The 95,661-nt window shown below is 73.3% G+C and carries 94 protein-coding genes and 1 pseudogene (1 of these 95 cut by a window edge); 45 read left to right on the top strand and 50 right to left on the bottom strand.

Going from position 1 to position 95,661, the window contains the following annotated elements:
* The 3 genes and pseudogenes from RM572_RS05260 to RM572_RS05250 all read left to right on the top strand — a co-directional run.
* A pseudogene (locus RM572_RS05260) lies at positions 1-427 on the top strand (hypothetical protein); the annotation flags it as partial.
* 163 nt (positions 428-590) lie between these two features.
* Complete coding sequence (locus RM572_RS05255) at positions 591-1,451, top strand: helix-turn-helix domain-containing protein (RefSeq protein WP_311672076.1); 861 nt, start codon at positions 591-593, stop codon at positions 1,449-1,451.
* Positions 1,448-1,633 (top strand): DUF397 domain-containing protein, encoded by a 186-nt coding sequence (locus RM572_RS05250; RefSeq protein ID WP_027766057.1) that lies wholly within the window; start codon positions 1,448-1,450, stop codon positions 1,631-1,633. The genes RM572_RS05255 and RM572_RS05250 overlap by 4 nt, the downstream gene beginning before the upstream one ends.
* Positions 1,634-1,759: 126 nt before the next feature.
* Here the strand turns inward: RM572_RS05250 and RM572_RS05245 are convergent, their stop codons facing one another.
* The 4 genes from RM572_RS05245 to tcuA all read right to left on the bottom strand — a co-directional run bounded on the left by RM572_RS05245 (position 1,760) and on the right by tcuA (position 6,574).
* On the bottom strand, positions 1,760-2,605 hold the full coding sequence (locus RM572_RS05245) for a hypothetical protein (RefSeq protein ID WP_311672075.1): 846 nt from the start codon (positions 2,603-2,605) through the stop codon (positions 1,760-1,762).
* The gene (locus RM572_RS05240; protein WP_311672074.1) at positions 2,605-3,876 is read right to left on the bottom strand and encodes a VWA domain-containing protein; all 1,272 of its coding nucleotides are present in this window, start codon (positions 3,874-3,876) and stop codon (positions 2,605-2,607) included. Before RM572_RS05240 ends, RM572_RS05245 begins: the two co-directional genes overlap by 1 nt.
* Before the next feature lie 63 nt (positions 3,877-3,939).
* Entirely contained in the window at positions 3,940-5,103 is a 1,164-nt protein-coding gene (locus RM572_RS05235; protein WP_311672073.1) for an isocitrate/isopropylmalate dehydrogenase family protein, read from the bottom strand.
* Positions 5,093-6,574 (bottom strand): FAD-dependent tricarballylate dehydrogenase TcuA, encoded by a 1,482-nt coding sequence (gene tcuA, locus RM572_RS05230; protein WP_311672072.1) that lies wholly within the window; start codon positions 6,572-6,574, stop codon positions 5,093-5,095. Before tcuA ends, RM572_RS05235 begins: the two co-directional genes overlap by 11 nt.
* A gap of 95 nt (positions 6,575-6,669) precedes the next feature.
* On the opposite strand from tcuA, the gene RM572_RS05225 reads away from it, so the two are divergent.
* The gene (locus RM572_RS05225) at positions 6,670-7,371 is read left to right on the top strand and encodes a GntR family transcriptional regulator (protein WP_311672071.1); all 702 of its coding nucleotides are present in this window, start codon (positions 6,670-6,672) and stop codon (positions 7,369-7,371) included.
* A gap of 28 nt (positions 7,372-7,399) precedes the next feature.
* Here the strand turns inward: RM572_RS05225 and RM572_RS05220 are convergent, their stop codons facing one another.
* The 5 genes from RM572_RS05220 to RM572_RS05200 form a co-directional block, all read right to left on the bottom strand.
* Entirely contained in the window at positions 7,400-7,927 is a 528-nt protein-coding gene (locus RM572_RS05220; protein WP_311672070.1) for an AbrB family transcriptional regulator, read from the bottom strand.
* The gene (locus tag RM572_RS05215) at positions 7,924-8,457 is read right to left on the bottom strand and encodes an AbrB family transcriptional regulator (protein WP_311672069.1); all 534 of its coding nucleotides are present in this window, start codon (positions 8,455-8,457) and stop codon (positions 7,924-7,926) included. Before RM572_RS05215 ends, RM572_RS05220 begins: the two co-directional genes overlap by 4 nt.
* A 12-nt stretch (positions 8,458-8,469) precedes the next feature.
* On the bottom strand, positions 8,470-10,560 hold the full coding sequence (locus RM572_RS05210; RefSeq protein ID WP_311672068.1) for a tripartite tricarboxylate transporter permease: 2,091 nt from the start codon (positions 10,558-10,560) through the stop codon (positions 8,470-8,472).
* 135 nt (positions 10,561-10,695) lie between these two features.
* Positions 10,696-11,820, bottom strand: coding sequence for a Bug family tripartite tricarboxylate transporter substrate binding protein (locus RM572_RS05205; protein ID WP_311672067.1), 1,125 nt, complete (start codon positions 11,818-11,820; stop codon positions 10,696-10,698).
* A gap of 14 nt (positions 11,821-11,834) precedes the next feature.
* Positions 11,835-13,001, bottom strand: coding sequence for a 2-methylaconitate cis-trans isomerase PrpF family protein (locus RM572_RS05200; RefSeq protein WP_311672066.1), 1,167 nt, complete (start codon positions 12,999-13,001; stop codon positions 11,835-11,837).
* A 106-nt stretch (positions 13,002-13,107) separates the two neighbouring features.
* Between RM572_RS05200 and RM572_RS05195 the strand changes: the two genes are divergently transcribed.
* Positions 13,108-14,058, top strand: coding sequence for a LysR family transcriptional regulator (locus tag RM572_RS05195; protein ID WP_311672065.1), 951 nt, complete (start codon positions 13,108-13,110; stop codon positions 14,056-14,058).
* 26 nt (positions 14,059-14,084) lie between these two features.
* Here the strand turns inward: RM572_RS05195 and RM572_RS05190 are convergent, their stop codons facing one another.
* Together RM572_RS05190 and RM572_RS05185 are read right to left on the bottom strand one after the other, a co-directional pair.
* The gene (locus tag RM572_RS05190) at positions 14,085-14,516 is read right to left on the bottom strand and encodes a VOC family protein (RefSeq protein ID WP_311672064.1); all 432 of its coding nucleotides are present in this window, start codon (positions 14,514-14,516) and stop codon (positions 14,085-14,087) included.
* Positions 14,517-14,547: 31 nt separating this feature from the next.
* Positions 14,548-14,886 (bottom strand): peptidoglycan-binding domain-containing protein, encoded by a 339-nt coding sequence (locus tag RM572_RS05185; protein ID WP_311672063.1) that lies wholly within the window; start codon positions 14,884-14,886, stop codon positions 14,548-14,550.
* Between the two features lie 427 nt (positions 14,887-15,313).
* On the opposite strand from RM572_RS05185, the gene RM572_RS05180 reads away from it, so the two are divergent.
* From RM572_RS05180 to RM572_RS05160, 5 genes are all read left to right on the top strand, one after another.
* Positions 15,314-16,045, top strand: a complete 732-nt coding sequence (locus tag RM572_RS05180) for a MerR family transcriptional regulator (RefSeq protein ID WP_311672062.1) — start codon at positions 15,314-15,316, stop codon at positions 16,043-16,045.
* 520 nt (positions 16,046-16,565) lie between these two features.
* A complete protein-coding gene (locus RM572_RS05175; protein ID WP_311672061.1) occupies positions 16,566-17,717 on the top strand; it encodes an aKG-HExxH-type peptide beta-hydroxylase in 1,152 nt (383 codons plus the stop codon).
* The gene (locus RM572_RS05170; RefSeq protein ID WP_311672060.1) at positions 17,710-17,994 is read left to right on the top strand and encodes a hypothetical protein; all 285 of its coding nucleotides are present in this window, start codon (positions 17,710-17,712) and stop codon (positions 17,992-17,994) included. Before RM572_RS05175 ends, RM572_RS05170 begins: the two co-directional genes overlap by 8 nt.
* Before the next feature lie 267 nt (positions 17,995-18,261).
* Entirely contained in the window at positions 18,262-19,995 is a 1,734-nt protein-coding gene (locus tag RM572_RS05165) for an FAD-dependent monooxygenase (protein ID WP_311672059.1), read from the top strand.
* Between the two features lie 275 nt (positions 19,996-20,270).
* Entirely contained in the window at positions 20,271-21,107 is an 837-nt protein-coding gene (locus tag RM572_RS05160) for an MIP/aquaporin family protein (RefSeq protein WP_311672093.1), read from the top strand.
* Between the two features lie 33 nt (positions 21,108-21,140).
* Here RM572_RS05160 and RM572_RS05155 read toward each other — a convergent pair whose 3' ends face one another.
* The 7 genes from RM572_RS05155 to RM572_RS05125 all read right to left on the bottom strand — a co-directional run bounded on the left by RM572_RS05155 (position 21,141) and on the right by RM572_RS05125 (position 26,376).
* Entirely contained in the window at positions 21,141-21,458 is a 318-nt protein-coding gene (locus tag RM572_RS05155; protein WP_311672058.1) for a hypothetical protein, read from the bottom strand.
* Complete coding sequence (locus RM572_RS05150) at positions 21,422-21,895, bottom strand: hypothetical protein (protein ID WP_311672056.1); 474 nt, start codon at positions 21,893-21,895, stop codon at positions 21,422-21,424. Before RM572_RS05150 ends, RM572_RS05155 begins: the two co-directional genes overlap by 37 nt.
* 3 nt (positions 21,896-21,898) lie before the next feature.
* The gene (locus tag RM572_RS05145) at positions 21,899-23,209 is read right to left on the bottom strand and encodes an AAA family ATPase (protein WP_311672055.1); all 1,311 of its coding nucleotides are present in this window, start codon (positions 23,207-23,209) and stop codon (positions 21,899-21,901) included.
* Between the two features lie 222 nt (positions 23,210-23,431).
* Positions 23,432-23,623: a hypothetical protein gene (locus RM572_RS05140; protein ID WP_136182405.1), complete on the bottom strand. Its 192-nt coding sequence runs from the start codon at positions 23,621-23,623 to the stop codon at positions 23,432-23,434.
* An 82-nt stretch (positions 23,624-23,705) separates the two neighbouring features.
* Positions 23,706-24,911 carry a saccharopine dehydrogenase family protein gene (locus tag RM572_RS05135; RefSeq protein ID WP_311672053.1) on the bottom strand — a complete coding sequence of 402 codons (1,206 nt, stop codon included), beginning with the start codon at positions 24,909-24,911 and terminating at the stop codon, positions 23,706-23,708.
* Between the two features lie 65 nt (positions 24,912-24,976).
* Positions 24,977-25,630, bottom strand: a complete 654-nt coding sequence (locus tag RM572_RS05130) for a DUF4232 domain-containing protein (RefSeq protein WP_311672052.1) — start codon at positions 25,628-25,630, stop codon at positions 24,977-24,979.
* Positions 25,631-25,701: 71 nt separating this feature from the next.
* The gene (locus tag RM572_RS05125; RefSeq protein WP_311672051.1) at positions 25,702-26,376 is read right to left on the bottom strand and encodes an HNH endonuclease family protein; all 675 of its coding nucleotides are present in this window, start codon (positions 26,374-26,376) and stop codon (positions 25,702-25,704) included.
* 331 nt (positions 26,377-26,707) lie between these two features.
* Between RM572_RS05125 and RM572_RS05120 the strand changes: the two genes are divergently transcribed.
* Both RM572_RS05120 and RM572_RS05115 read left to right on the top strand, forming a co-directional pair.
* Positions 26,708-26,878, top strand: a complete 171-nt coding sequence (locus RM572_RS05120) for a hypothetical protein (RefSeq protein WP_199779686.1) — start codon at positions 26,708-26,710, stop codon at positions 26,876-26,878.
* A 207-nt stretch (positions 26,879-27,085) separates the two neighbouring features.
* Positions 27,086-27,616: a hypothetical protein gene (locus tag RM572_RS05115; RefSeq protein WP_311672050.1), complete on the top strand. Its 531-nt coding sequence runs from the start codon at positions 27,086-27,088 to the stop codon at positions 27,614-27,616.
* Between the two features lie 188 nt (positions 27,617-27,804).
* Here the strand turns inward: RM572_RS05115 and RM572_RS05110 are convergent, their stop codons facing one another.
* Positions 27,805-28,722 carry a universal stress protein gene (locus RM572_RS05110; protein ID WP_311672049.1) on the bottom strand — a complete coding sequence of 306 codons (918 nt, stop codon included), beginning with the start codon at positions 28,720-28,722 and terminating at the stop codon, positions 27,805-27,807.
* A 119-nt stretch (positions 28,723-28,841) separates the two neighbouring features.
* Here RM572_RS05110 and RM572_RS05105 point away from each other — a divergent pair, with 119 nt between their 5' ends.
* Both RM572_RS05105 and RM572_RS05100 read left to right on the top strand, forming a co-directional pair.
* Positions 28,842-29,588: a peptidoglycan recognition protein family protein gene (locus RM572_RS05105; RefSeq protein ID WP_311672048.1), complete on the top strand. Its 747-nt coding sequence runs from the start codon at positions 28,842-28,844 to the stop codon at positions 29,586-29,588.
* Between the two features lie 235 nt (positions 29,589-29,823).
* Positions 29,824-30,513, top strand: coding sequence for an HAD family hydrolase (locus tag RM572_RS05100; protein WP_311672047.1), 690 nt, complete (start codon positions 29,824-29,826; stop codon positions 30,511-30,513).
* A gap of 78 nt (positions 30,514-30,591) precedes the next feature.
* Here the strand turns inward: RM572_RS05100 and RM572_RS05095 are convergent, their stop codons facing one another.
* From RM572_RS05095 to RM572_RS05080, 4 genes are read right to left on the bottom strand one after another with little or no spacing between them, the layout of a single operon-like run.
* Positions 30,592-31,257 carry a dienelactone hydrolase family protein gene (locus tag RM572_RS05095; protein WP_311672046.1) on the bottom strand — a complete coding sequence of 222 codons (666 nt, stop codon included), beginning with the start codon at positions 31,255-31,257 and terminating at the stop codon, positions 30,592-30,594.
* A complete protein-coding gene (locus tag RM572_RS05090) occupies positions 31,254-32,804 on the bottom strand; it encodes an APC family permease (RefSeq protein ID WP_311672045.1) in 1,551 nt (516 codons plus the stop codon). Before RM572_RS05090 ends, RM572_RS05095 begins: the two co-directional genes overlap by 4 nt.
* Positions 32,801-34,372: a GMC family oxidoreductase gene (locus tag RM572_RS05085; RefSeq protein ID WP_311672044.1), complete on the bottom strand. Its 1,572-nt coding sequence runs from the start codon at positions 34,370-34,372 to the stop codon at positions 32,801-32,803. Before RM572_RS05085 ends, RM572_RS05090 begins: the two co-directional genes overlap by 4 nt.
* Positions 34,369-35,835, bottom strand: coding sequence for an aldehyde dehydrogenase family protein (locus RM572_RS05080; protein ID WP_311672043.1), 1,467 nt, complete (start codon positions 35,833-35,835; stop codon positions 34,369-34,371). Before RM572_RS05080 ends, RM572_RS05085 begins: the two co-directional genes overlap by 4 nt.
* Before the next feature lie 330 nt (positions 35,836-36,165).
* Here RM572_RS05080 and ctaD point away from each other — a divergent pair, with 330 nt between their 5' ends.
* The 12 genes from ctaD (at position 36,166) to RM572_RS05020 (ending at position 45,447) form a co-directional block, all read left to right on the top strand.
* Positions 36,166-37,914, top strand: coding sequence for an aa3-type cytochrome oxidase subunit I (gene ctaD, locus RM572_RS05075; RefSeq protein WP_311672042.1), 1,749 nt, complete (start codon positions 36,166-36,168; stop codon positions 37,912-37,914).
* Positions 37,911-38,303 (top strand): aa3-type cytochrome oxidase subunit IV, encoded by a 393-nt coding sequence (gene ctaF, locus RM572_RS05070; protein WP_311672041.1) that lies wholly within the window; start codon positions 37,911-37,913, stop codon positions 38,301-38,303. Before ctaD ends, ctaF begins: the two co-directional genes overlap by 4 nt.
* Positions 38,304-38,487: 184 nt before the next feature.
* The gene (locus RM572_RS05065) at positions 38,488-38,688 is read left to right on the top strand and encodes a DUF5133 domain-containing protein (protein ID WP_136182416.1); all 201 of its coding nucleotides are present in this window, start codon (positions 38,488-38,490) and stop codon (positions 38,686-38,688) included.
* Between the two features lie 201 nt (positions 38,689-38,889).
* Complete coding sequence (locus RM572_RS05060; RefSeq protein ID WP_311672040.1) at positions 38,890-39,285, top strand: hypothetical protein; 396 nt, start codon at positions 38,890-38,892, stop codon at positions 39,283-39,285.
* Complete coding sequence (locus tag RM572_RS05055; RefSeq protein WP_311672092.1) at positions 39,278-39,994, top strand: alpha/beta hydrolase; 717 nt, start codon at positions 39,278-39,280, stop codon at positions 39,992-39,994. The genes RM572_RS05060 and RM572_RS05055 overlap by 8 nt, the downstream gene beginning before the upstream one ends.
* A 236-nt stretch (positions 39,995-40,230) precedes the next feature.
* Entirely contained in the window at positions 40,231-40,638 is a 408-nt protein-coding gene (locus tag RM572_RS05050) for an SH3 domain-containing protein (RefSeq protein WP_311672039.1), read from the top strand.
* Positions 40,639-40,844: 206 nt separating this feature from the next.
* Positions 40,845-41,822, top strand: a complete 978-nt coding sequence (locus RM572_RS05045) for an AurF N-oxygenase family protein (protein WP_311672038.1) — start codon at positions 40,845-40,847, stop codon at positions 41,820-41,822.
* Between the two features lie 67 nt (positions 41,823-41,889).
* On the top strand, positions 41,890-42,672 hold the full coding sequence (locus RM572_RS05040; protein ID WP_311672037.1) for a TetR/AcrR family transcriptional regulator: 783 nt from the start codon (positions 41,890-41,892) through the stop codon (positions 42,670-42,672).
* A gap of 42 nt (positions 42,673-42,714) precedes the next feature.
* The gene (soxR, locus tag RM572_RS05035; RefSeq protein WP_311672036.1) at positions 42,715-43,197 is read left to right on the top strand and encodes a redox-sensitive transcriptional activator SoxR; all 483 of its coding nucleotides are present in this window, start codon (positions 42,715-42,717) and stop codon (positions 43,195-43,197) included.
* A 4-nt stretch (positions 43,198-43,201) separates the two neighbouring features.
* Positions 43,202-43,480 carry a hypothetical protein gene (locus RM572_RS05030; RefSeq protein ID WP_311672035.1) on the top strand — a complete coding sequence of 93 codons (279 nt, stop codon included), beginning with the start codon at positions 43,202-43,204 and terminating at the stop codon, positions 43,478-43,480.
* A 135-nt stretch (positions 43,481-43,615) separates the two neighbouring features.
* Complete coding sequence (locus RM572_RS05025; protein WP_311672034.1) at positions 43,616-44,485, top strand: protein kinase domain-containing protein; 870 nt, start codon at positions 43,616-43,618, stop codon at positions 44,483-44,485.
* Positions 44,486-44,658: 173 nt separating this feature from the next.
* Entirely contained in the window at positions 44,659-45,447 is a 789-nt protein-coding gene (locus RM572_RS05020; RefSeq protein WP_311672033.1) for a hypothetical protein, read from the top strand.
* Here RM572_RS05020 and RM572_RS05015 read toward each other — a convergent pair.
* From RM572_RS05015 to RM572_RS04995, 5 genes are all read right to left on the bottom strand, one after another.
* Positions 45,434-46,672 carry a styrene monooxygenase/indole monooxygenase family protein gene (locus tag RM572_RS05015; RefSeq protein ID WP_311672032.1) on the bottom strand — a complete coding sequence of 413 codons (1,239 nt, stop codon included), beginning with the start codon at positions 46,670-46,672 and terminating at the stop codon, positions 45,434-45,436. The genes RM572_RS05020 and RM572_RS05015 overlap by 14 nt on opposite strands.
* An 85-nt stretch (positions 46,673-46,757) precedes the next feature.
* On the bottom strand, positions 46,758-47,363 hold the full coding sequence (locus RM572_RS05010; RefSeq protein WP_311672031.1) for a GTP-binding protein: 606 nt from the start codon (positions 47,361-47,363) through the stop codon (positions 46,758-46,760).
* Between the two features lie 28 nt (positions 47,364-47,391).
* Positions 47,392-47,781 (bottom strand): DUF742 domain-containing protein, encoded by a 390-nt coding sequence (locus RM572_RS05005; RefSeq protein ID WP_027766092.1) that lies wholly within the window; start codon positions 47,779-47,781, stop codon positions 47,392-47,394.
* Positions 47,778-48,275: a roadblock/LC7 domain-containing protein gene (locus tag RM572_RS05000; RefSeq protein WP_311672091.1), complete on the bottom strand. Its 498-nt coding sequence runs from the start codon at positions 48,273-48,275 to the stop codon at positions 47,778-47,780. The genes RM572_RS05005 and RM572_RS05000 overlap by 4 nt, the downstream gene beginning before the upstream one ends.
* 92 nt (positions 48,276-48,367) lie before the next feature.
* On the bottom strand, positions 48,368-51,403 hold the full coding sequence (locus tag RM572_RS04995) for a sensor histidine kinase (RefSeq protein ID WP_311672030.1): 3,036 nt from the start codon (positions 51,401-51,403) through the stop codon (positions 48,368-48,370).
* A 400-nt stretch (positions 51,404-51,803) separates the two neighbouring features.
* Here RM572_RS04995 and RM572_RS04990 point away from each other — a divergent pair, with 400 nt between their 5' ends.
* A complete protein-coding gene (locus tag RM572_RS04990; protein WP_311672029.1) occupies positions 51,804-52,673 on the top strand; it encodes a protein phosphatase 2C domain-containing protein in 870 nt (289 codons plus the stop codon).
* A 20-nt stretch (positions 52,674-52,693) separates the two neighbouring features.
* On the opposite strand, the gene RM572_RS04985 is transcribed toward RM572_RS04990, so the two are convergent.
* Both RM572_RS04985 and lon read right to left on the bottom strand, forming a co-directional pair.
* The gene (locus RM572_RS04985) at positions 52,694-53,137 is read right to left on the bottom strand and encodes a MarR family winged helix-turn-helix transcriptional regulator (RefSeq protein WP_311672028.1); all 444 of its coding nucleotides are present in this window, start codon (positions 53,135-53,137) and stop codon (positions 52,694-52,696) included.
* Between the two features lie 241 nt (positions 53,138-53,378).
* Positions 53,379-55,790 carry an endopeptidase La gene (lon, locus tag RM572_RS04980; protein WP_311672027.1) on the bottom strand — a complete coding sequence of 804 codons (2,412 nt, stop codon included), beginning with the start codon at positions 55,788-55,790 and terminating at the stop codon, positions 53,379-53,381.
* A gap of 148 nt (positions 55,791-55,938) precedes the next feature.
* On the opposite strand from lon, the gene RM572_RS04975 reads away from it, so the two are divergent.
* The 7 genes from RM572_RS04975 (at position 55,939) to RM572_RS04945 (ending at position 65,174) form a co-directional block, all read left to right on the top strand.
* A complete protein-coding gene (locus RM572_RS04975; RefSeq protein ID WP_311672026.1) occupies positions 55,939-56,502 on the top strand; it encodes a hypothetical protein in 564 nt (187 codons plus the stop codon).
* Positions 56,503-56,565: 63 nt separating this feature from the next.
* On the top strand, positions 56,566-57,261 hold the full coding sequence (locus tag RM572_RS04970) for a spermidine synthase family protein (protein ID WP_311672025.1): 696 nt from the start codon (positions 56,566-56,568) through the stop codon (positions 57,259-57,261).
* 82 nt (positions 57,262-57,343) lie between these two features.
* A complete protein-coding gene (locus RM572_RS04965) occupies positions 57,344-58,120 on the top strand; it encodes a response regulator transcription factor (protein ID WP_136182432.1) in 777 nt (258 codons plus the stop codon).
* Between the two features lie 17 nt (positions 58,121-58,137).
* Positions 58,138-59,241 (top strand): ATP-binding protein, encoded by a 1,104-nt coding sequence (locus RM572_RS04960; protein WP_311672090.1) that lies wholly within the window; start codon positions 58,138-58,140, stop codon positions 59,239-59,241.
* A 394-nt stretch (positions 59,242-59,635) separates the two neighbouring features.
* Positions 59,636-63,493: a multifunctional oxoglutarate decarboxylase/oxoglutarate dehydrogenase thiamine pyrophosphate-binding subunit/dihydrolipoyllysine-residue succinyltransferase subunit gene (locus tag RM572_RS04955; protein WP_394813523.1), complete on the top strand. Its 3,858-nt coding sequence runs from the start codon at positions 59,636-59,638 to the stop codon at positions 63,491-63,493.
* A 91-nt stretch (positions 63,494-63,584) separates the two neighbouring features.
* Entirely contained in the window at positions 63,585-64,547 is a 963-nt protein-coding gene (locus tag RM572_RS04950; RefSeq protein WP_311672024.1) for a zinc-binding dehydrogenase, read from the top strand.
* A gap of 39 nt (positions 64,548-64,586) precedes the next feature.
* On the top strand, positions 64,587-65,174 hold the full coding sequence (locus tag RM572_RS04945) for a GNAT family N-acetyltransferase (RefSeq protein ID WP_311672023.1): 588 nt from the start codon (positions 64,587-64,589) through the stop codon (positions 65,172-65,174).
* A 19-nt stretch (positions 65,175-65,193) separates the two neighbouring features.
* Here the strand turns inward: RM572_RS04945 and RM572_RS04940 are convergent, their stop codons facing one another.
* From RM572_RS04940 to RM572_RS04915, 6 genes are all read right to left on the bottom strand, one after another.
* Positions 65,194-66,228 carry a PadR family transcriptional regulator gene (locus RM572_RS04940; RefSeq protein WP_311672022.1) on the bottom strand — a complete coding sequence of 345 codons (1,035 nt, stop codon included), beginning with the start codon at positions 66,226-66,228 and terminating at the stop codon, positions 65,194-65,196.
* A gap of 1 nt (position 66,229) precedes the next feature.
* Positions 66,230-67,081 carry a DUF4097 family beta strand repeat-containing protein gene (locus RM572_RS04935; RefSeq protein WP_311672021.1) on the bottom strand — a complete coding sequence of 284 codons (852 nt, stop codon included), beginning with the start codon at positions 67,079-67,081 and terminating at the stop codon, positions 66,230-66,232.
* 125 nt (positions 67,082-67,206) lie between these two features.
* Positions 67,207-67,389, bottom strand: coding sequence for a DUF6104 family protein (locus tag RM572_RS04930; RefSeq protein WP_136182439.1), 183 nt, complete (start codon positions 67,387-67,389; stop codon positions 67,207-67,209).
* 135 nt (positions 67,390-67,524) lie between these two features.
* The gene (locus tag RM572_RS04925; protein WP_311672089.1) at positions 67,525-68,277 is read right to left on the bottom strand and encodes an amino acid ABC transporter ATP-binding protein; all 753 of its coding nucleotides are present in this window, start codon (positions 68,275-68,277) and stop codon (positions 67,525-67,527) included.
* Between the two features lie 65 nt (positions 68,278-68,342).
* The gene (locus RM572_RS04920; RefSeq protein WP_394813522.1) at positions 68,343-69,338 is read right to left on the bottom strand and encodes an amino acid ABC transporter permease; all 996 of its coding nucleotides are present in this window, start codon (positions 69,336-69,338) and stop codon (positions 68,343-68,345) included.
* A gap of 96 nt (positions 69,339-69,434) precedes the next feature.
* Positions 69,435-70,385, bottom strand: coding sequence for an ABC transporter substrate-binding protein (locus tag RM572_RS04915; protein ID WP_311672020.1), 951 nt, complete (start codon positions 70,383-70,385; stop codon positions 69,435-69,437).
* A gap of 472 nt (positions 70,386-70,857) precedes the next feature.
* On the opposite strand from RM572_RS04915, the gene RM572_RS04910 reads away from it, so the two are divergent.
* The 3 genes from RM572_RS04910 to RM572_RS04900 all read left to right on the top strand — a co-directional run bounded on the left by RM572_RS04910 (position 70,858) and on the right by RM572_RS04900 (position 74,711).
* A complete protein-coding gene (locus RM572_RS04910; RefSeq protein WP_311672019.1) occupies positions 70,858-72,054 on the top strand; it encodes an NAD(P)-dependent malic enzyme in 1,197 nt (398 codons plus the stop codon).
* Positions 72,055-72,537: 483 nt separating this feature from the next.
* Positions 72,538-73,152 carry a phosphoesterase gene (locus RM572_RS04905; protein ID WP_311672018.1) on the top strand — a complete coding sequence of 205 codons (615 nt, stop codon included), beginning with the start codon at positions 72,538-72,540 and terminating at the stop codon, positions 73,150-73,152.
* Positions 73,149-74,711 (top strand): alkaline phosphatase D family protein, encoded by a 1,563-nt coding sequence (locus RM572_RS04900; protein ID WP_311672017.1) that lies wholly within the window; start codon positions 73,149-73,151, stop codon positions 74,709-74,711. The genes RM572_RS04905 and RM572_RS04900 overlap by 4 nt, the downstream gene beginning before the upstream one ends.
* Positions 74,712-74,812: 101 nt before the next feature.
* On the opposite strand, the gene RM572_RS04895 is transcribed toward RM572_RS04900, so the two are convergent.
* A complete protein-coding gene (locus RM572_RS04895) occupies positions 74,813-75,592 on the bottom strand; it encodes a class I SAM-dependent methyltransferase (protein ID WP_311672016.1) in 780 nt (259 codons plus the stop codon).
* Positions 75,593-75,680: 88 nt separating this feature from the next.
* On the opposite strand from RM572_RS04895, the gene RM572_RS04890 reads away from it, so the two are divergent.
* Positions 75,681-76,304: a CGNR zinc finger domain-containing protein gene (locus RM572_RS04890; protein WP_311672015.1), complete on the top strand. Its 624-nt coding sequence runs from the start codon at positions 75,681-75,683 to the stop codon at positions 76,302-76,304.
* Here the strand turns inward: RM572_RS04890 and sodX are convergent.
* Positions 76,214-76,747: a nickel-type superoxide dismutase maturation protease gene (sodX, locus tag RM572_RS04885; RefSeq protein WP_394813527.1), complete on the bottom strand. Its 534-nt coding sequence runs from the start codon at positions 76,745-76,747 to the stop codon at positions 76,214-76,216. The genes RM572_RS04890 and sodX overlap by 91 nt on opposite strands.
* 146 nt (positions 76,748-76,893) lie before the next feature.
* Between sodX and sodN the strand changes: the two genes are divergently transcribed.
* The gene (sodN, locus tag RM572_RS04880; protein WP_027766112.1) at positions 76,894-77,289 is read left to right on the top strand and encodes a superoxide dismutase, Ni; all 396 of its coding nucleotides are present in this window, start codon (positions 76,894-76,896) and stop codon (positions 77,287-77,289) included.
* 197 nt (positions 77,290-77,486) lie between these two features.
* On the opposite strand, the gene RM572_RS04875 is transcribed toward sodN, so the two are convergent.
* The 9 genes from RM572_RS04875 to RM572_RS04835 form a co-directional block, all read right to left on the bottom strand.
* Positions 77,487-77,951, bottom strand: coding sequence for a hypothetical protein (locus RM572_RS04875; protein ID WP_311672013.1), 465 nt, complete (start codon positions 77,949-77,951; stop codon positions 77,487-77,489).
* Positions 77,952-78,241: 290 nt separating this feature from the next.
* Complete coding sequence (locus tag RM572_RS04870; RefSeq protein ID WP_311672012.1) at positions 78,242-79,489, bottom strand: hypothetical protein; 1,248 nt, start codon at positions 79,487-79,489, stop codon at positions 78,242-78,244.
* 239 nt (positions 79,490-79,728) lie between these two features.
* Positions 79,729-80,925 carry a cystathionine beta-lyase gene (gene metC, locus RM572_RS04865; protein WP_311672011.1) on the bottom strand — a complete coding sequence of 399 codons (1,197 nt, stop codon included), beginning with the start codon at positions 80,923-80,925 and terminating at the stop codon, positions 79,729-79,731.
* Entirely contained in the window at positions 80,922-82,166 is a 1,245-nt protein-coding gene (locus tag RM572_RS04860; protein ID WP_311672010.1) for an MFS transporter, read from the bottom strand. Before RM572_RS04860 ends, metC begins: the two co-directional genes overlap by 4 nt.
* A gap of 11 nt (positions 82,167-82,177) precedes the next feature.
* A complete protein-coding gene (locus tag RM572_RS04855; RefSeq protein ID WP_311672009.1) occupies positions 82,178-83,116 on the bottom strand; it encodes a sulfurtransferase in 939 nt (312 codons plus the stop codon).
* A complete protein-coding gene (locus RM572_RS04850; protein ID WP_311672008.1) occupies positions 83,113-84,363 on the bottom strand; it encodes an ATP-grasp domain-containing protein in 1,251 nt (416 codons plus the stop codon). Before RM572_RS04850 ends, RM572_RS04855 begins: the two co-directional genes overlap by 4 nt.
* A gap of 12 nt (positions 84,364-84,375) precedes the next feature.
* On the bottom strand, positions 84,376-85,638 hold the full coding sequence (locus RM572_RS04845; RefSeq protein ID WP_311672007.1) for a radical SAM protein: 1,263 nt from the start codon (positions 85,636-85,638) through the stop codon (positions 84,376-84,378).
* Between the two features lie 96 nt (positions 85,639-85,734).
* Positions 85,735-86,919 carry an ATP-grasp domain-containing protein gene (locus RM572_RS04840; RefSeq protein WP_311672006.1) on the bottom strand — a complete coding sequence of 395 codons (1,185 nt, stop codon included), beginning with the start codon at positions 86,917-86,919 and terminating at the stop codon, positions 85,735-85,737.
* A 389-nt stretch (positions 86,920-87,308) separates the two neighbouring features.
* Positions 87,309-88,274 carry a LysR family transcriptional regulator gene (locus RM572_RS04835; protein WP_311672087.1) on the bottom strand — a complete coding sequence of 322 codons (966 nt, stop codon included), beginning with the start codon at positions 88,272-88,274 and terminating at the stop codon, positions 87,309-87,311.
* A 244-nt stretch (positions 88,275-88,518) separates the two neighbouring features.
* On the opposite strand from RM572_RS04835, the gene RM572_RS04830 reads away from it, so the two are divergent.
* On the top strand, positions 88,519-89,130 hold the full coding sequence (locus RM572_RS04830; RefSeq protein WP_311672005.1) for a snapalysin family zinc-dependent metalloprotease: 612 nt from the start codon (positions 88,519-88,521) through the stop codon (positions 89,128-89,130).
* Between the two features lie 204 nt (positions 89,131-89,334).
* Here the strand turns inward: RM572_RS04830 and RM572_RS04825 are convergent, their stop codons facing one another.
* Positions 89,335-90,531, bottom strand: a complete 1,197-nt coding sequence (locus RM572_RS04825) for a methyltransferase (protein ID WP_394813521.1) — start codon at positions 90,529-90,531, stop codon at positions 89,335-89,337.
* Positions 90,532-90,556: 25 nt separating this feature from the next.
* Positions 90,557-91,492 (bottom strand): EamA family transporter, encoded by a 936-nt coding sequence (locus tag RM572_RS04820; protein WP_311672003.1) that lies wholly within the window; start codon positions 91,490-91,492, stop codon positions 90,557-90,559.
* Positions 91,493-91,709: 217 nt separating this feature from the next.
* Between RM572_RS04820 and RM572_RS04815 the strand changes: the two genes are divergently transcribed.
* The 4 genes from RM572_RS04815 to RM572_RS04800 all read left to right on the top strand — a co-directional run bounded on the left by RM572_RS04815 (position 91,710) and on the right by RM572_RS04800 (position 94,844).
* On the top strand, positions 91,710-91,940 hold the full coding sequence (locus tag RM572_RS04815) for a hypothetical protein (RefSeq protein ID WP_027766121.1): 231 nt from the start codon (positions 91,710-91,712) through the stop codon (positions 91,938-91,940).
* Positions 91,941-92,043: 103 nt separating this feature from the next.
* On the top strand, positions 92,044-93,036 hold the full coding sequence (locus RM572_RS04810) for a 1-aminocyclopropane-1-carboxylate deaminase/D-cysteine desulfhydrase (protein WP_311672086.1): 993 nt from the start codon (positions 92,044-92,046) through the stop codon (positions 93,034-93,036).
* A gap of 405 nt (positions 93,037-93,441) precedes the next feature.
* The gene (locus tag RM572_RS04805; RefSeq protein ID WP_027766122.1) at positions 93,442-93,855 is read left to right on the top strand and encodes an ATP-binding protein; all 414 of its coding nucleotides are present in this window, start codon (positions 93,442-93,444) and stop codon (positions 93,853-93,855) included.
* Entirely contained in the window at positions 93,852-94,844 is a 993-nt protein-coding gene (locus RM572_RS04800; RefSeq protein WP_311672002.1) for an RNA polymerase sigma factor SigF, read from the top strand. The genes RM572_RS04805 and RM572_RS04800 overlap by 4 nt, the downstream gene beginning before the upstream one ends.
* A gap of 125 nt (positions 94,845-94,969) precedes the next feature.
* Here the strand turns inward: RM572_RS04800 and RM572_RS04795 are convergent, their stop codons facing one another.
* Entirely contained in the window at positions 94,970-95,383 is a 414-nt protein-coding gene (locus RM572_RS04795; protein WP_311672001.1) for a hypothetical protein, read from the bottom strand.
* 91 nt (positions 95,384-95,474) lie between these two features.
* On the opposite strand from RM572_RS04795, the gene RM572_RS04790 reads away from it, so the two are divergent.
* Positions 95,475-95,661: the start of a diacylglycerol/lipid kinase family protein gene (locus RM572_RS04790; RefSeq protein WP_311672000.1), read on the top strand. It continues 782 nt past the right edge of the window; 187 of the gene's 969 nt are visible here — the first part of the coding sequence; the start codon lies at positions 95,475-95,477; the stop codon falls past the right edge of the window.

Genomic DNA, 95,661 nt, shown 5'->3' with positions numbered 1-95,661 from the left:
GCCCCCGCACCCCGACCCCGCCGGCGGCCCGGCCGACGGCCCCACCACCCGCCCGGCCAGCCCCGAAGCCGTCGCGCTCCTCACCGCACTCGGCACACGCGACCCTCGCTTGACGTTCTCCCGCCGCGAGATCGCACGCCTCGCACCCGGCGTCGACACCTGGCTCGCCTCCGGAGTCCGCCCCGCCCGCATCACCAGCACCCTCACCAGCGACCTCCCCGAAAGCTTCCGCACCCGCCCGGCCGCCGTCCTCGCCTGGCGCCTCGCCGAACTCCAACCCGCACCCAGCCCCGAACCCCCACCACCCACCCCGACCCTCGCCCCGCTCCAGAACTGCCCCGACTGCGACCGCGCCCACCGCAGCCCCACCCCCGGCCCCTGCCCCCTCTGCACCCACAACCGCCGCCACCCCTCCCCCCAGGGGTGACGAGGCGTCGGACTGAGGGGCCCGGACAGGCGAGTTGGCCAGGGTCGCGGTGCGTACGGTGCGTCAGCGTACGCGCACATTCGGTGGACGGTACGTGTCACGGCACGTGACGATGGGCGCGGTCGAAGCGGTACGGCGGGATGTGGTGAGGGAGGTGGCCGGCGTGGCTCAGGAGAGCACGGACGGCGGCACGGGAACGGGCTGCGCGGAGCCGGAGGTCTCGGACAGTCTGCGCACGTTCGGCGCGGTCGTCCAGGCGTTGCGGGAGCACGCGGGCCTGGGGCGTGAGGAGTTCGGCGCGCTGGTCCGCTTCTCCAAGCACACGGTCGCCTCGGTCGAACAGGGCCGGCGGATGCCGGACCGCGACTTCGTGGAGCGTGCGGAGAGCGCGCTGGGCAACACGGGGGCGTTGCGCAGGGCTGCGCCGCATCTGTCGCGGCAGGCGGGGCTGGCGAGCTGGTTCCGGCAGTGGGCCCGGCTGGAGGCCACGGCGATCAGCCTGTACACGTACGAATGCCGGGTCGTGCCGGGCCTGTTGCAGACGGAGGCCTACGCCCGGACGGTGTCGCTGGACGTGCCGCCGCTGCCCGACCCGGAGGAGCTGGAGCAGCGGATCGCCGCGCGGCTGGCACGGCAGGACCTGCTGGCGGTCACGCGGAAGCCGCCGACGGCGTTCAGCTTCATCGTGGAGCAGGCGGTGCTGGAGCGGTGGACGGGCGGGGAGGACGTGACGCGGGAACAGTACGACCGGCTGCTGGAGTTGATCGACCGGAACTGGAACGTGGAGTTCCAGGTAGTGCCGCTGCGGCAGCCGTCCCATGCGGGCACGGACGGGCCGATGCAGTTGGCCGAGACGCCGGACCACCACTGGTTCGCGTACTCGGAGGGACAGCAGAACGGGCGGCTGATCGCCGGTGCGAAAGAGATCAGCCTGCTCCAGCAGCGGTATGCGAAACTTCGCTCGCAGGCCCTGACCCCCGAGGACTCGCTGAGCCTGCTGAAGCGATTGCGAGGAGCGCCATGAACACGTCCGACCTGGCCTGGTTCAAGAGCAGCTACAGCGGCTCGCAGGGTGACAGTTGCGTCGAGGTGGCGCAGGGCACGGAGGCGATCCACGTCCGGGACTCCAAGGACACGCGAAGCCCGGAACTCGCCCTCTCCCCCGCCGCGTGGAACGCCTTCCTCTCCTACGCAGCCCGGGACTGATCCCCTACGCCCCGCGCCGGAACCGTCCGGCGCGGGGCGTTGCCGTGCTCACCCGCCCTTGGGGCCGCCCGACCGCAGCGGTCGTGGGGTGCCGCGAGGCCGCGCCCCGGGGGTACGCGGGTGCGGTCAGGTGGCGGGCGGGGAGGGCCGGCGGCGGACTGAGCCTCCGGCCAGGCGGTAGCCGGTGATGCCGGCGAGCGTCCCGAGGACGCCGGCGGCCACGGTCCAGGCCCAGCGGTCCGTCCACCATCCGGAGGACCAGCCGTCCTCCGGCTCCCCGAGGGCCCTGGGCGACGCCGGCTCCGCGTCCGACGCCGACTCCTCGTCCGGCTCCTGGTCCGCCTCGTCCTGCGCGGCGCCGGCGCCGGGCAGCAGCGGGGTGGACAGCGAGCCGTCGACCGCATGGGCGCCGCCGGTGTCCGACGAGGTGGCCCGGACGGCGACCCGTACCGGCAGGCCGAGGTCCTTCTCCGCCAGGTCGGTGACGGTCAGGCGGACGTAATAGCTGCCGGGCAGCGGGTCGTTGGCCCAGGGTTCCGCCCAGGAGCGGACCGGGCGCAGGGTGCAGGAGAGTTGCACGGAGGCGGTGTCCTGCGAGGCGACCCGGGTGTTCGCCCCGCGGGTGCAGGCCTGTCGGCGGCGCAGGCCGTCGTAGGCGTCCAGTTGCCAGGTCGACGCCCCGTGCCGGGCCGCGGAATCGGGTGGCGTCACGGTGGCCGTCACGGTGACGCGCTGCCCGGTGTCGGCGGGGAAGACCCAGTAGAGGTAGTCGCCGGTGGACGCGTCGGCGGTGGCGCGCTGGTCCTGCTGGACGAGCGTGGCGGTGCGGAAGGTGGTACCCGCTTCGGTGGGTCCGGCCTCGTCGCTCGCGGCGGGGCTCGGCGACGGGGAGTCGGCCACGGCGGGGCTGACGGGCCCCGCGAGAACGGCGCCCGTCAGCAGAGCACCGGCGAGCATGCGTACGGTCCGCATCAGCGGGTCCTCCTGACAGTGATGCGCCAGCGTGAGATCCAGCCCGCCAGCAGACCGGCGACGAGGCCGGTGAGCGTCAGGGCGGCGAGCAGCCACCACCCGCGGCCGAGGCCGAAGGCGGCCACGTCCGAGGCGGCGTCGGGGGCGTCCACCACGTCGATCCGGAGTTCGACGGGCAGGCCGGGGGTGGACCGCACCGACGGGGGCGCCGAGAAGGAGTTGCCGACCTCCAGGCAGACGGTCTCCGGCTCGGCCTCGGCGCCGGTGTCGTCGAGCGGCGCCTTGGGGTAGCGCAGGCCCGTCGAGATCACGTCGGTGCGTCCGTGCCCGGCTTCCGAGCCCCGGACGATCTCGCGGCCGTGCTCGGTCACGGCGCGGAGGAGCACGCCGTAGTCCCGGTCGACGGCACGGTCGGCGGCGACCGTCACCGAGGCGCGCAGTTCCCGGCCGGGCAGGACGTCGACCCGGTACCAGCGGTGTTCGGAGAACCGCTCGCGGTCGGCGTACAGGCCGGGCTGGAGCAGGGGTGCGTCGCTGCAGCGGTCGGCGCCCTCGGTCCGTACGGGGACGGCGACCGGTTCGGCGGCGCGGTCCACGAGTTGCTTGACCCGGCCGGCGAGCTGGTCGGTGTGCTCCACGGCGGTGTAGGTGCCGCCGGTGGCCTCGGCGATGCAGCTGAGCTGGCGGCGGATCTTGGCGTTCGGGACGAGGCCCAGGGTGTCGACGACCAGGTGCACGCCGCGTGCGGCGATCTCACGCGCCACCTCGCACGGGTCGGGTGGTGCGCAGGTGTCCTCGCCGTCGGAGATGAGGACGATCCGGCGGGTGCCGTCGCCGTTCTCCAGGTCCTCGGCGGCGGCGAGGAGGGCGGGGCCGATGGGTGTCCAGCCCGTGGGGGCGAGCGTCGCGACGGCCGTCTTGGCCTCGGTCCGGTTCAGCGGTCCGACCGGGTAGAGCTGCCGGGTGTCCCGGCAGCCGATCTTCTGGTCGTCGCCGGGGTAGGTGGCGCCGAGGGTGCGTATGCCCAGGTGGACTTCGTCGGGCACGGCGTCCAGGACCTCGTTGAACGCCTGTTTCGCCGCCGCCATCCGGGAGCCGCCGTCGATGTCCCGCGTGCGCATCGAGCCGCTCACGTCGAGCACCAGCTCGACCTGGGGAGGGTCCTGTGCCGCCGTCTCGTCGGCGGCGGCGCCGGCCGGGGCGGCGAGCCCGGCGACGAGTGCCGCCAGGAGGCCGCACACCCCGGCCGCCAGTCTGTGTCGTGTGATCATCGCCAGAGCGTACTGATCACCCGTCACCTCTCCCAAAACCGGCGGCGAACGGAGCGGAGACGGTCACCCCAGGGCGGCGACGACGGCGTCGGTGACGGCGTGGGTGCCGCCGTGCGGGGTGCCGGTGGGGGTGAGGCCGACGGCACCGTCGGCGTAGGCGCGCGCGATCGCCGTGTGGAGGGTGCGGGCGGCGTCGGGGTGGCCGACGTGCTCCAGGAGGAGGACGAGGCTGAGGAGCTGGGAGGTGGGGTTGGCGAGGCCGCGGCCGGCGAGCGCCGGGGCGCTGCCGTGGATGGGTTCGAAGTAGGCCGCGCCGTCGCCGATGTTGCCGGAGCCGCACATGCCGAGGCCGCCGACGGTGGCGGCGCCGAGGTCGCTGAGGATGTCGCCGAGGAAGTTCTCCATGACGAGGACGTCGAACCGTTCCGGGTGGGCGACGAGTTCGTGGGCGGCCGCGTCCGCGTAGAGGTGGCCGGAGCCGATGTCCGGGTAGTCGGCCGCCACTTCCTCGAAGACGGTGTGGAAGAGCGCGAAGCTGCGCAGCACGTTGCTCTTGTCGACGCAGACGACCTCGGGTCTCCGGGTCGAGGAGGCGTCGCGGGCGGCCGCGCGGGTGCGGGCCAGCTCGAAGGCGTGCCGGACGACGCGTGCGGTGCCGGAACGGGTGATCATGAGCTGGTCGGTGGCGGCGTCGGGGGTGGCGACGCCCGCGCCGCGGGAGAGGTAGAGGCCCTCGGTGTTCTCGCGCACGATCACGTAGTCGATGTCGCCCGCTGCGTGGCGGGTCGCGCCCCGGACGCCGGGGAGCAGGCGCATGGGGCGGATGTTGGCGTAGGTGTCGAGGCCGGTCCGCAGCACGCCGCCGAGCAGGCCGGCTTCGGTGCCGTCCGGGTGCCGGACGTCCGGGAGGCCGACGGGGCCCTTGAGGACGCCGTCGGCAGCGGCGAGGCGGTCGAGCACGCCGGGGACGACGGGCCGTCCGGTGCGGCGGAAGTGTTCGGCGCCGGCGAGTTCCTCGCGGATGTCGAGGGTGAGGCCCTTCTGCTCGGCGAGGGCGTGCAGGACGGTCAGGGCGCTCCGGGTGAGTTCGGGGCCGATGCCGTCGCCGGGGATGACGGCGAGGGTGAGGTGCCGGGGCGGACGGGGCCCGGTCGGCGCCGGGGGCGCGTCGGACGGGGCGGGTGACGCGGACGCCTCGGGTGGCGTCGCGGGGGTGTCAGGCTGCACGGGGGGCTCCCGCCTGCGTGCCGGCGATGCGTCCGAAGACGGAGCCGTTGGTGAGGCCGCTGCCGCCGGGATAGTTGAAGTAGAAGATACCGCCGACGAGTTCGCCGGCCGCGTAGAGGCCGGGGATGGGGTCCATGTCGGTGTCGAGGACCTCGGCGTCGGTGCTGATGCGTACGCCGCCGAAGGTGAACGTGATGCCGCAGGTGACGGCGTACGCCTCGAACGGGCCCTGTTCGATGCGGTTGGCCCAGTTGGTCTTGTCGACGGCGAGGCCGCGGGTGGCGCGTCCGTCCTTCACGTTGGGGTCGAAGGCGGTGCCGGTGTCGACGGCGGCGTTGTAGGCGGCGATCTCGGCGAGGAAGGCGTCGGGGTCGACGCCGTCGAGCTTGCGGGCGAGGGCTTCGAGGGTGGGTGCGGTGACCTTGGTGACCTGCTTGATGCGGTACTCGTCGCGCAGCAGGTGGCTCACCTGCTGGTCGAAGATCTGCCAGGCGAAGTGCCCGGGCTGTTCGAGGACACGGCGGCCGTACTTGGCGTAGGTGTAGTTGCGGAAGTCCGCGCCCTCGTCGACGAAGCGCCTGCCGTGGGCGTTGACCATGATCCCCCAGGGGTAGCTGTGCTTCTGGAAGGAGTCGCCGACGGCGAGGTCGCCGAACTCGGGGGCGTTCAGTTCCCAGCCGACGGCGTGGCACCCGGACCAGTTGCCCACCGGGCTCGCACCGGCGTCCAGCGCCATGCGGATGCCGTCGCCGGTGTTGAAGCGGGTGCCGCGCACCTTGGCGAGGTCCCACGCGGGGCCGAGGTACTGGGCGCGCATCGCCGCGTCGGCCTGGAAGCCGCCGCTGGCCAGCACGACGGCGTCGGCCCGCTCCTCGCGGGTGGTGCCGTGCTGCCGGACGCGGACGCCGTGCACCCCGTCGTCGTCGCGGAGCAGCGACAGGGCGCGGGCGCCGTACTCGACGCGGACGCCTTCCCGTGCGGCGGCCTTGGCCAGCGCGTCGACCAGGCCGGGGCCGCCGCCGGAGACCTCGACGGTCAGGCCGCCCCAGAAACGGAACCGGCCGTTCACCTTGAACGCCTGGCGGCCGTAGATCGGCATGAAGCGGACGCCCTGGTCGGCCATCCACAGCAGGGTGGGCAGGCTCTGCTCGACGAGGAGTCCGGCGAGTTCGGGGTCGGTCCGGTACTCGGTCACCCGGGCGAGGTCGTCCAGGAAGTCCGCCGTGGAGTAGGAGCCGAAGTCGGTGACGGCGATCTCGTCCTCGGTGAGGTCCGGCATCAGGCGGCGGAGGTCGTCGACCCCGTCGTAGGCGACCCGCATCGCTCCGGCGGTGAAGGCGGTGTTGCCGCCCCGCAGATTCTCCGGGGCGCGTTCCAGCACGACGACCTCCGCGCCCTGCTCGCGCGCCGAGAGCGCCGCGCAGAGGGCGGCGTTGCCCGCTCCGACGACGATCACCTTTCGTGCAGCCATGATCATGCTCCTTTCCGTATCCACATTGCATTCAATTATGGGTCGATCGTATCCACTGTGTGCGCGACGCTTCGGTCGTCCCCTATCGTTGCCGCGTGGCCGAGGCAGACGACCGACAGACCAAGGACCTGAGCCGTTACCTCCTACCGGGCACGCACCGGGGGCGGACGACGGACGCGGTGACCGATGCGCTGCGCGAGGCGATCCTCGACGGCGCCCTGTCCCCCACCACGTGGCTGCGCGAGGACGAGATCGCGGGCGCGTTCAAGGTGAGCCGCACACCGGTGCGGGAGGCGCTGCGGCGGCTCGCGGACGAGGGGCTGGTCGTCAAGACCGCCCACCACGGCACGACCGTGGCCCCGCTGTCGCTGGAGGACGTCCTCGCCCTGTACGTGGTGCGCGAGGACCTCGAAGGGCTCGCGGCACGGCTGGCGGCCGTCCGCTGCCCGCCCGGACTGGTGGCGGAACTCGACGGGATCGACGCGCAGATGAAGGAGGCCGCGGGACGGGGCGACACGGCGGCCCTGTCGAAACTGAACCTCGCCTGGCACCGTGCGCTGCGCGACGCCACCGCGAACAGCTACCTCGGCCGCTTCCTCGGCCAGGTCGAGCACGCCGTGCGCCGGCTGCCCGCCTCCACGCTCGGCTACAAGGACCGGGCGGAGGAGGCCGTGGCGGAGCACGAGGCCGTGGTGCGCGCGATCGAGGCGCGCGACGGCGAGGCCGCCGAGCGGTCGGCCCGGGCGCACATGCGGCGGGCCCGCGAGATCCGGCTCGCCGTGATGCTGGGCGAGTAGCCGACAGGCGGGGGCGCCACGCAGCGGCTCAGTCCCGGTGCCCACGGGCTTCCCACCACCTTCCGAACGCCTGCGCGCAGCGCACGAGCAGGGGAAGGCACGACAGCACCACGACGAGCCGGACCAGGTGCATCGCGGCCACCACGGCGGTGTCCGTGTGGACTGCGGTCGCCGCGGCCAGCATCTCGCCGACCCCGCCGGGCACCATGCCGAAGACCGCCGCGGGGGCCTCGGTCGCACCGGTGTGCCCGAGGAGCAGCCCCCAGCCGACGCCGAAGCCGAGAATCGCGACCACGGCCAGCAGCCCGGGCAGCAGGACGGCGCGGAAGTCCCGCAGCACACCCGGGGCGACGGCCAGCCCCACCACCGTGCCGACCAGGACCTGTGCCGCGGTCTGCCAGGCGAACGGCAGCGCCACGTCGCCGCCCGACCACAGGCGTACGACGGCCGCACCGCCGATCGAGCCGATCAGCGGCCAGAACGGCAGCCGCAGCGGCTTGGCCAGCGCCGCCCCGGCGGCCCCGCCCAGCAGCAGCCACACCACGCCCGCGCTCACGACGCCCCCGCCCACGCCACCAGGAGCGGCAGGACCAGCAGCACCACGGCCAGCACGCGCGCCATGTGCACGGCCAGCACCAGGCTCATCCGGGCGCCCATATCCTGCGCCGTGAGCGAGATCTCGCTCAGGCCGCCGGGGGCGAAGGCCAGGACCGCGGTCACCGGGTCGACACCGTGACGGACGATCAGCAGCGCGGCGAGCAGCATCTCCAGGAGGAGCAGCAGGGCGACCCCGCCGAGCAGCGGCAGCGCCAGCCCCGCGAGGATCCGCAGCGTCTCCGCGTCGAGCCGCGCGCCGGCCACACAGCCCAGAAGGACCATGCCGACCGTGCGCAGCGCCCGGACCGGCAGCCGGTGGTCGAAGGCGGCCGGACGCCACCGGTTGACCAGCGCGCTGCCGACCACGGAGCCGACGACCGTGCCCGCGGGCACCCGCAGCACGGTGAACAGCAGTGCTCCGGCGAGCGCTCCGGCCAGCACCCGCGCGATGCGGCCCGCGTCCGGAAGCCATCCCTGCTTCTGTGTCACCCCGGCCTCCCGCTACGCCATCAGCAGCGGCGGCGTCAGGTAGCCCACCGGCAGCGAGATGTCGGCGAAGTGCTGGAGGAGGAGCAGCGCGGCCAGCACGCCGACCGTGTAGAGGACGATGCCCCGTGCACGGAGCTGCGCCACCCGCCAGAGGAACACGGGGACGAAGACCAGCGCGGCGAGCGCGACGCCGAGGACGTACACGAGGACGAGGAAGGCGATGAGCCAGCCGAACGCCTGCCCGACCCAGCGCAGTTCCTGGCGCCACGACCCGGTGTCCGCGGGCTTCCCGGACGCGCGCCGCCGGTCGTACGCCTGGACTGCGAGCAGCGTGACGGTGAGCAGCACGCCGAGGGCGCAGACCAGCGTGGGGACGAGCCGGGCCTTCTCGCTGTAGCCCTGCGCCGCGAACAGGGCGCAGAGGAAGAGGGCGAGGAAGCCGGCGGCGACGCCCACGGTCCAGCGGCGCGGGGCGGCCGGGCCGTCGGCCTCCTCGTCGGCGGTGTCGGCCGCGGTGTCGGCGGTGGCAGCGGTGTCCGTGGTGGCAGCGGTGTCCGCGCTGGCAGTGGCGTCCGTCGTGTCCGCGGTCGCGCCGGCCGTCACCGTCGCCGGGGCGGCGGGCGTGCCCCGGGCGCGCAGCCTGCGGACCAGGGCGAAGCCCAGCGGCGCGACCAGGATCGCGGCCATCACCAGGACGCCGGGGCGCAGGGCCCACTCGGAGAAGGAGTACAGGTTCGCGGTGAGGTAGTAGTACCGCTCCAGGGGCACGCTCAGCACGAACCCGATGAGGAAGGGCGCCCGGGGGAAGCCGGTCACCTTCATCAGCCAGCCGACGGCGCCCAGCAGCAGCATCACCTGGAGGACGGCGACCTGCTGCGACTCCTGGTATCCGGCGGTGAACAGGATGACCACCAGGCCCGCGGCGAGCACGGGGAAGCGGACGAAGCTCAGCTTCGCGAGCGGCTTGCTGAGCAGGAAGCACAGCGCCGCTCCGGCGACGCTCGCCAGCGCGAACGACCACACGATCGTGTAGATCACGTCGAGGTGGTTGGTGATCATGCGGGGTCCGGGCTCGACGCCGAACACCAGCAGGGCGCCGAGCAGGAGTGCCGCCGGGGCGCCGCCCGGGATGCCGAACAGCAGGGTGGGGATGAGGTCGCCGGCCTCGACGCTGTTGTTGGCGCTCTCGGGGGCGATGATGCCGCGCGGGTCGCCCTTGCCGAACTTCCCCTTCCCCTTGCCCTTGCGGCGTTCGGTCGCCCGCGCCTGGCCGTACGCCATCCAGGTGCCGGCGGTCGCGCCGACGCCGGGGAGGACGCCGGCCCAGATGCCGATGAGGGCGCCGCGCAGGACGTGCGTCCAGTGGCGGAGCACGTCCCGCACGCCGGCGCCCCAGCCCGAGCCGATGCCGGAGCCCGCGGCGACGCTGGTCCGGCGGGCGATCTGGGAGACGACCTCCGCGATGCCGAAGATCGCCAGGGCGACGGCGACCAGGTCGAGGCCCTCGTTGAGGAACAGCGAGCCGAACGTGAAGCGGTAGTCGGCCGCCGACGGCGCCGCGCCGACCTGGCCCAGCAGCAGGCCGAAGACGCCGGCGACGAGGCCCTTGAGCATGTTGCCGCGGGAGAGCAGTGCGGCCAGGGAGATGCCGAGCACCGTGAGCATGAAGAGCTCCGGCGACCCGAAGTTGAGCACCAGCGGCCGGGCGAGCGGGATGGACAGGGTCAGTCCGACGGCTCCCAGCAGCCCGCCGGCCATGGAGGCGAGGAAGGCGATGCTGAGCGCCCGCGCGGCCTGGCCCTGCCGGGCCATCGCATGGCCGTCGAGCATCAGCACCGTCGCCGACGCCGACCCCGGGATGCCGATGAGCACGGTGGAGATGGTGTCGGAGGTGTGGACGACGGCCACGGCCCCGGTGATCAGGGCCAGGGCCTGGTGCGGCTCGACGACGAAGATGAAGGGCAGCAGGATGGCGACCGCTCCCGTGCCGCCCAGCCCGGGGACGATCCCCACGACCAGTCCGGCCAGGACCCCGGCGAGCAGGAAGACCAGGGTTGCGGGGTCGAGCAACGCGCCGAGTGCGCTGAAGGCCGCGTCGAGCATCGGTGGTCGGCTCCTTCTGCCGGGGTCGGCGTGCGCCGGGATCAGGGATCAGGGGTCGGAATCAGGGGGGGTCGGGCGGAGGAGGGTGGACGCGGGCGGGGTCCGGCCCGCGCCCACCCCGGGGCGTCCGCCGCGTCACTGCCCGTCGAGGCGGACGTCGTACTCGGACTCGAGCATGTCGAGGGTGTACGAGCGGGTGCGGGGCGAGATGTCGAACGCCTTCTTCAGCTCCGCCTCGGCCTCCTCGCCCGAGTACAGCGGGTAGCCTCCGAGCACCTCCTCGCTCGACTTCTTGAACTCGGAGTCCTCGCTGATCTTCGCCACGGAGACCCGGTACGCCTGGACGAGGGCGTCGGGCGTCCCCTCGTTGGCCCAGATCCCCTTCTGGTACACGTAGCCCGGGATCAGGAACGCGCGGTACGCGTCATACGCCTCTCCGCTGGGCGCCTTGCCGTGGATGTCGCGGTAGACCTCCTCGACCGTGGGCAGGTCGGGGACGTTCGGGTCGCGGACGATCTCGCCGTCCTTGAGCATGCCGAAGGACATCAGCGGCACGGCCTTGCCCTCGTCGACCAGCGGCTCGACCTGGGTGAGGTAGGCGGAGGTGGTCTGGTAGTCGACGTTGACCTCGCCGCGTTCGAAGGCCAGGCGGGCCGGGCCGCGGCCCTCGAAGCCGAACGTGGCGTCCAGGTCGACGTCCAGCACGTCGAAGGCCTGCAGCATGGTGAGGTCGAGTCCGGTGGCGCTGATGCCGCCGTACTTCAGTTTCTTCTTCGTGTCGGCGAGGTCGGCGGCGGAGTCGATGCCGGTGCCCGGGGAGGCGTAGATGACGCCGCCGGTGCCGTTGAGCATCAGGGGCCGCATTTTCGCGAAGTCGAACTTCACCTGCGAGCGGCCGAGCAGCGCCTGGAAGTAGGTGGTGCCGGAGGTGACCAGGATCTGCTCGCCGTTCGTGCCCCCGGAGGTCACGTACTGGTTCGAGCCGGTGATGCTCTCGCCGCCGGGCACGTTCTCGGGGGTGAACGTGGGATTGCCCTCGACGTGTTTCTCCAGGTAGGGGGCGATGAAGCGGGCCCAGGTGTCGGTGCCACCGCCCTCCGAGTAGGGGATGACGAGTTCCGTGCGGTCGGGCAGCTCCGCCGCTCCCTCCTCGCCGGCGGAGTCGAGTCCCTGCGGGTTCGCGCAGCCGGCGAGCCCCAGTGCGGCCGTCACCGCCAGGGCCGTCCCGAAGCGGGTGATCATCTTCCTCTTCTGCCTCATGGTGCTTCGCCTCCTCAACCGGCGATCATGGTGGAACGGTTCTTCAGCCATGGACCGGGCACGAGGACGCGGCCCTCCATCAGCCTTCGGGCGCTGCGGTACGCGGTCACCGCAGCGGCCTGCCAGGTGTCGCCCTCCCGCCGGACGTCCGCGCGCAGCGGCAGCACGCCCGCGGGGTGTCCGATGCGGCACTCGCCGTCGTCGTCCGCGGTGGCGTCGGCGACCAGCGTCCCGGGAACGGCCGCCGCGACGGCCGTGCAGATGCCTCCGGTGAGGGCGTATGCGCGATGCACCTTTCCCATCGACATCATGGACGCTCGTACGGTGGTTTCGCTGCCCTTCTGCACGGTCCCGGCGGTGGTCAGGTAGTCCCGGGGCTTGCCCACGAGGGTCAGCTTGGGGACCGAGGGCGCCTCCTCGGTGGCCTGCTCCGGCGTGTCGGCGATTCCCGCGAGCACCGCGCCGTGCGCGCGGACCGCCTCGAGCCGCCGGAGGAGGTCCGGGTCGGAGTCGATCTCGTCCGGGCCCTCCGTGCCGTTCAGGCCGAACGCATCCCAGTGCACGAACAGCAGCGGGTTGGCCGCGTCCACCAGGCTCACCGGGACGGTGCCGACACCGGGCACGGTCAGGTCGTCGACCGGGTTGCCGGTGGGCAGCACGGCGCCGGTGACGGCTCCGCCGGGGTCGACGTAGTCCAGCCGGATGCGCGAGCCGGTGCCGGGGACGCCGGGCAGCGAGAAGTCGCCGACCGGGTCGAACCTGCCGTCGCGGGTGGGAACGTGCGCGACGATCAGCTTGCCCGTGTTGACGTTGAGCAGCCGCACCACCGTGACCGGGTCGGTCGGGACGACCAGGCCCTCGTCGACGGCGAAGGGACCGACACCGGAGGACAGGTTGCCGCAGTTGCCGCGCCGGTCGATCAGCGACCGGTCGATCGCGACCTGGCCGAACTCGTACAGCACGTCGACGCCCTGCTCCCGCCCGTCGGAGATCACCGCCACCTTGCTGGTGCTGGAGGTGGCACCGCCGACACCGTCGACCTGACGCCGGGCGGCGTCCGGCGACCCGTAGGCGGCAAGGATGAACGCCTCGCGGAGAGCGTGGTCCTCGGGAAGGTCCCGCTCGTGGAAGAACAAGCCACGGCTGGTACCCCCGCGCATCAGCACTGCCGGAACGCGCACCGCAGTCACCTCACATTGCATGCAATCTGTACGCCTGTTGCGTGCTCATGGTTGTCCCGAGCGAGGAGTAAGCACAAGCGCTGATTTTTTCATGCAGAATGAAGCCATGCTTCATGCTCCGCTCGACGTGACCCGGCTGCGGCTGCTCGCCGAAGTGGTCCGGCACGGCTCGATGACCGCGGCGGCCGAGGCGCTCGCCTACACGCCCTCGGCCGTCTCCCAGCAGATCCGCCGGCTGGAAGCCGAGCTGGGACAGCCGCTGCTCGACCGGCACGCCCGCGGCGTGCGGCCGACCGAAGCGGGCCGGGTCGTCGTCGAACAGGTGACGGCCATCGAACGCAGCCTCGACGTGCTCCAGGAGCGGCTGAGCGACCTCGCCGGCCTGCGGGACGGCTCGCTGCGGCTCGGCGCCTTCCCCACCCTGGGGTCGTCACTGCTGCCGCTGGCGGTCACGGCGTACCGCGGCGCCCACCCCGGCGTCCGCCTGTCCGTGCACAGCGCCCGGCTCGCGCAGCTGCTGGAGATGCTCGACCGGCGCCGCATCGAGCTGGCGTTCCTGTGGGAGTACGAGTGGTCGCGCATCGAGAGCGACAGCCTCGACCTGCGGGTGGTGACCGAGGACCCGACCGCCCTCGTCGTCTCCGAGGCGCATCGCCTCGCCGACCGGACCTCCGTCGACGTGCACGAGCTCGCGGAGGAGAGCTGGATCATCCGGGGCGACAACCACCCCGTCGCCGAGGTGCTCTCACGGACCGCGGAGGCCGCGGGCTTCGAACCGTCCGTCTCCTTCGAGGCCAACGACTACCAGGAGGCGCAGGCCATGGTCGCGGTCGGTCTCGGCATCGCCCTCGCCCCACGCCTGGCCCTGGCCAACCTGCGCACCGACGTGCGGGTGCTGCGGCTCGACGGCTACGCGCCGCCCCGGCGCATCCTGCTCGCCCGGCTCGCGTCCCGCGTCCCGACACCGGCCGAGGAGGCCATGACCGACGTGATCCTCGAGGTGGGGCGGACCGTTCCGGGGGCGTCGGGCCCGCGAGGAGGGACCGGGCGGCGCTGAGGCTCGGGTCAGCGCTGAGGCTCGGGTCAGCGCTGAGAAAGCGGAGCCGGGGCCTCCTGGAGGACCCAGCCGTTCCCGTCGGGGTCGTCGAAGAAGGCGAACGAGTTCCAGGGCTCGCCCCGGCCCTCCTCCCAGCCGTTCGGGCCGACGTGCTGGACGGGGCTGACGTCGACGCCGCGTCCGGTGAGTTCGGCGTGCGCGGCGGTGATGTCGGTGACGCAGATCTGCACCGCGCGCAGCGCGCCGGGCTCCATGTCGGACTGGCTCGGGGAGCTGGGCATGCCCTGGGAGAGAGCGAGGGAGCAGCGGGAGCCCGGCGGGGTGAGCTGGACGATGCGGATGCCGGGAGCGACCTCGGTGTCGAGGTCGACGGGGAAGCCGCAGCGGTCGGCGTAGAACTCCTTGGCCCGGTCGACGTCGGTGACGGGGACGACGATGACCTCGATGGTGTAGTCCATGGGTCCTCCTTACTCCTCTCCTCGGCAGGTGTCAGCAGACGGGCCCCGCGTCGGCCCAGAAGACCAGTTCGGGCCAGGTCTGGGGTCCGACGAGACCGTCCACGGTGAGACCGGCGCACCCCTGGAAGCGGCGCACGGAGTCGTCGGTGACCGGGCCGAAGTCGCCGTCCTCGGGGATGGGCGCCCCGGACAGGGCGAGATTGAGGTAGCACTGGGCCTTCACCACGGCCGGTCCGGAGGAGCCCTGCTGGATCGCGGGTTGCGCGGTGGTGGCCAGGCACGCCTCCCCCTGCGGAGCGACGTCCGGCGGCGGCGCGACCGTCGTGGTCCGGGGCGTGGGCGGCGGTGACTCCGGTGCCCTCTCGGTCACGGTGGCGGAGGGGCGTTCGGTGACGGTACGGGTCTCGGCAGGCTCCGCGGAGGGCGCGGAGGGCGCGGAGGGCGCGGAGGGCGCAGCCGTGGTGGCACCCGTTCCCCGGACGGGTCGCCGGACCCGCCCCCGGTGCAGCCGGCGACGGCGAGGAGCACCGCCAGGAGCACGGCCGTCAGAAGCGGCAGAATCGCGGTCGAGCGGCGCATGCGCATCGCCTCCGAGAGCACCGGGAGGACCGGGAGGAGGATCGGGAGCCGGCCACTCCAGGCTGCGCCCGCGCCCGGCACCCCGCATCCCGGGCGGGCAGGGGCGGTCTCCCCGCCGCGCGGGCTTGAACCTGACGTCGGGGGAGGTCGTAGCGTCGGGAACACCGCCGGAGAAACCGGCGGTTCCGGGATGTTCCGGACGAGGAAGCGAGGACGTCATGGCCTGGAAGGTGGGAGAGCTGTCCCGGCTCACCGGCCTGACGGTGCGCACGCTGCACCACTACGAGCGGATCGGCCTGCTCACGCCGTCGGGACGTACGGGAGGCGGGCACCGGCTGTACGACGAGGACGACGTGACGCGGCTGTACCGGATCGTGGCCCTGCGGGAGTTGGGGCTGCCACTGGACGCCGTGGGCACCGCGCTCGCCGGCGAACTGGACCTGGCCGACCTGCTGCGCAGCCACCTGGAGCACGTGGGTCATCAGCTCACCGCGCTGCGTGCCCTGCACGCGCGGCTGTCGACGCTGGTGTCGGCAGGGCGCGCGCCGTACGGGCCGGACGACCTCCTCGCGCTGATGGACGAGGTGAACACGGTGGAAGACACCATGCGGAACTACTTCTCCGAGGAGCAGATCCAGGCGCTGGCCGAGCGCCGGGCGCAGCTGGGACCGGAGGCGATCGCGGCGGCGGAGCGGGAGTGGCCGGAGCTGATCGCGAAGGTGCAGGCGGAGCTGGACGCCGGGACCGACCCGGCGGAGCCGCGGGTGCAGGAGCTGGCGGCACGCTGGTGGGAGCTGCTCGAGGGCTTCCACGGGGGTGACCCCGGCCTGCGGGACGGGCTCTACCGCATGCGCGACGCGAACAGCGAGCAGATCCAGCGCGAGTACGGCGGCCCGTCGGACGCGCTGATCGCCTACGTCACCCGGGCCCGGGAGGCCGCCGCGGACTGACTCCTCTCCCGGACCCCGCCCCGCCGGCCGGTTGGGCGGGGCGGGACCGGCGGCATCGCGATCGACGGCGCCAGATGTCAACGGGCGTTACCGGCCAGAGTGCCGATCCCCCGGCACGCCGCGGCGCGTTCGGGCCGAGACGGCGGCTCACGAGCCCTCCCGCGCCGCGGCAACGCCTCCGCCCCCCGGCACCGGCACTGCGCGCGGCCCGGGACGAACTGGCGGGAATGGGGACTTGCACGGTTGCCGGCCGCCGGAGCCGCGGCACGGGCGCCGCGCGCCGGGCGACGAAGACCTCCTGTCCGGCCCTGCCGGCACTCCTGCGGAGGGGCGGGGGCACCGTGTCGCTCGAGCAGCCGTCCCGGCGGGCGGCGCGGCTTTTCGGACAGCCGCCGCGGCCGGTCGCGATGGCCGACACCCGCTCTGTCCGCGGCCCGCGAGCTGCGCTCCACTGGACACGTAGCACCTGTGTCCGGGAGCTGCCCGCCCGCAGTTCCGTAGGCCGGTCGAAGGAGGATGCGTGTCCGCGTACGACGACGATCTCGTCACCGTGGAGCACCTGCTCGCTGCACACCCCGAGTACGGCGACGCCCGCGTCATCACGCTCAAGGCGACCGAGTTCTACCGGTTCGCACTCGACCTGCTCTCCGAGCGGTCCGCGAAGGTGGCCGAACTCGCCGACGGACTCCGGGACGCCACCGGCGAGGTGCCCCTCCCGCTCGTGGAGGACCCGCTGGTGCGCGTGACCCTGGACGAGGCGGTGTCCCGTCTGGAGCAGGGGTTCCTCGACGAGAGCGCGTGGACCGAGGTCGTCACCATGCTGCACCTCGTCTCCGACGCCGTGCAGGAGGCCGGCCGGGCCGTTCCGCCGAGTGCGTGGGAGGCGTTCCGCGGTCTCACGGTGCGCACCGGCGGACGGGACCCGGACCCGTGGCTCTGGGCCGGCGGACCGGACGGCGGCACCCCGCTGACCCGCACCTTCCTGGCCACGTTCGAGCGGGACTTCCTCCGCGGGATCGGCGGAGACCTGCTCCGGCCGACCGAGCGGATGCGGCGGCAGCTGGACGACGGCTTCGCCGCCCTCGGCGCGCTGCTGCCGGAGCTGGGAGCGAGCGTGGGGGCGCACTACGTCGGCGTCGGCGTGGTGGACGTCCGCACCGAGGGCGAGACCTTCCTCGCGGGCAACGTCGGCCGCATCCCGTCGGTGGTCTTCTTCTCGGAGAACCGCATGGCGCACCCGTGGCGCCTGGCAGAGACGGCACTGCACGAGGGCCTGCACCTGAAGCTGTTCGACATCCAGCGCTCGGCGAGCGTCTTCGCCGAGCCGGACCGGCTGCCGGACGGACCGAAGGTCAAGGTGCCGTGGCTGAAGTGGGCCTCCATGGTCGCGCCGAACGAGTGGGCGCTGGACCGGGCACTCGGCGCCTTCCACGTGTACGCGCACCTGGTGCTGTTCCGGCGGGCGCTCCAGACACGGATGACGCCGGAACTCGTCGCCCGGTTCGGCGAGCCGGAGGCGGACGACCCGCCCTCGCTCTACCGGTTCGCGCCCGAACGCGCCCGCTACCTCGGCGAGGAGATCCTCGCTCGCGGGGCCGGAGCGCTGACCGACCACGGGCACGACTTCGTGACCTGGCTGCTCGACGCCGTGAAGGAGTCCGCCCGTGTCTGAGCTGCGCTACTCCCCCGCCCCGGGGCTGCGGACGCGGGCGGTCGAGGAGGCCGGCGCCCTGATGGTCTTCACCCCGCAGCAGCCCAAGGTCCACTGGCTCAACCTCTCCGGGTGGTACCTGTACGAACTCAGCCAGGACACCGACGGCGAGCGCATCGCCGCCGACTACGCGGACGCGGTGGCCGCTCAGGTACCGCGCGAGGACGCCCTGCGCCAGGCCCGGGCCTGTCTCGACGACCTGGTGGCGCGCGGGGTGCTCGCCACCCGCCCCGCCTGACGCGGGCGGTCGCCGGGCGTCCCCGGCACGCCCGCCGTGCGGCCCCGGCCTGCGGCCGCGCCCTCCCGCCGCATGCCCCCGCAGAAGTGCTCCTCCGGCGGGTGCGCCGGAGGCCCCGAGGAATCCGGGAGGAGGTGACAACTCATGACCGAGCAGCTGAAGAAGAGGCTCGCCAAGGCCGAGCAGGTGACGCCGCCGAAGGCCGCGGCACCGTCCCGTGACCAGCGACTGTGGCCGCCGTGGTACATGCAGAAGCACTGACGGCCGGTGTCGGCCGTCCGGGCCGGTTCGCCGCGCGGCGAGCCGGCCCGGACCACGGACGAGCACGACGGGGAGGGGTTCGGGGTGCGCACGGTGCCGGTACTGGTGGTCGGCGGCTCGCTCACCGGTCTGTCCGCGGCCGTGCTGCTGGCCTGGCACGGCGTTCCCTGCCTGCTCGTCGAACGCCGCGACGGCGTCCTGCCGCACCCCAGGCTGCGGGGACTGCTCCCCCGGGCCGTGGAGGTGTTCCGGCAGGTCGGCCTGGAGAACGCGATCCGCGCGGCGTGTCCGGACGGCGCGGGCAGCGGCGACCTGGTCTCCGTGCGCGCCCGCACCCTGACGGACGTTCACGAGCCGTTGGTGGAACGCGGCGACGAGGAGGCGGACGAGGACCGTGGGGACGCCGGTCCGGAGACGGCGTCACCCTGCCGGTTCGCGCCGCTCGGCCAGGACGAACTGGAGGCGCTGCTGCTCGACCGTGCACGGGAACTGGGCGCGGACGTGGCGTTCGGCACCGAACTGCTGCATCTCGACCAGGACGACAGGCAGGTGACCGCCACCGTACGCGGCCCCGCCGCAGAGGTCGCCGAGGTGCGGGCCCGGTACGTCGTGGCCGCCGACGGGGCGTCGAGCGGCCTGCGGCGGCGGCTGGGCGTACGGTGCAGCGGTCCCGGAACGCTGTTCCACATGGCCACTCTGCACGTGCAGGCGGACCTGCGGCCCGCCCTGCGGGGGCGGCCCCTGGGCATGGCGTACCTGGACCGCCCGGCGCCCGGCACGACGCTGGGGCCGCTCGACGGGAGCGGCACCCGGTGGTTCTTCGCCACCTCCTGCCGCACCGCACCCGGCGGGCGGCCGCACCGCCCCACGCCCCAGGAGTGCGCCGGCTGGCTGCGCACCGCCACCGGGCTGCCGGACCTGGACGTGCGCCTCCTCCCCCAGACCCCGGGTTCGGACGGACTGCCGAGCACGTTCCCCATCGGTGCACGCGTCGCGGACGCCTTCCGGGTCCGGCGCGTACTCCTCGCGGGCGACGCCGCCCACCAGATGCCGCCCACCGGTGGGCTCGGCGGCCAGACCGCCGTCGAGGACGTGCACAACCTCGCCTGGAAGCTGGCGCTCGTCCTGCGCGGCAGCGCGGACCCTTCCCTTCTCGACACCTACGGCACCGAACGGCGGCCCGTCGCCCGGCGGGCGGTGGAACAGTCCGTCGCCCGCGCCCGCAGCAGGTGGCGCCTCCCGATGCCTGACTCCGCGCTGACCACCACGCGGCAGGAGGACTTCTACGCGCTGGTCCTCGGCAACCAGTACCGGTCGCCGGCGGTCCGGTGCGCGCCGGACGACGCGGCTCCGCTGCTCCAGCCGTCCCGTCTCACCGGGGCGCCGGGGAGCCGCGCACCCCACATCGCGGTGGCGCAGGACGGCGGCGAACCGCTCTCCACCCTCGACCTGTACGGCCGGGACTTCGTCCTCCTGGCGGGCCCCGACGGCGATTCCTGGCAGGACGCCGCGTCCTCGGCGGGCCGCGCCCTCGGGGTGGCCGTCGACACCTACCACCTGGACGAGGAGCTGGCGGCGCCCCACGGCCTGCCTGCCGGCGGTGCGCTCCTGGTACGGCCCGACGGCTACGTGGCGTGGCGCAGCGCCGGGCACCGCTCCGCCGCCGACGCGCACGCCCGGCTGCGGCAGGCCCTGGGCGCCCTGCTCGGCCTCGCACCCGCACCCGCACCGTCTCTCTGAGGCGCGGCTCCGTACCGGCTCCTCTCCCGCCGCGCCGCCCGGCGTCCCGGCCGGGCCCGCCGGGCCCCCGGCCCGAGCACCCGGCTACGAGGGACCGTCCAGCCGCCGCGCCGCCGGGGCGCCACCGCATCACCCGAACAGGCCTTTCCGGCAGGACACGCCCTCCCCCGCTTGCGACGGTGAACGGGCCGACGTGAGGAGGGTCAATGTCTGAGCACACGGCTACGGAGCGCACCCCGCGCCGCCGCGGCTACCGGGCTGGGCTCGGTGGCGAGATGCTCGCCGAGTTCCTGGGTACGTTCGTCCTGCTGCTGCTCGGAACGGCAGCGGTGGCGGTGGCGGTCGTGGGCCTGCCGGGCTCGGGGCGCCAGACCTCCGACTTCGGTCCGGCGAACTGGCTCATCATCACCTGGGGCTGGGGATTCGCCGTCGTCTTCGGCGTGTACGTCGCGGGCGGCGTCAGCGGCGCACACATCAACCCCGCGGTGACCCTCGCCTTCGCGGTGCGGCGGGCGATCCCCTTCTCGAAGGTGCTCCCCTACTGGGGCGCCCAACTGGTCGGCGCCTTCTGCGGCGCGGCGGTCACCTACTCCTGCTACCGCTGGGCCATCGACGCGGCGAACCAGGCGGCAGGCATGACACGCGAGGAGTCGTTGAGTACGTACTCCATCTTCGCGACCTTCCCCGCCGAGTACTTCGGCGGCGGCATCTGGGGGCCGTTGCTGGACCAGATCGTCGGCACCGGCATCCTGCTGCTGCTGATCTGCGCCCTGATCGACCAGCGCAACCTGGCGCCCGGGGCCAACATCGGCCCCTTCATCACCGGTCTGATCGTGACGGTGATCGGCCTGACCTTCGGCACCAACGCCGGCTACGCCATCAACCCGGCCCGCGACTTCGGGCCGCGCCTCTTCACCTACTTCGAGGGCTGGGGTGCGATCGCCCTGCCGGGCACCTTCGACTGGTTCAGCGGCTACTGGTGGATTCCGATCGTCGGCCCGCTCATCGGCGGCATCGTCGGCGTCCTGGTCTACGACCTGATCATCTCCCCCGTCCTCAAGGCCCGCCTCGCCGCAGGCGAGACCCCCGAGGAGGGCCGCGCCCCCGAGTGACCCCGGGAGCGGCGCTCCCTTCGCCCCCGTGCCTCAGGGCACGGGGGCGAACAGCATGCGCACGACTGCCGCCGGCGCGAGCAGCGCGGGAATCAGGTACCACCACCTGCGCAGCCTCACCGTGGCGACGAGCGCCGCGGTGAGCACCACCGCGAGCGCTTCGGCCGCCAGTCCGGCGAGCGCCGCGCCACGGACCATCCCGGTGACGCTCCGGTCCCACGGGCCCTCCGACGTCGTCGCCCAGGCGAGCAGCACGAAGTAGCCGCCGACGACGTGCAGCACCACCAGCACCAGCACGCACACGGCGCGGACGACTACGCGTACGCGGACAGCGGACCGTCCAGCGTCCATACCGTCGCCTCCACACCGGACGTCCGTGCCAGGTAGCGGTCGCGCTCGATGAGGATGTTCAGATCGCCGCAGCCCAGCTGGTTGCCGGCATGTTCGACCAGGCTGCTGCCCGTCCGGCCGCCGGCTATCAGGGTGCGGAGGTGCGCCGCGTCCCACTCCACCTCGTTGAGCGCCCAGGGCGCCTTGCCCTCGACCACCATGCCCAGGACGCCCGCGAACCGCTCGGCGCACGTCCGGCGGTGATGCCCGTTGGCGAGCTGCGCGATGTGGTTGCCCGTCTCGATGACCGCCGTCACCGGCAGCAGCAGGTCGCAGTCGCGCGCCTCGCGCTTCTCCTGCAGTTGCCTGATGACCTGTTCACGGTCCTGGCACTTGCCGGGCACTTCCAGCAGGTTGCACAGAATGGACGTGTCGACGAACTCGACCCGGCGCGCCACGTGTCACCCGATTCCCAGCATGCGGTCGAACTCCGAGTAGTCGCGGTCGCGTCGGGCACGGTCGGGGAGGCGTCCCCGCGTGATCACCTCGCCGAGTGTCCCGGCAGCCATGGCTGCCGGGTAACCGTCGAGTTCGGTGAGGCGGGTCAGCCGGCTCACCCCGGACTCGCGGTCCCGCCAGCAGACGACGACGCCTTCGTGGTCCGCGCTGTCGAGGGCGGACAGCAGCGCCGGGCTGTGGGTGGTGATCAGCACCTGGGTCCGGTTCTCCGCACCGGCCTCCCTGACGAGTTGGAGGACTTCGGACGCCTGCGAGGGGTGCAGGCCGTTCTCCAGTTCCTCCACCACGAGCATCAGCGAGCGCTCCGTGGGCCGCATGCTCGACGTGCCGAGGTCGAGGCCGCCTCCGCCGGTGAGGAGTGAGGTGGTGACCGCGAGGAACCGCAGCATGCCGTCGCTCATCTCGCGCGCCGGGGTGAGGCCCAGAGTGCCTTCGTCGAGAGCCAGCATCACGTCGCCGAGTTCGGAGCGGGTGACCGCGAGCGTCTCGATGTCGTGGTCGGCGAGACCTCGCAGCAGCGAGACGAGGCGGTCGAAGAGAGCGGGGTCGGTGCGCTGGAGACTTCCGATCGCTGCCGAGAGATTCTCGGCGGTGCGCCGCAGGTGGATGTCCCTGGAGGGCACGTACTGCCGCATCAGGTGCGGCACCGGGTCGAGATGGAAGGTGCCGGCCAGCGCGGAGAGGAGGGTCTCCGCGCACCAGATGCTCTCCGTCTCACCTTCGGTGTCACCGTTGACCCGCAGCGGCAGCTGCGAGGTGAGCAGCCGCGTGCTGCGGAACGCGCCGCTCGGATTGCGTCCCGGCCGGCCGTTGTGCCAGGCCGCCTGGATGTCGCCCATGCCCGCGCTCGGCTCGCCGCTGACGAGGATGTCCCGTTGCCCCGCCGCCGTGGGCCCGACAAGGCGTTCCTCGACCACCTGCACGTCGGGCTCCACCTGGACGGTCAGGTCGAGGTGGATCGGCCCGTCCTTCGATTGGACGGTGCACCCGAGTGCGAACCGGTCGGAGCCGTGCGGCACGCACCCGGCGAGCCCGCCGCGCACGGGACCGTCGGGGCCGCGCCGGGATTCCAGCGCCTCGGCGATGTCCTCGCCCCGCGCCAACCGGGACAGCACCTCCAGGCCGTCCAGCGCGTTGGACTTCCCGCTGCTGTTGCGCCCGATGAGCACGGTCAGCGGGGCGAGCCGGAACGCCTCGCCGCGGAAGCTCTTGAACGCGGTCAGGCGGACCTCTGCGATGGCCGGGGCAGTCACACCGGCCAAGTTACCCCAGCCGACGAACCGGACAGGGAGTCCTGGACGGGCCGCCACGGCGCGCCGCACCGGTTCCCGTCCTCGCCGACGCCGATGGGCGGCCAGGCATGGGTCCCCGGGGTCTTTGTCCACGGCGGTGGCCCGGCGGAAGGTTCCGCCGGGCCACCGCTCAGGCTCTGAAAGGGGGTGCTCCTCTGGCCGCGTCGTCCAAGGCGTGGGGGGTCACTTCCGGAACGCCTCCCGCGCGCGGAGGGCGACGCGTCGTACGTCCGCCGCCGTCGAGGTGCGGGAACGACCGCCTCGTGGGGCGGCGGTCGTGCGTCCGTGGCCACGGGTGCGGGCCTGGCGGAGGGTGTTCTCCACGAGGCTCCGGGCCTTGTGCGCCTTGGCCGAAAACGTGCTGTGCGATGCCATGGTCGCGCTCCTCGTTTCGTGAGCCGTTTCCTTGACAGTGGTTCACGTGCCCGGGTCACGGACCGGTAAACGTGGTGTTCTCTCAGCGGCCTTCGTGGGTGACGTGGAAGCGGAGGCCGGCGCGGACGAGGCGGTCGGTGAGGGCCGGGCCCATGGCGGTGGCGGTGGTGAGCTGGCCGGTGAGTGCGGGGAGTTCGTCGTGGGCGAGGCAGAGCGCGGACTCGGCGAGCATCTTGGCGGTCTCGTCGTAGCCGGGGTCGCCGCCGGACACCTCGGTGGCGATGCGGCGGGGGCCGAGGTCGGTGAGGGCCTCGGCGAGGAAGCGGACGGAGAAGGTGCTGCGGGCGCGGCGCTCCTCGGAAGGGCCCTCGCCGGAGCCGAGCCGGGAGGTCAGGGCGCGGCGTGCGCCGGGGAGTTGGGCGAGTGCGACGAGTCCGGCGGTGCCGGCGAGGCCGCCGAGGGCGACGGGGAGCCGCCGGACGGCGGCGGCGTGGCGGTAGCGGAAGTCGGGGCCGTAGCGGTCCAGGGCGGCGGCGGAGCGGGCGACGACCTGCGGGTCGACGGTGGGCAGTGGCACGGCCCAGCTGCGCAGGAGGGGGACGCGGCGGATACCGCCGGTGGGGGTGGAGACGCGGCGGTCGGTGGGCCAGGGCTCGACGCGGCGGCGTTCGCGCGCCGCCTGGAGCATCTGTGGGCCACGCGAGAAGGCGTCGAGGGCGGAGGCGAGGGTGCCGCCGGAGAACCGGGCGTCGGCGGTGACGTAGCCGTCGATGCGCAGCGGTACGCCCTCGGGGAGCAGGCCGACGGTGTACTGGACGCCGAGGTCGTGCGGGACGGAGTCGAATCCGCAGGCGTGGACGAGGCGGGCGCCGGTGCGGCGGGCGGTCTCGTGGTGACGGACGTAGGTGCGGTCGATGAACTCGGGCTCGCCGGTGAGGTCGGCGTAGTCGGTGCCGGCTTCGGCGCAGGCGGCGACGAGTTCCTCGCCGTGGCGGAGGTAGGGGCCGACGGTGGTGAGGAGGACGCGGGTGGCTGCGGCGAGGCGGTGCAGGGCGGGCGTGTCCGTCACGTCGGCGTCGAGCAGGGGGAGTTCGGCCCATGCGGGGCGGATGCCGGCGAGTTCGGCGCGCACGGCGGCGAGCTTGTCGCGGTTGCGGCCGGCCAGGGCGACACGGCAGTCGGCGGGCGCGTTCGCGGCGAGGTAGCGGGCGGTGAGCCGGCCGGTGAAGCCGGTGGCGCCGAACAGGACGAGGTCGTGGGGGCGTTCGGTTGCGCGGTTCTCGGGCACGGCGGCTGCTCCCTGGTGGTCGTGCGGGTGGCTGGCACGGGTTTCCAGGGGCAGCCTAAGCCTTGTTACCCCTCGGTACGCTGCCAGGCCGTGGCGCCGAGCCGACCCGTGTCGCCGAGGTCCAGGCCGCCGTCGAGGGCGACCACCTGCGCGGGCTCGCCGGGCGACGGGGCGACGGAGAGGTAGGGGGCGTGTACGGCCGGGACGGTGGACCCGGTGACGGTGTTGCGCCAGGCCAGGGTGGTCTCGGCGGAGTCGCCGGGGGCGAGGGTGAACCGGCCGGGCTCCTCGGCGCCGCCGACCGCGGCGCTGATGTCGTCGGTGCCGCGCAGGACCTCGACGTCCACCCGATCGCGGTCGTCGTCGAGGACGGTCAGGGATGGGTAGCCGCTCAACTCGTACGGCGCGTCGCCGCAGTTGGTGAGGGTGAGGGTGGTGGCGCGCAGGCCCATGGCGGCGTCGACGAGACCTGTGGTGACGCGCAGGCCGGACGGCGGGCACGCGGTCGGCGCAGCCGCCGGGGGCGGCGCGAGGGAGGGGGCGGAAGGGTCGCCCGGGCCGGGCGGGGCCGTGATGGTGGCGCGCGGCGCGGCGGTGCGCGCGGGGTTCGCCTCGCGTTCGAGTTCGGCGCCGAGGCCGCAGCCGGTCAGCGTGGCGAGGAGCAGAGCCGCCAGGACGACGGCGGGGGCGGCGGGACGTTCGGAGCGGAGGACGGTCACGCAACGATCATCGCACCGCGGTGCCGACCGGGGTGGGGGTCCCGGCCGGCACCGCGGGGCTCACGGCAGGTTCAGCAGCCGTTGAGGATGCCGCTGAGGGCGCCCTTCTCGGCGCTGTCCACGGTGAGGTTCCATTCGTGCTTCACCCACACCCACATGCGCGCGTACATGCAGTGGTAGCCGGTGCTGGGCGGCAGCCACTCGGAGGGGTCGCGGTCGCTCTTGGACTGGTTGGAGTTGTCCGTGACGGCGATCAGCTGGGAGGTCGACAGGTCGTTGGCGAACGACTCGCGGGACGCGGTCGACCAGCCGCTGGCACCGGAGCGCCAGGCCTCGGCGAGCGGCACCATGTGGTCGATGTCGACGTCGCTGGGGGCCTCGGACCAGACGCTGTCATAGACGGAGTACCAGCGGCCGCTGGTCGGGTAGCAGTCGCTGCCGGTCGAGACGCCTTCACCGTCGCGCTTGAGGACGGTCTCGCGGGTGTCGCAGCTGTTGCCCTGGCTCGACCAGTGGGGGAACTTGTCGCGGTCGTAGCCGCTCATGGAGCCCTCGCCGCTCTCGGTGAGTCCGGCGAGGTAGCTGCGGGCGGTGGCGGCGCTGGGCGGGGCGGGGGGATAGGCGTGGGCCGGCGGGCCGACGAGGAGGTTCGCGAACGACAGCAGGCCGACGAAGGCCGCGAGCGTGGCGAGGTGTCGACGCGCGTTGAACGCACGGCGCGCGGGGGATATGCGCGTGCTTGTCATGGCACTCCCGGATGGCGAGTTGGGGGGAACGGACCGGCGCGGCTCCGAATTCGTCCGGGACCGTGCCGTCCGGCTGCTTGCCTCGCGCAACAGAGTGACGGCATGCGCATGCCATAGCAAGGGTCGGCGCATGGCCCGTGGGTGAACGCCCGGTACCGGCACGGGCCCTGGGGCACGGCGCTCCGGTCGTACCGCCCCGAAACGGCGGAAGCCGCGCGCCCGGCCCGGACCGGGGACCGCGCATGCGACGTGGACACGTAGACTCTGCGGCGCCGACCTCGGGGAGCCCGGGCGGCGGCCGGATGTCCCTGACCTGAAGGAACGCTGCACGATGACGACCGCAGACCGGGCGGATGCGCCGATCTACGCCAGTCTTGTCCAGGAGCACGGCGACGTACTCGGCGAGGCCCGCCGGGTCGCCGAGCAGGCACAGCGGGACGTGTCCGCGGTGATGGACTTCAGCCGGATGACGTCCCTGTCGGGCGGCCCCGGGGCCCGCTGACGGCGGGCGCTTCCCGCGTCACGCGGCGGGGTGGGATTTCGATCCAGGGGTCTGCACCCCCGTGTCAGACCCCTGGATCTGTTTTTCCGAGTAAACAGTGACGCAGAGTGTATGCGCAAGGCACGGTTCGGCGACCGGCGGGTGTGTGATCCGTGAAGCTTTGGATACGGTGGTACATGCAGGCATACGGCGGACTGGGGGCTGCGGATGAGTGGCGCGGGCATACCTGGCGAGGGTGAACCGCAGTCCCTCGCCGAGAAGATCACCTGGCTGCTGCACAACGCCTTTCCGTCCGGCGGGCGTTCGGACGACGCGGTGCCGTCCGACCGACAGGTGGTCCGCGCCGTCAACGAACGCGCCGGCCGGCACGTCATCGGCCACACCACCTTCTGGAAGTTGCGTACCGGCAAGATCAACCCCGAGACCGGGGAGCCGTACACCGCGTCCGAGGACATGCTGGAAGGCATCGCCGCCTTCTTCGACGTGGACCCGAGGTTCTTCAAGTCCCGCAGCGAGGTCGTCGGCCAGGTCGTCGAGTCGCTGCGCTTCCTGCGCTCGGTGCACAACGGCGACATCACCGGCATCGCCGGACGCGGCCTCGGCGAGGAGGGCCTGAGCCACGAACTGATGGCCTTCATGAACGAGGTGCTCGCCGAGTCCCGCCGGGACGACGCGGCCCGGCCGGCGGATGCGGAGCGAGGCGGCTCCGCACGGGACGACGGGCGCGGGCGGGACTGAGGTTTTCCGCCCAGCTGGGGGCTGGATCAGGCCACCCCCTGGCGTTCGGCCCGCGGATAGGGCAAGATCGGTTTCACGGCCCGCCCGGTGTGCATCCCCCGTCGCACCGGGCGGGCCTTCTGCATGCCGGGACCGGTGCGGTACCGGCCGACGTCGCCGCCGCGAGGTCCTCACGCGGCCCGGTCGGCTCAGTCGTGCGGAACAACCGCGACGGGACAGGCGGCGTGGTGCACGGCCGCGTGCGCCACCGGCCCGATGCGCGGGCCCAGCGCCGTACGATGCTTGCGGCAGCGGCCGACGACCAACAGGTCCGACCCCTCCGCCTCGTGGACGACCGCCTGCGCCGTGCCCTCCAGCCGCAGTGCGGCACGGAGTTCGACGCGCGGATGGCGTTCCGCCCAGGGCCGCACCAGCTCCCGCACCTCGCCCTCCACCTCCTTGCGGTACTGCACCGCGATGTGCGGCACCACCGGGCCGCCGGGCACGTACACGTGCGACGGGAGCCTGATCGCGTGCACCACGTGCAGCGGCAGGCCCGTGACCTCGGCCGTCTCGAAGGCGAACCGCAGCAGGTTCGCGTAGTCGTGGTCCAGGCCGAGCGCCACCACCACCCGCGGTCCGTGCGGGTGCACCTCCTCCTGCTCCGGCTCGTGCGCCGTGCCGGCCTCCCGCGCCTCCGGGTCCTCCTCGGCGCGGACGAGCACGACGGGGTGTTCGGCACGGGCGACCGTACTGAGGCTGACGCCGCCGAGGAAGAAACTGGGCAGCCGCCGGGTGCCGTAGGAGCCGAGCACCAGCATCCGCGTCTCGGCGGACACCGTCAGCAGCGCCTCCTCCGGCTTCTCGTCGATCACGTCGGCGATCACATGCAGCTCGGGCCGGCGCCGCACTACGTCGTCCCGCGCGGCGTCCACGATCTCCCTGCCGGTCGGGCCCGGCGGCATCGCCTCCGGCTCCGGCCGGGAATCCGGCTCCCGGGCGTGCACCAGCCGCAGCGGGACCCGGCGCAGCCCGGCCTCCGCCGCCGCCCAGTGCAGGGCGGCCGTGGCGGCCGGGGAACCGTCCAGCCCCACCGCGATCGCGTTCGTCCGCTCGTCGTCCGTCACGGCCCGGCGAGTACCCCGGCCGGACGACCCGTACCACCTCGGAGGAGACCCGACCGACGTCACCCGAACGGGTGCGTCGGTGTGTGCGATGTCGCTGGCCGCGGCGCACCGTGGTGCACATGTGGCGGCCCAGGCTCGCGCTCGCCGTGGTGTGTCTCCCGCTGGCGGTGCTGATGAGGTGGGGTGCCCCGGCCGTGGACTCCGGCGCCCCGCCCCGGGCGGAGGAGACCGCGGACAGGCCGGCGGCGCCACGTCCCTACGTGGTCCCACGGGTGGCGTGGGGCGCGGACGAGCAGATGGTGCGCGAACCCCCGGCGTACGTCGACCGGGTCCGCGCCGTCGTCGTCCACCACACCGACCACGTCAACGGCTACGACTGCGACCACGTCCCGGCCCTGCTCCGCGGCCTCCAGCGCGACCACATCGAGAGCGAGGGCTGGGACGACGTCGGCTACCAGTACGTCGTCGACCGCTGCGGCACCGTCTACGAGGGCCGCGGCGGCGACGGAGCGCACACCGTGCGGGGTGCGCACACCAAGGGCTTCAACAAGGAGACGGTCGGCATCGCGGCGCTCGGCACCTTCGACGAGGGCACCCACGTGCCGCGCGCGATGCTGGACGCGATCGCCGCCGTGGCCGCCTGGCAGCTCGACCCGGGCGCCGACCCGCACGGGCGGGTCCGGCTCACCTCGACCAACGACGCCAGCCGCTACCCGAAGGGCGCCGGCGCCGCGTTCGACGTGATCACCGGACACCGCGCGGGCTACGAGACGGACTGCCCCGGCGACGCGCTGGCGGCGAAGCTGCCGCTGCTCCGCGACGAGACGGAGCGGCTCCGTGACGCGGCGGAGCGGCGCCGCGGCTGAGGTGCGCCGCGGCTGAGGTCCGCCGCCCGGCCGGGATCAGGTGTCGGCCTCCTCGGAGTCGTAGCGCGACGCCCATCGCTCACACTCACGGTGATCACCGCCTTCCGCCGGGGTGCGGCTGCCGTGCGGCGGCCCGGGTACTCGTTCGATGTGCCGGGCGCCCCCGGGCTCGCCCGGGCCGGGCCCGTACGAGAACGCGCGCGGCAGCGCGTGAGACAGCGACGAGGAGTGGCACATGAACGCAGCGAAGGGCACGAGCCCGCGCGCGGTGCTGTTCGACGTGGACGGCACCCTCGTGGACACCAACTACCTGCACGCCGTGACGTGGTGGGAGGCGTTCCGGCAGGCCGGGCACACGGTGCCGATGCCGGACATCCACCGGTCCGTGGGCATGGGCGCCGACCGCCTGATCGGCCATCTGCTCGGCGACGAACGGGACCGCGACCAGGACGCACGGATCAGCACCGCGCACAAGGTGCTGTACGCGGAGTACTTCCCCAAGCTGGCCGCGCTTCCCGGCGCGGCCGGTCTGCTGCGAGCGGTCGCCGGGAAAGGGCTGCGGGTGGTCCTCGCCAGCTCCGCGGGCGGCGAGGAACTCGCTGCGATGCGGGCCGCGATCGACGCGGACGACGTGATCGCCGCCGCGACGGGCGGCGACGACGTCGAGGCGACGAAACCGGCGGCGGACCTGGTCGAACAGGCGCTGCGGCGGGCCGGGGTCCCGGCGGATGAGGCGGTGTTCGTCGGGGACACGGTGTGGGACATGAGGGCGTGCGGGAAGGCGGGGGTGACGGGGGTCGCGGTGCGGTCCGGTGGGATCGCGGAGGAGGAGCTGATCGAGGCGGGTGCGATGGCGGTGTACGAAGGTCCGGCAGACCTGCTGGCGGCACTGGAGCGGAGCCCGCTGGTCGGGCCGGGCGCCTGAGCAGTCCGCCGTCGGGGCCCCGAGCCGGGCCCCTGTCCGCCACAGCCCCCTCACGCGCGGGGCGCGCCGCACGCGTCGTCAGGTGCCGATCGGGCCGGGGACCGTGCTGAGGAAGAAGTCCCGGGCGGAGGTGGCGGCTTCGGCGAGGGTGCCCGGCTCCTCGAAGAGGTGACCGGCGCCGGGGACGACGCGGAGCGTGCAGGGGGCGGACAGGGCGTCCGCGGCCTGCTCGTTGAGGCGGAGGACCTCGGTGTCCAGGCCGCCCACGATCAGCAGAACGGGCGGGCGGACCCGTCCGAGCGCCTGCCCGGCGAGGTCCGGGCGGCCGCCGCGGGAGACGACGGCGCGGACCGCGTCGGGGCGTTCCGCGGCGGCGGTGAGCGCAGCGGCGGCGCCCGTGCTGGCGCCGAACAGCCCCAGCGGAGCGCCTGCGGTGTCCGGACGCGCCCCCAGCCGGTCGACGGCCGCGACGAGGCGTCCGGCGAGGAAGGGGACGTCGAAGCGCAGCTCCGCGGTGACCGCGTCGGTGCGTTCCTCGTCCTCGGTGAGCAGGTCGAACAGCAGCGTCCCCAGGCCCGCTTCCTGGAGGACGCGGGCGACGGCGCGGTTGCGGGGGCTGTGCCGCGAGCTGCCGCTGCCGTGGGCGAACGCGACGACGCCGCGGGGCTCCGGCGGGAGGACGAGGTCGCCGTCCAGCACCGCGCCCCGGTCCACCTCGAGGTGCACGGGAACGGAACCGGTCACGGCCCCTCCCCCGGCGACGTCGTGGGCGGAGGGGCGGCCGCGCCGCGAGGCCCGCTCGGGACGGCGACGCCCGCCGGGGCCGTGCTGCGTCCGTAGTGGTGGGTGGTGAACATGTACAGCAGCCCCGCGCCCACCACGATGCCCGCGCCGAGGAGCACGACGTAGTCGTCGTACCAGGGCGCCTCGGGGGTGCGCGGCCAGGAGATGTTGACGATGGCGAAGAGCCCGTAGGCGAGGGCGCCCGCGTTGACCAGCAGACCCCAGCGTCCGAGCCGGAACTCGCCCGCCGGCTTCCAGCCCTTCAGCCGCGCACGCAGTGCCGCGAGCACGACCATCTGGAAGCAGCCGTAGATGCCGACGATGGCGAAGGACACGATCTTGGTCAGCGCCTCGGCGGAGAGCAGCGAGGCGACGGCGATCAGGGCCGGGACGACGGCCGAGACCAGCAGCGCGTAGCCGGGCACGGCGCGGGCGTGGGCGAAGCGGCGCAGGTAGCGGTGGCCGACGATCATCTCGTCGCGGCCGTAGGAGTAGATGAGCCGGCCCGCGGCGGCCTGGAGGCTGATGGTGCAGGAGAGGAAGGAGATCAGTACCACCGCCATGACCAGCCGGGCGCCGACCTCGCCGAGCGCGCGGTAGAGGGTCTCGACGACCGGGTCGGCGACCTCGCCGGCGATGACGGCGCGGTAGTCGGTGACGGCGAGCAGCAGGGTGAGGCAGGTGAAGGTCGCGGCGGCGCCGCCGATGTAGATGGTGCGGCGCATGGCGCGCGGGATGACCAGGCCCGGGTGTTCGACCTCTTCGGCGGTGTCCCCGCACGCCTCGAAGCCGTAGTACTGGTAGAAGCCGATGATGGCCGCGGCCAGGAACACCCAGATGTACGGGCCTTCGCCGTCTCCCGCTCCGAAGTCGTCGAAGAGGACGCCGAGTCCGTGGTGGCGTTCGGTGGTGAGCAGGATGACGCCGACGATGAGGGCGCCGATGAGTTCCGCGCTGAAACCGATCATGGCGGCGTGCGAAAGGGCCCGGGTGCCGGCGTAGTTGATGAGCACGCCGACGACGATGAGGGCGACCGTGCAGGCGACGGTGGTCCGGACGGTGGGGTCGAAGCCGAAGAGGATGGCGATGTACGGTCCCGCGCCGTAGGCGACGGCGGTGATCGTGACCAGCAGCGCCCACAGGTAGACCCAGCCGGTCATCCAGGCCCAGCGTTTGCCCCACAGCCGCCGGGCCCACGGGTAGACGCCGCCCGCGATGGGGTACTGGGCGACGACCTCCCCGAAGACCAGGGCGACGAGGAACTGGCCGGCCCCGGCCAGCAGGAACGCCCAGATCATCGGCGGGCCGCCTTCGGTGAGGGCCGCGCCGAAGAGCGTGTAGGTGCTGACCACCGGGGAGAGGTAGGTGAAGCCGAGGGCGAAGTTCGCCCACGGGCCCATGTCCTTGCGGAACTCCGAGCCCTGTTCCGGGCCCGGCACCGTTCCGTGCTCGCCGCCCTGTCCGCCACCGCCGCCCGGCTGCGGTCCGGGGGCGCCCGCGTCGGTCACCGGCGTTCCCCTTCCGCCGGGGCCGCCCCGGTGAGGAGGTCCGCGGCGCGTTCGGCGACCAGCAGGACCGTCACCATCGGGTTGATGGTGGGCATGGTGGGGAACACCGAGGCGTCCACCACGCGCAGCCCCTCCACTCCGCGCACCCGCAGCAGCGGGTCGAGTACGGCGAGGGGGTCGTCCGGGGCGCCCATCCGGCAGGTGCCGGCCGGGTGGTAGACGGTGTGTGCCGCGCGCCGGCCGTACTCGGACAGTTCGCGGTCGGTCTCCAGCTCGGAGCCGGGCGCGACCTCGCGCACCAGCCACGACTTCAGCGGCTCCGTGGCGGCGACGCGCCGGGCGATGCGCAGTCCGTCGACGAGGGTGCGCGCGTCGTGTCCTCCGGGGTCGGTGAAGTAGCGGAAGTCAAGGGCCGGTTTGTCGTCCGGGTCGGCGCTGCGCAGCCACAGGCGTCCGACGGACCGCGCGCGGGGCACGTTGGGCGTCATGCACACGCCGTGGGGGAGCTTCGGGTAGCCCAGGCGCTCGGTGTTGACCGTGAACGGCACCTGGTAGAAGTGGAACATCAGGTCGGGGCGTTCTTCGGCGGGGTCGCGGCGCAGGAAGAGGCCGGCGTCGGAGTCCATGGCCGAGTTGGGCGGCAGCGGGCCACGGGTCTCCCAGAGGATCACCGACTCGGGGTGGTCGAGCAGGTTCTCCCCGACGCCGGGCAGGTCGGCGACGACGTCGATGCCGTGCCGGCGCAGTTCCTGGGCGGGTCCGACGCCGGAGAGCATCAGCAGCCGCGGCGTGTCGATCGCGCCGGTGCACAGCAGCATCTCCCGTTCGGCGCGCAGCACGCGCACCGTGCCGTCGTCGTGCCGCACCCGTACCCGGGTGAGCCGTCCGGCGGCGTCGGGCAGCAGCCGGTACGCCCAGGTCTCCAGCAGCAGGTGCAGGTTGGGCCGGTCGAGGACGGGGTGCAGGTAGGCGACCGAGGCGGAGGAGCGGTGGCCGGTGGCGGGGTCGTAGGCGACGGAGAAGAACCCGGCGCCCTCGGTGAACGGCCGGGCGTTGAAGTCGTCGACGACCGGCACGCCCAGGGCGGCGGCCGCGGCGGCCACGAAGTCCTTCGCGGCCTGGTTACGGTCCGCCTCGGCGACCGGGACGATGGTGTTGCGCAGCCGGTCCCGGTAGGGCAGCAGGGTCTTCGGGCCCCAGCCTGTGCAGCCGCGGGCGACCCACTCGTCCAGGTCCTGCGGCAGCGGCAGGAAGCTGATGAGCGTGTTGTGCGAGGAGCAGCCGCCGAGTACGCGGGCGCGGGAGTGCAGGATGTGCGAGTTGCCGCGGGGCTGCTCCTCGGTGGTGTAGCCGTAGTCGAACTCGCCGCCGAGCAGGTTGATCCAGTTGCGCAGCTTCAGGATGCGCTCGTCGCCGACGTCGCTGGGGCCGCCCTCCACGACGCAGACCGAGACGTCGGGGTCCTCGGTGAGGCGGGCCGCGAGCACGGAGCCGGCGGTGCCGCCGCCGACGATCACGTAGTCGTACACCGCCTCGCGCGTCGCCGCCTCGTCGGTCGTCGCGCTCACCCCTTGAACCAGCCGGACGGCGCCGGCGCGAGGTTCTGGTAGATGTGCTTGGTCTCCTGGTATTCGCGCAGCCCGGCGACGCCGAGTTCGCGGCCGATTCCGGAGCGGCCGAAGCCGCCCCACTCGGCCTGCGGCACGTAGGGGTGGAAGTCGTTGATCCAGACCGTGCCGTGCCGCAGGGCGTTCGCGACCCGCTGGGCGCGGCTCGCCTCGGACGTCCAGACGCCGCCGGCCAGGCCGTAACGGGTGTCGTTGGCGAGGGCGACGGCCTCTTCCTCTCCGGCGAAGCGCTCGACGGTGACGACCGGTCCGAAGATCTCCTCCTGCACGATGCGCATGGAGCGGTCGCAGTTGGCGAACACCGTCGGCTGCAGGAAGAAGCCACGGCTCAGCTCCGCCGTCTCGGGCCTGCGGCCCCCGGTGACCAGCGTGGCGCCCTCGGCACGCCCGGTCTTCAGGTACTCCTCGACCTTGCCGCGGTGTTCGGCGGAGCTGAGCGGCCCGCTCTCGGTCTCCGGGAGCAGGCCGTCGCCCAGGCGGATGCGCGCGGCCCGTTCGGCGAGTTTCTTCACGAACCGGTCGTGGATGCCCTCCTGGACGAGGAGGCGGGAGCCGGCCGAGCAGACCTGACCGGAATGCAGGAACGCGGCGTCCAGCGCGTAGTCGAGGGCGGCGTCCGCGTCGCAGTCGTCGAAGACGATGTTGGGGTTCTTGCCGCCGAGTTCGAGGGCGACGGTCTTCACGCCCTCGGCCGCGGAGGCCATGATGCGGCGGCCGGTGGCCAGACCGCCGGTGAAGGACACCAGGTCGACCTCGGGGTGCGCGGTCATGGCGGCGCCGACGACGTCCCCGGGGCCGAGGACCAGGTTGACGACGCCGGGCGGTACGCCGGCCTCGACGATGAGCCGGACCATCCGCACGGTGCTCAGCGGGGTGGTCTCGCTGGGCTTGAGGACGAAGGTGTTGCCGGCGGCGAGGGCCGGGGCGACCTTCCAGGAGGCCTGGAGCAGGGGGTAGTTCCAGGGGGCGATCAGCGCGCAGACCCCGACGGGCTGGTGCACGACGCGGCTGAGCACGTCGCTGCCCACGTCCAGCACCCGGCCGCCGTCCTTGTCGGCGATCTCGGCGAAGTAGCGGAAGGCGTTCGCGACGTCCTCGACGTCGATGCGGGACTCGGCGAGGGTCTTGCCGGTGTCGAGCGTCTCGGTGCGGGCGATCTCCTCCTTGTCCCGCAGCAGGTACCGGTGCACCCGGTACAGCACGTCGGCCCGGGCCCGGGTGGGCAGGCCGGACCACGCGCCGGAGTCGAAGGCGCGGCGGGCGGCGCGTACCGCGTGGTCGACGTCCGTCTCGTCGGCGTCGTCCACGGTGGTCAGCACGGTGGCGTCGAACGGGTTGACGACGTCGCGCCGGCCTCCGGCCACCGCCCGGACCCACTCCCCGTCGATGAACAGTTCGGGCACGTGACCTTCCCTTCCCAGTCTCCTCCGTCCACCCTCCTGCGGCGGCCGTGCCGTGACCACTCGGCACGGCCGACCGGGGGAACGCGCGTGTCGCGCCCGCCGGGCCGCCCGGACGGCGCGGGCGACGGGGGCGAGGGGGGCAACGGAGGCGAGGGGGGCGACGGGGGCGTCACACGGACGCACGGCCGTTCGGACGCGGCCGTGCCCGCCACCCGGGTGTCCTCACGGCGTGCCGCCGCCCGGGCGGCGGCACGCCGCGGCCACCATGGCGTCGGCGCGGCGCGCGGGGGTACGGCGCCCCGGCCGGATTCGGTGGCGCGGAGGACCTGCATGGAGACAAGCCGGGAGGACGTCGCGGCCCCGGGGACGAGGACCGCGGGACCCGAGCACGGACCGGGACGCGGCCGACGGCTCCTCGACTGGATCAGCACCACCGACCACAAGGTGATCGGCAACCTCTACCTGGTCACGTCGTTCGGCTTCTTCCTCGCCGCGGGCCTGATGGCGATGCTGATGCGCGCCGAACTGGCGCGGCCGGGCATGCAGGTGGTGAGCCACGACCAGTACAACCAGTTGTTCACGGTGCACGGCACGATCATGATGCTGCTGTTCGCGACGCCGACGTTCGCCGGCTTCGCCAACGCGATCATGCCGTTGCAGATCGGCGCGCCGGACGTGGCGTTCCCCCGGCTCAACGCCCTGACCTACTGGCTGTTCCTGTTCGGCGGCCTGATGGTGGTCGGCGGCTTCCTGACGACGGGCGGTGCCGCGCCGTTCGGCTGGTTCGCGTACGCGCCACTGCACAACGCCACCTACTCACCGGGGGCGGGGGGCGACCTGTGGGCGATGGGTCTGGTCGTGGCGGGCCTGAGCACCATCCTGGGATCGGTCAACTTCATCACCACGATCATCTGCCTGCGCTGCCCGGGGATGACGCTGTTCCGGATGCCGCTGTTCACCTGGAACGTGCTGTTCACCTCGATCCTGGCGCTGCTGGCGTTCCCGGTGCTGAGCGCGGCGCTGCTCGCGATGGTCGCGGATCGCGAGTTCGGCGCGCACGTGTACGACTCGGCGAACGGCGGCGCCCTGCTGTGGCAGCACCTGTTCTGGTTCTTCGGGCATCCCGAGGTCTACATCGTGGCGCTGCCGTTCTTCGGGATCATCAGCGAGATCATCCCGGTGTTCAGCCGCAAACCGCTGTTCGGGTACGTGAGTCTCATCGGGGCGACGATCGCCATCACCGGGCTGTCCGCGACGGTGTGGGCCCACCACATGTTCGCCACCGGCGCCGTACTGCTGCCCTTCTTCTCGCTGTTGTCGTTCCTCATCGCGGTGCCGACCGGGGTGAAGTTCTTCAACTGGATCGGGACGATGCTGCGCGGTTCGCTGTCGTTCGAGACGCCGATGCTGTGGACGTGCGGCTTCCTCTTCACCTTCCTCTTCGGCGGGCTGACCGGCGTGCTGCTGGCGTCGCCGCCGATCGACTTCCACGTCACGGACACCTACTTCGTCGTCGGTCACCTCCACTACGTGCTGTTCGGGACGATCGTGTTCGCGACCTTCGCGGGCTTCTCGTTCTGGTGGCCGAAGCTGACCGGGCGGCTGCTGGACGAGCGCCTGGGGAAGATCCATTTCTGGACGCTCTTCACCGGGTTCCAGCTGACCTTCCTGGTGCACCACTGGCTGGGCGCCGAGGGCATGCCGCGGCGCTATGCGGACTACCTGGCCGCCGACGGCTTCACGACGCTCAACACCCTGTCGACCATCGGCGCGTTCCTGCTCGGGATCTCCACCCTGCCCTTCCTCTACAACGTCTGGAAGACCGCGCGCTCGGGCCGGAAGGCGGAGGCCGACGACCCCTGGGGCTGGGGCCGCTCCCTGGAGTGGGCGACGAGCTGCCCGCCGCCCCGGCACAACTTCCGCTCGCTGCCGCGCATCCGCTCCGAGTCACCCGCCTTCGACCTGCACCACCCCGAGGTGGGGTGGCGCGCCGAGCTGCCGGACACCGGCTCCCGGGAAGCGGTGGGCGGCGGGCGGAACGGCGGCAGCGTCGAGGAGCGGAAGGGGCCGAACGAGTGAAGGCGGAGACGTTCCTGTTCGCCGGGGTGGCGCTGTTCTTCGCCGTCACCGGTCTCGGCTACGCGTTCTGGAGCACCTTCGAACCCGTCGGGACGACCGCGCTCGCGGTGTCGTTCCTCATGTCCTCGCTGGTCTGCTTCTTCTGCTGGCGCCAGCACCTGGTGCGGGGGCAGCGGCTCCAGGACCGCAAGGAGGCCGAGATCCACGAGGGCGCCGGCCCGCTGGACTTCTTCCCCGCGCGCAGCTACGCACCGGTGGCCACCGCGGTCGGGGTGGCCGTACTGGCCGCCGGGGTGGTGTACGGCGTGTGGCTCGCCCTGATCGGGACCGGTCTCCTGGTGCCGGGTGTCGCCTGGTTCGTGTTCGAGTACCACGACCGCACGGCGTGAGATCCGCGAGGCGTTCCCGACGGGCCGGGCCACGGAGATCAACAGGTCGCCGCGCCGCTTTTGCCCCATCATGCGGAGGAGACGCCCACGGGTGGAGCACCACCGTGGGCGTCAGGGCGCCGTCCCCGTCGACCGCCCGCCCCCCTTCATCCACGGCATTGCGCCTGCAACGAGGAGCGGAACCATGCTGATGGCACACCCCGCGTTTCTACGGGAGCTGGTCCAGCGCTACGAGACGCTGCTGAGCAAGGGCACCACGTCGTCCCGGCCCCAGCACCAGCGTGAGCTCGACGACGTCTCGTACACGCTGTGTGTGTCCACCGGAACCCGCTCCGTGGAGCATGCGCTCGCCCTCGCCCGGGAGCGGATCACCGCCGCATCCTGAGCCGTCCGCAGGTGACGGTGCCCCGGACGCCCGCCCACGTCCGGGGCACCGTCGCGTACCGGGCGCCGCCCCGGTGCACTCGGGAGCGCGGACCGGCGGGACGCAATCCGCGCGCGCACCGGCGACGAACTGCATCCGCGGGGGTACGGGTGGCCGAAAGGGCTGCGGGACCGGAAGCGGAGACGAGAGGCGAGGTGGCGGATGCGGGTCGGACTGTTGCGGACCGTGGGAGCGGCGACCGCGGTGTACGGAGCGGCGGTGGCGGCCTGGCCGGACCTGCTGGCCCGTCCGTCCGGGCTGGTGGACGAGGACGGCCGGCCGGCGCCGGACACCGGCGTGGCGTTGCGCCCGCTGGGCTGGCGCGACGCCGCGAGCGGCGTCGCGCTCGCGACCGCACCGGAGGGAGCCGCGCTGCGCACGGCCGCCCTCGTGCGGATCGCGGCGGACTGGGGCGACTCGCTGCTGCTGGGTCTGACGCTCCCGGAGCGCGACAAGCGGCTGAAGGCGGTCGCGGTGTCCGTCGGTTGGGGCGCGCTCACCGCGTACGGGCTGCTCACCGGGCCTGCGGGGAAGGGCGGGCGCGGTGACCGTGGATGAGACCGCGGCACGGCCCGACGCGCTGCTGCTGCACCGGACCGCGGCCTCTCCCCGGGCCGCGGTCCTCGTCCTGCACGGCGGGCGCGCGGACGGCCTGGACGCTCCCCCGCCGTGGAATCTGCCGGGCGCCCGGATGCGCCCCTACCTGCGCGCCGTCGCCCGTGCCACCGAGGACCGCGACGTGGTGGTCGGCGCGGTGCGGTACCGGTACCGCGGCTGGAACGGTGTGCGCGGCGACGCCGCCCGGGACGCGGAACGGGCGCTGGAGGAACTGCGCGCGCTGGCCGGCCCGGTCCCGGTGGTGCTGGTGGGGCACTCCATGGGCGGCCGCGCCGCGCTGCGGGCGGCCGTCGACGACCTGGTCACAGGTGTCGTGGGGCTGGCGCCGTGGTGCCCGCCCGGCGAGCCGGTGGACCATCTGCGGGGCCGCCGGCTGGTTCTGCTGCACGGGGACCGCGACCGGATGACCGACCCCCGCGGCTCCTGGGAGCTCGCGGTGCGCGCACGGGCCGCGGGCGCGGAGAGCTGCCACCTGACGGTGGCGGGCGGCGACCACGCGATGCTGCGCCGGGCCGGCCTGTGGCACACCCGAACGGCCGAATCCGTGCGCGGGCTGCTCGGATACGGGCCGCTGCCGGACGTGGTCACCCGCGCGCTGGCCCGGGCCGACGTGCCACCGCCGGGCGGCGCGGGGACACTGCTGCGCTGACGCTCCCCCGGGCGGGTGAACCACGCGCCCGGGGCGGGGAGTTGGACACGCCGACATGGCCTTGACGTAGAGCGCGACGGCGGGGGTGCGTGCGGAGAGTGACGAGTTGCGGTCACAAAGTAGGACATTTAGCGTGCTTCTTGTGCGAGCGTGACCGCCTTTTCACGGTTCGTGATCGCCTCCCTTTCCGCGGCCCCCCTCACTCCCAGGGGCCCCGACCTCCCCAGGAGGGCACAGTGCTCCAGTCCACGATCAGCAAGGTGGCCATGGTCGCCGCCGGTGGCGCCGTGGCGGCCATGACCGCAGCGGGCCCGGCGACCGCCGTCGAGACGTCCGTTCCGGCGGCGCCGGTCGCGTCCACCCTCGAGAACCCCCTTCCCCAGCTGGGCGGCCACAGCCGCGTCTACTGGGGCAAGGTCATCGCCCGCACGGGCCTGAAGATCCGCAGCGGCCCGAGCCAGCACCACAAGTGGGTCGGCAGCCTGCACTACGGCGAGAAGGTCAAGATCCGCTGCAAGGTCAACGGCCAGTGGATCGACGGCAACCCCCGCTGGTACAAGCTGTACGACGGCAACTACATGTGGGCCTCGGCGCGCTACATCAAGAACATCGGCCCGGCCCCGCACTTCTGCAAGCACCGCTGACGCGACCGGAATCCGGCCGAGTCCGAGCACACCGTGCCCCCAGCTGCCCGAGCGGCCTGGGGGCACGGTGGTGTCCGGAGGCGGGGGACACGCTCCGCGCCCGGGACGAAGTCGTGCGCGGGGTATTGACGACCTTACTGACAGGCAGTCTCATAAGAGGGTCCGTGACGTGTGACCGTCGGTAACCCCTGTGAGGTGGGCCTCCCATGACGACATCGACCCTCGGCGGAGCAGGCACCGACGCCGGGAGCGGGCCCGGAGCCGGAAACGGCACCGCGACGCTCCACGACGCGCTCGGCCGGCTCAAGGACCGGGAGCAGGTGGCCGAACGCCTCCTGGAGTCCTCCCGCAAGCACTCCTTCGACCCGGACACCGAACTGGACTGGGACGCCCCGTTCGAGGACGGCAAGTGGTTCTGGCCGCCGGAGCTGGTCTCCCTCTACGACACACCGCTGTGGCGCCGCATGCCGGAGGAGCAGCGCCACGCGCTGGCGCGTCACGAGGCGGCGTCCCTGGCGTCGCTGGGCATCTGGTTCGAGATCATCCTCATGCAGCTGCTCACCCGCCACATCTACGACAAGCCGCTGACCAGCGCACACGTCCGCTACGCGCTGACGGAGATCGCCGACGAGTGCCGCCACTCCATGATGTTCGCCCGCCTGATCACCAAGGGCGGCGTCCCCGCGTACCCGGTCAGCCGGCTGCACCACAACATGGCCCGGGTGCTGAAGACCGTCTCGACCACCCCCGGTTCGTTCACCGCGACCCTGCTGGGCGAGGAGATCCTCGACTGGATGCAGCGCCTCACCTTCCCGGACGAGCGCGTCCAGACGCTGGTACGCGGCGTGACCCGCATCCACGTGGTCGAGGAGGCCCGCCACGTGCGGTACGCGCGGGAAGAGCTGCGCCGCCAGATGGCCGGCTGCCCGCGCTGGGAGGCCGAGCTCACCCGGATCAGCTCCGGGGAGGCCGCCCGGGTCTTCTCGATCTCCTTCGTCAACCCGCAGGTCTACACGGACGTGGGCCTGGACCGCCGCGAGGCCGTGGCCCAGGTGAAGGCCAGCGCCCACCGCCGCGAGGTGATGCAGCAGGGCGCCAAGCGCCTCACCGACTTCCTCGACGAGATCGGCGTGCTGCGCGGGGTGGGGCGCCGGCTGTGGAGGAGTTCCGGCCTGCTCGCCTGAGTGGCCGGCCGGGACGCGGCCCGGCACGCGGTCCGTACCGCCTCCGGGGCGCACTACGCTCGGGGGCATGACCGCACCGGCGTACCGCAGACTGACCGTCGAGCAGCGCCGGGGGCAGCTGATCGGACACGCCCTCGCACTGTTCGCCCACCGCGTGCCGGAGGACGTCTCGCTCGACGACGTCGCGGCGGCCGCCGGGGTGTCCCGGCCGCTGGTCTACCGCTACTTCCCGGGCGGCAAGCAGCAGTTGTACGAGGCGGCGCTGCGGTCCGCCGCCGACCGGCTGGAGCAGTGCTTCGACGAGCCGGCCGTCGGCCCGCTGATCGAACGGCTGGACCGTGCGCTGTCCCGCTACCTGGCCTTCGTGGACGAGTTCGACACCGGCTTCATGGCGCTGCTGCAGGGCGGCAGCGTGGTCGGGACCTCGCGGACCAGTGCCATCGTCGACGAGGTGCGGCGGGACGCGGCGCAGCAGATCCTGCGCCACCTGGAGGCCCCGGAGCCGGGACCCCGCCTGCGGATGGCGGTGCGGACGTGGATCACCGCGGTGGAGGGCGCGTCGCTGATCTGGCTGGACGAGGGGAAGCAGCCGCCCCTCGCCGAGCTGCGCGCCTGGCTGCTGAACCACCTCGTCGCGCTGCTCGTCGCGACGGCCGCGGACGACCCGGAGACGGCGGCGGCGACCCGGCGCGCGCTGGCGCTGGAGCGCCCGGACGGCCCCGTCGGCGACCTGATCCGCCGTGCGCTGCCGCTCGCGGCGGACGCCGCGCACCTGCTGGAACCGGCCGGACCGGCGGAACGGGCGGAGGCGCCGGAGCAGGCGGGCGCGGAGCCCGGCGGGGACAGCTGAACCGAGGTTCAAGGACGCGCTGCGGGCGGCTACGCTGGCCGCATGTCGACGCACCTGTCCTGGAAGGCCAAGGAGGCCACCGTCGGCGAACTCGCCGAGCGCGCCGGGGTCGCCACCTCGGCGTTGCGCTTCTACGAGCGCGAGGGCCTCATCCACAGCCGGCGCACCTCCGGCAACCAGCGCCGCTACAGCCGGGACACGCTGCGCCGCGTCGCCTTCATCCGGGCCTCGCAGCGCCTCGGTATGCCGCTGGCCGCCATCCGCGAGGTGCTCGGCCTGCTCCCGGACAACCGCACCCCGACCCGCGAGGACTGGGCCCGGGTGTCCGCCTGCTGGCGCGCCGACCTGGACGAGCGCATCCGGCTGATGCAGCAGCTGCGCGACAACCTCACCGACTGCATCGGCTGCGGCTGCCTCTCCATCGACGTCTGCGCCCTGGCGAATCCGTACGACCGGCTCGGCGACGAGGGCCCGGGCGCCCGCCGCCTCGCCCAGCCCCGGCCCTGCCCGGGCGGGGAGGACTGAGGACGTGCGCAGCGAGGACACGGTGTTCGTGGGCGGGCCGCTGGACGGGCGGGTGCTGCCGGTGCTCGTCGGGGCGACCGGTCGCCCGCCGAAGACGTACGAGGTGCCGGTGCCGCTGCCGGAGGAGGAGGGCGGCGGGAAGACCGTCCACGTCTACCGGCTGGAGCCCGCGTCGGTGACCCGGCGGCTGGGGCTGCCGCGCGGCTGGAAGTACGTGTACGCGCCGGATGCGCGCCCCGGCGCCAACCGCCCGAAGTGGCCGTGGCGGCACCCCGCCCGCTGACCGGCCGACGGCCCCGCGGGTGGCCGGCGGCCGGATGCGCGGGCGCGCCGGTGAACGGGCGGGATTGCGAAGGAATGGGGCAGGTCTGGCGGGCGGAAGGGCGAGGAGGCCGCGCAGCGGTCTAGGGTGCGCAGCGTGATCGCAGGCATGGCCCGGCTGCTTCCCGAAGACCCTCCACGACTCGGCCCGTACCGCCTGCTCGGCAGACTCGGCTCGGGCCCGGCCGGTCACGTCTACCTCGGCCGGGGCGCCCCGCGACGCGGTGCCCGCAAGGAACGTGCGGCCGTGCGGGCCCTGCGCCCGGAGCAGTTGCGGGACCGCCAGCAGCGTGCCCGCATCCGGCAGGTCGCCGACACCGTGGCCCGGGGAGCACGCAGCCCGTACGTCGCCGCCGCACACGGCTGCGACCTGGACGGCGAACGTCCGTGGATGGCACGGGAGTTCGTGCCCGGCCCCGGCCTCCCCGCGCTGGTGGGCCGGTACGGACCGCTGCCGGAGGAGGCCGTGCGGGCGCTGGGCGGCGGGCTGTGCCGGGCGCTGGCGGCCCTGCACCGGTCGGGCGTCGTCCACGGCGACCTCGCGCCGGGGAACGTCCTGCTGGCCGCCGACCATCCCCGTGTCGTCGACTACGGGATGAGCGAGGGACGACACGCACCCGGGGACGGACGGTCGCCGCTGCCCGCCGACGACGTCTTCGCGCTCGGCGTCGTCCTGGCGTACGCGGCGTCGGCGCGGATGCCGTTCGCCGGGTCGCTGCTGCCGTCCACGCGGGAGAGCGCGGACCTGAGCGGCGTGCCGGAGGGGCTGCGTCCGGCGCTGACCGCGTGTCTGCACAAGACGCCCGAGGCGCGACCGCTGCCGGCGGCGCTGGCCCGCCGGCTGGACCTGGACGACGCCGCCGAGCGCCCCGCCGCATCCTGGCTGCCCGGTCCGTGGACGCACGAGATCCGGACGTTCGCCGAGGCCGCGGACGGTTTCGGCGGGCGGGGCCTCTTCCGGCGCTGAGACCCTGGAACCCCCGCCGGGCGGCCGACGGCGGCGGGCGCAACGGGGCGCGCCGGACGGACGGCGCCCCGGGACACCATCGAGTGAGCCGGGCGCGCAAAGCGCGCAACCCGGCGCGCACTCCCACCTGACACCTGCTCACGATCACTTCATCACAACGGAGGTGAGTGAGCGTGACCCCAGTACGGCCCGTACGGTTCGCCGCGGCGGCGATGGCCACCGCCGGCGCGGTGCTCCTGTCCGCGGCACCGGCCCACCCCTTGCCCCACGCGACCCCAGCGGCCCTCCCGTCCGCCGCGGCGGACGCCACCGAACCCACCGACACCGCACCGGCCGCACCCGCCGCACCGGCCCCACCGGCCCCACCGGCCGCACCGGCCCCACCGGCCGCGGCGTCCGCGGCGTCCGCGGCGTCCGGCCGGTCGGTCGGTGAACTGCTCGCCGCGCTGAAGGTGCTCTACGGCAAACGGGAACGGGCCTCCGAGGCGTACCGGCGGGCGGCGCACCAGCTGCACGAGCAGCAGAAGCGCACCGACCGGCTGGAGCGGCGCCTGGCCGGCACCCGCTACCGGCTCGCCGAGGAGCGCGAGATCGCCGCCCGCGTGGCACGTGCCCAGTACCGGACGGGCGCGCCGGGCCTGCCGACCGCCGTGCAGGTGCTGCTCGCTGACGACCCTGTGGTGGCCCTGCGGCACGGCCACACCCTGGAGCGCGCCGCCGCCCGGCAGCAGGCCACCGTACGGGCGCTGGCCAGCGGCGAACGGCACCGGGGCGCGGTCGCGGCCCAGGCCCGTGACGCGCTCCAGCGGCAGCAGAAGCTCGCCGACCGCGCCGAGCGCAAGAGGGAGGCGTCCCGGGCCGCGATGCGCGAGGTGGAGCGGACGCTCACCTCGCTGACGCCGCAGCAGCTCGCCGCGCTCCGCGACCACGAGCGGAAGCAGGCCCGGCTCAGCCCGCCGTGACCTCGGCGAGGTAGGCCTCGGCCTTGTCGGGGGCGAAGAACCAGTTCTCGAAGTCGGCCGGGTCGTTGAACCCGTCGGCGAACCGATCGGCGATCGGCTGCGCCTGCCCGGCCGCGCCCAGCAGGTTCAGCACGTGCTCGGGCGGCGGCGCGAGCATCGCGTTCGTCCACGTGGTGACATGCTGCGCGGTCTGCCAGTAGCGGTCGAAGGTGGCCTGCATCCAGTCCTCGTCGAACGGCTTGTCGCCGTGTTCGACGATCGCCGACAGGTAGGCGGCGGCGCACTTGGAGGCGGAGTTCGACCCCTGCCCGGTGATGGGGTCGTTGGCGACCACCACGTCCGCGACGCCGAGCACCGCACCGCCACCGGGGAGCCGGCCGACGGGCTTGCGCACGGTCGGCGCGTAACGGCCGGCGAGCGTGCCGCCCGCGTCGGTCAGCTCGACCTTCGTCGCCCGCGCGTATTCCCAGGGGGTGAAGCGCTCCATCAGCTCCAGAGTCGTCGCCAGGTGCTCGTTCGGGTCCTTGACGCCCTGGAAGACGTCCAGCGGACCGCCCGGGATCCCTTCCCAGAAGAGGATGTCGCAGCGGCCGGAGGTCGTCAGACAGGGCATGACGAAGAGTTCGCCGACGCCGGGGACCAGGTTGCAGCGCACCGCCTCGGTCTCCGGGTGCTCGGGCCGCGGCCCCAGCCCGGTGACGTAGGAGACGGCGAGTGCGCGCTGCGGGGCGTCGTACGGAGAACGTGCGGCGTCGCGGGCGAACATCGACACCAGCTCGCCCTTGCCCGCGGCGACCAGCACCAGGTCGTAGCGGCGGGCGAAGAAGTCCAGGTCGGAGACGGCGGCGCCGTGGACGACGAGCTGCCCGCCCCGCTGCGCGAAGGTCTCCATCCAGCCGGCCATCTTGACGCGCTGGTCGACGGACTGGGCGTAGCCGTCCGACAGCCGGCCGAGCCAGTCGATCGCACGGGAACCGTCGGGGCCGGCGACGGAGACGCCGAGGCCCTCGATGCGCGGGGCCTGACTCTCCCAGAAGCCGGCGCCGATGTCGCGCTCGTGCTGGAGCGCGGTGTGGAACATGCACTGCGTGGACATCACACGGCCACCGCGGATCTCGTCCGCCGTGCGGTTGGACATCACGGTGACCTCGTAGCCCTGGGACTGGAGGCCGAGCGCGAGCTGGAGGCCGGCCTGGCCGGCTCCGACGACGAGTATCTTCCGCATCGCGGATCTCCCTGCGTGGTGCTGTGGCGGTGGGCGAGTCGGGTGGGGCGAGTGGGCCGTGCGCCGGCGGTGCGGCCTCGGGCGGTCAGGCCGGGGTGAGGTCGAGTGCGTGGCCGACGAGGGCGAGCAGGGTCTCCTGCACCGTCTCCCGCCGCCGGGCGTCCATGACGACCACGGGAACCCGTTCGGAGACGGTCAGCGCCTCGCGCACGTCGGCCGCCTCGTACGCGTCGGTGTCCTCGAAGTGGTTGACGGCGACGACGTACGGCAGGCCACAGCTCTCGAAGTAGTCCAGCGCCGGGAAGCAGTCCTCCAGGCGGCGGGTGTCGGCCATCACCACGGCCCCGATGGCGCCGCGCACCAGGTCGTCCCACATGAACCAGAAGCGCTGCTGCCCCGGCGTGCCGAAGAGGTACAGCACCAGGTCGGCGTCCAGGGTGATGCGGCCGAAGTCCATGGCGACCGTGGTCGTCAGCTTGTCCGGCGTCGACGCCAGGTCGTCCGTGCCCTCGCTGGCCTCGGTCATCACCGCCTCGGTGCGCAGCGGTTCGATCTCGGAGATCGCGCCGACGAAGGTGGTCTTGCCGACGCCGAAGCCACCCGCGACGACGATCTTCGTGGCGATCGGCGCACGGGACAGGTCGGTCTCCCAGGCGTGTCCGGCGCCCTCGGCCGGATCATGGGCGGGCATCGCGACCTCCACGGGCCTCACGTCGTGTTCAGAGCTTGCGGAGGCCACCGAGCACCCTCTCCAGCAGGGCCCGGTCGGGCCGTTCCGTACCGTGGCCGGTCCCGTGCACGCGGATCCGCCCCTGATCGGCGAGATCGCTCAGCAGCACGCGGACGACGCCCAGCGGCATTTTCAGCAGCGCGGAGATCTCCGCGACGGTGCGCATCCGGCGGCACAGTTCGACGATCGCCTGCATCTCGGGCATCACGCGGTCCCGCAGACCGCCGGAGACCAGCTCCGGACGCGCGGGTGGCGCCTCGATCGCGGCGACGAACGACTCGACGAGCAGCACGTGCCCGTACCGGGTACGGCCGCCGGTGAGGGCGTACGGGCGCACGCGCGCCGGCGCACGCCTCGGCAACGAGGGGTGGGACGTCACTTCTTCGACTCCAGCTCCATCGACTTACGCAGCTCCGTGCGGAGTTCGGGGGTCAGGACGTGTCCGGCACGTCCCACGAACAGGGCCATGTGGTAGGCCACCACGCTCATGTCGCAGTCCGGCGCGGCGTGCACGCCCAGGAGCGAGCCGTCGCTGACGGACATCACGAAGAGCGAGCCGTTCGCCATGGACACCATGGTCTGCTTCACGCCGCCGGTGTCCAGCAGCCTGGCCGCGCCGACGGTGAGCGAGCCGACACCGGACACGATGGTGGCCAGGTCTGCCGCGGCACCGCGGGGGCCCTGCGGGCGTTCGGCTTCGTCGCGGGCCCCGGCGGGATGCTCGGCGGCGTTTTCGGTGGCGTCCTCGGCGGGCGGGTCGCCCGTGACCGCCTCCGGGTCGGAGGACAGCAGCAGAAGGCCGTCCGAAGAGACCACGGCGACGGACTGCACGCCGGGCACCTCGTCGACGAGGTTCGCCAGCAGCCAGCGCAGGTTGCGCGCCGCGCGACTGCCGGTCGTGCCCTCGGGGCCCTTCGTGCCCGTCGTGCCCTTCGTGGCGCTCGTGCCGTTCGTGGCGGGGGCGTTCACTGCGGTGCCTCCTCTTCCGCGCCGCCCGCGTCGGCGGCGCCCTGAGCCGCGGCCTCCGCCGCGGCGTCCCGGTGCCCGTCCGCCGCCCCCCGCTGGAACCCGCCGAGCCTACGGCGCAGTTCCTCGGCGTTCGCGCCGCCGCTCGCCGCGGGGCGCACCTGCTGCTCGACCGTCACATGTCTGGGGGTGCGCTTCGGCAGCCCCTTGTCGGTGACGCCGTCCGCGGCCCTGCGGGCGTGGTCCGCGGCCGGGTGTTCGCGGGCGTCGTCCTCCCGGGGCCCGGGCACGGTGGCGGCCTGCATGCCGCCGTCCGCGGCGGACGGCATCCCGTCCCCGGCGTCCGCCCGCCCGTGCTCCCCCGCACCGTCGCCGTCGCTCTCCCGGGAGAACGTGCCCCGCGCCTCGTCGGCCTCCCGGCCGCCGACGCCCGGCGTGCCCTCCTCGTCCGCGTCCGCGCGTGTCGCCGCGGCCTCGTCTTCGACGCCGGACGGGCTGTCGGCGCCCTCCACGGCGGACGCGTCCTCTCCGGAACGCGCCGCCGCGTCCCCGCCGTCCGCCGGATCGGTGGCGGTCGGCGACAGCGCGCCGCGCGTCGTCTCCCCGTCGGGGACGACGACGTCGTCCGCGGGCCTCGCGGCGGGGCCGTCGTCGTCCGGGTGCCGGGGGGCGTCGTCGTCACCGGCCTGCGCCTCCTCGCCCGCTTCGGGGGCGCCGCCGTCCGGTTCCGCGCCCGCACCGGCTCGCCCCTCCGCCGCCGAACGGGCCGCCGGCGCCTCGTCGGCCGTCGGCGTCTCGTCGGCCGCCGGTGCCGGAGCGGGCGCGCCGGTGGCCGGGGCGCGGCGTGCGGGGAGGGTGTTGGAGTTGGCCTCTGCGACCGATCCGGGCAGGCGCTGCCCCCCGTCCGGGGCGCCCGCTCCGCTCACGCCCGGCACCGGACGGTCCGGCAGCAGCGTGCGGGGCACCACCACCACGGCCGCGACGCCACCCTGCCGCTGCTCCCGGAGCTGCACCCGCAGCCCGTGCCGTGCGGCGAGGCGAGCGACGACGTACAGGCCGTTGCCGAGACCTTCCGGCTCGGCACGGTCCCCCTCCTCCCCGGAGCCGGGCGTCCCGGGGGCCTCCTGCGCGGCGGGGTCGCCCAGCCGGGCGTTGAGTTCGGCGAGCCGGTCCTCGGCGACGCCGATGCCCTCGTCCTGGACGGAGAGCATGATGTCGCCCTTCTCCAGCATCCAGGCCGACAGCGTGACCTCCGCGTCGGGCGCGGAGAACGCCGTGGCGTTGTCGAGGAGTTCCGCGACGAGGTGGCTGAGGTCGTCCGCGGCGAACCCGGACACCTGGGCGTGCGGCGGCAGCGCCGCGATCTGCACGCGTTCGTAGCGCTCGATCTCGCTGACGGCGGCACGCAGCACGTCCAGCAGCGGCACCGGCCCGGCGTGGTGCGCGCCGACGTGCTCCGCGCCCGCGAGCAGCAGCAGGTTCTCCCCGGCGCGCCGCATCCGCGTGGCGAGGTGGTCGAGTTTGAAGAGGGTGGCGAGGTCGTCGGGGTCGGACTCCTCGGCCTCCATGGCCTCCAGGATGCCCAGCTGACGCTCGACGAGGCCGAGGGTGCGCAGCCCGAGGTGGACGAACGTGCCGTGGGAGGCGCCGTGCCCCGCCTCCAGACGCGTGCGGAGGCGTTCGGCCTCCTCACGTAGCCGCTCGCGTTCGGCGGTCGATTGGTCCCTGGCGGCCCTCAGGTCCGCGTTGTCGGCCTCCGCCTCCTTGGCCCGGGTGTGCAGGCCGGCGGCGGTCTCGCGGAGTGCGTTGAGCGAGCCGACGACCTCGGCGAACTCGTCGTTGCGGCCGTGAAAGCGCACCGGCTCCTCGGCCTCCGGCTCCTCGGCGGTGGCGAGCCGGTGCGAACCGCGCCGCAGAACGGACAAGGGACGGGACAGCGACCGGGCCGTATGGACGCCGGCGCCGACGGCGAGCAGCAGGCAGGCGCCGACCAGGCCGACCGTCATCTCGAGCGCGACGACGTCGTCGTCCCGCTGCTGTTCCAGCCGGGCGACCTCGGCGGTGGCCAGGGAGGACTGGACGCTGCGCATCCGGTCGATGCGGGCGGAGAGCGCGGCGACGACCCTCTCCGCGTCGAGCCCCCGGTCCTTCGCGTCGAGGACCGGGTCGGCGGTGAGCTGCTCGATGTACCGCTCGGCGAGGCCGACGTCCGTGCCGGTGACCGTCTTGTCGTACGTCTCGGACGCGGTCGGACCGGCCGTCTGCTCGAAGTCGGCGAGCGCGCCCTGCTCCCGTACCCGCGCCAGGCGTGCCGCCTCGGTCAGGGTGCGGGCCGGGCCGTCGGAGGCGAACGCGCCGCGCAGCAGGCCGCGGGTGGCGGAGGCCTGGTCGGCGGCGCGGCCGAGGTGCGGCAGCGACTCGGTGGTGGCGACGGCCGCGGCGGCGGTGGAGTTCGGCGCGTGGTCGCCGGGCAGGTCGCGGGCGACGTTGCGGGAGACGGTGTGCAGTTGCTGGATGACGGCGGTGTACGCCTGGTACGCGTCGTAGGCCGTGCTCTCGGAGGAGTCGAGGATCTCCTGCCGGGTCCGGGGAAGCTGTTCGAGGCTCTGCCGCACCGGCGGGGTGACCGCGTCGGAGGCGAGCAGTTCGGTGATCTGCCGGTCGACGCGGGCACGCTGGGAGTCGCTGGTGGCCTCCTGGCCGGTCGCGGTGCCGGCGGGCTCGCCGTCGGCGGGATCGGGGGCCTCCTCGCCGCGCCCGGCGGCGACCCAGGCGACCATGTCGCCGCGCTCGTCGGACAGCGAGTGGGCGAGCGCGATGGCCTGCTGGTGGAGGCCGGCCTGCTCGACGAGTTCCTGGGACTCCGTCAGCGTCCCGGAGGATTCGACGATGCCGGGGGCGCCGGCGGCGAGGACCGCGAGCGAGCAGAGCGCGACGGACGCCAGAAGCCGGTTGCGTACCCGCGTCCGCCGTGGGGGGTGTGCCGGCCGGCCGGTCCCGGAGTCGCCAGGCTTCCGCAGTCGCTTCGTCCGCACCCGTGCTCGCAATCTCGTCCTGCCCGGCCCGGGGGGCCCGGGAGGCGACAGCCAACTCGTGGGGGCACGGGTAGGGTCCCGCCCCGGTCCACGACGTGACGACCCTTTCAAGGCCGCTCCGGGGTGGGTGTGGTTTCCCCCTGCCGCGCCACCCGAAGGAGTGAACATCAGTCGTCAGGAGCAAACAACTCCGGTCGTCGCAGGGGCGCGTGCCCGGTTTCGGCACAGGTTGGAAATCGTGGCCGGGTCCTGGCAATATGCCCGCCCGCAGATCACGGAACGATGCATTCCGGCCGTTCTCGCCGTCCGCGACGCGCCGCTCGCCGCGCCCCGGCGGGCGGGGCGGAAGCGGAGGCCGGCCTGCCGGCCGGGCCTCCGGGCGCTCGGGCAGACTGGCGGCATGCGCGTGGAGACGGCCAGCGAGCCCGGCACCCCGACCCGGCCCAACGAGGACCACGTTTCCCTGATGCTTCCGGCCTCGGGGCGGGGCGGCGCGTTCGTCGTCCTGGACGGCGTGACCCCGCCGGAGGGGGACGTCGGATGCGCGCACGGAGTGCCCTGGTACGTCGGCCGGCTGGGCGGTGCCCTGCTCGAACTCGCGGGCTCCCGGCGCGAGATGACGCTGGCGGAATGTCTCGCAGAGGCCGTCGCGCGTACCGCGCGGGCACACCGTTCAACCTGTGATCTTTCTCACCCGCGGACTCCGCAGGCGACGGTGGTCGCCGCCCGCTGGGACGAGGAGTCGGTGGAGTACCTGGTGCTGTCCGACTCGGTACTGCTGGTCGAGGGCGTGGACGGCTCGGTGCGGGCGGTGCGGGACACCCGGCTGGACGCCCTGCCGCCCGGGGTCACGGCGCTGCGGGAGGCCGCGCGGGCGCTGCCGTCCGGCTCGCCCGAACGTGCCACGGCGGCGGCGGAGTACGTCGCGGCCGTCGAGGCGCTGCGCAACGCACCCGACGGCACCGGGTTCCACACGGCCGCCACCGACCCCGCGGTCGCGGCGCTGGCGGTGACCGGCACCGTGCCCCGGGACGGCGTACGGGCTTTGCTGGGTCTGACGGACGGCGCCTCACGCTGGTCCGAGGTGTTCCGTGCCGGTGACTGGGCGGACCTGTGCGCCCTGGTGCACAAGGAGGGTCCGGCGGGACTGATCGCCCGGGTCCGTGCCGCGGAGGAGGCCGACCCCGCCGGCCGGTCCTTCCCCCGCGGCAAGCCCCACGACGACGCCACGGCGGTCCTCGTGGAGCTCCCCGACCGGTCGGACGCCTGACGTCCCCGGTCCGGAGCGGCTCAGCCCTCGGCCTGGAGGTCGTTGAAGCGGTGCAGGAGGCGGGCGAGTTCCGCGACCTCGGCCGGGTTCCACGCCGCCAGGCGGCGGGCGTACGCGGCGCGCCGTGCCTGCCGCACGTGCCCGAACCGCTCCCGCCCGTCCGCGGTGAGCTGCACCAGCGAGGCGCGGCCGTCGTCCGGGTCGGGGGTGCGGCTGATCAGCTGCAGCGCCTCCAGGGCGCGGAGCTGACGGCTCATCGTGCCCTTTCCGACGCCGAAGTAGGCCGCGAGGGCGGTGGCCCGCTGCGGGCCGGCATTGTCCAGCCGCAGCAGCAGCCCGTACGCGGCGGGCTCCAGTTCCGGGTGGACCTCCCGGGCCATCTCCCCGGACGCGGCGCGGGCGCGGCGGAAGAAGACGGCCAACTCCCGTTCCAGGTCGAGGTACTCGGGGGCGAAGTCGTCCATCGGGCGGTTCCTTCAGGGTGAAAGTTTCCGCCAGGGGCGGAGATCGTCGCAGCTCCTCCAGTATTTCGCAGGGCTAGACCAACGGCAGCGCCGGTGGGGGCTTCACGGCGTGCGGTGCGGCGGCCACACTCCGGAGTGGAGTCCTCCCGGCACCACCCGCAGAGACGGAAACGGCCCCTCCACCGGGCGGGAGGGGCCGTTTCTCTGCGTGGTGCTCTGCGGGGCGCCCCTGCCGACCGGGCTACGCGGCGACGAGCGCCGCGTCGGCGGAGGCGGGCGTCAGCGCCAGCCCCAGCACCTGGCGTACGTCGGAGACGGCGTGGACGTCCAGCCCGGCCAGCACCTCCTCCGGGACGTCGTCCAGGTCCGGCTCGTTCCGTTTGGGGATGATCACCGTGGTCGTCCCGGCCCGGTGCGCCGCGAGCAGCTTCTGCTTGACGCCGCCGATCGGCAGCACCCGCCCGGTCAGCGAGACCTCGCCGGTCATCGCCACGTCCGGCCGGACCTGGCGGCCGCTCAGCAGCGACGCCAGCGCCGTGGTCATGGTGACGCCCGCGCTGGGCCCGTCCTTGGGGACCGCGCCCGCCGGGACGTGCAGGTGGACGCCGCGGTCCTTGAGGTCGCCGACCGGGAGCTCCAGTTCCGCGCCGCGCGAGCGCAGGTAGGAGAGCGCGATGTGCGCGGACTCCTTCATCACGTCGCCGAGCTGCCCGGTGAGGGTGAGTCCGCCGCCGCCGGTCTCCGGGTCCGCCAGCGAGGCCTCCACGTGCAGCACGTCGCCGCCCGCACCGGTGACCGCGAGGCCGGTGGCCACGCCGGGGACGGCCGTGCGCCGCTCCGCCGGGTCCTGGGCGGACTCGGGGAGGTGGTGCGGCCGCCCGATCAGCTTCCGCAGCGCCTCCGGATCGACGGCGAACGGCAGGTCGCGGCGGCCGAGTTCGTGTTCGGCGGCGACCTTCCGCAACACCCGGGCCACGGACCGCTCGAGGTTCCGTACGCCCGCCTCCCGGGTGTACTCGCCCGCGAGACTGCGCAGCGCCGCGTCGTCGAAGGTCACCTCGTCGGCGCGGAGGCCGGCCCGCTCCAGCTGCCGGGGCAGCAGGTGGTCGCGGGCGATGACGACCTTCTCCTCCTCGGTGTAGCCGTCCAGCCGGACGACGTCCATCCGGTCGAGCAGCGCCTCGGGGATCGCCTCGGCCACGTTGGCCGTGGCGAGGAAGACCACGTCGGACAGGTCGAGTTCGACCTCCAGGTAGTGGTCGCGGAAGGTGTGGTTCTGCGCCGGGTCCAGGACCTCCAGCAGCGCCGCCGCGGGGTCGCCGCGGAAGTCGGAGCCGACCTTGTCGATCTCGTCGAGCAGCACCACCGGGTTCATCGACCCGGCCTCCTTGATCGCGCGGACGACGCGGCCCGGCAGGGCGCCCACATAGGTGCGCCGGTGGCCGCGGATCTCCGCCTCGTCCCGGACGCCGCCCAGGGCGACCCGGACGAACTTCCGGCCCATCGCGCGGGCCACCGACGCGCCGAGCGAGGTCTTGCCGACGCCGGGAGGACCCACCAGGGCGAGCACCGCCCCGCCGCGCCGCCCGCCGACGACGCCGAGTCCGCGGTCGGCGCGTCGCCTGCGCACCGCCAGGTACTCGGTGATGCGCTCCTTGACGTCCTTCAGCCCGGCGTGGTCGGCGTCCAGGACCTGCTGCGCGCCCGGCACGTCGTAGGCGTCCTCGGTGCGCACGTTCCACGGCATCTCCAGCACCGTGTCGAGCCAGGTGCGGATCCAGCCCCCTTCGGGGCTCTGCTCGGAGGACCGCTCCAGCTTGTCGACCTCCTTCAGCGCCGCCGTGCGGACGTCCGCGGGAAGGTCGGCGGCCTCGACGCGGGCCCGGTAGTCCTCGCCCTCGTCCTCCGGGTCGCCCGCCAGCTCGGCCAGTTCCTTGCGGACCGCCTCCAGCTGGCGGCGGAGCAGGAACTCGCGCTGCTGCTTGTCGACGCCTTCCTGGACGTCCTTGGCGATCGACTCGGCGACGTCCTGCTCGGCGAGGTGCTCGCGCAGCGTTTCCAGCGCGTACCGCAGCCGTGCGACGGGGTCGGTGGTCTCCAGCAGGCGGATCTTCTGAGCGGTGGTGAGGAACGGCGAGTAGCCGGCGTTGTCGGCGAGCCGCGCGGCGTCGTCGATCTGCTGCACGCGGTCGACGACCTCCCAGGCGCCGCGCTTGCGCAGCCAGCTGGTGACCAGCGCCTTGTACTCCCGCATCAGCTCGGCGACGGCGCCCGGCGCCGGATCGGGCGACGGTTCGCCGGCCTCGGTGCCCTCGACCCAGAGGGCGGCGCCGGGGCCGGTGGTGCCGGTGCCGATGCGCACCCGGCGCAGGCCGCGAATCAGCGCGCCCGGGTCGCCGTCGGACAGCCGCCCGACCTGTTCGACGCGGCCGAGCACGCCGACGCCGGCGTAGTCGCCGTCGATCCGCGGCACCAGCAGGACCTGCGGCTTTCTGCCGTTCTCCCCCGTGGACCGGGCGGCCGCCTGGGCGGCCTCGACCGCGGCGCGCACCTCGGGGTCCGACAGCTCCAGCGGCACCACCATGCCGGGCAGGACCACCTCGTCGTCGAGGGGCAGAACGGGCAGGGTGAGCGAAGTGGACGTCGAAGCCATGATCTCTCCCTCGTAAGAGAAGTTGAGCTATGCCCACTCAATGCGGGAGGGGCCGTGGATGTTCCAGCGGTGACCGCCTGTTCGCTCACAGCGATACGCGGGCCGCGCGCACCCCGCGGCCGGAGCGACGGGGGCGGATACTTCCGGTATGCCGAACCCCGCACCGCGTCGCCGGAGCCTCGTCGCCGGGCTCTTCGCCGTGATCGCCTCCACCGCCTGCGCCCCCGGCGGCCACGGCGGCCACGGCCCGGGCCGCCCGGGCGGCGGGACGGAGGGGTCCGCCACGTCCCGGCCGGGCGGCGCGCCCTCCCCCTCAACGTCCGCCACCGCCCCCGGTATGCCCGGCCCGCCGCTGCTGGAATGGCTGGTCACCGGCGGGTTCGCGGGCGTGCGGATCCGTACCCTGCTGCACGAGGACGGCACGTACACCGTCTCGACGGGCTCACTCGGCTCCCCGGACTCCCCCGACTCCCCGCACGACGACGCCCCCGGCCGCAGCGGCCGCCTCCCCGCGCGCGACGTGGCACGCATCCGCGCGCTGCTCGCCGAGGCGCGCCTGGCCGAGGGGCCGCGCCGCACCCTCGACCCGCGTCTCCGGGACGGATTCCACTACCGCGTCGCCCATGGCGGCCACGTGGTCCACCGCGACGACACCACGCTCGGCGCTCCGCTGCGGAAGGTGCGCGCGCTGCTGCCGCCCCCGTCCGCCTGACCGGCGGCCCGACGTCCGGAAAAGCGGGCCACCCCGGGGGCAGGTGTCCGCGAGGATGGGGCCATGAGCCTCACCCACAGCCCCCTGCCGCCGGAGCCCGTCGTCCTGGACCGCCGCGAGGGGCCGTACGGCGAAGTGGTGCTGCGCCGGCACGGCGAGGTGCTGCAGATCATCGCCAACGGCTGCTTCCTGATGGACACCTCCGACGGCCGCTCCGAACGCAGGCTGGTGCGCGCCGCACTCGCCGCGCTGGACGACAGGCAGCGGCCGACGCTCCTCATCGGCGGCCTCGGCGTCGGCTTCTCCCTCGCCGAGGCCGCTGCCGGGCCGCGCTGGGGCGGCATCACCGTCGTCGAACGCGAACAGGCGGTCATCGACTGGCACACGGGCCGGAACGCACCGCTCGGCCCGCTCTCCGCCGCCGCGCGCGCCGACGCCCGCACCCGGGTCGTCACCGCGGACCTGACGGCGCACCTGCGCGGCACCGGCGACCGGTACGACGCGCTCTGCCTGGACATCGACAACGGCCCGGACTGGACCGTCACCGACGGCAACGACGCGTTGTACTCCCCCGCCGGGCTCGCCGCCTGCCGGGCCCGGCTGACGCCGGGCGGCGTGCTCGCCGTCTGGTCCGCCAGGCCGTCCGCGACTTTCGAAGAAAGGTTGCGAAAATCCGGATTCGCACAGGTCCGCACCGATGAGGTAGCCGTCGTCCGAGGCGTCCCCGACGTGGTGCACGTCGCAACCAATCCCTCGTAGCCGCAGGCCGTACGGGGCCCGTACGCTGCTGTCCAGCACACAGACATCACAAGCCAACGGGGCTAGGCACTGGGCGGGCCGAATGGACCAGAAGAACACTCCACAGACGCACGGCGGCGGCAGCTCTCCGGCGACCACTCCCGGCGCCCAGCGCCGCATCCTGGTCGTCGAGGACGATCCGACGATCGTCGACGCGATCGCCATGCGCCTCCGCGCCGAGGGTTTCCAGGTACAGACCGCGGGCGACGGGCCCGCGGCCGTCGACACGGCCGAGGCGTGGCAGCCGGACCTGCTGATCCTCGACGTGATGCTGCCGGGCTTCGACGGCCTGGAGGTCTGCCGCCGCGTGCAGGCGCAGCGTCCGGTGCCGGTGATGATGCTCACCGCGCGGGACGACGAGACCGACATGCTGGTCGGGCTGGGCGTCGGCGCCGACGACTACATGACCAAGCCGTTCTCCATGCGTGAGCTGGCCGCCCGGGTGCACGTCCTGCTGCGCCGGGTCGAGCGGGCCACGCTCGCCGCGCACACCCCGCGCAGCGGCACCCTGCGACTCGGCGAGCTGGAGGTCGACCACGCCCAGCGGCGGGTACGGGTGAGCGGCGAGGACGTACACCTCACGCCCACCGAGTTCGACCTGCTGGTGTGCCTGGCCCACTCGCCGCGCGCGGTGCTCTCCCGGGAGCAGCTGCTGGCCGAGGTGTGGGACTGGGCGGACGCCTCCGGCACCCGGACCGTGGACAGCCACATCAAGGCGCTGCGCCGGAAGATCGGCGCCGAGCGGATCCGCACGGTGCACGGCGTGGGGTACGCGCTGGAGACGCCCGCGCCGGCCGCCCCGGCGGCCGACGGCTCCTGACCGTGGCGACGGGGGGGCTGCGCACGGCCGTACGCGGGGCCTGGAACCGCGCCTGGCGGCGCATCTGGGCGGGGCTGCGCCCGATCGACCCCTACCGTTCGGTCAAGGCGGCGCTCGGCTGGCTGGTGATCGTCTCGGTGGCGATCACCACGCTGCTGGTGGTGTTCGCCATCAACTCGGCGACCGAGCTGCGGGTGATCACCATCCTGTCGATCATCGTCTCGCTGTTCATCACCCAGTTCGTGGCGCAGACGCTGACCAGGCCGCTGGACGAGATGACGCACGCCGCGCGCGCCATGGCGCGCGGCGACTACGGACGCCGGGTGCGCGGCGGCCGCCGGGACGAGTTCGGCGAGCTGGCCGAGACCTTCAACCGGATGGCCGCCGACCTGGAGGCCGTGGACCAGCACCGCAAGGAGCTGGTGGCGAACGTGTCGCACGAGCTGCGCACGCCGATCGCGGCGCTGCGGGCCGTGCTGGAGAACGTGGTCGACGGCGTCTCGGAGGCCGATCCGGAGACGATGCGGACGGCGCTCGCCCAGACCCAGCGGCTGGGCCGGCTGGTCGACCAGCTGCTGGACCTGTCGCGGCTGGACAGCGGCGCCGTGCCGCTGCACGCGTACCGGTTCGAGGTGTGGCCGTACCTGGCGGGCGTGCTCAAGGAGTCGAACATGAGCAAGCGGCAGGGGCACGCGCGCAACGACGTGCACCTGCACCTGGACGTCTCGCCGCCGGAGCTGACGGCCTACGCCGACCAGGAGCGGCTGCACCAGGTCGTCGTCAACCTGATCGACAACGCGGTCAAGCACAGCCCGCCCCTGGGCCGGGTCACCGTGCGGGCGCGCGGCGGCGGGCGGCCGGACAGCCTGGAGATCGAGGTGCAGGACGAGGGCCCGGGCATCCCGGAGACCGAACGCCTGCGGGTCTTCGAACGCTTCAACCGGGCGAACGCCTCCGGGGGCGGCCCCCAGGGCGGCGGGACGGACGGCGGCACGGGTCTGGGCCTGGCCATCGCCCGCTGGGCGGTGGACCTGCACGGCGGGTGGATCAGGGTGGCCGAATCCCCCCGCGGCTGCCGCATCCGCGTCACCCTCCCGGGTCCGCGACCGGCGACGGATTGACGCACGGGGTCCTCGTCCGCCGCCCGGACGGGGCCCGCGCACGGTCCGGGCCCGCCGGGAGGAGGCATCGGACAGCCACGGACGGCGGGCCCGTTGCCGCTGGGTGCATCGCAGGTCACCGTGGGTGCGGGCGCGCGCACCGGGGTCCCCTGCGGCCGTCGTGGGTTGTTACGGTCGCTCCCGAGCGCGCACCGGGACGCCCGGAGGGGGTCCGCGGTTCCCTCGCCGACCCGAAACCAGGTGTGTTTCCCGCCATTTCCCCGGCCGAAACCAGGTTTCCGGTGTGACGTACACGACGACGGGCGCGTGCGGACTGCACTCACCCGCCCAAGAGGCGTAGCCTTTGTTTCCGCTGTCCACCACCTTTAGGAAGCGGAAGAGGGCGGTTGCCGCCGTGTCGTCACAGTCCCCCGAAACCTCGAGCGTCTCGACCCAGCCGGACGGAGGCGGGAAGTCACCCGTCGCCTTCGGCGCCAACGAGTGGCTCGTCGACGAGATCTACCAGCAGTACCTCCAGGACCCGAACTCGGTAGACCGAGCCTGGTGGGACTTCTTCGCGGATTACAAGCCCGGGCCGGCGGGCGCCGCCACCCGGGACAAGGGCGCGCAGGGGGGCGAGAGCGCCACGGGAGCAGGGCTGAGCCCGGCCGAGGCCGGCGGCCCCACCGCGCAGGTCCAGGCCGCCCCGCCGGCCCAGAAGACCGCACCCACCGAGCCGGCGCAGGCGGCGCCGGCGCAGCCCGCACCGGCGCAGCCCGCACCGGCCGCGCCACCGCAGTCCGCGAAGCCGGCCGCCGCGGAGGCGGCCCCCGCGAAGCCCGCGAGCAAGCCCGCCGCGACGTCCGCGCCCCCCAAGCCGTCCGGCGAGGAGGCGGAGGCGCCCGCGGGCCCGGAGTACGTCACGCTGCGCGGCCCGTCCGCCGCCGTGGCGAAGAACATGAACGCCTCGCTGGAGCTGCCCACGGCCACGTCCGTGCGCGCCATCCCGGTGAAGCTGCTCATCGACAACCGCATCGTCATCAACAACCACCTCAAGCGCGCCCGCGGCGGCAAGGTGTCCTTCACGCACCTCATCGGCTACGCCATGGTGCAGGCGCTGAAGGCGATGCCCTCGATGAACCACTCCTTCACCGAGAAGGACGGCAAGCCCACCCTGGTCAAGCCGGACCACGTGAACCTGGGCCTGGCCATCGACCTGGTGAAGCCGAACGGCGACCGGCAGCTGGTCGTCGCGGGCATCAAGAAGGCGGAGACGCTCACCTTCTTCGAGTTCTGGCAGGCGTACGAGGACATCGTCCGCCGCGCCCGCAACAACAAGCTGACGATGGAGGACTTCACCGGGGTCACCGCGTCGCTGACCAACCCCGGCGGCATCGGCACCGTGCACTCCGTGCCCCGCCTGATGCCCGGCCAGGGCCTGATCGTCGGTGTCGGCGCGATGGAGTACCCGGCCGAGTTCCAGGGCACCTCGCAGGACACGCTCAACAAGCTGGGCGTCTCCAAGGTCATGACCCTGACCTCCACCTACGACCACCGGGTGATCCAGGGCGCGGCCTCCGGCGAGTTCCTGCGGATCATGCACCAGCTGCTGCTCGGCGAGAACGACTTCTACGACGAGATCTTCGAAGCGCTGCGCATCCCGTACGAGCCGGTGCGCTGGAACCAGGACATCGACGTCTCCCACGACGACGACGTCACCAAGGCCGCGCGCGTCTTCGACCTGATCCACTCCTACCGGGTGCGCGGCCACGTCATGGCCGACACCGACCCGCTGGAGTACAAGCAGCGCAAGCACCCCGACCTGGACATCACCGAGCACGGCCTCACCCTGTGGGACCTGGAGCGGGAGTTCGCGGTCGGCGGCTTCGCCGGCCGCACCATGGCCAGGCTGCGCGACATCCTCGGCGTGCTGCGCGACTCGTACTGCCGCACCACCGGCATCGAGTACATGCACATCCAGTCGCCGAAGGAACGCAAGTGGATCCAGGACCGCGTCGAGCGGCCGCACTCCTCGCCGGAGCGTGAGGAGCAGCTGCGGATCCTGCGCCGGCTCAACGCCGCCGAGGCGTTCGAGACGTTCCTGCAGACCAAGTACGTCGGCCAGAAGCGGTTCTCGCTGGAGGGCGGCGAGTCCGTCATCCCGCTGCTCGACGCGGTGATCGACGCCGCCGCCGAGTCGCGGCTGGACGAGGCCGTCATCGGCATGGCCCACCGCGGCCGGCTGAACGTGCTGGCCAACGTCGTCGGCAAGTCCTACGCGCAGATCTTCCGGGAGTTCGAGGGCAACCTCGACCCGAAGTCGATGCACGGCTCCGGCGACGTGAAGTACCACCTCGGCGCCGAGGGCACCTTCACCGGTCTGGACGGCGAGCAGATCAAGGTCTCGCTCACCGCCAACCCCTCCCACCTGGAGGCCGTCGACCCGGTCGTCGAGGGTGTCGCGCGCGCCAAGCAGGACATCATCGGCAAGGGCGGCACCGACTTCACCGTGCTCCCGATCCAGGTGCACGGCGACGCGGCGTTCGCCGGCCAGGGCGTCGTCGCCGAGACGCTGAACATGTCGCAGCTGCGCGGCTACCGCACCGGCGGCACCGTGCACGTCATCATCAACAACCAGGTCGGCTTCACCGCCGCCCCGGAGTCCGCGCGCTCGTCGATGTACTGCACCGACGTGGCACGGATGATCGAGGCGCCGATCTTCCACGTCAACGGGGACGACCCGGAGGCCGTGGTCCGCGTGGCCCGGCTGGCGTTCGAGTACCGGCAGGCGTTCAACAAGGACGTCGTGATCGACCTCATCTGCTACCGCCGCCGCGGCCACAACGAGACCGACAACCCGTCGTTCACGCAGCCGCTGATGTACAACCTGATCGACAAGAAGCGCTCGGTGCGCAAGCTGTACACCGAGTCCCTGATCGGCCGGGGCGACATCACGATGGAAGAGGCGGAGCAGGCGCTCCAGGACTTCCAGGGCCAGCTGGAGAAGGTCTTCACCGAGGTCCGCGAGGCCACCACGCACCCGGCTCCCGCCGAGGTGCCGCACCCCCAGGCCGAGTTCCCGGTGCACATCGACACCGGGATCACGCAGGAGGTCGTCAAGCGGATCGCCGAGTCGCAGGTCAACATCCCCGACCGGGTCAAGGTCCACTCGCGGCTGATGCCGCAGCTCCAGCGACGCGCCTCGCAGATCGAAGAGGGCAAGATCGACTGGGCGACCGGCGAGGCGCTGGCCGTGGGCTCGCTGCTGATGGAGGGCACCCCTGTCCGGCTCGCCGGCCAGGACTCCCGCCGCGGCACCTTCGGCCAGCGGCACGCGGTGCTCCTCGACCAGAACTCGGGCGACGACTTCACCCCGCTGCTGTACCTCTCCGACGAGCAGGCCCGCTACAACGTCTACGACTCGCTGCTCAGCGAGTACGCGGCAATGGGCTTCGAGTACGGTTACTCGCTCGCCCGCCCCGAGGCGCTGGTGATGTGGGAGGCGCAGTTCGGCGACTTCGTCAACGGCGCGCAGACCGTGGTGGACGAGTTCATCTCCTCCGCCGAGCAGAAGTGGGGCCAGACCTCCGGCGTCACGCTGCTCCTGCCGCACGGCTACGAGGGGCAGGGGCCGGACCACTCGTCGGCCCGCATCGAGCGCTTCCTCCAGCTCTGCGCGCAGAACAACATGACGGTCGCGATGCCGACCCTGCCGTCGAACTACTTCCACCTGCTGCGCTGGCAGGTGCACAACCCGCACCACAAGCCGCTGATCATCTTCACCCCGAAGTCGATGCTGCGGCTCAAGGCGGCGACCTCGAAGGCGGAGGAGTTCACCGGCGGCGGCTTCCGCCCGGTCATCGGCGACGACACGGTGCGTCCCGGCGACGTCCGCAAGGTCGTCTTCTGCTCCGGCAAGGTCTTCTACGACCTGGACGCCGAGCGGCAGAAGCGCGGCGTCACGGACACCGCGCTGATCCGCATCGAGCGGCTCTACCCGCTGCCCGGCAAGGAGATCCAGGACGCGCTGGCGCCGTACACCAAGGCGCAGAAGTTCGTCTGGGCCCAGGAGGAGCCGGCCAACCAGGGCGCCTGGCCGTTCATCGCGCTGAACCTGGTCGACCACCTCGACCTGATCATCGGCGCGGCGCCGGACAACGCGGACCGGCTGCGCCGTGTCTCCCGCCCGTCCTCGTCCTCCCCCGCCGTCGGCTCCGGCAAGCGGCACCAGGAGGAGCAGAAGGCGCTCGTGGACGAGGTGTACGACCTCTGACGCGTCCACCATCCGGTACAGCCGGGTGATGTACGTCGCTTAGCGGGGCGGAGGCTGTCGGCCTCCGCCCCGCGGCGCTAGCGTACGGATCATGTTTGCTGCCTACGCCGCGCGGATCGACAGGGACCAGCCGCTGAGCGGACTGGAGCTGGGGGAACGGCCCGAGCCGGAGGCGCCTCCGGGCTGGACCACGATCGACGTGCGCGCCGCCTCCCTCAACCACCACGACCTGTGGTCGCTGCGCGGCGTCGGGCTGGGCGAGGAGATGCTGCCGATGATCCTCGGCTGCGACGCGGCGGGCACCGACGCCGACGGCAACGAGGTCGTCGTCCACTCCGTGATCGGCGCGACCGGACACGGCGTCGGGCCGCACGAGAAGCGTTCGCTGCTCACCGAGCGCTACCAGGGCGCGTTCGCCGAACGGGTCGCCGTGCCGCAGTGGAACGTGCTGCCGAAGCCGAAGGAGCTGTCCTTCGAGGAGGCCGCCTGCCTGCCGACGGCGTGGCTCACCGCCTACCGGATGCTGTTCACCAACGCGAACGTACGGCCGGGCGACAGCGTGCTGGTGCAGGGCGCGGGCGGCGGCGTCGCCACCGCCGCGATCGTGCTCGGCGCGGCGGCCGGCCTGCGGGTCTTCGCCACCAGCCGCGACGAGACAAAGCGCCGACGGGCCGTGGAACTGGGCGCGGAGGGCGCGTTCGAGAGCGGCACGCGGCTGCCGCACCGCGTCGACGCGGTGATCGAAACCGTCGGCGCCGCGACCTGGTCGCACTCCGTCAAGTCCCTGAAGCCGGGCGGCACGCTGGTCATCTCCGGCGCGACGAGCGGGCCGAACCCCGAGGCGGCGGAACTGAACCGCATCTTCTTCCTGGAGCTGAAGGTCGTCGGCTCCACCATGGGCAGCAAGGAGGAACTGGACTCGCTGCTCAAGTTCTGCGCAGCGAAGGGCGTACGGCCCGTCATCGATTCCACCCTGCCCCTTGACCGCGCCCGCGAAGGATTCGAGAAGATGGCCGACGGCGATCTCTTCGGGAAGATCGTCCTGACCGTCTGACGGACCGACCGTCCGACCGACCTTCAAGGGGGAGCCGCCGTGGCGGACCTGGGCATACGCGCCGCCACGGGGGCGGACCGCGACGCGATCGCGGCACTGCTGCACGAGGTGTTCCGGGACGACCCGGTGAGCCGGTGGGTCTTCCCCGACGACGCGCACCGCGAAGAGGCGCATCCGCGCCTCTTCGGCGCCTTCCTCGACCACGGCATGGAACACGGCACCGTCCACCTCACGGCGGACGGCGCCGGCGCGGCCGTGTGGTTCGCCGTCGCCGGAGGGGAGCTGCGCGGCGGCGACGACCTGGGGGCGCGGCTGGAGAAGGTCGACTCCGACCGGCTGCCCGTCCTCGGCGAACTCACCGAGTCCGTCCACCCGGTGGACCGCGACCACGCCTACCTCCAGGCCATCGCGGTCGCCGCCGACCGCCAGAGCCGCGGGGTGGGCTCCGCCCTGCTGGCGCCCGTCCTCGCGCAGTGCGACCGCGACGGTCTCCCGGCCTACCTCGAGGCCAGCAGCGACCGCAGCCGCGGCCTCTACGAACGCCACGGCTTCACGGTGCTGGACCGCATCGTCCGCCTCCCCGACGGCCCGCCCATGTACCCCATGTGGCGCGAACCCACGACCTGACGCCCGCGCCGCGCGCGCGTCAGGTGGAGGCGCCGCGGAGCAGGGCGACCACGTGGGCGGCCGTGGTGCCGAGGTGGTGGCGGGCGTCGCGGAGCTGGTCGGGGGTGACGCCGTGGTCGCGGGCGGCGTCACGGACGTCGTCGCGGAGGCGGTCCAGCAGCCTTTCCAGGTCGCGGGCGGGGTCGGAGGACGACGGCTCTTCCGCCGCCCAGCCGGGCAGGTCCGCCTCCGGCGGCACCGGCGGCGGCACGGGCCCGCCGGGCGGGGGCGGCGGCGAGGGCGGCGCGTGAGGGCCGGGCGGGGGCGGGGGCCCGCCGGGCGGAGGCGACTGCGGCGGCGCGGTGAAGCGGCCGAGGTCGCCGATGTGACGGCTGAGTTCGGAGAGGCCGGACTGCACCGCGCCCTGCCAGTCCCCCGCCTTGGCCTGGTCGCGAACCCGGTCCTGGACCCGGCCGGCGATGCGCCGCATCTCCGCCATCGCCTCGGCGTGCGCCTCGCGCTCCTTGCACGCCTGGTGGCGGGCCTTGCGCGCGTCCTCCTGGGCGCGCTGCGCCTGCGCCTTCCACTCGCGCTTGACGCGCTGCATCTCCTCCTTGGCCTGGCGCCAGGCGTCCGCGTCCCCGCCGTGCGATCCGCGCGGCGCGCCGCGCGGGGCGTCCGTGCCTCCGCCGGTGCCGCGTGCCTGCTCCCGCATCTCGCGCCGCAGGTCGCGGGCGGAGCCGCTGACGTCCTCGCGGATGTCCGCGGCGAGCGAGGCGAGGGACTCGCGGATCTCCAGTTCCAGTTCGGCGATCTCGGCCTGCCGGTCGGCGAGTTCGGCCCGTCCGGCGTCGGTGAGGGAGTAGGTCTTGCGGCCGCCCTCGGTGCTGTGGGTGACGAGGCCCTCGGCCTCGAGCTTGGCGAGCCGGGGGTAGACCGTGCCCGCCGAGGGGGCGTAGAGGCCCTGGAAGCGTTCCTCCAGGAGACGGATCACCTCGTAGCCGTGCCGGGGGGACTCGTCCAGGAGCCGCAGCAGGTAGAGGCGCAGACGCCCGTGGGCGAAGACGGGAGGCATGTCAGACGTCCTTCCTGAGGTCGTACGCCGCGCCCGCGCCGACCGCGTCCTCCTGCGGCGGGCGGCGGAGCAGCGCGACGGTGCCGGAGACCGTCTTGACGCGAAGGCGTCCGGCTCCGGTGCCGAGCGTGCCGGTCAGGCTCTGGGCACCCCAGTGACCGGCGACGCGCAGGGCGTCGAAGGCGCTGGAGAGCGCGCCGCCCGCCGTGCCGGCCTGGACGACGGCGTCGGTCGTGTCCGGCAGGCGTACGGCGACCTCGCCGGAGACGGTGGCCAGGGCGATGTCCGGGCGCCCGGCGGTGTGGGCGAGGTCGAGGATCATGTCGCCGCTGACGGTGTCGGCCCGTACGGAGGAGCCGTCGCCGTCGATGACGGTCAGGTGGCCGGCAACGGATTTCAGGCAGAGGGGGCCGCGCAGTGCCTGCGCCTCCACGGCGCCGGAGACGGTGTCGGCGCGGACCTCGCCGCCCAGCCCCACCAGCGTGCAGCCGCCGGACACCCCGCGGACCGTCGTACCGCCGTGGACGCCGGAGACGACGGCGGTGGCGCCGACCACGCCCAGGTGGAGGCGGGTTCCGGCGGGCACCGAGACGGTGACCACGGCCGACCGCTCCCAGCCCTTGCGGTCCAGCAGCTTGAGGAAGCCCTTCCACGGGAGGTCGTCGTAGGCGACGACGATGCGGTCGCCTTCGCGGCGGACCTCCAGCGGCGGGCCGTGGATCTCGGCGATCTCGACCCGCGCGCCGGGCTCGTCGGTACCGACGACGTTCACGGCGCCGTTGACGATGCGGACGTCGAGTGCGGCGACGGGGTCGTCGAACTCCAGCTGCTGCGGTCGTGAGACTTCCGGCACGGGACACCCCCTGGGTAGGCGGAGGACGACATATCGCGTCTCTCCTCAAACACGATATGTCGTGTCGCGTCGCGAGGCAAGAAGCCCTCGCCCCCGGGCCGGCCTCGGGCGCCCCTACCCGGCGGCTACGCGTCCTCCTCCTCGTCGTCGAGACGGGCCAGCCACGTCGCGAGGCGTTCGACGGGGACCTCGAAGTCCGGGTTCAGGTCGACGAACGTGCGCAGCTGCTCGGAGAGCCACTCGAAGGTGACCTCCTCCTCGCCACGCCGCTTCTCCAGCTCCTCGATGCCGCGGTCGGTGAAGTACACGGTGACTCCCAGGTCGGACGGGGGACGACTGCCCCCAGCGTAGGGCGGGCACGGAACGGCCCCGCCGCCCGGTGAGGGCGACGGGGCCGGTGCGCGTGCGGGCGACGGGGCTGGGCCGCGGTGCGGACCGCGGGTTCAGAGGACCTTCGACAGGAAGGACTTGGTCCGCTCGTGCTGCGGGTTGGTGAGCACGTCCCGCGGGTGCCCGGACTCGACGACCACGCCGTCGTCCATGAACACCAGCGAGTCGCCGACCTGCTTGGCGAAGCCCATCTCGTGCGTGACGACGATCATCGTCATGCCGGATTCGGCGAGGTCCCGCATCACGTCCAGGACCTCGCCGACCAGCTCCGGGTCGAGCGCCGAGGTCGGCTCGTCGAAGAGCATCAGCTTCGGGTCCATGGCCAGCGCGCGGGCGATGGCGACGCGCTGCTGCTGACCGCCGGAGAGCTGCGACGGGTACTGCTTGGTCTTGTCGGACAGCCCGACCCGGTCCAGCAGCTGCATCGCCCGCTCGCGGGCCTCCGCCTTGGAGGTGCCCCGGACCTGGACCGGCGCCTCCATCACGTTCTCCACCGCGGTCATGTGCGGGAAGAGGTTGAAGCGCTGGAACACCATGCCGATGTCCTTGCGCTGCTCGGCGACCTCGCGCTCCTTGAGCTCGTAGATCTTGTCGCCGCGCTGGCGGTACCCCACCAGCCGGCCGTCCACGTAGAGGCGACCGGCGTTGATCTTCTCCAGGTGGTTGATGCAGCGCAGGAAGGTGGACTTGCCGGAGCCGGACGGACCGACCAGGCAGAAGACCTCGCGCGGCTGCACCTCCAGGTCGATGCCCTTCAGCACCAGGTTGTGACCGAAGGCCTTGTGCACGGCCTCGGCACGGACCATCGGCCCGCCGGAGGCGCCGGCCGGGGTGTTCGAGGCCCCGCTGGACGCGGCGTTCGACGTGTTCTTCATCGGATCTCCCCCGATCCCGTCCCGTGCCGGAACGTGGTGAGGTTCTTCCACACCCGCTGCATCGGCGTGTCCGGCATCTGCCGCGAGGTGCCGCGGGAGTAGTGCCGTTCGATGTAGTACTGGAAGATGCTGAAGATCGTGGTGAGGACGAGGTACCAGACCGTCGCGACGATCAGCGCCTCCATCACCGCCAGCGTGCGGGAGCCGAAGTTGCGGCTGGCGAGGAACAGCTCGTTGTAGCCGATCGCATAGGCCAGCGACGAGGTCTTCAGCATGTTGATGAACTCGTTGCCGGTCGGCGGGATGATCACGCGCATGGCCTGCGGCAGCACGACGCGCCGCATCGTCTTGGTGCCGCGCATGCCGAGCGCGTGGGCCGCCTCGGTCTGGCCGTGGTCGACCGACTGGATGCCGGCCCGGCTGATCTCCGCCATGTACGCCGCCTCGTTGAGGCCCAGGCCCAGCAGGGCGGCCATGAACGGCGTCATGAAGTCGTTCATCTCGTCCTGGTAGATCGGCCCCAGGTTGATCGTCTCGAAGATGATCGAGAGGTTGAACCACAGGAAGATCTGGACGAGGACGGGCGTGCCGCGGAAGAACCAGATGTAGACCCAGGCGACGTACGACAGGACCTTGTTCTCCGACATGCGCATCACCGCGAGCAGCATGCCCAGGACCACGCCCAGGATCATGGCGAACACGGTGATCTTCAGGGTCTCCCAGGCGCCCTTGACGAACGTCTCGTCGTCGAGCATGTCGCCGACGACGCCCCAGTTGATCTGGGCCTGGGCGAACGCCAGGACGAGCAGGCCGAGCAGGGTGAGGACGGCGGCGGCGCCGACCCAGCGGCCGTAGTGCTTGACGGGAATGGCCTTGATGGCCTCCGGCGGGACCTTGCCGGTGGTCATGGCCCCGGGGCCGTTCGGGCGGGTGCCCCCCTTGCGCAGGGAGCCGCCGCCCGCGGCCTTTCCGGGCTCTTCGGGTTCAGACACGGATGGTTACCTTCGGGATCAGAAAGCGGGTGGTGCGGGCGCCGGGGGCGCGGCGGCGGCCGTCCTGCGGCCCGCCGTCGCGCCCCCGGCTGCGGCTCACTTGCCGGCGTTGATCGTCGCCTCGTCCAGTGCGCCGTTGGTCACGTCCCACTTCTTCATGACCTTCTCGTACTCGCCGTTCTCCATGATCCGGTTCATGGCGGACTGGATGGCGTCGCGGAGCTCGGTGTTCTTCTTGCTCACCGCGATGCCGTACGGGGCGGCGTCGATCTGGCCGCCGGCGACCTCGAACTGCTCGCCGTTGCCGAAGGTCTTCGCGTTGTACGCGGCCACCGGGAAGTCGGTGACGACGACGTCCGCGCGGCCGTTCTGGAGCTGCGTGATCGAGTCGGTGTCCTTGTCCGCGAAGAACGGGTCGATCTTCTCGTCGCACTTCTTGTTCTGCGTGCGGACCAGGGCCTCGTTCGCGGTGCCGCGCTGGGCGGCGACCGTCTTGCCGCAGAGGTCGTCCAGGTTCTGGACGTTCTCCGGGTTGCCCTTCTCGACCAGGAAGGAGGAGCCGGCCTTGAAGTAGTTCACGAAGTCGGCGCCGCCCTCGGCGTCGTCGCTCACACCCTCCTGGCGCTCCTTGGTGTCGGTGACGGCCGACATGACGACGTCGTAGCGGCCCGAGTTCATGCCCAGGATCAGCTGGTCGAAGGTGCCGTTCTGGAACTGGAAGTCGACGCCCAGTGCCTTGCTCATGGCCTTCGCCAGGTCCGGGTCGATGCCGGCGGGCTCGCCGTTCTCGTCCACGAACTCCACCGGCGCGTAGGCGATGTCCGAGCCGACCTTGATGGTCCCGGCCTTCTGGATCTTCTGCGGCAGCTCGTCGTACAGGGGGGCTTCCGCGTCGGCGGTCTTCTTGCCGCCGCCGTCCCCGTCCCCGCCCCCGTCCGTCTGGTCCCCGCAGCCGGTGAGCAGCAGTGCTCCGGCGACCGCGATGGCTCCTGCCGCCCCGATCCGGGATCGGAAGGCCGGGGAACGTCGGGTGGTGCGAACGGTCATGGCCAGGTCCTCCTGCGAGTGAGGGTGTCGCCGGCGCGCGCACTCGTCGTCGAATGTCACGGTCCGGCCACGTCTGATGGGGGGAATCTTGCCACCCGGAGTAGTCATCCCAGGGGCCCGACGATGTCAAAATCGGATAACGGATAGTCGACTCCGGATACAGGGCACCCGAAAGGCGCTATGGCACTCACCCGCGGCGCAGGTGTGCGGACCACGTGTCAGCGGCGTGTCTACGGCGTGAGAGGTTCCTCACCCACCGTAGAAAGAGGTTCGTCGGCACGCACCTCCGTCGGGTAGAAAGGACGATTACACCCCTCACCCGGGGACCAGGGCGCGTGTGCGGCGTGCCCGGCGTCCGTGTCTCCCCCAGGCGGCGGTTACCCGCAGGCCCGGTCACGGACGTGGTGCCCGCCCGCCCCTCACCCGGGAGCGGCCACCCTCAGCAGTTATACGGAAACAAGGGGTCCACACAGTGGCAGCGGAGATCGTCAATCCCAAGGACGGGCTGGACGAGGACATGATCGACCCGGCATTCGCGCTCCATCGCGGCGGAAAGATGGCGGTGCAGGCGACGGTGCCGGTGCGGGACGCGGACGACCTGTCCCTCGCCTACACGCCGGGCGTCGCCAAGGTCTGCAGCGCCATCGCGGAACAGCCGGAGCTGGTGCACGACTACACGTGGCGCTCCCAGGTGGTCGCCGTCGTGACCGACGGCAGCGCGGTCCTCGGTCTCGGCGACATCGGCCCGGCCGCCTCGCTCCCCGTGATGGAGGGCAAGGCGATCCTGTTCAAGCAGTTCGGCGGCGTGGACGCGGTGCCGATCGCGCTCGACTGCCGCGAGGTCGACGAACTCGTGGAGACCGTCGCCCGGCTCGCGCCGTCCTTCGGCGGCATCAACCTCGAGGACATCTCCGCGCCCCGCTGCTTCGAGATCGAGGAGCAGCTGAAGAAGCGCCTCGACATCCCCGTCTTCCACGACGACCAGCACGGCACCGCGATCGTCACGCTCGCCGCGCTGCGCAACGCCTCGCGGCTGGCCGGCAGGACCCTGGGCGACCTGCGCGTGGTGATCTCCGGCGCCGGCGCGGCCGGCGTCGCCATCGCCAAGATCCTGGTCGAGGCCGGCATCGGCGACGTCGCGGTCTGCGACCGCAAGGGCGTCGTCTCCCGCGACCGCGAGGACCTCAACTCCGCCAAGCGCGACCTGGCGGGCTTCACCAACAAGGCGGGGCTCGTCGGCTCCCTGGAGAGCGCGCTGGACGGCGCGGACGTCTTCATCGGCGTCAGCGGCGGCACGGTGCCGGAGGAGGCCGTCGCCACGATGGCCGACGGCGCGTTCATCTTCGCCATGGCCAACCCGAACCCGGAGATTCACCCGGACGTCGCCCGCAAATACGCCTCCGTGGTGGCCACCGGGCGCAGCGACTACCCCAACCAGATCAACAACGTGCTCGCCTTCCCCGGCGTCTTCGCCGGGGCGCTCCAGGTGCGCGCGTCCGAGATCACCGAGGGGATGAAGATCGCGGCGGCGGAGGCGCTGGCCGCGGTCGTCGCGGACGAACTGAGCGCGGAGCGGGTGATTCCGTCGCCGTTCGACGAGCGGGTCGCCCCCGCGGTGACCTCGGCGGTCGCCGCGGCCGCCCGCGCGGAGGGCGTGGCCCGCGCGTAGCCCTGCGGGGCTCAGCCGACGGAGGGGGTGACCGCACCGGGTGCGGTCACCCCCTCCGGCCGTGCCTGGGTGGGGTCGGCCCTGGTGCGGGGCGGTGGTCGTGGGCGGTGGCCGTGCGGTTCACCTGACGGGTGGGTGGCGGGGTCACAGCAGTCACATCCGCCTCACCGTTCGGGGCTTTCTGCGGGGATACGGCAATGAGGTTGCCGTATCCCCGCAGGGAGTCGGGGTGTGTCCCCGACAAGGACCAGGGAGCAGGGCTGAGCGGCCCCGGCAGGCCCGTGGAGGAGGTGTGCACGCCGGCCGCCCCGGCCGGGGATGCCCGGCGCGGTGCGCCACCGGGGGGAAAGGGGAGGGCCGGTCGGGGGACGACGGGGCGGCGCGCCCCGTCCCGAGCCGTACGTCGATGTGATCATCACGCCGGGTGACGCACCCGGTGTCGCCCCGTGAGTCACATCGGGAGGCGTCATCGCTGACAACCTCGTGCGGAACGGCGACGCCGAGCAGGGTCCCGGCGGGACGGACGCGCCCGTCGACGCCGTGACGGGCTGGAAGGTCACCGAGGGGGCGCCCGCCCTCATCCGCTACGACTTCGGCGAGGGACACCCCGGGCCCAAGGACCCGGGGCCGCCGCGGCGCGGCAGCCGCTTCTTCGCCGGCGGCACGTCCCCCCGTACCACGCTGCTCCAGGACGTCGCCCTGCCGACGGACGGCGCCACCGGCCGCGGCGCCGTGGACGCGGGCGGCGTCCGGTTCCGCGCGGCGGCGTGGCTGGGCGGGTTCGGGGACCAGGAGGACGGCGCCCGGCTCTCGGTGGAGTTCCGGGACGGCAGGGGCACGCCCGTCGCGCTCGCCGTGCTCGGCCCGCTCACCGCGACCGAACGCGACGGCCGCACCGGCATGTTCGAGCGCACCGCCGAGGCCGCCGTACCGCCGGGCGCACGGTCGGTGCGGCTGGTACTGGCGCTGACGCAGGACGGCGGGGCCGCCAACGACGGCTACGCCGACGCCCTCTCCCTGACCCTGCACGGCGGCAGCGCCCGCGTCCCCTCTGCCACACCCACCACCGCCCCGGCGCGCCGGGAGGGGGTCGCATGAGGCTCGGCAGACGCGGACTGCTCAGGGCCGCCGCCGCGGCGGGCGCGCTGAACCTCGCCTGGCCACTGGCCGCCGGCCACTCCCCGGCGCAGGCGCGGGCCGCCGCCGAGGCGCTGGGTGCGACGTACGATGCGGCACCGTTCACGCTGGGCGTGGCGTCCGGCGACCCGATGCCGCACGGCGTCGTGCTGTGGACGCGCCTGGTGCCGGACCCGTTCGCCGTGGAACAGGACCTCCCCGAGACGGTCGAGGTGGGCTGGACGGTCGCCGAGGACCGCGGCATGCGCACGGTGGTCCAGCGCGGGACCGTCCACGCGTCGGCCACGCTGGGCCACAGCGTGCACGTGCCGGTCGACGGGCTGCGCCCCGGGCGCCACTACTACTACGCCTTCACCGCGCGCGGGAGGACCAGCCGGATCGGCCGGACCAAGACCGCGCCCGCGCCGGGAGCCCGGCGGGTGGTCTTCGCCAGCGCCAACTGCCAGAAGTTCTACGACGGTTACTACGCGGCGCTGCGCGGCATCGCCGCCGAGGAGCTGGACTTCGTCGTCCACCTCGGCGACTACATCTACGAGTACGGCCCCGGATCGGGCGACCGGGACCGCAACCACGACACCGGCGAGTGCCTGACCCTGGCCGACTACCGCAAGCGGTACGCGCTCTACAAGGGCGACCCGTCGCTGCGCGCCGCGCACGCCAACCACCCCTGGTTCCTGACCTGGGACGACCACGAGGTGCGCAACAACTACAGCCCGGCCGTCGGCGGCGCACCCTTCCTTCAGCGCCGGCTCGCCGCCTACCAGGCCTGGTACGAACACCAGCCGCACCGCGACGGCGAACCGGGCGTCGACTCCGCGCTCCCGGAACCCGTGCTGCACCGGCGCCGCGACATCGGCGGACTGGTGGAGCTGACCGTGCTGGACCTGCGGTCGTACCGCACCGCGCCCGACACGGCGGACGGCAGCATTCTGGGCACGCGGCAGCGCGACTGGCTGAAGCAGGGCGTGACGAACGCACCGGACGCGTGGCACTGCTGGGCCAACTCGATCATGCTGAGCCAGCTGCGCGCCAAGCCGGGCAGCGACATCATGTTCCCCGACCAGTGGGACGGTTTCCGCACCGAACGGGCGGACGTGCTCGGCCACGTGCACGGCGCCCAGCTGGAGGACCTGGTGGTGATCACCGGCGACTGGCACTCGGCGTTCGTCGACGAGATCCGCACCGACTTCGACGCCGCCGACTCGCCCGTGGTCGGCGCGGAGTTCACCTCGCACTCCGTCTGCTCGGGTGCCTACCGGCCGGAGTGGAACGACGAGAACGGCCCGCTGATGGGCGAGGCCAACCCGCACCTCCAGTACTTCCAGGCGGGTTCGTACGGCTACGACCTGTACGAGGTCACCCCGGAGCGGTGGACGACGCACATGCGGGTGGTGCGCTCCCGCCACGACCCGCAGTCGCCCGTGTCGACGCTGACGAAGTGGCACGTGGACCGCGGCAAGCCCGGCGCGTACGAGGACCCGGCGACCAGCGGCTCGCACGCCCACTACCGCCGCGACTGAACGGCACCACGCGTCCCCGCCCGGGCGGGCCGCGGCGGGGACGCGTGGCATTGGGGGCGCGGGCCGTGTCAGCGCAGGCGCACTCAGCGCAGGCCCGTGTGTCAGCGCAGCCCCAGGACCAGCGCGTCGGAGGGCGAGGCCCACACCGGGCGGGCCTCGGCGAAGCCCGCCTCCCGGAGGGTGCGGACGTGCCAGGCCGGTGCCTGGACCTGGTCGGAGAAGTGGTCGCCGGTGCGCGGGTCGCCGAAGATGCGGAAGCGTTCGGCCGCCGCGTCGGCGAGCACCGGGTCGGCGGCCACCGTCCCCCACCAGTCCGCCCAGTCCTGGACGCCGGCCGCCTTCTCCCGCTCCTTGCGCGACCGCTCGAACGCGCGGACCGCCTCGTCCAGGCGCGGGGTGTCCTCGTCCGGCATGTGGTCGGCGTTCATGAACACTCCGCCCTCGCGCACGACCGAGGCGAGCTGCCCGTACAGACCGCGCAGCGCATCGGTGCGGAGCCAGTGCAGCGCGGTGGCGGTCAGCACGGCGTCGTAGGAACGGTGCGGCAGCCGGGCCGTCCAGTCGGGGTCGTTGAGGTCGGCGGTGACGAACTCGGCGCGCTCCTCGTCCGCGAAGTGGCCGCGGGCGATGGCGAGCAGCGCCGGGTCGAGGTCGACGCCGGTGGTGCGGGCGTCCGGGAACCGGCGCAGCACCCGGTCCGAGATACTGCCGGTGCCGCAGGCCAGATCCAGCACCCGCGGCGCGGGGCCGACGACGGCCTCCACCATGTCGAGCATGACCCGGAACCGCTCCTCGCGGTCGGGCAGGTACCACTCCTGCTGGCGGTCCCAACTGCGCTGCCATGCCTGCCAGTCCGTACGGCCGGCCGTTTCGGTCGTCATCCGTCCTCCTCGAGTAATACCCTGGAGGGCAGTTCGGCCATTACCGAAGCCCCACCCCGACGATAGACCGCGGCCGTAAGGACCACAAGTGGAACTCAACTATTACTCGGACTGGGCGGTGCGCCTGGTGAACACCGAGCAGCCCGAACGCGGCGAGGACACGCTCACGTCCGTCGACGCCGTGCGCGAACTGTTCGGCCCCGCCCGGCAGATGGCGCGCCGGGCCACGGACGGGGACGTGGCCCGGTTGCGCACCGTACGGACGCGACTGCGTGCGGTCTTCGGCGCGGCGGCCGACGGCGACGAGGTCCGCGCCGTGGACCTGCTGAACGCACTGCTCATGGAGTTCCCCACGAGCCCGCAGATCTCCGGGCACGGCGACCGCGGCGCGGACGGGCGCCCCCACTGGCACATGCACCTCGCCGACCACGCCGCCAACGCGACCGCCGGTTACGCGGCCACCGCCTGCATGGGACTGGCCTTCCACCTCACCGACCTGGGCGTGGACCGGCTGGGCATCTGCCAGGCCGGCCCCTGTCGCAACGCCTACCTGGACACCTCGACCAACCGTTCCCGGCGCTACTGCTCGGACCGCTGCGCGACCCGCGCCAACGTGGCCGCCTACCGGGCGCGCAAGCGGCTGGCCGGCGGCGGCACCAAGGGGCGCACGGCGGACAGCGCCCAGCGCAGCAGCGAGAACACCGACGCCTGAGCGGCTGCGGCACCGGCTCCGTCGCCGGGACCGGCGCCGGGGCCCGCGGCCCGGCGGGGCCGCACCCTCAGCAAGGCGCGCGCGACCAGCAGTTCGTCCGGCACCGCCCCGAACTCCCGGCTGTCGTTGCGCACCGCCGGGTTGTCCCCCTGCACCCACCAGCCCGCCGCACCGCGCCGCCGCAGCACACGTTTGACGATCAGCAGGTCGTGCTGGAACGGGTGCCGCAGCACCACCACGTCCCCGGCCCGCACCCGGCCGCCGTAGTGCACGACCAGCTGGTCTCCCGGGTACAGGGTGGGCTGCATCGAGGGGTTGTACACCTCCGCCAGCCCGATCCGCCGCAGCAGCCCCTGGTCACGCGGCCCGCCGTCCGGTCGCCCCGCACGCGCCCGCGCCGACGCGACCCGCGGCTTCCCCCGTGACTTCGCCCGCTCGGGCATCCTCCGCCTCCGGTCCTTCCGATCATCCACCCGGCACGACTCCTTCTGGGACTTTTGGCCCAAGCCCTCAGGGGCACCCGGGAAAACACCTACCCCAGCGAGTAACCTCGCACCTGAGAAGACGATCACGAGGAAGGACGGCTTTCATGCTTTCCCGCCTGTTCGCCCCCAAGGTGCAGGTCAGCGCTCACTGCGACCTGCCCTGCGGTGTCTACGACCCCGCACAGGCCCGCATCGAGGCGGAGTCCGTCAAGGCCATCCAGGAGAAGTACCAGGCCAACGAGGACCCGCACTACCGCGCCCGCGCCACCACCATCAAGGAGGAGCGCGCGGAGCTGGCCAAGCACCACGTTTCCGTGCTGTGGAGTGACTACTTCAAGCCTCCGCACTTCGAGAAGTACCCGGAGCTGCACCAGCTGGTCAACGACACGCTCAAGGCCCTCAGCGCCGCCAAGGGGTCCACCGACCCCGCGACCGGCCAGAAGGCCCTGGACCACATCGCCCAGATCGACAAGATCTTCTGGGAGACCAAGAAGGGCTGACCTGATCTCAAGCCCTTCGACCTGCGGTTTTCTTGATCGCCTGGTCACCCCGTCCGCACCCGGTCCGCGGGCCGCCGAGCACGGCGTCCCTCACGGACCGGGTGCGGTCTTCTCTGCCCGGCCGCAGATGCGCGTAGATCCCCAGTGTGATGACCGGCGGCGATGACGCTCTTCTGCCGAGCGATCTTCGGCGCAGTTCAGGCCTCCGGGGCCCCACCCTCTGTCGCCGTTCCTTCCTGGCGTGGAACGATCTCGAAGAACTCCACGTCGAGGTCGGCCTCGGGGCGCCGGACCGCCGCTGCCAGCGCCTGGCGGACGCGGGCTGCGGCGCTCTCGTAGGTGGGTGTCGGCGGAACGGACAAGGCATGTGGCAAGTCCTCCTGAGCCGGGAACCGGGTGACCCACAGGCTGCCGTCGAACACGGCGGCCCCCGCGTACACCGGGGTGCCGTCGCCCCCGTGGTGGCCGAAGAGATGCACACCGATGTCGTCGGGTTCCGCGCCGACGAGACCCGCGATCTCAACGCTGACATCGTCTGTCAGAGAGTGGTCGGAGTCGCTGACCACGACCACGTCCGGATGGTCGGCTACTTCGACTCTGGCCCGGTACCGGCCGCCGTCACGCGTGACGATGCCGAAGTAGATGTGGTCGACGACGTTCACGAGTCCTCCGTGCCGCACTGATCGCATCTCCACCTGCTCTGTCAGAACGGTAGCCGTGGTCAGTCCGTTGTGGCTCGCCTTTTTCTGGCGGCCGGGATCGCTGCGCGGGTCCCCCGGAAGGTGAGCACGATCGCCGCGCGCAGAGGCCGCCAACACCCTCACCCCCGTCGGCAGCGCCGACGGGCCCGCCGTCACGATCACGATGAGGACCCCCGACACGCGGGCCCGTACGCCCACCCGGTCGTGCCCGGGTCCGCGCTGCGGGCCCGGGCACGGTCGTGTGCGGGTGGTCAGACGCGGGTCGCCGTGCCACAGGCTGCGGGGTCGGCGCCACCCGTGCCCGCCTCGCGGCTGCGGTCGTACGGGTCGCGCGTGGGGCCGTCGCCGCCCCCGTCCGCCCGTTCGGAGGGGAAGCCCGGGTGCAGCATGCCGTCCGCCTCGGCGTCGCAGCGGACGCCCGCCCACTCGCCGATCGTCTCGGTCACCCAGACCGTGCCCGGTGTGGTGGTTCCCCACCCGGCCGGTGCCACGTCGAAGGCGAACGCACGGCGGACCACGACGCGGGTGACCTCGTCGTCGCCGGCGCGGCGCAGCGCGTACACGAAGGAGTGGTCGGTGCGGACGACGGCACGGCCCTGCTCGCCCTCCTCGACCGAGATCCGGCCGCGGACCTTCACCGCGTCGCCGACGAGGCGCAGTTCGTCCCCGTCGAAGCGGGTGAAGAGCGCGGACCCGTCATTCCCCGCGGACGGTGCGCGCAGCCCTTCGCGGACGGTGCGGAGGTGATCGGCGTTCTTCGGGTCGAGCAGTTCCAGGGCCCGTTCCGGGCCGGCGCCGTGCAGGGTCTCCCGGTCGAGCTGGGAGGCGACGAGGAAGTCCTTGACGTCCGCCAGCGCGTCGGCCAGCGCGGCGGCGGAGACGTCGCCGACGGGCTCCGCGGCCGGCAGTTCGATGGCGTCGGCCCCCTCGTCCCAGCGGCGTGCGGGCGAGCCCGCCCAGGGGCGCTCCAGGGTGGGCAGGCCGGAGAACGCGGCAGTCGGCGGTGCACCGGTGGGCCGGCCCGTCTCCGCGGCGAGCGGCTCCCCCTGGGCGCCCGAGCCGGGGGATCCGAGGTTCAGGTGACCGCGCTGGTCGGCGAACCACAGGCCGCCCACGAGCAGACAGAGCACCGCGAACACCAGGCCCACCCGCCGGGACTGCCGCCAACCGCCGCCGCCCCGCCTCTCGTACAGGGCTGGTCCGGTGCGCCAGCCGTCCGGCTGCCACGGCTCCGGTGGCTTCTTCCCCTTCCCGCGACGGCCGAGCCCGCGCCGCTGCGCGGCGGCCGCGGCCTCGTCCTGCTCGCGCAGCCGCGCGGCGACCATCCGCGCCCGGGCGGACGGCTCCTTCGGAACGCCGGCGGCACCCGCCGATCCGCGCCGCCCGGACTCCTCCGCCTCCCGCTGGAACGCCTCCCACGCGCCGTCCGGGACGGACGACCCCTCTCCCCCGGCTCCCCCGTCCGCGGGGCCCGCGGGCTCGGACGCTCTGTCAGACATGTGGTGCTCCGCTCCACTTCGGTTCCCTGCACGCGTCGCCGGCCCGCACGGGGCGGGGGGAGGTCCGGCGGGCGGCCGTGAGCCGTCCGAAGGGGGCCGTACGCTCCGGCATCGGCGGTGGGGCGCCGGCCAGCGGTTCAGGGCAGCATCGTAGAGGTGTTCGGGACGGCGCCCGGCGGCGGGTCGGGACGGCCCGCCACCGGGCGCGGGTCCGTCGGAGCCCGGTGCGGTCGGTGCGGTCAGGCCGGGCCGGGAAGCGGCGGCAGGGCGCGGAGGCCGTCCGCGAGGTCGCGCTTGAGGTCCTCCACGTCCTCGAATCCGACGTGGACGCGGAGCAGCGGCCCGCGTCCGCGCCAGGTGCCGGGGAGCCGGTGCTGCGCGGGTTCGCACGGCACCACGAGGCTCTCGTAGCCGCCGTAGCTGTGGCCGAGCCCGAAGAGGGTGAGCCGGTCGGCCAGGGCGTCGGCCTCCTCCGGCCCGTACCGGGGGTCCAGTTCCAGGCCGAAGAGGCCGGAGGCGCCGGTGAAGTCGCGGCGCCAGAGGTCGTGCCCGGGGTCCTCCGGCAGCGCCGGGGAGAGCACGGCCGCGACGCCCGGCTGCTTGCCCGCCCAGCGCGCGAGTTCCAGGGCCTGCGCCTGGTGGCGCTCCAGCCGCACGTCCAGGGTGCGCAGGCCGCGCAGCGCGGCGTAGACGTCGTCCGCCCCGGCACACTGCCCCAGTCGCATGGCCGTGGCGCGCACGGCGGGGTACGCGGCGGCCGTGCACACGGCGACGCCCAGGATGCTGTCCGCATGGCCGGTGAGGTACTTCGTCGCCGAGTGCAGGACGACGTCCGCGCCCAGCTGAAGCGGACGGTGGTACACGGGCGTGGCCCAGGTGTTGTCGACGAGGGTGGTGACGCCGCGGGCCCGGCAGGCTGCCGTGATCGCCGGCACGTCCTGCACCTCGAAGGTGGTGGACCCCGGGGACTCCAGGTACACCAGCCGCGTCGTGGGGCGCACGAGGGCGGCGATGTCCGCCCCGATGCCCGGCGGGTAGTACTCGGTCTCCACACCGAGCGCGGCGAGGGAGTCGCAGAAGCGGCGTGTGGGCAGGTACGCGGAGTCGGTGACCAGGACGTGGTCGCCGGCCCGGACGAAGGACAGGACGGCGGTGCTGATCGCCGCAAGTCCGGAGCAGGTGGCCACGCCGCCGTGGCCGCCCTCCAGTTCGGCCACGGCCGCCTCGAACGCCATGCTGGTCGGGGTGCCGAAGCGGCCGTAGACCGGCATCTCCCGCTTCAGCGGATCGGCCTGAGACACCGCCATCTCGGCGGTGTCGCGGTAGAGGACGGTGGACGCCCGGTGCACCGGCGGGTTGGGGTAGCCGCGCTGCGTGCGGGGGTCGGAGCCGGCGTGCACCAGCCGGGTCCGCGTCGTGTGCCGCTCGCCGGTCACGGCACCGGCTCCGGGGTGCGTTCCGCGGCGGTCCCGGACGGGAGGACGGCGCGGCGGCGCCGGCGTGCGGGCAGGACGAGGAGCACGGCGACGGCGCACTGGACGGCGGCGAACAGCCAGAACCCCTCGGGCTCCCCCGCCTGCACGAAGTGGGCGAAGACGAACCCGCCGGCCAGACCGGCGAGCAGCCCGCCCACACCTGCGGTGAGCCGCTGCACGCCGAACGCGAACGCCGGGTTGCCCGGCACCCGTTCGACCAGTTCCAGGTCGCAGCGCAGCAGCAGGAACACCTCGCCCAGGGTGAAGACCGCAGTACCCGCGAGGAGCATCCAGGGCCCGCCCAGGGACATCACGGCGGTGCCGGCCGCGAGCAGGGCGAACGATCCCCCGACCAGCAGCCGGTAGGGAGCTCGCGCGATCCTCCCGGAGAGGGCGGGCTGGAGGACCACCACCATGGCGCAGTTGAGCAGCATGACCCAGCCGAGCATGCCGATGTGCCCCAGCTCGGCGGCGTACAGGCCGACGAAGCTCTGGAAGAAGAAGTACAGGTAGAAGGCGAGTCCGGTGACGAGCACCGGCCGCAGCGCGGGGCGCAGCCGCCGCAGCACGCCCGGGCCGGTGCCCGGCGACGGGGTGGCGGCCCTGCCCTCGACCGGGCGCATGGTGAGCTGGTGGGCGAGGGTGATCGCCGCGAACAGCAGCGCGGCGCCGAGCAGGAGCATCATCGGGTCGGTGTCGATGAGGAGCGCCGCCAGCAGCGGGCCGACGCCCATGCCCGCGTTGAGCGCGGCGCTGCTGACCCCGAGGAACAGCGGTCGCAGGTCGTCGGAGACGCAGGTGACGATGTACGCCTTGTTCGCCGGCAGGTACAGCGCGGGGCCGAGCGCGACCAGGAGCACGGCCGGGTAGGCGAGCCAGGGGACGGCCACCGCGACGCCGAGCAGGGCGAGACCGGCGGTACGCAGCACCAGCGCGCCGACCATGGTCGGCTTGAGACCGATCCGGTTCACCACCGGCCCGCCGAGGATGCTGCCGCCGAACTGGATGAAGGTGGCGACGGCGACCAGGGCGCCGGCCACCCGCAGGTCGAGGCCCACCGCCTGGACCATCAGCACGCCGATGAAGGGCGTGACCATGTAGCTGCCGAGCGCGACGACGAAGGACAGGACGATCAGGGACTTCAGGCTGGGCGAGAGGTCCCGGAAGGTCTGCCACCTGCTCGCGGCGGGCGGCTTCTTCACGAGGCCCCCGTTCACGAGGCCCCCGCGCGGTCCGCGCTCCCGGCGCTCTCCGGGCTCTCCGCGTCTGCCGCCCCGGTCGCCACCGGTCGCCCGGAGGTGGGGAGGCCCCATTCGCTCCAGGACCCGTCGTAGACCGACAGGTCCTCCAGGCCCGCGAGGTGCGCGCCCAGTGCCAGGACGCAGGCGGTGACGCCCGATCCGCAGCTGAAGACCAGCGCCCCGCGGTCCCCGGCGGCTTCGCGGAACGCCTCCCGCAGCTCGTGCGGGGGACGCATCCGGCCGCCGTCGCCCAGCAGTTCGCCGAACGGGAGGCTGACCGCTCCGGGCATGTGGCCGCCGCGCAGGCCGGGACGCGGCTCGGGCGCCCGGCCTGCGAACCGGGCGCGGGTGCGGGCGTCGAGCACCGCGGCGTCCGAGTCGCGCAACGCGTCCGCCACGCGGTCGGCGCCGACGAGGAGGCCGGAGCGCGGTCGGGCGGTGAAGTCGCCCGGGGCGAGAGGTTGCAGGGGCCGGGCGGCGTCCTCCACCGGCCCGCCGTACGCGGTCCAGGCGGGCAGGCCGCCGTCGAGGACCGCGGCCCGGTCGAAGCCCACGGCCCGCAGCATCCACCAGGCCCGCGGGCTGGAGTAGACACCGGCCGCGTCGTACACGACGACGGTGTCCTCGTCCCGGAGCCCGAGGGCGCGCAGCTCGGCGGCGAGGCGGTCGGGCTCCGGCATGGTGTGCGGGAGCGAGGCGTGGTGGTCCGAGAGGGCGCCGTCGAGGTCGAACCGGCGGGCGCCGGGGATGCGGGTCTCCGCGTCCCGGTGCCCGCCGACGGAGGCGTCGAGGACGACGAGCCCGTCCGCGCCCAGCCGGGGCGCGAGCCATGCGGCGTCCACCAGCGGCCCCGGCAGCGGACGCGCCGGCTGCGGCGGCACGTGCGGCCGGGGCGGCTCGGGCGGGGTCACGGGGTCGCCCCCGCGGCCTCGGGGGCGTCGACGGGACCGGCGGCGTCCGGCGAATCGGCGGGTCGCCAGCGGACCGCGCCGGCGAACCAGGCCGCCACCTTCTCCATGTTCGCCGCGACGTCCTCCTCGGATTCGCCGCCGACGACGTAACCGGCCAGGAAGAGGCCGGACTTGACACCTCCGTGAAAGACCTGGCCGGCCCGGCCGGTGTGCGCGGCCTCGAGCACGCAGTCGGGCGCGCTCTCGGTCGGGAGGTGCTCCAGTACGCCGCTCGACGGGGGGATCCACAGACCGCCGGCCGGTCGGGGAGCCGGCCCGCCCGACGAGGCGGGGAGCCCGCACTCGGCGTAGAGCCACTCCTTGTCGAGGTCGATGCCGAAGGCGTGCCGGACGGCGCGGGCGACCATGCCGCCACCGGTGCGGCTGGCGATCTCGCAGAACACCGTCCGGTCGTCCGGGGTGATCCAGAACTCCGCGTGGAACGTGGTCCGTTCGGGCGTCGGGAGCTGCGCGAGGACCGCGCGGGCCGCGTCGACGAGGCGGGCGTGGTACGGGTCCCCGGGCGCCAGCGGAACGCTGCCCATCCAGTGGTCGCTGCGGAAGGAGAGGCAGTCGTTGAGGTAGCGGAAGGGCCGCACGAAGACGGGTTCGCCGTCCCGCACCAACCCGTCCACGTGGTACATCGCGCCCGGGACGAAGGTCTCGATCTGGCTGGTGCCGCGCCAGGGAGCGGCGAGGTAGGCGTCCAGGTCGGCTTCGTCGCGCAGGACGCGGGCACCGAGGGAACCGGACTCGGACACCGGCTTGACCACCACCGGGTACCCGTGCTCGGCGACGAACTCCACGGCCGTGTAGGCGGAGTCGAGCAGGCGGTAGGCGGGGACCTCGACCGGGCCGCCCGCGAGGTGGTCCTTCATCACGACCTTGTCGCGGAAGGCGCGGGCGCTCGCGGTCCGCTGTCCGGGAAGGTCCAGCAGGTCGCGGAGCTGCGCGGCCCGCAGGACGTCCGACTCGGCCCGCGCGAAGATGGCGTCCACGTCCAGCTCGCGGGCGAGGCGCAGGGCCGTCTTCTCGACGAGCTGGTTGGTGTCGTAGTCGTCGAAGGCGTGCACGTGCCGGAGGTGGCCGTAGCCGGCGGCGTGCTCACGGGTGGTCAGGACGACCGGCTCGATGCCGGTGCCCGCCAGCCACTGCTCGTAGGGCGTGGTGGCGTGGGGGGTCTTGGCGAAGACGAGGACGTGGCGCATGCGTGTCCCCTCTCAGGCCGTCGGCTCGACGAGCAGCGGCAGCCGGCGGCGCTGCGGCACGCGCGAGACGAGCCCGAGTTCCTCGGACAGTTCGGGGGCGAAGCAGCCGTCCTTGTAGACGCCCGCCATCCGCTTGTCGGTGAACGCCTGGATGGCTTCGTGGTCGAACTCGAGGTCGTAGCGGGCGCCGTCCTCCCCCTCGACGACGGTGCGGACCAGGATGCCCAGGTGGGGCTCGAAGGTGTTGACGCAGCCGACGATGTCGCCGATCTTCTCCCGGCGCTCCGGACCCTCCTCGGACAGCACGGTCTCCTCCGCGGGGATCGCGGCGAACAGCTGCCGTCCGGCGCGGCACCAGCCGACGTGCCCGGGGAAGCCCATGGCCTTGATGCCGAACGTCCCGAAGTCCTCGCTGACGCCGAGCTGGAAGTCCAGCTCCACGGTGTCGTGCAGCCAGCGGAAGTCGCGGTACGCCTGCTCGATCTCCTCGCGGGACAGCCGCAGACCGGGGTGGCGGCCGCCGTGGTCGCTGAAGTTGTTGAAGCGCACGGTGTCGACGCCGAGCTTGTTGAAGTACCGCGCGTAGCGCAGCAGGGACTCGCGCCCGTGGTTGTGGCGGCCGACGGTGACGCCGATGTTGACGCGGAAGGCGTCCGCGGTCTCGGAGCCGTCGGCGCGGCGGCGCGCGTTGTAGTCGGCGATCCGCTGCAGCACCTTCTCCGTGTCGGCGCCGCTGAACACGCCCTTGATCGGGTAGCTGCCGTCGTCGATCACGGTCAGGTTCTCGTCGAGTACGCCGTGGTAGGTGATGGAGATCGTGCCGTAGCCGCTCTCCCGCGCCAGGTCCAGGAGCTCGATGTAGTCGTCGCCGAGCAGGGGGCGTCCGCTCGTCCAGGCGTCGCCCTTCTCCATGGTCTCGGTGGGGATGTGGTCGGCTTCCTGGCGGAACTCGCGGTTGTTCGCCGGGCCGTAGATGCGCATGAACTCGCCGCCGTAGGCGAAGCTGTCCACGTAGCGCGGGTAGACCTGGTAGCCATGGCTCTGCAGGCCCTCCAGGATGCGCGGGCCCTCGTCCATCGCGAAGGACTTGTCGTAGACCTTCTCGTAGTTGACGAACCAGCAGTGCGTGCACTTCTGGCCGCAGGTGTTCCGGCCGACCTTGGTGTCGAGGTCGAGGTAGATGTGGATGTCGGCGGGATCGATCTCGGCGAACGGGACGGTGAACGGCGTGTCGCCGTGAAAGTCGTAAGAAATCGGCTTGTTGGTGGCAGGCATGACTTCCCCCATGGTGTGTCGCGCGTCGTGTGCCGGAAGGGTGGTGCGGAAGGCGTACGGAAGTGGTGGTCTCGGAACGGGGGCGGAGCGGGCGGCTCAGCCGTCCCGCTGGGTGACGACGACCGGCACGGCCGTCAGCTCACCGACCGCCGCGAGGCAGTCGGAGCGGGACTCCGCGACGAGCGTCGCCGAGCCGAGCCGGTCCGCGGAGGACCGCAGCGCCCCCACCTCGTCGCCGGGCCGTACGGAGAGGTCCCAGTCCACGAGCGTGCCGTGGGTCGGTGCGGGCGGGTCCGCGACGGCGGTGACCCGGCCGGGCGGCGCGGTGAAGAACACGGTGGCCGCGGCGGGTGCGGTGGGCGCGACGCGCGGCAGGTCCGTTCCCAGCGGCCAGCCGAGGGCCGCCGCGCGCCAGTCGAGGCCGGTGGTGAGCCGCACCAGGTCGGCGATGCCGTCGCCGCCGAGGCGGTTGTGGGTCTCGATGACGACGACCTTGTCGCCGTCGAGCTTGACCTCGGTGTGGCTGGGACCGTCCGTGACGCCGAGGGCGTCCAGGAGCTCCGCCACGGCGTTCTCGACCAGGAGCTGCCGCCGCTCGTCCAGCGACGGCGGCGGCATCAGGTGACTGACCTCGACGAAGCCTGCGGTGGTGCCCTTCTGCGCGATGCCGACGACGGTGTGCCGGCCGTTCGCGGACAGGGCCTCGACGCTGTACTCCCGGCCCTCGACGAACTGCTCCAGGAGGGTCGCCGGCGTCCTGCGGTCGTCCGGGAGGTCGTCGAGGCGTTCCAGCAGGGCGACGGCGTTGCTGCCGAACCCGTCCACGGGCTTGGCGACCACCGAGGGGTAGCGCGCGAAGAGGGCGGCGACCGCGTCCGCGTCGTCGCCGCGGGCGAAGGCGGGGTTCAGGTGCGGAACGCGCTGCTCCAGCAGCTGCCGCATGCGGAACTTGTCGCGGGTGGCGCGTACGACGTCCGGGTCCAGCCCGGTGACGCCGAGGTGCCGGGCGGCCAGGGCCGCCGGTTCCAGCCCGAGTTCGGTCAGCGAGACCACGGCGAGCGGGCCGAGGGGACGGACCACCTCGTCGAGGAAGGGCAGCAGCGCGGTCCGGTCGAGGAAGTCGACGACGTGCACCCGGCTGCGGGAGTCCGTTCCGCCCTCGGCCGGAGCGCCGGCCGCGCCGTCGGCCGTACCGGTCAGGCGGAGGTGCACGACCTCGCAGGGGAGGGTGTCGGCTGCCCGCGCGACGGTCGGGTTCGCCCCGAGGACCACCAGTGTCACGCGGGGACCCGGACTGATCTGTGGAGCATTGACGGCCACGCCTTCTCTGGTCGCGGGACGCGCGGGGCGTCGCCGGCTCACGAGTGATGACCACCTCGGACCACGGCCGCACTGGGCGACGAGGGGCGCTTCGGCCGATGTGGTGGGAAGCAAAAGTGACAGGGGCAACTCGGAAGCGTCAACTCCTTTATGACACATGTCACTTGAGGAGGTCACCCTTTCGGCCCCGGCTGCACATCTGGACCGTTCGCCTCCACATCACGCACAGGGTGCGCTCACGCGTGCCGCGCGGAACGCGCGCAGAGGGGCTCGCTGCCGCGCCCACCGCACGGCGACCCGGGGTGGCAACCGTGCGGGGGCGCAGCCGCGCAGCGGAAAGACGCGGGCCGTCAGGCCGCGGGGACGTGGAGGAGGGGGCTGTCGTGGTGGGCGAGCCACTGGCGGTAGGACGGCGACCCCCACGCGACCTCACGGTAGGCGTCCTGGAGGTCGGCGAAGACCGCGCCGAAGTCGGTGCCGCCCTCGGGGGCGTCGGGCAGCGGGAGACGGGTCGCCATCACCAGCCGCACGGTCAGCGGATCGCCGGCCAACGGCCGGATGACCAGCCCCGGACGCGCCCGGGAGGTGGGCTGGGCCGGGGCGACCACCTCGCCGGCCGCGACCAGGTCGGCCCCCGCGAGGTAGTCGCCGTGCGCGACCTGGAGCCGCAGCCCCGCCGCCGTGAACACCCGCCGCAGTCCCGCCCATTCGCCGTCCACGTTGGGGTCGACCATCCAGCGGTCCTCCGCCAGGTCGGTGAGGGAGACCTCCTCCTTGCGCGCCGCCGGGTGCGTCGCGGGCAGCGCCACGAACTGCGGTTCACGCTCCATCAGCACGCGCTGCTCGAGGCCCTCCGGCACCTGCAGCGGGCAGCCGGCCACCTCGTGCACGAAGGCGACGTCGAGCTGGCGGTCGGCGACCATCTGGAGCAGGGCGCTGGGCGAGACGTCGATACGGATGGTGGTGTCCGTCTCCGGCAGCCGGGCGTGCAGGCGCCGGAGCCAGCCGGGCACGGCGCGGTTGCCGGTGCTGCCGATGCGCAGCCGGGACCCGCCGCCGACACCGAGCGCGTCACGGGCCTCGCTGATCAGCGCACTCATCTCGGCGACGATCGGCCGTGCCCGGCTCAGCACCGAGAGGCCGAACGGAGTGGGCCGGCTCCCCGTCCGCTCCCGGGTGAACAGCCGTCCGCCCAAGGCGCGTTCGATGCGTCCCAACTGGGTCGTCAACGACGGCTGGGTGACCCCGAGCTGCCGGGCCGCCTTGTGCACGCTCCCGTGATCGGCGATGGCGCACAACGCACGCAGATGTCTCACCTCGAGCTCCACGGCCGGAGCATAACCGCGCCCCGGTTCCCCGCGCCAGAGACATGACAAGCCGATCTTCCCTGCTCAGAGACGATGCGCCCGGACTATCACCGGATGCCATCATCCGGACGGCGGGTGATTCGGCACACACTCTCCGGGACCGAACGTTCATCCGCGGTTCACGGGCGGCGTCCCCCACACGCCCCACACGTACGCCGAACCGGGCTCCGCGGACGACCTGGAGGACCCCCACATGAGAAACATCAGGACCGCCCTCGCCGCCTCGCTCGCCGTCGGCATGGCCGTCGCCGGTCTCGCCGCGGCCCCGGCCTCCGTCTCCGCCGACTCCGGCTCCGTCGTCGCGGCCTACGAGGGTGGCGCCAAGTCCGAGCAGGCCCAGAACCGCGCCTTCTTCGAGGCCGTCTGGGAGAAGGCGCAGGAGCGCCAGGACGCCAAGCCCGGCTTCCAGGCCATCACTCTCTACTACAACGACTCGGCCGCCCCCTCCTTCCAGAGCGAGATCTCGCAGAGCGCCTCGATCTGGAACTCCTCGGTCAGCAGCGTCACCCTGGCCGAGACCTCCGGCAGCGGCGACTTCGACTACCGCGAGGGCAACGACCCGCGCGGCAGCTACGCCTCGACCGACGGTCGCGGTCACGGCTACATCTTCCTGGACTACGCCCAGAACGAGACCTACGACTCGCTGCGCGTCACCTCGCACGAGACCGGTCACGTGCTCGGCCTGCCGGACAACTACAGCGGCCCGTGCAGCGAGCTGATGTCCGGCGGCGGCCCCGGCCCGTCCTGCACCAACGCCTACCCGAACTCCGCGGAGAGCGCCCGGGTCGACCAGATCTTCGGCTGAGCGCAGTCGTCCGACGAGGACACGCCGAGGTTCACCACCGCCCGCTGACGCGGCGGTAGGGCCCCGTACCGGGGTCCGTCCGGACGAGGGATCCGTCTGAACGTGTGCCCGTCCCGCTTCACCGCGGGGCGGGCACACGTGCGTGCGAGGCCGCGTCCCACGCGCGCTCCGCGCGGGGTTCGGCGCACCCGGCTGCGGCGGAGGTCAGGCGTGGGTGAGGCGCCAGAGGGTGGTGACCTCGGCGGAACGGGCCGCGTGCAGCGGGTCGTCGGGGTCGGGGGCGGTGGCGCGCCGGTGGACGGGACGGGTGTCGAGCCGGCCGGCCACCCGCAGCCCGGCGGCACCGATCCAGCCCAGAAGGTCGTCCCGCGTGCGCAGGCCGAGGAGTTCGGCCAGGTCGGAGAGGATCAGCCAGCCCTCGCCGCCGTCCTCGTCCAGGCGCCCGGGCAGGCCCTCCAGGAACGCGCGCAGCATCCCGCTGCCCGGGTCGTAGACCGCGCGCTCGACGGCGGACGTCGGTTTGGCGGGCAGCCAGGGCGGGTTGCAGACCACCAGCGACGGCGCGGCGGCCGCACCACGCCGCGACCCGGCGGGAAACAGGTCGGCCTCCACCACCTCGACGACGCCGGAAGCGGCACCGCCCGGGACGAGACGGTCCAGGTTCTCCCGGGCGCAGGCCAGCGCGCGCGGATCCTGGTCGGTGGCCACCACGTGCCGGACGCCGCGCCGCGCGAGCACGGCGGCGAGCACCCCGCTGCCGGTGCCGACGTCCCAGGCCAGCGCCTCCGCGCGGGGCGGCAGCGGCGCCTCGGCGACCAGGTCGACGTACTCGCCGCGCACCGGGGAGAACACGCCGTAGCACGGGTGGACGCGGGCGCCGCCCAGGGCCGGGACCGGCACTCCCTTGCGGTGCCACTCGTGGGCGCCGATCAGGCCCAGCAGTTCGCGCAGCGAGACCAGTACCGGCTCGCCCGCGTCGGGCGGACCGTAGGCGCCGCGGCAGGCGCCGTCGACATCGGGCGCACGCCGCAGCGGCACGGTCCACCGTCCGTCCGCCGCCTCCAGGGGCACGAGCAGCATGCCCAGGATGCGCGCGCGTTGGGCCTGCCGTGCACGGTGACGGTGGAACGCCGCAGCCGGGTCCCCGCCGCCCTGGGCACGCCCCCGGGACGGGCGGTCGACGCGGCGGGTCAGTGCCGTGAGGAGCTGGCGGGCCCCGACGTAGTCGCCGCGCCACAGCAGCGCCGTGCCCTCGCAGGCGAGCGTGTAGGCGGCGTCGGCCCGGGTGCGGTCGTCGGCGGGAGCCACCTGCTTCGGCGGACGGGCGCCGCTCTCGGAACGCCAGCGGGCCGAGCGGTCTTCGCCGTCCTCGGCCCAGCGGACGGTCTGGCGTTCGGTCACGGCCACAGCGTACGGCCGGCCGGAGCTACCCGTGGCGGGAGGTGCGTACGGCACCGGCGCTGGCGGCGATCACCAGCCCCACCGCGAGCACCTGCACCCAGCCCATCCGCTGGTCCAGCACCAGGAATCCGGCCGCCGAGGCCGCCACCGGCATCAGGCTCATCAGCACGGCGAAGGTGGACTTCGGCAGCCGCCGCAGGGCGAACAGCTCCAGCGTGTAGGGGATGCCCGAGGAGAGGACGGCGACCGCCGCGCCCAGGCCGAGGACGACCGGGTCGAGAAGCGCGCCGCCCGCGCTCAGGACACCGAGCGGCGCGCTGAGAAGAGCGGCCACCACCATCGCGATGGCCAGTCCGTCCGCGCCGGGGAAGCGCGCGCCGGTGCGCGCGTTGTAGACGATGTACGCCGCCCACATGCCGCCCGCGGCGAGTGCGTAGCCGACTCCGGCGACGTCGAGGTCGCTGAAACCGCTCGCGCCCAGCAGGTACACGCCCGTCAGCGCCAGTCCCGCCCACAGCAGGCTCAGCGCCCGCCGGCCCGCGACGACGGAGAGCGCCAGCGGACCCAGCAGTTCCAGGGTCACCGCGGCACCGAGCGGAATCCGCTCGATCGCCTGGTAGAACAGCGTGTTCATCGTGCCCAGGGCCACGCCGAGGCCCACGACCGCCGCCCAGTCCGTACGCGAGTGCCCGCGCAGCCGCGGACGGCACACGGCGAACAGCAGCACCGCCGAGAACACCAGCCGCAACGCGACCATCCCGAGCGCGCCCGCGCGCGGGAAGAGCAGCGCCGCCACGGCCGAGCCGAACTGGAGGGACAGCGCACTCGCGCAGACCAGCCCCACCGCGCCGAGGCGGCCGGCTCCCGACGGATGCGCGCCGGGACCGGTCGAGGAGGTGCTCCCCGGGGACGCGGAGGCCGCCGGGCCGGAGCCGGCGACCGGGCGTTCGACGTGACTCATGGGTCCCACCGTAGAAGGCGCCGCGCACGGGAGGCGGCTCGGGCGGCGTCGGACGGTGCCGGACGGGGTCGGGCGGCGTGGGACGGCTTCCAGCGGCTTCGGGAACGGGAAGGGACCGCCGGAGGAGGGACAGGAGGAACCGGACGGATCCGGCACACGTTCACGGGTCGCGGGCACCCGCCCGCCACACCCCACAGTGCGGAGCTGGAGGCACACGATGGCAGGGTTCCTCGACCGGGCCAAGGAGCAGGCGCAGCGCGGTCTCGCCCAGGGCAAGGAGAAGATGGAGGAGGTCCAGGCGCAGCGCGCGGGGCACGACCTGGTGCGCAAGCTGGGTGCGGCGTACTACCGCCAGCAGCACGGCACCGGCTCGCCGGAGGAGGTCCAGCGCGCGCTGGCCGCCGTCGAGCAGCACATCGCGCAGCACGGCGACTCCGCCCTCCGCTGAGGCGACCGGCGGGGCCGGGGCGACGACCGCGGTCCCGCCGGGCAGAATCGGCGGTGTGCAGCCCGACGTCTCCTCCGCCTCCTCCGCCTCGACCCTGCGGGCCCTGCACGACCTGGCCGGTCTCCGCGCCGGAGCGCGCCTGCCCTCGCCGCTGGTCGAGATCGACGACGCGCGCTTCACCCGGCACGGCGTACGGCTCGCCCTGAAGCGGGACGACCTGATCCACCCGGAGATCCCGGGCAACAAGTGGCGCAAGCTGGTGCCGAACCTCGCGGCGGCCGTCGAGGGCGGCCGGCGCACCCTGCTCACCTTCGGCGGCGCCTACTCCCACCATCTGCGGGCGACGGCTGCGGCCGGGCGCCTGCTGGGGCTCCGGACGGTGGGCGTCGTACGCGGCGGGGAACTGGCGGAGCGCCCGCTGAACCCCTCCCTCGCCCGCTGCGCCGCGGACGGCATGCGGCTGCACTTCGTGTCGCGGTCCGACTACCGGCGCCGCACCGACCCGGCGTGGGTGGAGGGTCTCCGGGAGCGGTTCGGGGACTTCCTGGCCGTGCCCGAGGGAGGCAGCAACGCCGCGGCGGTCCACGGCTGCACCGAGCTGGGCAGCGAGTTGCGCGGCCGCACCGACGTGGCGGCGGTGGCCTGCGGGACGGGCGGCACGCTGGCCGGGCTCGCCGCCGGGCTCGGCGGAGCGGGGGGACCGGGCGGGGCGTACGCGCTCGGCGTTCCCGTGCTGCGCGGCGGCTTCCTTCCCGCGGAGGTGCGGCGGCTCCAGGGAGAGGCGTTCGGCGGGCCGCGCGGCGCGTGGCGCACGGAGGACCGGTTCCACTTCGGCGGCTACGCCCGTACCTCCGCCGAGCTGGAGGACTTCGCCGCGGACTTCGCGGAACGGCACGCCCTGCCACGGCTGGAGCGCGTCTACGTCGCCAAGCTGCTGTTCGGGCTCTGCACGCTGGCCGGCGAGGGCGCCTTCGCCCCGGGCAGCACCGTGACCGCGGTGATCACGGCGGGCGGCGGTGCGCCGGAGGGCACCGCGAGCCCCGGCGCGGGCCCCGGCGCGGGCCCCGGCGCGGGGTCGCCCGGCCACGAACGGTGAACGCATCCGTCTCCCCGGGTGTCCGGGCGGCACGGAACGGGAACTTCTGAAAGGGGCCGGGTGTTCACCCAGTGTGGCCGCGGGGCGGAGAACGGGCCGCAGAAGGGCCGCAGCGACCGGGTGTCACCAACGCAGTGTCACAATCCGGTATTTGAAGGCCCGAACCCCTAGCCACGGACTGTACCCACGTGTTTACTATAAGTGACGCCTCGCAAGTGGGGCGTTCGCGGTGCCGAGGGAATCGTCCGGGCGACATCCCGCGGTGGATCGCGATAGCGTCGCAGTCGAACGATCCAGTACGTCGGCCCGTTCCGACCGGACCCGGAAGGTGAGGCCCGGGCGGCCGGACCGCCGCACTGGTCACAGACAACGAGCCAACCGGCTTGTGCCACCTTGGAGGTGAGGGTGTCCCAGATCGCAGGCGAGCCCGGAGACAAGGACTTCGTCGAGGTCCGGCTGCCCGCCGCGGGCGCCTACCTGTCCGTGCTGCGGACGGCCACGGCCGGTCTCGCGGCCCGCTTGGACTTCACCCTGGACGAGATCGAGGACCTGCGGATCGCGGTCGACGAGGCGTGCGCGATCCTGCTCCAGCAGGCCGTGCCCGGCTCGGTGCTCAGCTGCGTGTTCGAGCTGATCGACGAGTCACTGCGGGTGACGGTCTCCGCCCCGACCACCGACGGCCGTGCCCCCGAGCGCGACACCTTCGCCTGGACGGTGCTCGCCGCCCTCGCGGGCGAGGTCGACTCGACGGTGTCGGAGGACCGGACGGTCAGCATCAGCCTGCGCAAGCAGCGCGGTACGGGTCCGGATCCGTCGTGACGGAACACGAGGCACGAGAGGCATGGGCGGGTCGCCACGAGGCGGCCGGCCCGGGCATTCCCGAGCAGCACGCCCGCCCGCACCCGGAGGGGAACGGCGGAGCGGTCGGTGAACGGTCCGAGCATCGGCGATCGGAGCAGGCTGAGCAGGCGGGGCAGGCGGACTCGATGGACGAGCAGCGGCAGGAGCGGCAAGGACGCCCGGGCGGCGCCACCGGCGGCCGGGGGCACACCCCGCAGGACCGCAGCGCCGCGCGCGCCCTCTTCGTCGAGCTGCGGGCCATGCCGGACGGCTCCCCGGAGCACGCGGAGCTGCGCAACCGGCTGGTACGGATGCACCTGCCGCTGGTCGAGCACCTGGCCCGCCGCTTCCGCAACCGCGGCGAGCCCCTGGACGACCTGACGCAGGTCGCCACGATCGGCCTGATCAAGTCGGTCGACCGCTTCGATCCGGACCGCGGCGTGGAGTTCTCCACCTACGCGACGCCGACCGTGGTCGGCGAGATCAAGCGGCACTTCCGCGACAAGGGCTGGGCGGTACGGGTACCGCGGCGGCTCCAGGAGCTGCGGCTGTCGCTGACCTCGGCCACCGCCGAGCTGTCCCAGCAGCACGGCCGGGCGCCGACGGTGCACGAGCTGGCGCAGCGGCTGAAGATCTCCGAGGAGGAGGTCCTCGAAGGGCTGGAGTCGGCCAACGCCTACAGCACGCTGTCGCTGGACGTGCCGGACACCGACGACGAGTCCCCCGCCGTGGCGGACACCCTCGGCGCGGAGGACGACGCGCTGGAGGGCGTGGAGTACCGGGAGTCGCTCAAGCCGCTGCTGGAGGAGCTGCCGCCGCGCGAGAAGAAGATCCTGCTGCTGCGCTTCTTCGGCAACATGACGCAGTCGCAGATCGCCCAGGAGGTCGGCATCTCGCAGATGCACGTCTCGCGACTGCTGGCGCGCACCCTTGCGCAGCTGCGGGACCGGCTGCTCGTCGAGGAGTGATCCCGCACCGGGCCGTCGGCAGGGACGGCCCGGGGGCCCGGGAGAACGAGGGAAGAAGGGGAAAGGGGCGCACGCGGGACTCCCGCGTCACGCGCCGGCCGTCGGGTGCCGGACTCCCCCGGGCGTCACGCGTCCCGCGGGCCCACGCCGAGGGCGGCGGCCGAGACCGGCGTCACCAGGCAGCCGAGGACGACCAGCGCGACGACGCCGATCGCCGCACCGCCGGCGGTCCACACCCCGCCGTTCTGCGCCATCTGCCAGCCGACGGGGAGCGCCAGCAGCTGGGTGATCAGTGCGGGACCACGGCTCCAGCGGCGCAGCAGCCAGAGCCCGCGGGCGGCCGCCAGCGGCAGCGCGGCCAGCGCGAGCACGGTCAGGGCCATCGTCAGGGCCTGCACGAGGCCGTCCGGGTCTCCGATGAAGAGCATCACGAGGGACACCAGGCCGAAGCAGGCGATCACCGCCCCTTCCGCGGCGGTCAGCGCCGCCGCGACGGTCAGCCGTGCCGGGCGGGGGTCGAGGGGGGCTTCATCGCTCACCCCTGCAGGGTAGCCCGGCCGCTGCAGCGGCCCGCGCCCGCAGTGCGGACCGCCCTGCCCCCGCGCGGGGGTCCTGGGTACGCTGCACCTCATGCGCGCACTCCTCGTGGTCAACCCGGCAGCCACCCTCACCAGTGCGCGGACCCGCGACGTCCTCACCCACGCCCTGGCCAGCGATCTGAAGCTGGAGGTCGCCTCCACGGAATACCGGGGGCACGCACGCGATCTGGGCCGCACGGCTGCGGAGGACGGGGAGACCGAGCTGGTGATCGCCCTCG

It is taken from the genome of Streptomyces hazeniae (assembly GCF_031845485.1).
GTDB classification, from domain to species: domain Bacteria; phylum Actinomycetota; class Actinomycetes; order Streptomycetales; family Streptomycetaceae; genus Streptomyces; species Streptomyces hazeniae.
The sequence above is the reverse complement of the archived record's forward strand: the minus strand, read 5'-3'. Positions and strand labels throughout refer to the sequence as shown.

Coding starts and splice junctions, on each gene's coding strand:
- RM572_RS05250 (WP_027766057.1), top strand. CDS start 1,448: ATGAACACGTCCGACCTGGCCTGGTTCAAGAGCAGCTACAGCGGCTCG.
- RM572_RS05245 (WP_311672075.1), bottom strand. CDS start 2,605: ATGCGGACCGTACGCATGCTCGCCGGTGCTCTGCTGACGGGCGCCGTT.
- RM572_RS05240 (WP_311672074.1), bottom strand. CDS start 3,876: ATGATCACACGACACAGACTGGCGGCCGGGGTGTGCGGCCTCCTGGCG.
- tcuA (WP_311672072.1), bottom strand. CDS start 6,574: ATGGCTGCACGAAAGGTGATCGTCGTCGGAGCGGGCAACGCCGCCCTC.
- RM572_RS05210 (WP_311672068.1), bottom strand. CDS start 10,560: ATGCTCGACGCGGCCTTCAGCGCACTCGGCGCGTTGCTCGACCCCGCA.
- RM572_RS05205 (WP_311672067.1), bottom strand. CDS start 11,820: ATGAGGCAGAAGAGGAAGATGATCACCCGCTTCGGGACGGCCCTGGCG.
- RM572_RS05195 (WP_311672065.1), top strand. CDS start 13,108: ATGCTTCATGCTCCGCTCGACGTGACCCGGCTGCGGCTGCTCGCCGAA.
- RM572_RS05190 (WP_311672064.1), bottom strand. CDS start 14,516: ATGGACTACACCATCGAGGTCATCGTCGTCCCCGTCACCGACGTCGAC.
- RM572_RS05180 (WP_311672062.1), top strand. CDS start 15,314: ATGGCCTGGAAGGTGGGAGAGCTGTCCCGGCTCACCGGCCTGACGGTG.
- RM572_RS05160 (WP_311672093.1), top strand. CDS start 20,271: ATGCTCGCCGAGTTCCTGGGTACGTTCGTCCTGCTGCTGCTCGGAACG.
- RM572_RS05155 (WP_311672058.1), bottom strand. CDS start 21,458: ATGGACGCTGGACGGTCCGCTGTCCGCGTACGCGTAGTCGTCCGCGCC.
- RM572_RS05140 (WP_136182405.1), bottom strand. CDS start 23,623: ATGGCATCGCACAGCACGTTTTCGGCCAAGGCGCACAAGGCCCGGAGC.
- RM572_RS05125 (WP_311672051.1), bottom strand. CDS start 26,376: ATGACAAGCACGCGCATATCCCCCGCGCGCCGTGCGTTCAACGCGCGT.
- RM572_RS05120 (WP_199779686.1), top strand. CDS start 26,708: ATGACGACCGCAGACCGGGCGGATGCGCCGATCTACGCCAGTCTTGTC.
- RM572_RS05115 (WP_311672050.1), top strand. CDS start 27,086: ATGAGTGGCGCGGGCATACCTGGCGAGGGTGAACCGCAGTCCCTCGCC.
- RM572_RS05105 (WP_311672048.1), top strand. CDS start 28,842: ATGTGGCGGCCCAGGCTCGCGCTCGCCGTGGTGTGTCTCCCGCTGGCG.
- RM572_RS05100 (WP_311672047.1), top strand. CDS start 29,824: ATGAACGCAGCGAAGGGCACGAGCCCGCGCGCGGTGCTGTTCGACGTG.
- ctaD (WP_311672042.1), top strand. CDS start 36,166: ATGGAGACAAGCCGGGAGGACGTCGCGGCCCCGGGGACGAGGACCGCG.
- RM572_RS05065 (WP_136182416.1), top strand. CDS start 38,488: ATGCTGATGGCACACCCCGCGTTTCTACGGGAGCTGGTCCAGCGCTAC.
- RM572_RS05060 (WP_311672040.1), top strand. CDS start 38,890: ATGCGGGTCGGACTGTTGCGGACCGTGGGAGCGGCGACCGCGGTGTAC.
- RM572_RS05045 (WP_311672038.1), top strand. CDS start 40,845: ATGACGACATCGACCCTCGGCGGAGCAGGCACCGACGCCGGGAGCGGG.
- RM572_RS05040 (WP_311672037.1), top strand. CDS start 41,890: ATGACCGCACCGGCGTACCGCAGACTGACCGTCGAGCAGCGCCGGGGG.
- soxR (WP_311672036.1), top strand. CDS start 42,715: ATGTCGACGCACCTGTCCTGGAAGGCCAAGGAGGCCACCGTCGGCGAA.
- RM572_RS05015 (WP_311672032.1), bottom strand. CDS start 46,672: ATGCGGAAGATACTCGTCGTCGGAGCCGGCCAGGCCGGCCTCCAGCTC.
- RM572_RS05010 (WP_311672031.1), bottom strand. CDS start 47,363: ATGCCCGCCCATGATCCGGCCGAGGGCGCCGGACACGCCTGGGAGACC.
- RM572_RS04990 (WP_311672029.1), top strand. CDS start 51,804: ATGCGCGTGGAGACGGCCAGCGAGCCCGGCACCCCGACCCGGCCCAAC.
- RM572_RS04985 (WP_311672028.1), bottom strand. CDS start 53,137: ATGGACGACTTCGCCCCCGAGTACCTCGACCTGGAACGGGAGTTGGCC.
- lon (WP_311672027.1), bottom strand. CDS start 55,790: ATGGCTTCGACGTCCACTTCGCTCACCCTGCCCGTTCTGCCCCTCGAC.
- RM572_RS04975 (WP_311672026.1), top strand. CDS start 55,939: ATGCCGAACCCCGCACCGCGTCGCCGGAGCCTCGTCGCCGGGCTCTTC.
- RM572_RS04970 (WP_311672025.1), top strand. CDS start 56,566: ATGAGCCTCACCCACAGCCCCCTGCCGCCGGAGCCCGTCGTCCTGGAC.
- RM572_RS04965 (WP_136182432.1), top strand. CDS start 57,344: ATGGACCAGAAGAACACTCCACAGACGCACGGCGGCGGCAGCTCTCCG.
- RM572_RS04950 (WP_311672024.1), top strand. CDS start 63,585: ATGTTTGCTGCCTACGCCGCGCGGATCGACAGGGACCAGCCGCTGAGC.
- RM572_RS04940 (WP_311672022.1), bottom strand. CDS start 66,228: ATGCCTCCCGTCTTCGCCCACGGGCGTCTGCGCCTCTACCTGCTGCGG.
- RM572_RS04925 (WP_311672089.1), bottom strand. CDS start 68,277: ATGGTCCGTGCCGAGGCCGTGCACAAGGCCTTCGGTCACAACCTGGTG.
- RM572_RS04915 (WP_311672020.1), bottom strand. CDS start 70,385: ATGACCGTTCGCACCACCCGACGTTCCCCGGCCTTCCGATCCCGGATC.
- RM572_RS04900 (WP_311672017.1), top strand. CDS start 73,149: ATGAGGCTCGGCAGACGCGGACTGCTCAGGGCCGCCGCCGCGGCGGGC.
- RM572_RS04895 (WP_311672016.1), bottom strand. CDS start 75,592: ATGACGACCGAAACGGCCGGCCGTACGGACTGGCAGGCATGGCAGCGC.
- sodX (WP_394813527.1), bottom strand. CDS start 76,747: ATGCCCGAGCGGGCGAAGTCACGGGGGAAGCCGCGGGTCGCGTCGGCG.
- sodN (WP_027766112.1), top strand. CDS start 76,894: ATGCTTTCCCGCCTGTTCGCCCCCAAGGTGCAGGTCAGCGCTCACTGC.
- RM572_RS04870 (WP_311672012.1), bottom strand. CDS start 79,489: ATGTCTGACAGAGCGTCCGAGCCCGCGGGCCCCGCGGACGGGGGAGCC.
- RM572_RS04850 (WP_311672008.1), bottom strand. CDS start 84,363: ATGCGCCACGTCCTCGTCTTCGCCAAGACCCCCCACGCCACCACGCCC.
- RM572_RS04845 (WP_311672007.1), bottom strand. CDS start 85,638: ATGCCTGCCACCAACAAGCCGATTTCTTACGACTTTCACGGCGACACG.
- RM572_RS04830 (WP_311672005.1), top strand. CDS start 88,519: ATGAGAAACATCAGGACCGCCCTCGCCGCCTCGCTCGCCGTCGGCATG.
- RM572_RS04820 (WP_311672003.1), bottom strand. CDS start 91,492: ATGAGTCACGTCGAACGCCCGGTCGCCGGCTCCGGCCCGGCGGCCTCC.
- RM572_RS04815 (WP_027766121.1), top strand. CDS start 91,710: ATGGCAGGGTTCCTCGACCGGGCCAAGGAGCAGGCGCAGCGCGGTCTC.